Source organism: Roseibium album (genome assembly GCF_001404515.1).
Taxonomy (GTDB): domain Bacteria; phylum Pseudomonadota; class Alphaproteobacteria; order Rhizobiales; family Stappiaceae; genus Roseibium; species Roseibium album.
Genome location: NZ_CXWE01000002.1, coordinates 691,143 through 804,935, shown reverse-complemented (window position 1 = coordinate 804,935; position 113,793 = coordinate 691,143). Strand labels below are relative to the sequence as shown.

General features: G+C 56.9%; 112 protein-coding genes, 1 tRNA gene and 1 other RNA gene (2 of these 114 running past the window's edge). 57 read left to right on the top strand and 57 right to left on the bottom strand.

The window, feature by feature from the left end; genetic code table 11:
• A protein-coding gene (locus LA5095_RS08955; protein ID WP_055114340.1) for a glutamate synthase subunit beta crosses the window boundary here: on the bottom strand, positions 1-296 show its beginning. 1,135 nt of this gene lie to the left of the window's left edge; the window shows 296 of its 1,431 coding nt (coding positions 1-296); the start codon lies at positions 294-296; the stop codon falls past the left edge of the window.
• An 85-nt stretch (positions 297-381) separates the two neighbouring features.
• Positions 382-5,115, bottom strand: a complete 4,734-nt coding sequence (gltB, locus tag LA5095_RS08950) for a glutamate synthase large subunit (protein ID WP_055113997.1) — start codon at positions 5,113-5,115, stop codon at positions 382-384.
• Positions 5,116-5,724: 609 nt separating this feature from the next.
• On the opposite strand from gltB, the gene LA5095_RS08945 reads away from it, so the two are divergent.
• From LA5095_RS08945 to LA5095_RS08925, 5 genes are all read left to right on the top strand, one after another.
• A complete protein-coding gene (locus tag LA5095_RS08945; protein ID WP_055113994.1) occupies positions 5,725-6,024 on the top strand; it encodes a BufA1 family periplasmic bufferin-type metallophore in 300 nt (99 codons plus the stop codon).
• A gap of 100 nt (positions 6,025-6,124) precedes the next feature.
• Positions 6,125-7,015 (top strand): MNIO family bufferin maturase, encoded by an 891-nt coding sequence (gene bufB, locus LA5095_RS08940; RefSeq protein WP_055114338.1) that lies wholly within the window; start codon positions 6,125-6,127, stop codon positions 7,013-7,015.
• A 1-nt stretch (position 7,016) separates the two neighbouring features.
• Complete coding sequence (locus LA5095_RS08935) at positions 7,017-7,799, top strand: HvfC/BufC N-terminal domain-containing protein (protein ID WP_055113993.1); 783 nt, start codon at positions 7,017-7,019, stop codon at positions 7,797-7,799.
• Positions 7,800-7,845: 46 nt separating this feature from the next.
• Positions 7,846-8,430, top strand: coding sequence for a DoxX family protein (locus tag LA5095_RS08930; RefSeq protein WP_029066640.1), 585 nt, complete (start codon positions 7,846-7,848; stop codon positions 8,428-8,430).
• Positions 8,431-8,476: 46 nt separating this feature from the next.
• On the top strand, positions 8,477-9,535 hold the full coding sequence (locus tag LA5095_RS08925) for a threonine aldolase family protein (protein WP_055113991.1): 1,059 nt from the start codon (positions 8,477-8,479) through the stop codon (positions 9,533-9,535).
• A 307-nt stretch (positions 9,536-9,842) separates the two neighbouring features.
• On the opposite strand, the gene LA5095_RS08920 is transcribed toward LA5095_RS08925, so the two are convergent.
• Positions 9,843-10,289, bottom strand: coding sequence for an Hsp20 family protein (locus LA5095_RS08920; RefSeq protein WP_029066637.1), 447 nt, complete (start codon positions 10,287-10,289; stop codon positions 9,843-9,845).
• A 273-nt stretch (positions 10,290-10,562) separates the two neighbouring features.
• On the opposite strand from LA5095_RS08920, the gene LA5095_RS08915 reads away from it, so the two are divergent.
• Positions 10,563-11,024, top strand: coding sequence for a hypothetical protein (locus LA5095_RS08915; RefSeq protein WP_055113989.1), 462 nt, complete (start codon positions 10,563-10,565; stop codon positions 11,022-11,024).
• A 93-nt stretch (positions 11,025-11,117) separates the two neighbouring features.
• Positions 11,118-12,254, top strand: a complete 1,137-nt coding sequence (locus LA5095_RS08910) for an alpha/beta fold hydrolase (protein WP_082442667.1) — start codon at positions 11,118-11,120, stop codon at positions 12,252-12,254.
• Here LA5095_RS08910 and hisN read toward each other — a convergent pair.
• Complete coding sequence (hisN, locus tag LA5095_RS08905; RefSeq protein WP_082442666.1) at positions 12,241-13,047, bottom strand: histidinol-phosphatase; 807 nt, start codon at positions 13,045-13,047, stop codon at positions 12,241-12,243. The genes LA5095_RS08910 and hisN overlap by 14 nt on opposite strands.
• Before the next feature lie 265 nt (positions 13,048-13,312).
• A complete protein-coding gene (locus LA5095_RS08900; RefSeq protein ID WP_055114334.1) occupies positions 13,313-14,158 on the bottom strand; it encodes an N-formylglutamate amidohydrolase in 846 nt (281 codons plus the stop codon).
• 294 nt (positions 14,159-14,452) lie between these two features.
• Between LA5095_RS08900 and cpdR the strand changes: the two genes are divergently transcribed.
• The 5 genes from cpdR (at position 14,453) to LA5095_RS08875 (ending at position 17,187) form a co-directional block, all read left to right on the top strand.
• Complete coding sequence (gene cpdR / locus LA5095_RS08895; RefSeq protein ID WP_029060655.1) at positions 14,453-14,812, top strand: cell cycle two-component system response regulator CpdR; 360 nt, start codon at positions 14,453-14,455, stop codon at positions 14,810-14,812.
• 137 nt (positions 14,813-14,949) lie between these two features.
• Positions 14,950-15,024, top strand: a tRNA-Val gene (locus LA5095_RS08890).
• Between the two features lie 150 nt (positions 15,025-15,174).
• A complete protein-coding gene (gene ykgO / locus LA5095_RS08885) occupies positions 15,175-15,300 on the top strand; it encodes a type B 50S ribosomal protein L36 (RefSeq protein WP_029060654.1) in 126 nt (41 codons plus the stop codon).
• A gap of 173 nt (positions 15,301-15,473) precedes the next feature.
• A complete protein-coding gene (locus LA5095_RS08880) occupies positions 15,474-16,124 on the top strand; it encodes a tetratricopeptide repeat protein (RefSeq protein ID WP_208992598.1) in 651 nt (216 codons plus the stop codon).
• Positions 16,125-16,254: 130 nt separating this feature from the next.
• Positions 16,255-17,187, top strand: coding sequence for an alpha/beta fold hydrolase (locus LA5095_RS08875; RefSeq protein WP_208992597.1), 933 nt, complete (start codon positions 16,255-16,257; stop codon positions 17,185-17,187).
• 45 nt (positions 17,188-17,232) lie between these two features.
• Here the strand turns inward: LA5095_RS08875 and pyk are convergent, their stop codons facing one another.
• Together pyk and LA5095_RS08865 are read right to left on the bottom strand one after the other, a co-directional pair.
• Positions 17,233-18,669, bottom strand: coding sequence for a pyruvate kinase (gene pyk / locus LA5095_RS08870; protein ID WP_055113982.1), 1,437 nt, complete (start codon positions 18,667-18,669; stop codon positions 17,233-17,235).
• Positions 18,666-19,097: a DUF1036 domain-containing protein gene (locus LA5095_RS08865; protein ID WP_055113980.1), complete on the bottom strand. Its 432-nt coding sequence runs from the start codon at positions 19,095-19,097 to the stop codon at positions 18,666-18,668. The genes pyk and LA5095_RS08865 overlap by 4 nt, the downstream gene beginning before the upstream one ends.
• Before the next feature lie 483 nt (positions 19,098-19,580).
• Between LA5095_RS08865 and LA5095_RS08860 the strand changes: the two genes are divergently transcribed.
• From LA5095_RS08860 to LA5095_RS08850, 3 genes are all read left to right on the top strand, one after another.
• On the top strand, positions 19,581-20,390 hold the full coding sequence (locus tag LA5095_RS08860) for an N-formylglutamate amidohydrolase (RefSeq protein ID WP_055113978.1): 810 nt from the start codon (positions 19,581-19,583) through the stop codon (positions 20,388-20,390).
• A 34-nt stretch (positions 20,391-20,424) separates the two neighbouring features.
• Positions 20,425-20,721, top strand: coding sequence for a DUF1244 domain-containing protein (locus LA5095_RS08855; RefSeq protein WP_029060649.1), 297 nt, complete (start codon positions 20,425-20,427; stop codon positions 20,719-20,721).
• Between the two features lie 141 nt (positions 20,722-20,862).
• Complete coding sequence (locus tag LA5095_RS08850; RefSeq protein ID WP_055113976.1) at positions 20,863-21,129, top strand: DUF2312 domain-containing protein; 267 nt, start codon at positions 20,863-20,865, stop codon at positions 21,127-21,129.
• An 81-nt stretch (positions 21,130-21,210) separates the two neighbouring features.
• Here LA5095_RS08850 and mepK read toward each other — a convergent pair whose 3' ends face one another.
• The gene (mepK, locus tag LA5095_RS08845; RefSeq protein WP_408009564.1) at positions 21,211-22,956 is read right to left on the bottom strand and encodes a peptidoglycan L,D-endopeptidase MepK; all 1,746 of its coding nucleotides are present in this window, start codon (positions 22,954-22,956) and stop codon (positions 21,211-21,213) included.
• 296 nt (positions 22,957-23,252) lie between these two features.
• Positions 23,253-24,812 (bottom strand): sigma-54-dependent transcriptional regulator, encoded by a 1,560-nt coding sequence (locus tag LA5095_RS08840; protein ID WP_055114330.1) that lies wholly within the window; start codon positions 24,810-24,812, stop codon positions 23,253-23,255.
• A 188-nt stretch (positions 24,813-25,000) separates the two neighbouring features.
• Here LA5095_RS08840 and LA5095_RS08835 point away from each other — a divergent pair, with 188 nt between their 5' ends.
• The 5 genes from LA5095_RS08835 (at position 25,001) to LA5095_RS08815 (ending at position 30,463) form a co-directional block, all read left to right on the top strand.
• On the top strand, positions 25,001-26,827 hold the full coding sequence (locus LA5095_RS08835; RefSeq protein ID WP_055113974.1) for a M3 family oligoendopeptidase: 1,827 nt from the start codon (positions 25,001-25,003) through the stop codon (positions 26,825-26,827).
• Positions 26,796-27,740 (top strand): heme-dependent oxidative N-demethylase family protein, encoded by a 945-nt coding sequence (locus LA5095_RS08830; RefSeq protein ID WP_235808820.1) that lies wholly within the window; start codon positions 26,796-26,798, stop codon positions 27,738-27,740. Before LA5095_RS08835 ends, LA5095_RS08830 begins: the two co-directional genes overlap by 32 nt.
• 125 nt (positions 27,741-27,865) lie before the next feature.
• The gene (locus tag LA5095_RS08825; protein ID WP_055114328.1) at positions 27,866-29,245 is read left to right on the top strand and encodes an ABC1 kinase family protein; all 1,380 of its coding nucleotides are present in this window, start codon (positions 27,866-27,868) and stop codon (positions 29,243-29,245) included.
• A gap of 163 nt (positions 29,246-29,408) precedes the next feature.
• Positions 29,409-29,690, top strand: coding sequence for an aa3-type cytochrome c oxidase subunit IV (locus LA5095_RS08820; RefSeq protein ID WP_055113970.1), 282 nt, complete (start codon positions 29,409-29,411; stop codon positions 29,688-29,690).
• A 101-nt stretch (positions 29,691-29,791) separates the two neighbouring features.
• Positions 29,792-30,463: a pseudouridine synthase gene (locus LA5095_RS08815; RefSeq protein ID WP_055114327.1), complete on the top strand. Its 672-nt coding sequence runs from the start codon at positions 29,792-29,794 to the stop codon at positions 30,461-30,463.
• 23 nt (positions 30,464-30,486) lie between these two features.
• On the opposite strand, the gene LA5095_RS08810 is transcribed toward LA5095_RS08815, so the two are convergent.
• The 3 genes from LA5095_RS08810 to rpsU all read right to left on the bottom strand — a co-directional run bounded on the left by LA5095_RS08810 (position 30,487) and on the right by rpsU (position 32,445).
• A complete protein-coding gene (locus LA5095_RS08810) occupies positions 30,487-31,071 on the bottom strand; it encodes an NAD(P)H-dependent oxidoreductase (RefSeq protein WP_055113968.1) in 585 nt (194 codons plus the stop codon).
• A gap of 122 nt (positions 31,072-31,193) precedes the next feature.
• Positions 31,194-32,009 (bottom strand): tetratricopeptide repeat protein, encoded by an 816-nt coding sequence (locus tag LA5095_RS08805; RefSeq protein ID WP_082442664.1) that lies wholly within the window; start codon positions 32,007-32,009, stop codon positions 31,194-31,196.
• 208 nt (positions 32,010-32,217) lie between these two features.
• Positions 32,218-32,445 carry a 30S ribosomal protein S21 gene (rpsU, locus tag LA5095_RS08800; protein ID WP_029060639.1) on the bottom strand — a complete coding sequence of 76 codons (228 nt, stop codon included), beginning with the start codon at positions 32,443-32,445 and terminating at the stop codon, positions 32,218-32,220.
• 387 nt (positions 32,446-32,832) lie between these two features.
• Here rpsU and LA5095_RS08795 point away from each other — a divergent pair, with 387 nt between their 5' ends.
• Positions 32,833-34,230, top strand: coding sequence for an MATE family efflux transporter (locus tag LA5095_RS08795; protein WP_055114325.1), 1,398 nt, complete (start codon positions 32,833-32,835; stop codon positions 34,228-34,230).
• 17 nt (positions 34,231-34,247) lie between these two features.
• Here the strand turns inward: LA5095_RS08795 and LA5095_RS08790 are convergent, their stop codons facing one another.
• The 3 genes from LA5095_RS08790 to LA5095_RS08780 form a co-directional block, all read right to left on the bottom strand.
• On the bottom strand, positions 34,248-35,342 hold the full coding sequence (locus LA5095_RS08790; RefSeq protein WP_055113964.1) for a 5-(carboxyamino)imidazole ribonucleotide synthase: 1,095 nt from the start codon (positions 35,340-35,342) through the stop codon (positions 34,248-34,250).
• A 23-nt stretch (positions 35,343-35,365) separates the two neighbouring features.
• The gene (purE, locus tag LA5095_RS08785) at positions 35,366-35,860 is read right to left on the bottom strand and encodes a 5-(carboxyamino)imidazole ribonucleotide mutase (protein ID WP_055114323.1); all 495 of its coding nucleotides are present in this window, start codon (positions 35,858-35,860) and stop codon (positions 35,366-35,368) included.
• 136 nt (positions 35,861-35,996) lie between these two features.
• Positions 35,997-36,194, bottom strand: a complete 198-nt coding sequence (locus LA5095_RS08780) for a YdcH family protein (protein ID WP_055113962.1) — start codon at positions 36,192-36,194, stop codon at positions 35,997-35,999.
• Positions 36,195-36,568: 374 nt separating this feature from the next.
• Here LA5095_RS08780 and LA5095_RS08775 point away from each other — a divergent pair, with 374 nt between their 5' ends.
• Complete coding sequence (locus tag LA5095_RS08775; protein WP_055114321.1) at positions 36,569-36,748, top strand: YdcH family protein; 180 nt, start codon at positions 36,569-36,571, stop codon at positions 36,746-36,748.
• 56 nt (positions 36,749-36,804) lie between these two features.
• Here the strand turns inward: LA5095_RS08775 and LA5095_RS08770 are convergent, their stop codons facing one another.
• Together LA5095_RS08770 and LA5095_RS08765 are read right to left on the bottom strand one after the other, a co-directional pair.
• Positions 36,805-38,439 carry an acyl-CoA synthetase gene (locus LA5095_RS08770; protein ID WP_055113960.1) on the bottom strand — a complete coding sequence of 545 codons (1,635 nt, stop codon included), beginning with the start codon at positions 38,437-38,439 and terminating at the stop codon, positions 36,805-36,807.
• Between the two features lie 93 nt (positions 38,440-38,532).
• Complete coding sequence (locus LA5095_RS08765) at positions 38,533-39,297, bottom strand: sulfite exporter TauE/SafE family protein (protein WP_055113958.1); 765 nt, start codon at positions 39,295-39,297, stop codon at positions 38,533-38,535.
• A 172-nt stretch (positions 39,298-39,469) separates the two neighbouring features.
• On the opposite strand from LA5095_RS08765, the gene LA5095_RS08760 reads away from it, so the two are divergent.
• The 3 genes from LA5095_RS08760 to LA5095_RS08750 all read left to right on the top strand — a co-directional run bounded on the left by LA5095_RS08760 (position 39,470) and on the right by LA5095_RS08750 (position 43,088).
• Positions 39,470-41,377, top strand: a complete 1,908-nt coding sequence (locus LA5095_RS08760; RefSeq protein ID WP_055113956.1) for a propionyl-CoA synthetase — start codon at positions 39,470-39,472, stop codon at positions 41,375-41,377.
• Between the two features lie 136 nt (positions 41,378-41,513).
• Positions 41,514-42,305, top strand: a complete 792-nt coding sequence (locus LA5095_RS08755) for an SDR family NAD(P)-dependent oxidoreductase (protein WP_055114319.1) — start codon at positions 41,514-41,516, stop codon at positions 42,303-42,305.
• 225 nt (positions 42,306-42,530) lie between these two features.
• Positions 42,531-43,088 carry a hypothetical protein gene (locus LA5095_RS08750; protein WP_144435911.1) on the top strand — a complete coding sequence of 186 codons (558 nt, stop codon included), beginning with the start codon at positions 42,531-42,533 and terminating at the stop codon, positions 43,086-43,088.
• A gap of 162 nt (positions 43,089-43,250) precedes the next feature.
• Here the strand turns inward: LA5095_RS08750 and LA5095_RS08745 are convergent, their stop codons facing one another.
• From LA5095_RS08745 to LA5095_RS08730, 4 genes are all read right to left on the bottom strand, one after another.
• The gene (locus LA5095_RS08745) at positions 43,251-43,517 is read right to left on the bottom strand and encodes an aromatic ring-opening dioxygenase LigA (protein ID WP_055113953.1); all 267 of its coding nucleotides are present in this window, start codon (positions 43,515-43,517) and stop codon (positions 43,251-43,253) included.
• Positions 43,514-44,353 carry a DODA-type extradiol aromatic ring-opening family dioxygenase gene (locus LA5095_RS08740; RefSeq protein ID WP_055113951.1) on the bottom strand — a complete coding sequence of 280 codons (840 nt, stop codon included), beginning with the start codon at positions 44,351-44,353 and terminating at the stop codon, positions 43,514-43,516. The genes LA5095_RS08745 and LA5095_RS08740 overlap by 4 nt, the downstream gene beginning before the upstream one ends.
• 38 nt (positions 44,354-44,391) lie before the next feature.
• Entirely contained in the window at positions 44,392-45,198 is an 807-nt protein-coding gene (locus LA5095_RS08735; RefSeq protein ID WP_055113949.1) for an SDR family NAD(P)-dependent oxidoreductase, read from the bottom strand.
• A gap of 424 nt (positions 45,199-45,622) precedes the next feature.
• Positions 45,623-47,431: an ABC transporter transmembrane domain-containing protein gene (locus LA5095_RS08730; protein WP_055113947.1), complete on the bottom strand. Its 1,809-nt coding sequence runs from the start codon at positions 47,429-47,431 to the stop codon at positions 45,623-45,625.
• Between the two features lie 315 nt (positions 47,432-47,746).
• Here LA5095_RS08730 and rpmE point away from each other — a divergent pair, with 315 nt between their 5' ends.
• Positions 47,747-47,971: a 50S ribosomal protein L31 gene (rpmE, locus tag LA5095_RS08725; protein ID WP_008196026.1), complete on the top strand. Its 225-nt coding sequence runs from the start codon at positions 47,747-47,749 to the stop codon at positions 47,969-47,971.
• A gap of 267 nt (positions 47,972-48,238) precedes the next feature.
• Here the strand turns inward: rpmE and rcdA are convergent, their stop codons facing one another.
• Together rcdA and LA5095_RS08715 are read right to left on the bottom strand one after the other, a co-directional pair.
• Positions 48,239-48,781 (bottom strand): protease adaptor protein RcdA, encoded by a 543-nt coding sequence (gene rcdA, locus LA5095_RS08720; RefSeq protein ID WP_082442663.1) that lies wholly within the window; start codon positions 48,779-48,781, stop codon positions 48,239-48,241.
• A gap of 415 nt (positions 48,782-49,196) precedes the next feature.
• Positions 49,197-49,391, bottom strand: a complete 195-nt coding sequence (locus tag LA5095_RS08715; protein WP_055113946.1) for a DUF1192 domain-containing protein — start codon at positions 49,389-49,391, stop codon at positions 49,197-49,199.
• A gap of 147 nt (positions 49,392-49,538) precedes the next feature.
• On the opposite strand from LA5095_RS08715, the gene LA5095_RS08710 reads away from it, so the two are divergent.
• Positions 49,539-50,543: an NAD(P)H-quinone oxidoreductase gene (locus tag LA5095_RS08710; RefSeq protein WP_055113944.1), complete on the top strand. Its 1,005-nt coding sequence runs from the start codon at positions 49,539-49,541 to the stop codon at positions 50,541-50,543.
• A 155-nt stretch (positions 50,544-50,698) separates the two neighbouring features.
• Positions 50,699-51,436 (top strand): DUF1013 domain-containing protein, encoded by a 738-nt coding sequence (locus LA5095_RS08705; protein ID WP_055113942.1) that lies wholly within the window; start codon positions 50,699-50,701, stop codon positions 51,434-51,436.
• 78 nt (positions 51,437-51,514) lie between these two features.
• Here LA5095_RS08705 and LA5095_RS08700 read toward each other — a convergent pair whose 3' ends face one another.
• The 6 genes from LA5095_RS08700 to LA5095_RS08675 all read right to left on the bottom strand — a co-directional run bounded on the left by LA5095_RS08700 (position 51,515) and on the right by LA5095_RS08675 (position 57,594).
• Positions 51,515-52,360 (bottom strand): carbon-nitrogen hydrolase family protein, encoded by an 846-nt coding sequence (locus LA5095_RS08700; RefSeq protein ID WP_055113940.1) that lies wholly within the window; start codon positions 52,358-52,360, stop codon positions 51,515-51,517.
• A gap of 2 nt (positions 52,361-52,362) precedes the next feature.
• Positions 52,363-53,271 carry a MurR/RpiR family transcriptional regulator gene (locus LA5095_RS08695; protein WP_158510358.1) on the bottom strand — a complete coding sequence of 303 codons (909 nt, stop codon included), beginning with the start codon at positions 53,269-53,271 and terminating at the stop codon, positions 52,363-52,365.
• A gap of 136 nt (positions 53,272-53,407) precedes the next feature.
• Positions 53,408-54,700 (bottom strand): TRAP transporter large permease, encoded by a 1,293-nt coding sequence (locus LA5095_RS08690; RefSeq protein ID WP_055113936.1) that lies wholly within the window; start codon positions 54,698-54,700, stop codon positions 53,408-53,410.
• Positions 54,697-55,251: a TRAP transporter small permease gene (locus LA5095_RS08685; RefSeq protein WP_208992596.1), complete on the bottom strand. Its 555-nt coding sequence runs from the start codon at positions 55,249-55,251 to the stop codon at positions 54,697-54,699. Before LA5095_RS08685 ends, LA5095_RS08690 begins: the two co-directional genes overlap by 4 nt.
• A 73-nt stretch (positions 55,252-55,324) precedes the next feature.
• A complete protein-coding gene (gene dctP / locus LA5095_RS08680; protein ID WP_055113935.1) occupies positions 55,325-56,338 on the bottom strand; it encodes a TRAP transporter substrate-binding protein DctP in 1,014 nt (337 codons plus the stop codon).
• A gap of 356 nt (positions 56,339-56,694) precedes the next feature.
• Positions 56,695-57,594 carry a MurR/RpiR family transcriptional regulator gene (locus tag LA5095_RS08675; protein ID WP_055113933.1) on the bottom strand — a complete coding sequence of 300 codons (900 nt, stop codon included), beginning with the start codon at positions 57,592-57,594 and terminating at the stop codon, positions 56,695-56,697.
• Between the two features lie 109 nt (positions 57,595-57,703).
• On the opposite strand from LA5095_RS08675, the gene LA5095_RS08670 reads away from it, so the two are divergent.
• The 3 genes from LA5095_RS08670 to LA5095_RS08660 are packed head-to-tail and all read left to right on the top strand — an operon-like array spanning position 57,704 to position 61,452.
• Entirely contained in the window at positions 57,704-58,486 is a 783-nt protein-coding gene (locus LA5095_RS08670) for an enoyl-CoA hydratase/isomerase family protein (RefSeq protein WP_055113931.1), read from the top strand.
• Between the two features lie 19 nt (positions 58,487-58,505).
• Positions 58,506-60,650, top strand: coding sequence for an acetate--CoA ligase family protein (locus LA5095_RS08665; protein ID WP_055113929.1), 2,145 nt, complete (start codon positions 58,506-58,508; stop codon positions 60,648-60,650).
• A gap of 1 nt (position 60,651) precedes the next feature.
• Positions 60,652-61,452 (top strand): crotonase/enoyl-CoA hydratase family protein, encoded by an 801-nt coding sequence (locus LA5095_RS08660; RefSeq protein WP_055113927.1) that lies wholly within the window; start codon positions 60,652-60,654, stop codon positions 61,450-61,452.
• A gap of 42 nt (positions 61,453-61,494) precedes the next feature.
• On the opposite strand, the gene LA5095_RS08655 is transcribed toward LA5095_RS08660, so the two are convergent.
• Both LA5095_RS08655 and LA5095_RS08650 read right to left on the bottom strand, forming a co-directional pair.
• Positions 61,495-61,971, bottom strand: a complete 477-nt coding sequence (locus LA5095_RS08655) for a DUF2141 domain-containing protein (RefSeq protein ID WP_082442662.1) — start codon at positions 61,969-61,971, stop codon at positions 61,495-61,497.
• Between the two features lie 13 nt (positions 61,972-61,984).
• Positions 61,985-62,878 carry a sterol desaturase family protein gene (locus tag LA5095_RS08650; protein WP_055113922.1) on the bottom strand — a complete coding sequence of 298 codons (894 nt, stop codon included), beginning with the start codon at positions 62,876-62,878 and terminating at the stop codon, positions 61,985-61,987.
• Between the two features lie 87 nt (positions 62,879-62,965).
• Between LA5095_RS08650 and LA5095_RS08645 the strand changes: the two genes are divergently transcribed.
• From LA5095_RS08645 to LA5095_RS08635, 3 genes are read left to right on the top strand one after another with little or no spacing between them, the layout of a single operon-like run.
• Positions 62,966-63,556, top strand: coding sequence for a TetR/AcrR family transcriptional regulator (locus LA5095_RS08645; RefSeq protein ID WP_055113920.1), 591 nt, complete (start codon positions 62,966-62,968; stop codon positions 63,554-63,556).
• Positions 63,549-64,712, top strand: a complete 1,164-nt coding sequence (locus LA5095_RS08640) for an aromatic ring-hydroxylating oxygenase subunit alpha (protein WP_055113918.1) — start codon at positions 63,549-63,551, stop codon at positions 64,710-64,712. The genes LA5095_RS08645 and LA5095_RS08640 overlap by 8 nt, the downstream gene beginning before the upstream one ends.
• A 1-nt stretch (position 64,713) precedes the next feature.
• Entirely contained in the window at positions 64,714-64,920 is a 207-nt protein-coding gene (locus tag LA5095_RS08635) for a hypothetical protein (RefSeq protein ID WP_055113916.1), read from the top strand.
• A 23-nt stretch (positions 64,921-64,943) separates the two neighbouring features.
• Here the strand turns inward: LA5095_RS08635 and LA5095_RS08630 are convergent, their stop codons facing one another.
• Entirely contained in the window at positions 64,944-65,630 is a 687-nt protein-coding gene (locus LA5095_RS08630) for a M50 family metallopeptidase (protein WP_055113914.1), read from the bottom strand.
• A 379-nt stretch (positions 65,631-66,009) separates the two neighbouring features.
• The gene (locus LA5095_RS08620) at positions 66,010-66,483 is read right to left on the bottom strand and encodes an Lrp/AsnC family transcriptional regulator (RefSeq protein ID WP_055113910.1); all 474 of its coding nucleotides are present in this window, start codon (positions 66,481-66,483) and stop codon (positions 66,010-66,012) included.
• Between the two features lie 246 nt (positions 66,484-66,729).
• Between LA5095_RS08620 and LA5095_RS08615 the strand changes: the two genes are divergently transcribed.
• From LA5095_RS08615 to LA5095_RS08590, 6 genes are all read left to right on the top strand, one after another.
• Complete coding sequence (locus tag LA5095_RS08615; protein WP_235808818.1) at positions 66,730-67,497, top strand: transporter substrate-binding domain-containing protein; 768 nt, start codon at positions 66,730-66,732, stop codon at positions 67,495-67,497.
• 58 nt (positions 67,498-67,555) lie between these two features.
• Positions 67,556-68,221, top strand: coding sequence for an ectoine/hydroxyectoine ABC transporter permease subunit EhuC (gene ehuC, locus LA5095_RS08610; protein WP_055113905.1), 666 nt, complete (start codon positions 67,556-67,558; stop codon positions 68,219-68,221).
• A 10-nt stretch (positions 68,222-68,231) separates the two neighbouring features.
• Positions 68,232-68,903: an ectoine/hydroxyectoine ABC transporter permease subunit EhuD gene (ehuD, locus tag LA5095_RS08605; RefSeq protein WP_208992594.1), complete on the top strand. Its 672-nt coding sequence runs from the start codon at positions 68,232-68,234 to the stop codon at positions 68,901-68,903.
• A gap of 13 nt (positions 68,904-68,916) precedes the next feature.
• Positions 68,917-69,723 carry an ectoine/hydroxyectoine ABC transporter ATP-binding protein EhuA gene (gene ehuA / locus LA5095_RS08600; protein WP_055113903.1) on the top strand — a complete coding sequence of 269 codons (807 nt, stop codon included), beginning with the start codon at positions 68,917-68,919 and terminating at the stop codon, positions 69,721-69,723.
• A gap of 207 nt (positions 69,724-69,930) precedes the next feature.
• The gene (locus LA5095_RS08595; RefSeq protein ID WP_055113902.1) at positions 69,931-71,403 is read left to right on the top strand and encodes a pyridoxal-phosphate dependent enzyme; all 1,473 of its coding nucleotides are present in this window, start codon (positions 69,931-69,933) and stop codon (positions 71,401-71,403) included.
• Positions 71,404-71,406: 3 nt separating this feature from the next.
• The gene (locus LA5095_RS08590) at positions 71,407-73,746 is read left to right on the top strand and encodes a molybdopterin-dependent oxidoreductase (RefSeq protein ID WP_055113901.1); all 2,340 of its coding nucleotides are present in this window, start codon (positions 71,407-71,409) and stop codon (positions 73,744-73,746) included.
• 154 nt (positions 73,747-73,900) lie between these two features.
• On the opposite strand, the gene LA5095_RS08585 is transcribed toward LA5095_RS08590, so the two are convergent.
• Positions 73,901-74,116, bottom strand: a complete 216-nt coding sequence (locus tag LA5095_RS08585) for a hypothetical protein (RefSeq protein ID WP_144435912.1) — start codon at positions 74,114-74,116, stop codon at positions 73,901-73,903.
• A gap of 403 nt (positions 74,117-74,519) precedes the next feature.
• On the opposite strand from LA5095_RS08585, the gene sstT reads away from it, so the two are divergent.
• Positions 74,520-75,791, top strand: coding sequence for a serine/threonine transporter SstT (gene sstT / locus LA5095_RS08575; RefSeq protein ID WP_199485824.1), 1,272 nt, complete (start codon positions 74,520-74,522; stop codon positions 75,789-75,791).
• 126 nt (positions 75,792-75,917) lie between these two features.
• Here sstT and betC read toward each other — a convergent pair whose 3' ends face one another.
• The 4 genes from betC to proX form a co-directional block, all read right to left on the bottom strand.
• Entirely contained in the window at positions 75,918-77,405 is a 1,488-nt protein-coding gene (gene betC, locus LA5095_RS08570) for a choline-sulfatase (protein ID WP_055113894.1), read from the bottom strand.
• Positions 77,406-77,407: 2 nt separating this feature from the next.
• Entirely contained in the window at positions 77,408-78,322 is a 915-nt protein-coding gene (locus LA5095_RS08565; RefSeq protein WP_055114312.1) for an ABC transporter permease, read from the bottom strand.
• 249 nt (positions 78,323-78,571) lie between these two features.
• Positions 78,572-79,591: a quaternary amine ABC transporter ATP-binding protein gene (locus tag LA5095_RS08560; protein WP_055113892.1), complete on the bottom strand. Its 1,020-nt coding sequence runs from the start codon at positions 79,589-79,591 to the stop codon at positions 78,572-78,574.
• A gap of 64 nt (positions 79,592-79,655) precedes the next feature.
• Positions 79,656-80,606, bottom strand: coding sequence for a glycine betaine/L-proline ABC transporter substrate-binding protein ProX (gene proX / locus LA5095_RS08555; RefSeq protein ID WP_082442659.1), 951 nt, complete (start codon positions 80,604-80,606; stop codon positions 79,656-79,658).
• A 107-nt stretch (positions 80,607-80,713) separates the two neighbouring features.
• On the opposite strand from proX, the gene LA5095_RS08550 reads away from it, so the two are divergent.
• Positions 80,714-81,634 carry a LysR substrate-binding domain-containing protein gene (locus LA5095_RS08550; protein ID WP_055113888.1) on the top strand — a complete coding sequence of 307 codons (921 nt, stop codon included), beginning with the start codon at positions 80,714-80,716 and terminating at the stop codon, positions 81,632-81,634.
• Between the two features lie 83 nt (positions 81,635-81,717).
• Here LA5095_RS08550 and LA5095_RS08545 read toward each other — a convergent pair whose 3' ends face one another.
• The 3 genes from LA5095_RS08545 to LA5095_RS08535 form a co-directional block, all read right to left on the bottom strand.
• The gene (locus LA5095_RS08545; RefSeq protein WP_055113887.1) at positions 81,718-82,503 is read right to left on the bottom strand and encodes a hypothetical protein; all 786 of its coding nucleotides are present in this window, start codon (positions 82,501-82,503) and stop codon (positions 81,718-81,720) included.
• Positions 82,504-82,798: 295 nt separating this feature from the next.
• Positions 82,799-83,464, bottom strand: coding sequence for a pyridoxamine 5'-phosphate oxidase family protein (locus LA5095_RS08540; protein ID WP_055113885.1), 666 nt, complete (start codon positions 83,462-83,464; stop codon positions 82,799-82,801).
• 63 nt (positions 83,465-83,527) lie between these two features.
• On the bottom strand, positions 83,528-84,547 hold the full coding sequence (locus tag LA5095_RS08535; protein WP_055113882.1) for a carbon-nitrogen hydrolase family protein: 1,020 nt from the start codon (positions 84,545-84,547) through the stop codon (positions 83,528-83,530).
• 165 nt (positions 84,548-84,712) lie between these two features.
• Between LA5095_RS08535 and LA5095_RS08530 the strand changes: the two genes are divergently transcribed.
• Positions 84,713-85,657: an AraC-like ligand-binding domain-containing protein gene (locus LA5095_RS08530; protein ID WP_055113880.1), complete on the top strand. Its 945-nt coding sequence runs from the start codon at positions 84,713-84,715 to the stop codon at positions 85,655-85,657.
• Positions 85,658-85,826: 169 nt separating this feature from the next.
• Here LA5095_RS08530 and LA5095_RS08525 read toward each other — a convergent pair whose 3' ends face one another.
• A complete protein-coding gene (locus LA5095_RS08525) occupies positions 85,827-87,479 on the bottom strand; it encodes a tetratricopeptide repeat protein (RefSeq protein WP_055113878.1) in 1,653 nt (550 codons plus the stop codon).
• Between the two features lie 81 nt (positions 87,480-87,560).
• Entirely contained in the window at positions 87,561-88,511 is a 951-nt protein-coding gene (locus LA5095_RS08520) for an AEC family transporter (protein ID WP_055113876.1), read from the bottom strand.
• A gap of 243 nt (positions 88,512-88,754) precedes the next feature.
• On the opposite strand from LA5095_RS08520, the gene LA5095_RS08515 reads away from it, so the two are divergent.
• Complete coding sequence (locus LA5095_RS08515) at positions 88,755-90,158, top strand: metallophosphoesterase (protein WP_055404201.1); 1,404 nt, start codon at positions 88,755-88,757, stop codon at positions 90,156-90,158.
• A 76-nt stretch (positions 90,159-90,234) separates the two neighbouring features.
• On the opposite strand, the gene LA5095_RS08510 is transcribed toward LA5095_RS08515, so the two are convergent.
• The 4 genes from LA5095_RS08510 to LA5095_RS08495 all read right to left on the bottom strand — a co-directional run bounded on the left by LA5095_RS08510 (position 90,235) and on the right by LA5095_RS08495 (position 95,197).
• Positions 90,235-91,269 carry a peptidoglycan -binding protein gene (locus LA5095_RS08510; protein WP_055113872.1) on the bottom strand — a complete coding sequence of 345 codons (1,035 nt, stop codon included), beginning with the start codon at positions 91,267-91,269 and terminating at the stop codon, positions 90,235-90,237.
• A 6-nt stretch (positions 91,270-91,275) separates the two neighbouring features.
• On the bottom strand, positions 91,276-92,265 hold the full coding sequence (locus LA5095_RS08505) for a hypothetical protein (RefSeq protein WP_055113870.1): 990 nt from the start codon (positions 92,263-92,265) through the stop codon (positions 91,276-91,278).
• Between the two features lie 191 nt (positions 92,266-92,456).
• Positions 92,457-94,124: an alpha/beta hydrolase gene (locus tag LA5095_RS08500; protein ID WP_055113868.1), complete on the bottom strand. Its 1,668-nt coding sequence runs from the start codon at positions 94,122-94,124 to the stop codon at positions 92,457-92,459.
• Positions 94,125-94,309: 185 nt separating this feature from the next.
• The gene (locus tag LA5095_RS08495) at positions 94,310-95,197 is read right to left on the bottom strand and encodes a phytanoyl-CoA dioxygenase family protein (RefSeq protein ID WP_055113866.1); all 888 of its coding nucleotides are present in this window, start codon (positions 95,195-95,197) and stop codon (positions 94,310-94,312) included.
• Between the two features lie 347 nt (positions 95,198-95,544).
• On the opposite strand from LA5095_RS08495, the gene LA5095_RS08490 reads away from it, so the two are divergent.
• A complete protein-coding gene (locus LA5095_RS08490) occupies positions 95,545-96,144 on the top strand; it encodes a hypothetical protein (protein ID WP_055113864.1) in 600 nt (199 codons plus the stop codon).
• An 83-nt stretch (positions 96,145-96,227) separates the two neighbouring features.
• On the opposite strand, the gene LA5095_RS08485 is transcribed toward LA5095_RS08490, so the two are convergent.
• The 9 genes from LA5095_RS08485 to tkt form a co-directional block, all read right to left on the bottom strand.
• Complete coding sequence (locus LA5095_RS08485; protein ID WP_055113862.1) at positions 96,228-97,028, bottom strand: inositol monophosphatase family protein; 801 nt, start codon at positions 97,026-97,028, stop codon at positions 96,228-96,230.
• 70 nt (positions 97,029-97,098) lie between these two features.
• Complete coding sequence (gene efp / locus LA5095_RS08480; protein ID WP_055113860.1) at positions 97,099-97,662, bottom strand: elongation factor P; 564 nt, start codon at positions 97,660-97,662, stop codon at positions 97,099-97,101.
• 160 nt (positions 97,663-97,822) lie between these two features.
• On the bottom strand, positions 97,823-98,929 hold the full coding sequence (locus tag LA5095_RS08475) for a tetratricopeptide repeat protein (RefSeq protein WP_055113858.1): 1,107 nt from the start codon (positions 98,927-98,929) through the stop codon (positions 97,823-97,825).
• 38 nt (positions 98,930-98,967) lie between these two features.
• On the bottom strand, positions 98,968-99,609 hold the full coding sequence (locus LA5095_RS08470; RefSeq protein ID WP_055113856.1) for a thiamine phosphate synthase: 642 nt from the start codon (positions 99,607-99,609) through the stop codon (positions 98,968-98,970).
• Between the two features lie 120 nt (positions 99,610-99,729).
• Complete coding sequence (fba, locus tag LA5095_RS08465; protein WP_029064595.1) at positions 99,730-100,797, bottom strand: class II fructose-bisphosphate aldolase; 1,068 nt, start codon at positions 100,795-100,797, stop codon at positions 99,730-99,732.
• Between the two features lie 234 nt (positions 100,798-101,031).
• Entirely contained in the window at positions 101,032-101,400 is a 369-nt protein-coding gene (locus LA5095_RS08460) for a VOC family protein (protein ID WP_055113854.1), read from the bottom strand.
• A gap of 25 nt (positions 101,401-101,425) precedes the next feature.
• Positions 101,426-102,619, bottom strand: coding sequence for a phosphoglycerate kinase (locus LA5095_RS08455; RefSeq protein ID WP_055113852.1), 1,194 nt, complete (start codon positions 102,617-102,619; stop codon positions 101,426-101,428).
• Positions 102,620-102,726: 107 nt separating this feature from the next.
• Positions 102,727-103,737 (bottom strand): type I glyceraldehyde-3-phosphate dehydrogenase, encoded by a 1,011-nt coding sequence (gene gap / locus LA5095_RS08450; RefSeq protein WP_055113850.1) that lies wholly within the window; start codon positions 103,735-103,737, stop codon positions 102,727-102,729.
• Positions 103,738-103,879: 142 nt separating this feature from the next.
• A complete protein-coding gene (gene tkt / locus LA5095_RS08445; RefSeq protein WP_055113848.1) occupies positions 103,880-105,868 on the bottom strand; it encodes a transketolase in 1,989 nt (662 codons plus the stop codon).
• A gap of 443 nt (positions 105,869-106,311) precedes the next feature.
• On the opposite strand from tkt, the gene LA5095_RS08440 reads away from it, so the two are divergent.
• The 7 genes from LA5095_RS08440 to LA5095_RS08415 all read left to right on the top strand — a co-directional run bounded on the left by LA5095_RS08440 (position 106,312) and on the right by LA5095_RS08415 (position 110,021).
• Entirely contained in the window at positions 106,312-106,590 is a 279-nt protein-coding gene (locus LA5095_RS08440) for a DUF4164 domain-containing protein (RefSeq protein ID WP_055114310.1), read from the top strand.
• A 21-nt stretch (positions 106,591-106,611) separates the two neighbouring features.
• Entirely contained in the window at positions 106,612-106,992 is a 381-nt protein-coding gene (locus LA5095_RS08435; RefSeq protein WP_055113847.1) for a cell division protein ZapA, read from the top strand.
• A 91-nt stretch (positions 106,993-107,083) separates the two neighbouring features.
• Positions 107,084-107,238, top strand: a non-coding RNA gene (ssrS, locus tag LA5095_RS32000) — 6S RNA.
• A gap of 52 nt (positions 107,239-107,290) precedes the next feature.
• Positions 107,291-107,869: a 5-formyltetrahydrofolate cyclo-ligase gene (locus LA5095_RS08430; RefSeq protein WP_055113845.1), complete on the top strand. Its 579-nt coding sequence runs from the start codon at positions 107,291-107,293 to the stop codon at positions 107,867-107,869.
• 14 nt (positions 107,870-107,883) lie between these two features.
• A complete protein-coding gene (locus LA5095_RS08425; protein WP_055113842.1) occupies positions 107,884-108,714 on the top strand; it encodes a TIGR00282 family metallophosphoesterase in 831 nt (276 codons plus the stop codon).
• Between the two features lie 101 nt (positions 108,715-108,815).
• Positions 108,816-109,562, top strand: coding sequence for a YebC/PmpR family DNA-binding transcriptional regulator (locus LA5095_RS08420; protein WP_055113840.1), 747 nt, complete (start codon positions 108,816-108,818; stop codon positions 109,560-109,562).
• Between the two features lie 144 nt (positions 109,563-109,706).
• On the top strand, positions 109,707-110,021 hold the full coding sequence (locus LA5095_RS08415; protein WP_055113838.1) for a MazG-like family protein: 315 nt from the start codon (positions 109,707-109,709) through the stop codon (positions 110,019-110,021).
• On the opposite strand, the gene LA5095_RS08410 is transcribed toward LA5095_RS08415, so the two are convergent.
• Positions 110,010-110,771: a sulfite exporter TauE/SafE family protein gene (locus LA5095_RS08410; RefSeq protein WP_055114308.1), complete on the bottom strand. Its 762-nt coding sequence runs from the start codon at positions 110,769-110,771 to the stop codon at positions 110,010-110,012. The genes LA5095_RS08415 and LA5095_RS08410 overlap by 12 nt on opposite strands.
• Positions 110,772-110,970: 199 nt before the next feature.
• Here LA5095_RS08410 and ruvC point away from each other — a divergent pair, with 199 nt between their 5' ends.
• The 5 genes from ruvC to LA5095_RS08385 all read left to right on the top strand — a co-directional run.
• Complete coding sequence (gene ruvC / locus LA5095_RS08405) at positions 110,971-111,486, top strand: crossover junction endodeoxyribonuclease RuvC (protein WP_055113836.1); 516 nt, start codon at positions 110,971-110,973, stop codon at positions 111,484-111,486.
• A complete protein-coding gene (gene ruvA, locus LA5095_RS08400) occupies positions 111,483-112,100 on the top strand; it encodes a Holliday junction branch migration protein RuvA (protein ID WP_029064607.1) in 618 nt (205 codons plus the stop codon). Before ruvC ends, ruvA begins: the two co-directional genes overlap by 4 nt.
• Entirely contained in the window at positions 112,097-112,342 is a 246-nt protein-coding gene (locus tag LA5095_RS08395; protein WP_055113834.1) for a hypothetical protein, read from the top strand. Before ruvA ends, LA5095_RS08395 begins: the two co-directional genes overlap by 4 nt.
• Entirely contained in the window at positions 112,332-113,372 is a 1,041-nt protein-coding gene (gene ruvB / locus LA5095_RS08390) for a Holliday junction branch migration DNA helicase RuvB (protein WP_055113832.1), read from the top strand. The genes LA5095_RS08395 and ruvB overlap by 11 nt, the downstream gene beginning before the upstream one ends.
• Positions 113,373-113,490: 118 nt before the next feature.
• A protein-coding gene (locus LA5095_RS08385; protein WP_055113830.1) for a methyl-accepting chemotaxis protein crosses the window boundary here: on the top strand, positions 113,491-113,793 show its start. The gene runs 1,809 nt beyond the window's last position; 303 of the gene's 2,112 nt are visible here — the first part of the coding sequence; its start codon is at positions 113,491-113,493; its stop codon lies off the right edge, out of view.

Sequence of the window (113,793 nt, the reverse complement as noted above, 5' to 3'; positions counted from 1 at the left end):
CAGATGCGGCCGGTGAATTCGGGAAAGTTGTTTGTCGAATGCAGATTGCGCAGCGCGATGTCCCAGTCGCCCTGGTAAACCAGATCGTTCCAGTCCGGAATCTGGTTGTTGACCGGACAACCGTCCGGGCCGTGGCAAAACGGGATGCCACAGTCCATGCAACGTGCAGCCTGATTGACGACTTCGCGATCGTTTAGCGGAATTGTGAATTCGCGGAAATGGCGGATACGGTCAGAAGCCGGCTGATACTTCTGCTCCTGACGATCGATTTCCAGAAAACCGGTTACCTTGCCCAAGGCGACCTCCTCAAATTTGTGTCTTTCCAAGGTGGCTGCAATCGGCCGCACCAAGCGACCGAGAGCCAAGCTGTTCTATTGGCGGTTATTCGGCGGCGACCATGCCGAGGCGCTGTTCTTCCATTTCCCGAAGCGCTCGACGGTACTCGACCGGCATGACCTTGACGAATTTCGGCCTGTAGGTTGCCCAATCTTCAAGGATTGCACTCGCTTTTGCCGAGCCGGTCAGCTCCAGATGCTTGGTCAGCATCTGCCGCAGGCGTTCATCGTCGTGACGTGTCATGTCCGAGGACAGATCGACACGCCCCTTGTGTTCGATGTCACCGCCATGGTGGTGGAGTTTTTCCAGAAGATCGTCTTCTTCCGTAACCGGTTCCAGATCGACCATCGCGAGATTGCAGCGCGTTCCGAAACTGCCGTCCTCGTCAAGAACATAGGCGATCCCGCCAGACATGCCGGCCGCGAAGTTCCGTCCGGTCCGGCCGATGACAACGACGACGCCACCGGTCATGTATTCGCAGCCGTGATCTCCGACACCTTCAACAACAGCAATGGCGCCTGAATTGCGGACCGCAAAACGCTCACCGGCCACGCCGCGGAAGTAGCATTCACCTTCCGTTGCCCCGTAGAGAACAGTGTTGCCGACGATGATGGACTCCTCGGCAACGATGCGCGTGTTTTCCGGCGGACGGACGATAAGCCTGCCTCCGGCGAGACCTTTGCCGACATAGTCGTTGGCATCACCTGCCAGATCGATCGTGACGCCGCGGGCGACGAAAGCACCGAATGCCTGGCCCGCCGTTCCCGTCAGGTTGATCTTCAGCGTATCAGGCTTCTTCAATCCCTTGTTGCCATAGCGCTTTGCGATTTCGCCGGACAGCATTGCACCGACTGACCGGTCAACCGAGCTGATCGTCTCATTGACGATGGTTGGTTCCTTGCTGTCGAGAGCCGGTCTGGCTGCCGCGATCAGGCGACGGTCCAGAATGTCAACGATCGGGTGCTCCTGGGTTTGCGTCCAGCGCGTTTCCTCAGGCGATGCCTCCGGCTGGAAGAAGATGCGCGAGAAATCGAGCCCCTTGGCTTTCCAGTGTTCGATGGCGGCGTTCTTGTCGAGGAAATCAGACCGTCCGATCAGATCATCCAGCTTTTCGACGCCGAGCCCGGCCATGATCCCGCGGACTTCTTCAGCGACATAGAAGAAGTAGTTGATGACATGCTCCGGAGTGCCCTTGAACCGCTTGCGCAGGACCGGGTCCTGGGTCGCAATGCCAACCGGGCAGGTGTTGAGATGGCACTTGCGCATCATCAGGCAGCCTGCAGCTATTAACGGCGCGGTGGAGAAACCGAATTCATCAGCCCCGAGCAAGGCTCCGACAATGACGTCGCGGCCGGTGCGCAATCCACCGTCGACCTGAAGCGCGATGCGCGACCGCAGACCATTCAGCACCAGTGTCTGCTGGGTCTCGGCAAGACCGATTTCCCACGGGCTGCCGGCGTGTTTTATGGACGTCAGCGGGGAAGCGCCGGTTCCGCCGTCAAAGCCTGAAATCGTGATGTGGTCGGCGCGGGCCTTGGCGACGCCCGCCGCAACCGTGCCTACACCGACTTCAGACACCAGCTTGACCGATATGTCAGCATCGGGGTTGACGTTTTTCAGGTCATAAATGAGCTGAGCCAGATCCTCGATGGAATAGATGTCGTGGTGCGGTGGAGGCGAGATCAGGCCGACGCCCGGTGTCGAGTGACGAACCTTGGCAATGACCGCATCCACCTTGTGCCCGGGCAGCTGACCGCCTTCACCCGGCTTTGCACCCTGGGCAACCTTGATCTGGATCATGTCGGAGTTGACCAGATACTCAGTGGTTACGCCGAAACGGCCAGAGGCGACCTGCTTGATCGCGGAACGGCGCGGGTTCATCGAACCGTCGGGCAGCGGATTGAAGCGTTCCTGCTCCTCTCCGCCTTCACCGGTATTCGACTTGCCGCCGATCTGGTTCATGGCAATGGCGAGGGTCGTGTGGGCTTCACGGGAAATGGACCCGAAGGACATGGCGCCGGTGACAAAGCGTTTGACGATGTTCTCGGTCGGCTCGACCTGATCGATATCGATCGCAGTGCGGCCGATCTCGTCCGCGTCCTTGATACGGAACAGGCCGCGGATCGCATAGCGGCCGCTCTTGTCGTTCACCTCCTCGGCGAAGGCCCTGTACATGTCTGGCAGTTTTGCGCGAACGGCATGCTGGAGCTGAGCAATGGAGTCCGGTGTCCACATATGGCTTTCGCCCCGGGTCCGGTAGGCGTATTCACCACCGATCTCAAGCGATCGGCGGAGGATAGCAACGTCGCCGAATGCTTCGGAGTGACGCAGAACCGTTTCCTCGGCAACTTCCGCAAGACCAATTCCTTCGATCATGCTCGCTGTGCCGAAGAAGAACTTTTCAATGAACCTGGAGTCGAGGCCGACAGCATCGAAAATCTGTGCACCGCAATAGGACTGATATGTCGATATGCCCATTTTGGACATGACCTTCAGGATGCCCTTGTCAATCGACTTGATGTAGCGCTCGACGACCTCGAACTGATCAACCTCTTCCGGGAAGTCCATTTCCATGTGCATGGAAAGAAGGGTCTCAAATGCGAGATAGGGATTGATTGCTTCTGCACCGAAACCCGCAAGTACGCAGAAATGATGAATTTCGCGCGCTTCGCCCGTCTCGACAACCAGTCCGACGGAGGTTCGCAGCCCCTTGCGAATCAGGTGATGGTGGACCGCGGCTGTTGCGAGCAGCGCAGGGATAGCGATCCTGGACCGGCTTATCAGACGGTCCGACAGGATGATGATGTTGTAACCGTCGCGAACAGCCTTTTCAGCGCGCTTGCACAATTCCTCCAGTGCACCGTCCATGCCGTTGGCACCCTTCTCGGCATTGTAGGTAATGTCGAGGGTCTTGGCGGAAAACTGATTGTCGGCGATGTCGCCGATCGCGCGGATCTTTTCCAGATCCTCGTTGGTCAGGATCGGTTGGCGCACTTCGAGGCGCTTGGAAGAGGACAGCCCCTTCAGGTCGAACAGGTTCGGGCGCGGGCCGATGAAGGACACCAGGCTCATCACCAGTTCCTCGCGGATCGGATCGATCGGCGGGTTGGTGACCTGGGCAAAGTTCTGCTTGAAATAGGTGTAAAGCAGCTTCGACTTGTCGGAGAGCGCGGAAATCGGAGTGTCCGTGCCCATTGAACCGATCGCTTCCTGTCCGACGGTGGCCATCGGTGTCATCAGAAGCTTGATGTCTTCCTGGGTGTAGCCAAAGGCCTGCTGCCGGTCGAGCAGACTTTCGCCGGCAACCGGTGCACGCTGGCGAACGCCCGGAAGGTCTTCCAGAACGATCTGGGTCCGGTGGAGCCAGTCCTTGTAGGGATTGGCCGTCGACAACTCGCGTTTGATCTCGTCGTCGGAGACGATGCGGCCTTCCTCAAGGTCGATGAGCAGCATCTTGCCCGGTTGCAGGCGCCATTTCTGGATCACGCGCTCCTCGTCGACCGGCAGGACGCCGACCTCGGAGGACATGATGACAAAATCATCGTCAGTAACGATATAGCGTGCCGGGCGCAGGCCGTTCCGGTCCAGGGTTGCACCGATCTGCTGTCCGTCGGTGAAAGCAACCGCGGCCGGACCGTCCCATGGCTCCATCAGTGCCGCATGGTATTCATAAAAGGCACGCCGGTTGTCATCCATCAGCGGATTGCCGGCCCAGGCTTCCGGGATCAGCATCATTGCCGCGTGCGCAAGCGAGTATCCACCCATGACGAGAAACTCGAGCGCATTGTCGAAACAGGCGGTATCCGACTGGCCTTCGTAGGAAATCGGCCAGAGCTTGGAAATGTCGTCGCCAAGCAGCGCAGAGGAAACGGACGCCTGTCGGGCCGCCATCCAGTTGACGTTGCCGCGAAGGGTATTGATCTCACCGTTGTGGGCAACCATGCGGTACGGGTGCGACAGGTCCCATGACGGGAAAGTGTTGGTCGAAAAACGCTGATGCACCAGGGCAAGAGCGGATGTGAAGCGTTCGTCTTTCAGGTCCGAATAATAAGCTCCGAGCTGGTAGGCCAGGAACATGCCCTTGTAGACAATGGTACGGCTCGAGAACGACACGATGTAGAAGCCCTTGGAGACAGCGTCGGTCTCGGCACGCACCGTGTTGGAGATAACCTTGCGCAAGACGTAAAGACGGCGCTCGAACGCGTTCTGGTCCTCACTGCGCGTGCGCTTGATGAAAACCTGACGGGACACCGGTTCTGTCGCGGCGATATCTGGCGCCTTGGACAGGGACGAATTGTCGACAGGAACGTCCCGCCAACCGATCAGGTCCTCACCCTCAGCCTTGATAACCCGTTCGACGATTTCTTCACATTTTGCGCGCAGCGCATCGTCCTGTGGCAGAAAAACGAAGCCGACACCGTAATGGCCGAAATCGGGAAGGGGAGTACCGGCCCGCTCCATCTCTTCCGCATAGAAACTGTGGGGGATCTGCACCAGCATGCCGGCACCGTCACCCATCAGGGGATCCGCACCGACTGCACCGCGGTGCGTCAGGTTTTCAAGAACCTGAAGGCCGTCCGCAATGATCTTGTGAGACTTCTCACCCTTCATGTGGGCAACAAAACCGACACCACAGGCATCGTGTTCGCGCGACGGATCGTAGAGCCCTTTGTCGGCGGCCGTGCCCAGTCGTTCGGCAAGTGTCCGGTTAGTGGCGGTTTCCCTGTCCACGTCCCCTGCTCGCATGGCTGTGCTGGTCGTCAGCTCTCGTATCGTCATGTGCGCCCTCACTGTTAACCCCAGTGGTGCCGTGGCTTGAAGCGTCCGGTTTCGTTCGGGTCGCATTCCATCAAGAATGCGGCTCGGCGAACCCTGGCACTCGCGCCCCGGCTCTGTCGTTGTATTACCGCGCCGGTCTACCAAAACAAACCGTCGCATTGCCGCAGCGAACGTATCGCTGCCGAAACCTGTCGTTTCGTCCTGTCACGAATCCTCTTCCGGATCCGTCGACCAGTCAGCCTGATCGCTGCTTCTTGTGCGGTCGTCAGCATGTTCCGCCGGAACCGCAACAATTGGGACAGTATACCTGTCCTATTCTAGGCGGGCGGAACATGACAGATTTCACCGCCATGGGCAAGTGTGTTTCTGTGCGGCCGCATTATAATTGTTTCGCCTCAAAAGTGCCAATTGTCTGGAAAGGTCAAATTCGGCAGATTTTTCGTAAGATTCTTTCGTCTGTGAAAATCTGAGCATTACCTGCTCGCAAATCGGTCACAGGCGTTTGATTTCCTATTTATCAGCAATATGCTCATCTACGTGCTGCGCCCGCGCTGTATTTAGAAGAGCGTTGGCCTCGATTGGAATTTAGTTCGACCAGAGGAGTTCGAAATGAAGCATAAGGCTATGTCTGCAGCAATTGTCGCTGGTGCCGTTGCAACAGCGGTTGCCGGTCTGTCCGCGACCGCGCCGGCCCACGCCCAGGCGAAAGAAAAGTGCTACGGAGTGTCCCTGAAAGGCCAAAACGACTGTAAGGCGGGTGCCGGAACCACTTGTGCAGGTACATCCACCGTTGATTACCAGGGAAATGCCTGGACTCTTGTCCCGAAGGGTACCTGCGTTTCCATGGATCTGCCTGACGGTCGTCACGGCTCTCTGACCGAACTTGATCGCGATCTGCCGGAAGCATAAGTCCGGATCTGTTTATTGCTGTAAGTACAGCCGTTTATTCGGGCAGGCGGGTCTAGCACGCCTGCCCGGCTATCGATACTGCCTGCCCATGGAGCAATTCATGTCCGTTCAACCTTCTCGTCCAGACCGAACAGACGCAACAGTACCGGCGCGTGCGGGTGCGGGGCTAAAAGCGGAACATGTCGAGGAAATCCTGACTTCCTCTGCAGATATCGGTTTTTTTGAAGTTCATGCGGAAAACTATATGGGCGCAGGGGGGAAACCGCATCGTCAACTCGAGGCGATCCGTGACGTTTACCCGCTTTCGCTTCATGGCGTCGGGCTCTCGATCGGCGGTGAACAGCCGCTGGACAAGGATCACCTTCAGAGACTTGCCGCGCTCAACAAGCGCTACGAACCCGGTCTGTTCTCCGAGCACCTGGCCTGGTCGACGCACGACACGACCTACTACAACGATCTTCTACCCGTCCCCTATGACAAGGCGACCCTTGACCGGGTCTGCGAACATATCGAAGAAGTTCAGGACGTCGTCGGGCGCAAGATGCTGCTGGAGAATCCGTCGACTTACGTTGCCTTCGAGCAAAGCACGATGAGCGAGATCGATTTCCTCAAGGAAATCACACGCCGCACGGGATGCGGTCTGCTGCTCGATGTCAATAATGTCTATGTTTCGTGTACCAACCACGAACGTTCGGCCGAGACCTATCTTTCGGAATTTCCGATTGGTGATGTCGGTGAGATTCACCTCGGAGGCCATGCGCCGGATGTGGATGACGCTGGCCGACCCCTGTTGATCGATGCACACGACCGGGAAGTCGATGACGCCGTTTGGCCACTTTATGAAATGATTGTCAGCCAAACCGGCCCTTTGCCGACACTCATCGAGTGGGATAACGAAGTTCCGGTCTGGTCGGTCCTGCTTGCCGAAGCACAGGCAGCGGAGCGGATCCTTCATCGGGCCTCCGCAACGGGTTTGCAGCGTGCGGTCTGAGATGGATCTACCCGAGTTTCCCCCAAAAGTGGGTGTCGGCGATTTCGGGGAGGCACTCTGGAACCCGGAAGCCGCCACGCCGCCGGGCCTGATCGGGCCGGACGGATTGACGGCCCCGAAGCGTTTCAACGTCTATCGTAACAACGTGATCGTCAGTCTCTGTGATGCGCTGGAACAAACGTTTCCCGCGCTCCAGAATTTGCTTGGCGAGGACTATTTCAAGGCACTGGCGCGGGCATTTGTCGTGCAGCATCCGCCGAAGTCTCCAGTGCTCATCTGGTACGGGTCTGATTTTCCGGACTTCATTGAAGCTTTTCCGCCGCTGGCCAGCTATCCGTATCTGGCAGACGTCGCTCGGGTCGAGTGGGCCTGGGTACAGGCCTATCACGCTGCAGATGTTGCCCCGTTGGACCCTGCTGCACTTGGAAGCGTGGACCCGAATGTACTAGGTTCGATCAGATTCGAAAAACACCCGGCGGCTGCACTCATAATGTCCAGCTGGCCTGTCTGGGACTTGGCGCGCGCAAACAGGTTTGAACCCGACGAGGAAATTCGCGTCGATCTGGACAGGTCTCAATCGGTCCTGATCGCGCGACCGGAATTTGATGTGGAGCTCTTGCAGCTCCGGCCTGGTGGAGACGTTTTCCTGAACGCTCTCCTGTCAGGGGCAACACTGGGCGAAGCTGCAGCACTGGCTGAAGGACAGGTTGCGGAATTTTCATTGTCCGACTGTCTGTCGGATTGTCTTTCAATTGGTGTCTTCACAGACCTCGTAACGGCTTGAACAGATAACTGCCGGAGGTCCTTGCTTGAAAGGGAAGGGGGAATTTATGGGTGCTCTCATCGGATTCTTCGTAAGATTGTACACAGCGGTATTCGGTACGCTGGAACGTATTACCAATGGTTGGCTGCTGGGACTGGCGTCCAGGTTCATATTTGCAGCGGTTCTGCTGCAGTTCTTCCTGAATTCGGCCATGACCAAAATAGGTGGCAGCATTACGAACATCTTCACGCCGACCGCCGGCGCATATGCGCAAATGCTGCCCCAGATGATGGAGCAGGTAAGCTATGACACCAGTCAGATCGCGTTCTTCCCTTACGGTCTGATGGTCCTCGCCGGAACCTGGGGTGAGTTTATCTTGCCGGTCCTGGTGGTGGTCGGATTGTTCACACGATTTGCAAGCCTGGGCATGATCGTTTTCATCATTGTCATGTCCTATGTGGATATTACCGGACACGGCGCCGACGCAAAGACGATTGGTGCTCTGTTCGACGGTGAACCCTACGCGATCATTTCCGATGACCGCCTGCTCTGGATCTTCCTGCTGCTGGTGCCGACTCTCAAGGGACCGGGTGTGATCTCGCTCGACTGGTTGTTCGGGCGCATGTACCGCAAGCGGGAAATGTACTACTGAGCAAATTCAGGTTGCCGGTTTCCGGACGAGGTGCTTAAACCGGCACATGAACTTCGCAAGCGACAATTGGGCGGGTGCGGCTCCGGCGGTGATGTCGGCGCTGACCCGCCATAATTCCGGGTACGCACCGGCCTACGGCACAGACCAGCTGACCGACAGCATCAACCAGAAATTCAACGACATTTTCGAGCGTGAAGTCGCCGTGTTTTTCGTGGCGACGGGAACGGCTGCCAATGCACTTTCCCTGGCCGCCTATAGCAAGCCCGGTGGAGCGATTTTCTGTCACCGGGACAGCCATATCAATATCGACGAATGCAACTGCCCGGAATTCATGACCAGCGGCAACAAACTTGTCGGCATCCCCGGCGACGAGGGCAAGATTGCACCGGAAACCCTGAACGAGGCGATGTCCGCATTTCCGGACGGGGTGGTGCACCATGGCCAGGTCGCATCGGTTTCGATCAGTCAGGCAAGCGAATGTGGAACTGTCTATTCGCTCGACGAGATAGCAGCCATCAAGGAAATCGCGAATTCTCGCTCGGTGCCACTTCACATGGACGGCGCCAGGCTCGCGAACGCGCTGGTCACGCTCGACTGCACTCCGGCGGAGATGACCTGGAAATCGGGTGTGGATGTCTTGTCCTTCGGAGCCACGAAGAACGGCTGCTGGTGTGCCGAGGCGGCGGTCTTCTTTGATGCCGATGCCGCCATGAACTTCGAGTATTTCCGCAAGCGCGGTGGACACCTTTTTTCCAAGAGCCGGTTTGTTGCAGCGCAATTTGACGGATATTTCGAAAACGACAACTGGCTTGCCACGGCAAGACACGCCAATGATGCTGCGACCAGACTGGCACACGGTATCCGGGCTGCCGGCGGGCGGACGGCCTGGGCGGTCGAGGCAAACGAGTTGTTTCCGATCCTCAGGCGCCACCAGTTCGACACGCTCCAGTCCGCGGGTGCGAAAATCTACGAGTGGCCGGCCAAGGACCTGTCGCCGGAACACGCGCCGGCAAAGGACGAAGTCTGCTTTCGCATGGTGACCAGTTTCGCGACGCAAAGAGAAGACGTCGAGGCGTTTTTGAACACGCTCGCCGGGACGCTCTGAATCTCCAGCTCATTTGACCGTAGCCGGCTCAAAGGCCGGGACGGCCTCAAGCTGAAAGGTCATTGTCGGACGCCCGACTGTGCCCGTGCGTTGACATTGCGTTTTTTGAATATTGTCATCTTGGCTGCGAGCCGGGTCACACAGCACTGAGGGATCGGGACCCGGACTAGGCTGGGGACGGCGATGGCGATGGCTGGAGGTTTGCGCTTCGCCCTGACGTGATGACAAGGATTGCACAACATCAGGAAAGGCGCCTGGTTTCCCAGGCGCCCCGATTTTCCAAAGCTACAGGATCAATCCTGAAGGCTTAGTGAGCCTTGGATTCGATCTGCTTGGACGCGCTGGATGTGATTTCTATCTTGCGCGGTTTCATGGCTTCAGGAATTTCTCTGACGAGGTCAACATGCAGCAGGCCGTTTTCCATGCTTGCACCGTTAACACGGACGTGCTCGGCGATCTGGAAACGGCGCTCGAATGTGCGCGATGCGATGCCGCGATACAGGATTTCCTTGTCGGAATCTTCTTCCGATTTTTCGCCCTTGATGGTCAGAACGTGTTCCTTGGCTTCCACCGAGAGTTCGTCGTCCGTGAAGCCGGCGACGGCCATGGTAATCCGGTAGGCGTTTTCGCCGGTACGTTCGATGTTGTAGGGCGGATAGCTCGGGGCGTCGTTGCCGGCTGTGTCCAGCATCGAGAAGAGACGGTCGAAACCGACGGTAGAGCGGTAGAGGGGGGAGAAGTCCAAGTGACGCATTTAAGTGTCCTCCTTTGAGCAACGGATACTTCACTGATTTTGATGTTTCCCCTGTCCCCCATTATTGGCGGGACCGGAGCGTTTCGCAGACCCTGTTTGGCGCCTGCAGGTGTGAGGTGGGAATTTCGCAATCCGATTTCAAGGGCATGACGCTGCGGCTCTCTTCACACATGAACACCAGATGAACGGGGTCTTCCGCTACGGTTCAAACGGAGTGAGGCATCTTCCAGTCAACGTCAGCATGGCGCTGGCGGTCAGATCAGGAGACGAGAAATGTCCGCATTTGCCTCAAAACTTTCCGCGCCGATCGCAGGTGCCATTCTGATGGCCACAATCGGCTTCGCTCCGTCAGCGTCTGCTGCACCGCTTTCGATTGCAAAACAGATCCAGGCATCACAAGACGCCCCGATCGTACAGGTTCATCACAAGAAGAAAAAGCATGGCAATCGCCGCGGCAACGGCTGGCATGGTGGCCACGGTGGCGGACATTATTCACTCGGCCCGCGCCAGATCCGCCGCAGCCTGCGTCATCGGGGTTTCCACAGGATCAGGATCATCGACCGCCGCGGTCCCATGTACATCGTCAAGGCTATCGGATGGCGGGGCATGCCGGTCAAGCTTGTTGTCGATTCGCGCACTGCGCATATCGTTCGCAGCCGGCCGATCGGGCATGGCCGACGCGGAGGGCACGGTGGGCACGGTGGGCACGGTGTTTTCTGGCAGCACAGCTGGTGATTCGGCGAAAATCATGTTCATTTCCAGGCCGGTCCCAGAGACCGGCCCGAAGTCTGTTGTCGCCCGGACCGATCCCCGCTATCAAATGAGGTCATGAGTCTCATTGAAATTCCCGACAACCCGGTGCCGGACGGGACAAAGACCGGGTTCGTCACAACACCGGACGGCATTAAGATACGTTACGCGCATTGGCCTACGGCCGGCGGGCCGCGACGCGGCACCGTGACTCTTTTGCAGGGGCGCGCGGAATTTATCGAAAAATACTTTGAAGTGGTCCAGGACCTGCGCCGGCGTGGATTTGACGTTGTCGCCTTCGATTGGCGCGGGCAAGGGGGGTCCCAGCGTGTCACCCGAAATCCCCGTCGGGGCCACATATCGAATTTCAAGAAATTCCGATTGGATCTGCGCACGGTTTTGAAGGAAGTTTCGCTTGCGACCTATCCCGGCCCGCATTTCGCTCTTGCGCATTCCACCGGAGGCCTGGTGCTGCTGTCGGACACCGAGCGATTGCGCACGATGCTCGACAGGGCTGTCATCACCGCACCATTGTTGGGTTTGCCTTCCGGAGCCTGGTCTCCCGGTCTTGTTGCGGCAAGGCGCTGGGTATTGCGCAAGCTTACATTTGGACTTCTGGGAAAACCGCCGCTGAGAGCCAAGGCCCCGAAGACGTCGGCGGCCGTCGAGAAATTCGGATTTGGCCTGGCTCGGATTTTCTCCCTGATCGGACTGGGCCGGCTTTATATCCTGGGCGGCAATGGCAAGATCTTCGTGCCGTTCGAGACCAATCGCCAGACATCCGACCAGACCCGTTTCGATCGTTTCAACAAGGTCCTCGAAAAAGCACCGGAACTTGGTATCGGATCCCCGACCTTCGGCTGGCTGAATGCGATGGCGCGCACCATGATGCCGCTGCGCAGACGACAGGCCGGCCCCGGGATCAAGCTGCCCTGCCTGATGCTCGGGGCTGGCGAGGACAGAATTGTCTCAACGCCGGCTATTGAGGATTTTGTCGCCCGGACAAGATCTGCGGCCTATGTCGAAATTGCAGGCGCCGCACATGAGTTGATGATGGAGCGCGATGTCTTCAGGGACCAGTTCTGGGCTGCATTCGATGCCTTCGTCCCGGGTCTGGAAGCGGTTCAGGAACTGGAAGATGCCGACTTGTCGACGATTTCCGTCCACAACACCGGGAAGGAAACTTCGGACCCTGCAGAAGTCAGACAGGTTTAGCCAGTTCCTTCAGAAGTATGTCATGCAGGCGCGGGTCTCCGGTCGCAAGAATCTGTCCGCCCTCTGACGGCGATCCGCCGGTCCAGGTCGTGACGACTCCACCAGCTCCCTCGATGATCGGGACAAGCGCGACGATGTCATAGGCCTGAAGACCCGTTTCGATGACGGCGTCGCCCTGCCCGGCGGCGACCATGCAATAGGCGTAGCAATCGGTCCCGTATCTCGCGAGTTGGACAGAAGCTTCGATGCGGTCGTAGACATGGCGCTCCGACGCGGTGAAAATTGCTGGAGTCGTTGTGAATATCGTCGCGTCCGCGAGCCGGTTGCAAGGCCGGGTTTTCAACGATTTTTGTCCAAGGGGCCCCTGGTACCAGGCGTGTTCCCGATCACCGGCGAAGCGTTCGCCGACATAGGGCTGTACCATCATGCCCAGGCTCGGCGTTCCCAGGGTGCGGAGCCCGATCAGCGTTCCCCAGGTCGGCAGGCCGGTGATGAAAGCGCGTGTACCGTCGATCGGATCCAGAACCCAGACGTTTTCCGCATCCAGATTCTCGGCTCCATGTTCCTCACCAAGTATACCGTGGTCCGGATAAGCAGTGTTGATCAATTCCCGCATGACGGTTTCGCCATTCCTGTCGGCAATCGTGACAGGGTCGAAACCTTCATTCCGTTTGTTGTCGACCGCAAAGTCCTGGCGGAAATGGGGCATGATGGCTTTCGCAGACGCGTCAGCCAACCTTTCCAGAAAGGGAGCGAATTCGTTTGAACCGGAAACGGGCGTGGTCATCATCATTTCCCATGGTGAAACGCGAACAGGCGACGTCGAAAATTACCGAAGTGCCGCTTGTATAACCTGTTCTGCTGAAAATTGAATCGGCAATATCGCGATAAATGCCCATAGTTTGTACAGGAGGGCCCCTGATTCAGGCTTGACCTTTGTGCGGTGCGGTGCGATTTTATTGCGGTGCGGTATCCGTACCGCATCGCCCTCCTTGGGCGTTTCCTCCCTAGACTCGGGCCGCCTCATTTGAGTGCGGCCTCTTTTTTTTGGAGAGGCGCTATTCGGCTGCTATTGAATCGGCGGGCAGCGCGGCGTCCGGCATGGCAATCAATTCCTTTGCAAATTCACCGAGATTGCGGAAAAGGTCCTCAAATCCCGCAGACGGCTCGTGGGAGCCTTCATCCATGTAGAGGCCGCGGTTGATCTCGATTTGCAACGCATGCAGGCCACTGGCAGGCCGACCGTAATGCTCTGTAATGAAGCCGCCCGCATAGGGCTTGTTACGGCTTACGCTGTATCCCATGTTGCGCAGGATCGTGCAGGCATATTCTGTCAATTCACCATTACAGCTTGTTCCGTATCGATCGCCAAGAATGAAATCGGGGCGAGAATCGGTCGTCTGACATTTCACGCTCGACGGCATTGAATGACAATCGATCAGGACCGCATAGCCGAAGGTGACGTGGGTTTGTGCCAGGAGACGGCGCAGTGTCGAGTGGTAAGGCTTGTAGATTTCCTCGATCCTGCCGAGCGCTTCCTCGACCGGCAGCCTGTGTCGGTAGATCTCGTGGTTTTCGCTGACAATGCGCGCGACCGTGCCCAGTCCACCGGCGACCCGTATCGACCGGACATTGGCGTAGGTTGGCAACCTGCCATCGAACATTTTCGGATCAAGCTCGTAAGGTTCCCGGTTCACGTCGAGATATGCGCGTGGAAAATGCGCCCTGAGAAGCGGAGCACCAAGCGGAACGACATGAGCAAACAGATCATCGACGAACGCGTCTTCCGAGCGCCTTATGGAGCTTTCGTTGAGGCGGGATGATGCCAGAAAGTGTTGCGAATACTGACGTCCCGAATGTGGTGAGTTGAAAACGAAGGGAACCCGTTGATCGGCGGGGCACAGAACTTCAAATGCAGGTAAGCCGTTAAAGTCGACTTCGAAGGGCGAATTGAATGTGGGCTGTGTTTCTTCCGTCAAATTGTTTATCCCGCTTGTTTGACTTCTGGGCCAGGCCTCTCCAACGGTTTCTGAAAACCTTCGCCTATGGTGCCAAGGAATCAACACGCAGTCCACAGTCACTCGATCAAAAGCTCTGAAGAACCAATTCTCCCTATCATTCTGTGGAATTCGAGCTATAACCGGCAAAAGGTGTGACCCGACGCCGCCTAACCGAAATATGAGGAATGGTTTTCTACGATGTCGCGTATCCTGCTTGCTGAAGATGATAACGATATGCGCCGCTTTCTGGCGAAAGCCCTGGAAAATGCCGGGCATGATGTCGTCTCGTTCGACAATGGCAGAAGCGCTTATGAGCGATTGCGCGAAGAGCCGTTTTCTCTGCTACTGACTGATATTGTCATGCCGGAGATGGATGGTATCGAACTGGCGCGACGGGCGACGGAACTGGATCCTGACCTGAAGGTCATGTTCATAACGGGTTTCGCGGCGGTTGCGCTAAACCCCGAATCCGACGCTCCCAAGGATGCCAAGGTTCTGTCGAAACCCTTCCATCTGAAGGATCTCGTTCAGGAAGTGGAGCGTATGCTGGCGGCCTGATGGTCCGTGGTCAAAAGCATCTGACCGGACTGGGGAAATTTTGACGGTTCGGTGAAAAAGGGGGGTTGCACTGACTGGCGATCCCCGTTATATCGCACTCCACCACGGCGCGGCGGCGCCGGGATGCCGAAAATTTCGGGCGTGTAGCTCAGCGGGAGAGCACTTCGTTGACATCGAAGGGGTCACAGGTTCAATCCCTGTCACGCCCACCATTGTTGCGCTGATTGATCGTTTCAAGATGCGCAGGCTGATCAAATGACTGGCGCAGGAACTGCAGCAGCTTTGGGATCAGCCATTGAACGTGAGCGCCTCAGGCGCTCATTTGGTTTAAAGTAACAGGGCCCTCACGGGGGGACAGTGACATGAAGATCAAGAATTCGCTCAAAGCACTGATGAACCGCCATCGCGACAACCGCATGGTTCGCCGCAAAGGCCGCGTGTTCATCATCAACAAGAAAAACCCGCGTTTCAAGGCACGTCAGGGCTGACCCTGCTGCTGTGCGTTGCGCTGAGGGATGCAGAAAAATCCTTCAATGCGAAGTGGTTAGTCGACCATTGATGTTGGCTTCGCGCTGTTAAACGGCGTTGCGCACGAAGAAGTGTCAAATTCCCGGATTGACCGCCGCATTCAACGACCCATAATCGTTGGATGCGGATTTTTGTGTTTACCCTTCTGGTTTTCCTGACGCCCGTCCTCGCCGGGGCACAACCTGTTCCTGATCTCGGACCGGAGGTCGAACCTCCGTCTGCAGAAGACTTCAATCCGTTGCCGGAAGTTCTGCCGGACGCGGGCGGCCAGGTTGTCGTCGAGGAAGCCGATCCGGAGGACGAGCAGTCGCGTCTGGACGAGCTGTTTGAGGATCTTGCCGGAGCCGACGAACCGTCGGCGGCAGAACGCACGGCGCGTGAGATCCAGATGATCTGGATGCAATCTGGAAGCGACACAGTCGATATTCTGATGTCGCGTGCAGGCAAGGCGATCCAGGGTGAGGATCATGCGCTTGCGCTTGATCTCCTTGATGTGGTTGTTGTTCTCAAACCCTCATATGCAGAAGGCTGGAACCGCCGGGCGACCGTGCACTACATGCGTGAGGAATTCGGAAAATCGCTCGTGGACATCGAACGCACGCTTGCGCTTGAACCGCGTCACTGGGGCGCGCTTTCAGGACTTGCGATCATCCAGCGACGACTGGGTTTTGATACTGAAGCCCTGCGAACCTTCAAGCGAGCGCTGGAAGTCAATCCCGGCCTTGAAAACGCCGTTGAGGCAATTGAAGACCTGGAAAAGAAAGCAGAAGGCGCGCCGGCGTGAACATCATTGAACCATAGTGTCTTGAATGTCCGGGCGCGGGTGCTATGTCCGCGCTATGGTGACAATTATCTTCTTGCTTTGCGTTCTTCCGCTTACGGCCTTCGGCTATACCCTTTTCCGGCTGCGCAGAATGAGTTTCCAGATAAAACCTGATGGGGCTTTTGCGGAAATCGATGGTGTCCGCATCCACTATCATTATTTTCCTGTCGGCGAGGAAGACCTCCACACGCCCACACTCGTGTTTCTCCACGGTGCCAGCGGCAATGCCTACGACATGCGTCTCGCCTTTCTGGAGGCTCTCAAAGGCAAATACAGCCTGCTATTCGTCGATCGCCCGGGTCTTGGGTTTTCAGGTGGAAAATCAGGGACACACGATTTGCCATCCGGTCAAGCAGATGTCATCGCGACACTCCTGGAAAGACTGGAAATCGAAAAGTCGATCGTCGTGGGACATTCGTTTGCCGGTTCTGTCACGGCAGCGCTCGGCCTCTGCGCTCCGAAGCGGGTCAAGGGGCTTGTTTTTCTTGCTCCTGTCAGCCACCCGTGGCCAGGCGGGGTCAACTGGTATTATTCCGTTGCTTCGTGGCCATTGATCGGTCCCGCCTTTTGCTGGACCTTCACACTTCCGATCGGCAACCTGCTGGCTCCCGCAGCCATGACAAACGTGTTTCTACCCGACCAGCCGCCCGGAAACTATGACGCGGAGATCCGGCTGCCCTTGTTGTTCCGACCTGCGTCCTTTCGTGCCAACGCGAATCAGATCGTGCATCTGAATGCGGCTGTGGCAGATCAGTCGAAACGGTATTGCGAGATAAATCAGCCGTCTCTTGTGGTTACCGGAACGGAGGATACGGTCGTCTGGCCTTCAATTCATTGCGAGGGGCTGCTGCGGGACCTGCCGCAAGCGCAATTGATGTGCCTCGACCATGCCGGTCACATGCCGCACCACACGCACACGGACATGATTGTGAAGGGCATCGAGCGGCTCGTTCACAAGATCGAAGGTAAGGAAGAGGTGCCGTCAGCTGAGCGGCGCAGTTGCGACCCGGTTGTTAAAATCTGAGCAGTGGTTCGCACCTCTGCCCAGACCTTTCAAACGATTAGATCGTCAAATGCCGCCCTGACCGTCGTTGCCGACAAATGCTATCCGCAACATGTTTGTCGACCCTGGCGTGCCAAAGGGTACACCGGCAGTGACGATCACCCGCTGGCCGGGCTTTGCAAATCCTTCGGAAAAGGAAATGCGACAGGCACGGTCGATCATGTCTTCCTCGTTTGAGGCATCTTCACTGACAACGCAATGGAGCCCCCATCCGAGAGACAGCCGGCGTGCGGTTGCCAGAACCGGCGAAAGAACAATCACAGGTGAAGATGGACGCTCGCGAGACGCTCGCAGACCGGTTGCACCCGACGTGGTGTAGCAGACGACGGCAGCAAGATTGAGGGTCTCTGCGATTTGGCGGGCAGCGGCTGAAATCGCGTCGGCACCCGTCGCCTCCGGTTCAGCACGCTGAGCGTCGATGATCGTGCGGTAATTGCTGTCCTGCTCGACCTGATGCGCAATCTTGTCCATCGTGGAGACAGCTTCGATCGGGAAGTCGCCCGCAGCCGATTCAGCCGACAGCATGACCGCATCGGCGCCTTCAAACACCGCGGTCGCTACATCGGAGACTTCCGCGCGTGTCGGGACAGGCGCGGAAATCATCGATTCCAGCATCTGCGTCGCGATCACGACCGGCTTGCCTGCCCGCCGACAGGCGCGTGTGATGCGCTTTTGCAGTCCGGGAACATGTTCCAGCGGCATTTCCACGCCCAGGTCACCGCGCGCGACCATGATTGCGTCGGAGAGCTCTATGATTTCGTCGAGGCGGCCGATCGCCTGCGGCTTTTCGATCTTGGCCAGTACACCTGCCCGGCCACGGGTGATCTTGCGAACTTCGGCCAGGTCATCCGGGCGCTGCACAAAGGAAAGTGCGACCCAGTCGACTCCCTGTTCGAGCGCTGCAATCAGGTCCTTGTGATCCTTCTCCGTCATCGCGCTGGTCGCGATTTCCGAATCCGGCACGCTGACTCCCTTGCGATCGGACAGCTTGCCGCCGACAACGACTTCGGTAACAGCTTTTGTATCGCTTGCCTCGATCACATTCAGCTGGACCTTGCCATCGTCCAGCAGCAACCGGTGACCTGGTTCCAATGCCTGGAGGATTTCCGGATGCGGAAGATGAACACGATTGACGTCGCCGCCTGACGTGTCGGCGTCAAGCGTGAAAGTCGCTCCATTTTCCAAAATCACCGGCCCGCCGGAAAATGTTCCGACACGCAGTTTCGGGCCCTGCAAATCGGCAAGAATGCCGATCGGTCGCCCAACTTTACCTTCAACAGAACGAATGCGCTCTACGAGCAGTTTCAAACGATCATGGTCTGTATGGCTCATGTTGATGCGGAAGACGTCCGCACCGGAGCGATACAGGTTTTCAATGATGTCTTGTTCTGTGGAAGAGGGTCCGAGAGTTGCTAGAATTTTAACTCGCCGGTTTCGCCTCATCGCCCACCTGTCCCTTGTTGCACGGGTTCAGTCAGCTGAACCGTCCAGCTGCTTTGCTCTCCCGTGTCGATTTCAAAAAAGCCTGTCCGCTCAAAACCGCGAGCTACACAGTCCTCAATTCCGCGAATCGTGAATTCTTTTTCCCGGGTACACATGAAGGCCCGGCCACCCCATTCGCCAAACTGATCGTAGTCAACTGCGTAGATGTAATAATAGCGTGACACGAGGGCGCCCGGAACCAGAGTCTCGCACGAATTGGAGGCAAGGTTCCACCAGCCCTCGGTAACCCAGTCCGCCTTGTCCTTGTAGCCGATGGCTACGCCGACCTGACTGTCCGTCTTGTTGCAAAGCCTGAGATCGGCTTTTGCGTCGTCGCTGGTAATTGAGGAAAACAGCAATGCGAGGCAACCGGCGACAACTGTCCTCATAGGCGCGCCGATGCGTACCCGAGACCATCCTTGGTGCCGTTCCCCAACCTCAAACATATGCAGTCGTTCACTTTGCTGCTTTACTGACATTCGCTTTTTGCGTCGACAACAGGGTATTGTCAACGTCGTTAACAGGTTTAAGTGCAGACACTCACCCAACCGCGTTCCCGGGAACCGTTCAATTAATTCTGCCCGCAAGAACGATAACGACACCTATGTGGCCAGAATTGGGGCGGGAACATGGCGGTTTCCTCGCTGATAGATGTTAGCCGTCAATAAAGCGTATACTCATGATGCTTTGCGACCCTCAAGGCTCCTGAATTCACAGAGTTTTCCAGAGCTGTGTGCATTTTCGCGACGGACATCGAATCGAACCGCAAGGACTTGCGGGTTTTGCGCTTTCAGGCTTGGTTCTTCGGCCAGATTGACGTAAACCTGTGCGCCTGCGCATTCAGCGCCTGAGAAATTTCCACGAAGCGTGACATGACACAGACTGCAGCAATGGCCGGTGAAATTTTCCAACCGACCGAATATGTGAACGGCGACCTGAATTCCGGAATTCTGCTCCTGTGCGATCATGCCTGCAATGCAGTGCCGCCCGACTACGGGAGCCTGGGCGTCGCACCCGAGCAGTTCCAGCGCCATATCGGTTACGATATCGGTGCAAGGGCGGTCACGCTTGAACTCGCAAGGCGCCTCAATGCACCTGCCTGCCTGACAACCTATTCGCGTCTGTTGATCGATCCGAACCGCGGAGAAGACGATCCGACACTGATCATGCGCCTGTCGGACGGTGCGGTTGTTCCCGGAAACGTCACGATTGACGGCGAAGAACGGGCCTACCGCATAAATCAGTTCCACAAGCCGTATCATGACCTGATCGACCGGACGATCGATGCCATGATGCAGACTTCGGCGCCGCCTGTCCTCGTGTCGATCCACAGCTTTACGCCTGTGTGGCGCGGTCTCCCGCGGCCCTGGCACGCGACTGTTTTGTGGGACAGCGATCCGAGAGCGATCGAACCGATGCTGACCGGACTGAGAGACCAGAGAGATCTCGTCGTCGGCGACAATGAACCTTATGACGGGGCTCTCAAAAACGACACGATGTATCGGCATGCAACGCAGCGCGGGCTGGCTCATGTCTTGCTTGAACTGCGGCAGGATCTGATCGCAGAAGAGGGCGGGCAAATGGAATGGGCCGGTAGGCTGGAGCCGATCTTGCTGGGCATCGCCGGACAAACCGACTGCCGGAAAGTGACATTTTTCAAATCCCGCAACGACATTACCTGAATGGTGATGGTTGAGACGGAAGGAGTTCGTTGCAATGGACGATAATACGAAGCAGGAATTGGAAGCGGCCGTTTTCAGGCGCCTCGTCGACCATCTGCGCAACCGCACCGATGTCCAGAACATCGACATGATGAACCTGGCGGGTTTTTGCCGTAACTGCCTTTCGAACTGGTATCAGGATGCTGCGGAGGAAAAAGGTCTCTCCCTCGAGAAGGCTGATGCCCGTGAAATCGTCTACGGGATGCCCTACGGCGAATGGAAAGACAAGTACCAGACTGATGCGTCCGACGCCCAAAAGGCGGCCTTTGAAAAGAACAAGCCGCAACACTGAGATGTGCGGACCGTTCGTCACGTGCAGAGCGTACGGATCCGATCAGCGGTGATTTGAATTGAAAGGTATCCGGATGGGGCAGATATCATCCGGTGCTGGTCAATGATCGACGAATAGAAAGAAAAAAGGAGACCTTATTCCATGTCCGATCCTGGTGGAGTTGCAGCCGATCAGCTGCGGGCATTCATTGAACGCGTTGAGCGTTTGGAAGAAGAAAAAAAGGTGATCGCCGACGACATCAAGGACGTCTATGCGGAAGCCAAGGGTAATGGCTATGACGTAAAAATCCTGCGCAAGGTGGTATCACTGCGCAAGAAACAGCCGCATGAACGTGAAGAGGAAGAGGCTGTTCTCGACCTCTATCTCCATGCTCTTGGCATGGCGGGGCCGGCTGATCCCGAGAGCTGATTTTCTACATTGTGAAATAAAAAAGAGCGGCCAGAGAGCCGCTCTTTTCTTGTCTGGTCAGACCAGCCCAGGCAACAATCTTTACCGCGCGTAACGGACCGGCAGCACGACAATCGCAGGCCCCTCGAAACGGTCTGTTCTGAGCGAGCCGTAAGGCGCCTGGTCGAAGCTTGCAGCGACAAAGCGGTTTGCGGGCATCATCACGTTTTTCAATCGGCGCTGGTTGGGGTGACTCAACAGTGCAAATGTCTGGTGCCGTGTCGTTCCCGCACCTGAAAGAAGTGTCGGTTCGGACTTGTCAGGCAGGCTGGCAAACCCCGCCATGGGATCAATGATCTGGGCTCGCGGAATGCGGCCGGAAACGGACGGTTGCGCCGGAGCTCTACTGGCCTGAGGCGTTGCTTTTGCGCGTGTTACCGCTGCGTTCTCCTGAGAAGACGCAGAAGGCCGCAATGAGCGGTTCAGAACCGGTGGTGTTGCCGTCGCTGACGCATAAGCCAATGTAGTCTCAGGGCGGGGTGCCGGTGCCGGATAGGGTGGTGCGGTTCCTGTTGCTGCTGCAATCGCTGCAACGGCGTTGTCCGCCGGTGGATTGCCGATCGCGGGCTGTTCCCCGTCGATTCCAAGCTGTGCCGCCGCAACCTTCGCTGCTTCGCTCAAACCTGTGTCGGGCTTCTGGGAGGGTGCTGCCGCGGTCTGAAAGCGGGAATCGATCGCCTGGTTGGTCGGCTCGGGCTGACCGCTTTCAAGTGCGAAGCGTTGCGCATCCAGCGTGTTGGGTGCCGGCGGCGTTTCAATCGACTGAGGCGGTGTGGGCCCTGCGGGAACGGGTTTGGTGCCGGATGAAGCACTCGCCACGACAATCGGTTCAGTCACTTGCGGCTCAGGCTGGCTTTCCAGAACCTTGCGGGCCGGAACAGGCGGATTTTTAAGGACTGGTGACACGGCGGTCCGGGTCGCGTTCTTGTTGCCAACGGCGCCCGCCCGGTTCGCCTGGTCTTCATTCTTGTTGCCGCCGCCGCCGAACAGGCCGGCAAAGAGGTTGCCACCACCGCTGCGTTCAACGGGCTGTTCGCTGCCTGCCGATGTCAAAATCGGTTTGCCGGGTGCCGTCAGGTTCTGATCGCGCGTGGTCGGGGTCCGCGTAGCGGAGCCGGAGTTGGATCTGGTGCTGGAGGCAACAATGGTCGGCCGTGAAGTGCTTCGCTTGCCCGACTTGGATTCTGCAAGTGCGAGCTTGTAGCCTTTCATGGGCTTGCCGTCCGAGGGGATATGGAGAGTCTTGCCGCTGGGAAAGACCTTGGCAAGCTGTGAACGGCTCATCTTCGGCCAGTGGCGGACACGACCCGTGTCCATATGCACAAACGGCGAACCGGATCGCGGATAGTATCCGACTCCACCGATCTGCTTGCGCAGACCCGTGGCCCGAAGCCTGGCCAGATTGACGCCGGGAATGTAGAAGTCCATGGCCTTGCCGAGCGTATGCTGGCTGTTTTTGGCAACACCCCTGGAACGTTTTCGCAGCATGTTGTTGGTCGCAGGTGACCGATAGCTGGACACGACGTAGATGTGATCCTTGGCACGCACTTCGCGGTAGACTTCCCAGATCAGGTCGAGAAGTTCCGGATCCATCTTGGTGATTTCATTTCTGCGCCAGTCGCGCAGGAAACGGTTGGCCTCGCGCAGACCTGCGGGCAGATAACGGCCGTTTTTCTTGAAGGTGATGGAGACACGCTCTTTGGTGTGCGTGTTGTAAAGCTTGAGCGTACGGGTCTGAGCATGCGCAGCTGTCGCGACGCAGGCAAATGCGACGACAAACGCACTCACGATCTTCGCTGCCCGTTTCAGCCAACCGACGGCGCCGAAATCAACAAATCGGTTACGCAATCTCTATCTCGCCGTTCTTTGAGGGCCAAACGCCCATCCCATGCTCCCCAGCAGGAGACATACACTAACCGCTGCAGGTTAAGAAGTTTTTACCCTAATTCCGCTCGCTTGGTAATCGTGGCGGAATTGCAACGGTACGCATGCAATCAAGAAAAACCCTGCTTTTGGGCTGAATAAGGGCAGAATGCGTCAAAAAATCGTCCATTTTGACAAGTGACCGAGATTCCCGGCAACAATCATGCCGCGGCATTCCTGTCGTTGTCCTCCAGACCGTATTCCTTCAGCTTTCGATAAAGTGTGGATCGGCCGATTCCCAGGCGTTTTGCGACTTCCGTCATGCGTCCGGAATAATGGTTGATGGCTGCCCGAATCAGTTCTTCCTCAATGTCGGCCAATTTTCGGACATGACCCTCCCTGTCGAGGTTGCGCATGAAGCCGAAAGGCGCTGCGAATTCAAATCCGGATTGCGGAGAAGATGAGGACTGCTCTCCGGATGCGGGCCGGGCCTGCATGACAGGATCGGCCGTGGCCGAATGGGCCGGTGTTTCCTGCTCAGCCGGATGGTGTTGCACCGGTGCAACCGGTTCCACAGTCGGCTGGTCCACCGCTGCTGCAATCTGCGGAAAGTCATAAGCGGTCAGTTGAGCGCCATCACACAAGACCACTGCCCTGAAGACAGCGTTCTCAAGCTGGCGGATGTTCCCGGGCCAGTGGTAGTCCTGCAGCATCGCAAGGGTGTCCGCAGCAACACCTGCAACATGGGGTTTTCCCTCTTCCGCGGCAAAGCGTGCGAGGAAGTGCCGCGTCAGGGCCGGAATGTCCTCGCGCCGGTCGCGCAAGGGCGGGATCCAGATCGGAAACACGTTCAAACGGTAGTAAAGGTCTTCCCTGAAAACACCTTCCTTTACCTGGTCTATCAGGCGCCGGTTGGTCGCCGATATCAGACGGAAATCCACCTTCACGGGTCTTCTGCCCCCAATCGGATCGATTTCGTTTTCCTGGATCGCACGCAGGAGTTTCACCTGGACGTCCTGCGGCAACTCGCCGACCTCGTCCAGAAACAAGGTGCCGCCGTGCGCTTCCTGGAACTTGCCGACATGCTTGTCGACAGCGCCCGTAAAGGCTCCCTTTTCGTGCCCAAACAAAATGGATTCCACGAGGTTTTCCGGGATAGCACCGCAGTTGACGGCGACCAGCGGCTTGGACCTTCGATCGCTGGATCCCTGAATGGCGCTTGCGATCATTTCCTTGCCGACGCCGCTTTCCCCCTCGATCAGAATGGGGATGTTGGAGGCCGCTGCCCTTTTGCCAAGACTGATCACACGCTCCATCGCTGCGGAATGGGTGATGATGTCGGCAAAGGTCAGGGTCCCTGACGCCTGTTTCCGGAACCTTGTGATTTCGTCTTCAAGAGCGGAAGTTTTCAGCAGATTTCTGATGGACACATTGAGGCGCTCGGGGGCAACAGGTTTGACCACGAAGTCCTGTGCGCCCGCGTTCATGACGCTGACGACCGTGTCGATCCCGCCATGTCCCGTCTGGACGATCACCGGTGTGGCGTTCTTGTTACCGCGCAGCTGCTCCAGGACGCCCAGGCCGTCGAGTTCCGGCATGACCATGTCCAGAATGATCAGGTCGATCTCGCTGGCTTCCGGACCACTCATGACCCGCATGGCTTCAACGCCGTTTTCCGCCGTCTTCGAGCGATACCCGAATTTTTTCACAGCCTCTTCCAGGAGCCTGCGCTGGATCGGATCGTCGTCGACGATGAGAATTTTTCCGCTTGATGCTTGCATGGGTCGGATCAGTTCACTTCGATTTGTCTCGTTTCGAACCATTATGGTCGCAATCGGGTAAATAAATCGTCCAAGCATTCGTAAAAAAATCAGTATTCAGAATTGCGCCATTGTGGTTGCCCGTCCTACTAATCTGAGAACAGACAATTCCCCGCTCCGGCCGGAGCGGTTTCTTACCGGAGTGAAAAATGCCCCTTCCGCATCCAGTGCATGCACCCCAGTCAGCTGCGTCCGGTGATCTCGGAGCCTTGCCTGAATGGGATCTGACTGATCTTTATCCGTCGATGGATGCGCCGGAGGTCGCGCAGGATCTTCAGGAAAGCCTGGAACGGGCAAAGACATTCGAGGCTTCTTACAAAGGCCGCCTTGCGGAGATGGCGCAGGACAATGTTCCGGCCCTGGTGACCTCGATCCGTGCGTATGAGGATCTGGAAGACCTCATGGGCAGACTGATTTCGTTTGCGGGTCTGGTTTACGCCGGAAATACAATCGACCCGTCAGCACAGAAATTCTACGGCGATGTCCAGGAACAGATCACGACGGCCAGTTCGCATCTCCTGTTCTTCACGCTGGAACTGAACACGGTCGACGACGCTATTGTGGAGGCAGCGCTAGAGGACGGGCAACTGGCGCATTACCGGCCCTGGATAGAAGATCTGCGCAAGGGCAAACCCTACCAGCTCGAGGATCGCGTCGAGCAGCTGTTTCACGAAAAATCAGTGACGGGAAGCAACGCCTGGAACCGGCTGTTCGACGAAACGATGGCATCGCTGACATTCGAGGTTGACGGAGAAAAACTGGCGATCGAGCCAACCCTCAATCTTCTCGTCGATCCGTCGGCTGACAACCGTGGCAAGGCATTCGCCGCATTGAACGAAACGTTTTCGGAAAATCTGCGAACGTTCGCTCTGATTACCAATACGCTGGCCAAGGACAAGGAAATTTCGGACCGTTGGCGGAATTTCAAGGATATCGCCGATAGCCGCCACCTGGCGAACCGTGTCGAGCGGGACGTCGTCGATGCCCTTGTCGCTGCCGTACGTGACGCCTATCCCCGGCTCTCGCATCGATATTACCGTCTGAAGGCCAACTGGCTCGGAGTGGAACAGCTCAACTGCTGGGACCGCAATGCTCCACTTCCGGATGCTGATACCAGGGTTATTTCCTGGGACGAGGCCCGGCAGACGGTTCTGTCCGCGTATGATGCCTTTTCTCCGGAAATGTCCGAGATCGCGGGCAGGTTCTTCGATAAAGGCTGGATCGATGCGCCTGCGCGGTCCGGCAAGGCACCGGGCGCGTTCGCGCATCCGACGGTTCCGAGCGCCCATCCCTATGTTCTCGTCAACTATCAGGGCAAAATCCGGGACGTCATGACGCTCGCGCATGAGCTCGGCCATGGCGTACACCAGGTTCTTGCCGGCCATAACGGAACGCTGATGGCGCCGACGCCGCTGACGCTTGCTGAAACGGCAAGTGTTTTCGGTGAAATGCTGACCTTCAAGTCTTTGCTGGCAAAGGCGGACAACCCGCAGACACGCAAGATCATGCTGGCGTCAAAGGCCGAGGACATGATCAATACCGTCGTTCGCCAGATCGCGTTCTATTCGTTCGAGCGAAAGGTTCACACGGAGCGGCGGAACGGCGAGCTGACGTCTGACAAGATCGGTGAGCTCTGGATGTCTGTCCAAGGAGAAAGTCTCGGACCGGCCATCAAGCTGAACGAGGGATACGAGTCCTTCTGGACCTATATCCCGCATTTCATACATTCGCCTTTCTATGTCTACGCCTATGCGTTTGGAGACTGTCTGGTGAATTCGCTGTTTGCAGTTTATGAGGATGCCGAGACGGGATTTCAGGAAAAATACTTCGACCTGCTGAAAGCGGGTGGTACCAAACACCATTCCGAGCTTCTCACCCCCTTCGGCCTCAGCGCATCCGACCCGGATTTCTGGAAAAAGGGACTGTCGGTGATCGAACGCATCATTGACGAGCTTGAAGAGCTGGACGGGGCTTGACCCGGCGGACCGGACACGTATGCGACCGCCTGCCTCAGCTCCCTTTCGTCACAGGCCGTATGACGGCACGACGCAGCCTTTCACGGTCGGCCTGAGGCCGGTCGCCGAAGCAAGCTGGCTTGAGCCTGACGCTTTGCTTTGCGCCCATCTGGAAGAAAAGGAGCGGCTCTTCGCCGCGAACCTTCCGGCTGTGTTCAGAGCAGAGGACAACACCGCTGCGGCACAAGGCGAAGTGTTTGAGCTTGTGGTTGAGAACCTGAGGCGCTTTCACGAAGCAACGCATTCTTTCAATTCCGGAAACGTGCATCTGACGTCCACGGCGCGGCGGATCGCACTCGGTGAAGCGCAGGATCTTCTGACGGCATCGAAACTGGTTCAGGAAGACCTGGTGATCATGCGGCCGGGTCCGGAGGGGTACAGGATGGTCGCTGCTTCTCTTTGCTTTCCTTCTTCCTGGCGGCTGTCTGAAAAGTTCGGACTGTCGATGACGGGGATCCATGAGGGCGTTCCCGGCTTTAACCAATCGCGCATGGGGCAGGTGGTTGCGCGCCTGTTTGAAAACCTGAAGCCGGGCCAGTTGCTGTGCCGCTTCAACTGGTCAATCTATCCGGATGGTGAATTGCATCATCCACAGCCGGAGCGAATTGCCTTCAAGGTCAGCGCGAATTCCTTCGCCAGGCTGTTCCTGCGTGTTGAGCGGCAAACCTTGCGCAGGCTTCCCCGGAGCGGCGATATCCTGTTTACAATCAAGATCCACCACGATCCGCTTGCGGTTCTCTCCCGGCAGGAAGACCGGACGCTGATTGCTTCAAGCCTGAGAAAACAGCTTCTGGCACTGGACAACGACCAGCTGACCTACAAGGGGCTTGTTGCCGCGCGAGATGAAATCGCAATGCAGCTTGAGCAGGTTTAACCGGGCCGGGTGACGTTTTGTCTGCTGGTCCAACTGGATTTCTTTGCCGTAATCCATATCTGATGAGATATTGAGTTCCGGCTGGAGTGCAGCTGTGGAACCTGCCGATAGGAGAAGCGTGCCAGATGGCGCAGTCCAAAGACCGTGAAAGCAATCGGTTCAGCGCCCGAATGGGACGTTATGCCAAGGTGGGAACAAACATGGGCGGTATTGCCGCCAAGTTTGCCGGCGCCCGGTTTTTCGGCATGAACCTAGACAATGCAAAAAATGCGGCAGAGCTCGCGGAAGCCCTGGGTGGGCTCAAGGGCCCGTTGATGAAGGTCGCACAGCTTCTGTCAACGATTCCGGATGCCTTGCCGCCGGAATACACAACCGAACTTGCCAAACTGCAGGCAAGCGCACCACCGATGGGCTGGTCTTTTGTCAAGCGTCGGATGCGTGCAGAACTTGGAGCTGAATGGCAAGGACGGTTTGCAGAATTTGGCCGCGAGCCGGCGGCTGCCGCTTCGCTTGGTCAGGTGCACCGGGCAACGGCCCATGACGGCCGTGTGCTGGCGTGCAAGCTGCAATATCCGGACATGGCGTCCGCCGTTGAAGCCGACCTGAAACAGCTCCAGATGCTGTTTTCCCTGCACAGGCGGATGAGCCCAGCCATCGACACGCGGGAAATTGCCAAGGAAATCAGCGCAAGGGTGCGCGAGGAACTCGACTACGCGCGCGAAGCAGCGCATATAGCGATGTATCAGGACATTCTCTCCGACTACGATCAGGTCCGGGTGCCGAGCGTCGTTGACGAGCTGTCGACCCGACGGTTGCTGACGATGGGCTGGCTCACCGGCAAACCGCTTCTTGAATACAAGGAACACAGCCAGGAAGAACGCAATCTTCTGGCAAAGACCATGTTCCATGCCTGGTGGCACCCGTTCAGCCATTTCGGGGTGATTCACGGCGACCCCCATTTGGGCAATTACACGGTGTTCGAACAGGAAGGCAGCCCTGCAGGCATCAATCTTCTCGATTATGGCTGCATCCGCGTGTTCCCCGATGCCTTTGTCCAGGGTGTGGTCGATCTCTATCGCGGGCTTCTGGAGGAAGACAACGACCGTGTTATTTCGGCCTATGAACGATGGGGGTTCAAGAACCTCCAGAAGGATGTTGTCGATGTGCTCAACATCTGGGCGCGGTTCATTTACGGTCCCTTGCTGAGCGATCGTGTGCGTTCAATTGCCGACGGAGTGTCGGCCGCCGAGTATGGTCGCAAGGAGGCTTTCAAGGTGCATTCCGCGCTGAAACAGCTCGGGCCGGTCACCGTCCCGCAGGAATTCGTCTTTATGGACCGTGCGGCAATTGGTCTTGGCGGCGTCTTTCTGCATCTGCGGGCCCAGCTGAATTTCTTTCAGCTGTTCAATGAGCAGATCGAGGGTTTCGAAGCAGAGACCGTTCGCCGACGGCAGGAGGAAGTGCTTCGGTCGGCCGGACTTTCGGGAGCTTCGCACGCAGCCTGAACATGACGGCTTAACCAGCAAAAACCTTTGGAACCGATGCACGAGCCTTGCATAGGCCAAAAAGTCGCGTTTAATCGATCCGAATATGCGCTTGCCGTCATTGCCGAACCCGAAGTGTTTATTGTATGAAGGCAGCCGACCGTGATTTTTCCTGGGGGACTTTATGTCTGACGAAAACGCACCCGCAATGGACTACGACGCTCACGAGAGGACTTATGAAGGCTTCATAAACTTCTCCAAAGTCGGCACGATTGCCGTCTTGAACATTGTGTTGTGCCTCATCCTCTTCGGTTTCGGTGGCACGGCTGCCTTCGTCTTTGGCTGGTTGATGCTTATCGCGACCTTTGTCGCCTCCGCAATCGGCCTTGCCATAGGTGATTCCGGCTGGATCCCGCCCACCGCGGTTTTTGTCCTGACTGGCATACTGGCAATCCTGACTGTCTGATCCCTGACGGATCTTCAGGTTGTCGAGTGCCCGGATTTCCGGGAATGGCGCGGTCCCTCACCGCGCCTTTCGTTTTGACCGGAAGGCACAATAGGCAATTCATGTCTGCAGCTGCGCCCGAAACGTTCGTTTACAATCCTCCGAAGATGCCGTTTCTGTCGGTTCTACATACGGATGACGATCTGCTTGTTCTCAACAAGCCCAGTGGGCTGCTGAGTGTTCCGGGCAAGGCTCCGGAACATTCCGATTGTATTGAGCGCCGGGCGCAGGAAACCTATCGAACTGCGCGAATCGTTCACCGTCTCGACATGGATACGTCCGGCGTCATGATCCTGGCGATGCACGCCAGGGCTCTCCGTCATCTGGGGCTGCAGTTCGAACGGCGCATGACCCGAAAGACCTATATTGCAGACGTCTGGGGTCATCTGAAGGAAGATACCGGCGAGGTGGATTTGCCCCTGATCTGTGATTGGCCGAACCGGCCCAAGCAGATGGTGAGTATGGAAAACGGGAAATCCGCACTCACCCGCTGGCAGGTGCTTGAACGCAGGGAGCGAACAACACGTGTGCATCTTTTTCCGCACACGGGACGTTCACACCAGCTGCGTGTGCATATGCTGTCCTTGGGGCATCCGATCATAGGTGACAGGTTTTATGCCGAAGGGCAGGCCCTGGTCGCGTCGGAGCGACTGGCGCTTCATGCGGAGAGCCTGGAGCTGCACCATCCGACCGGCGGTGAACGCACGACGTTTCGCGCAATCTGCCCGTTCTGAAGAATGCCTCCCGGACACTGGTTTCAGTTTGCCCCTTGTCCCAGGCTTTCCATTTTCGCCAACCATCGATTGATTTGATCGTCGTCTGCGTGTTCGACCATGCCGAGCACAGTCGACTTGACCGGTTTGAAACCGACAAACCCGAGAATATTCCGCTTCAGGTTCTTCAGGCTGTGGGCGCGATACCAGATGTTATAGGCGAGGGCAGGCATACCAGCGGTCAACACGATGCGGGCGGATTTGCCGCGCATCTTGCCTTTGGGCCACCTGTCGCTTTCCGAGCGCTCAAATGCAGTGTCATAGTGGAGGAGCTGTTCCAAAAAGCCCTTGGTGTAGGCCGGAAGGCTTCCCAGCCAAAGCGGGTAGATCAGAACCAGGTGATCCGCCTCGATCAACGCATCGTGCGCTGGGCCAAGCGCCTGCGGGCTGGGCTGACTGGTGAAGTCCGATGGCGTTCGCAGAATGGGAAAGTCGATATCCGCGATACGAATGAGCGTCGTTCGGTGCCCTGCATCGCTGGCGCCTTTGCCATATGCGCAGGCGAGCGCGTGACAAAGGTGTCTGTCTGCCGGATCCGGGTGACCGTCCAATATCAGAAGGGATTTCATGTCCTACCTTCCAATGGCTTCAAAATGATGCTGGAAGGTTCACATGATAGATGATTGCGGTTCCGCCGCGTTGACCTGGATCAGGCGGCCATGGGGCCTGGTCTGCAGCTATGCAGCGGCCATTACCCCTGGCCGACCCGGCCAAGACCTTCACGCGCGATCTTGTTGGCATTGTCCAGCGACATGGCGCGGGAATAGTTGCGGCGGGCGTCCTTGGGCTTGCCAAGCAGTTCAAGTGCGAGGCCGCGATTTGCCCATGCAACAGACGATTCCCTGTCAAGGTTCACAGCCATCGAAAGATCTGAAAAGGCAGCGGTGGGGTCATTGACGGCAAGATACGAAATACCGCGGGCGATATAGGGTGCGGCGGCTTTCGGGTTCAGACCGATCGCGGTCGCAAAATCCTCGATAGCCAGGTTGTCCTGTTTTTGCGCCTGATAGATCAGTCCACGGTTGTAGAAAGCGCGTGCGTCACTGCTGTCGCGTGCGATCACCGAGTTGAAGTCAGCGAGGGCCGCATTGTAGTTGCCCTGCTGGCGGTAGATGTTTCCGCGGCCGACATAGGCAACGTCATAGTCCGGTTTGATGTTGATTGCGCGCGTATAGTCGGAGACCGCGAGATCATTCTGCCCCTGCCGCCGAAAGACGAGAGCCCGGTTCGCGTAGGTCTGATAGGACTGCGGATTGAGCTGCAGGGCGCGGTTGAAATCCTCGACCGCGAGATCGAGCTTGCCGGCCTGGCCATAGGCGATACCGCGCGTGCTGTAGGCGGTCGCGTCGGACGGATTGGAATCAATCACTGCCGAGAGGGAGGCAATATTGGTGGACGAACCGGCCGACTTGTTGACCGGCACGTCCTCATAGACGCCGGACGTGTTGCAGGCAGCCAGCAACGTTGCAAGGCTGAGCAGGGTCGCGTGGGGCAGAAATTTGCGCATGCGGCACATATGCTCTCTAACAGTCAAGCGTTTGAACATGCCGTTCATCTGCCTCCAATAGGGCGGTAATGTGGCTGCGTTTTTTTCTGCCGGTGCATGTCCAGAACTATCTTTCCGAAAACGCCAAAAAGCCGACCGTATTTCGGTCGGCCAACGGCAGATTTGTATGGGACAGACGGTTCTTACCGCCAGACACACTCAAGCCGGATCAGCGGCGAGCGGGCTTGCCCGGAAGTAGGCCTTCACGCTGCGCCCGCTTGCGAGCCAGCTTGCGTGCGCGGCGAACGGCTTCAGCCTTTTCACGCGCCTTTTTTTCGGACGGCTTTTCAAAGTGGCCGCGAAGTTTCATTTCCCGGAAGATGCCTTCGCGTTGCATCTTTTTTTTCAGCGCCTTGAGCGCCTGATCGACATTGTTGTCGCGAACCAAAACCTGCACGCGTTTTTTCCTGTTTTCGATGCACTGCGGCCAATCCGCAGACAAATTGAACATTGATAAGCAAGAGCCTTGTCAGCACTTGGCAGGACCGTCCTGTTCATACGCCGCAAATATCTATTGCAGCTGCTGGCTGCAATGCATTCACTTGTGTACAGAGACTTGATCGCCGCTGACGCGTCGCTCACATAGGGGGGCTTAATACCAGAGGGATCTCTACCTGTCCACAGTCATTCGCAAATAAAGACGGCGGAAACCGGCTTTGCGTCTTGGTTGCGAGCACGGTGCGATGGACAGAAAGCCTTTAGAGGACTAGAGGTGGAATTCTCACCAGAACCCAAATGCCTCATTCAAGAAGGCGGTTCAAAGCCCCGATTGTTGGAGGAAGCAATGGCGCATCCCGCGTCAAAGGAGCCTGATTCGGCCCAAGGCAGGTCTTTGTGGCAAAGCGACATTCTGCCGACACTTTCGCTCGGCATGCCGCTTGCCGGAGCGCAGCTGGCGCAAATGGCGATCAACACGACGGACGTTCTGATGATCGGCCGTCTGGGTGCCGTCGAACTTGCAGCCTCGGTTCTGGCCTTCAATTTCTACATGCTCTTGTGGTTCTTCGGCATGGGGATCCTGCAGGCGGTCATACCTTTTGCCGCGCGTGCACTCGGTCAACGCAAACCCCGCGAGCTGCGCCGTGCTGTCCGGATGGGCTTCTGGGTAGCCGTGTTGTTCTGCATCCCGGTCTGGCTGGTTCTGTTCTTCATCGAATCGATCCTTCTTCTGATGGGGCAAAAACAGGAACTGGCAGAGCTTGCAGGGACATACATGCGCGTTTTGCAGTGGACCATGCTGCCCGCGCTACTGATCATGGCAATTCGTGGGTTCCTGACGGTGATGGAACGGACACAAGTCGTGCTTTGGGCAACTATTGCCGGCGCCATAATCAATGCCATTTTGGATTATCTTCTGATTTTCGGTGAGTTTGGCTTCCCGCGCCTGGAGCTTGTCGGCGCGGGCATTGCTTCCGTCTTCAGCGCAACAACAACATTTCTGTTTCTGCTTGTTTATTCACTCTGGCATCCAAGACTGCGACGCTACAATCTGCTCGGACGCATATGGCGTTCGGACTGGCCCGTTTTCTTTCAGATCGTCCGCATGGGGGCACCGATCGGATTGACCATCGTCGCCGAAGGCTCATTGTTTACAGCCTCGGCAATCATGATCGGCTGGTTGGGCACTATCCCGCTGGCCGCGCACGGCATCGCTCTTCAGATCGCATCCATTACATTCATGGTGCCGGTCGGCCTGTCGATGGCGGCAATGACACGCGTCAGCCTCGCGGCAGGGCGCGACGATCACCAGGGGATCGGCCGGGCCGGGTGGACTTCGCTGGGTGTGACGATGATTTTCATGGGTATTTTCGCCGTTCTGTTCTGGACAATCCCGGAGAAGCTCGTCGGCCTGTATCTTGATCTCGATGACCCTCAGGCGATGGAAGTCCTGACCTATGGTGTGTCATTTCTGCTTGTCGCTGCGCTGTTTCAGCTTGCTGACGGGGCCCAGATCATCGGCGTCAATAATTTGCGCGGCCTGGGCGATACGACTATTCCGCTTTTATATGCCCTGTTCGGCTATTGGGTGGTCGGCATCAGCCTTTCGCTCGGCCTCGGTTTTCTTGCAGATTGGGGGGGAGTCGGCGTGTGGGTCGGCCTGGCCGGCGGTCTGGCGTCAGTCGCTCTTCTGGCAAATTACCGATTTGCGCACCGGGAAAAACTGGGATTGGTCAAGGGCTGAGCCTCGAACTCCGATCCCTAGTCCGTTTTCTCCGAGATACGGTTGATGTGACCCATCTTGCGGCCGTCACGGGTTTCTGCCTTGCCATATAAATGAAGCTGTGCGCTCGGGTCCTTCAGCACCTGGCCCCAGGTGTCGGCTTCAACTCCGATCAGGTTTTCCATGACGGCATCCGAATGTCTCTCGGCTGACCCGAGAGGCCAGCCCGCGACTGCACGGATATGCTGGTCGAACTGGGAGGTCAGGCAGGCATCCTGCGTCCAGTGACCTGAATTGTGAACGCGGGGGGCCACTTCATTGACAAGAAGCCTTTCCCCCGTTTCATCACGGACAAGAAACATCTCCACACCCATGACGCCGACATAACCAAGCCCGCAGACAATCTGTTCGGCCATATGGCGAGCGGTGTCCGTCGTTGTCTGCGAAACACCTGCCGGAACCGTCGAGGTCTTAAGGATATGGTTTTCGTGGTGGTTGCGCGCGATATCGTAACAGCTCGTGGTTCCGTCAATATCCCTGGCGACGATCACGGAAACCTCGCATTCGAAGGGCACCAGCGCTTCCAGGACGGCCGGGACCGATCCAATTTTGCCAAACGCACCTGCGACTTCGCCCGTTTCGCGGATCATGAGCTGGCCCTTGCCGTCATATCCGAAACGACGGGTTTTCAAGACGCCCTCGCCGCCAAATCTTTCCAGCGCGCCTTCCAGATCCTCCTGAGAGTTGATCTCGGCATAAGCTGCGATCGAAACACCTGCTTCCGACAGAAACTGTTTTTCGAAGAGCCGGTCCTGTGAAACCTCCAGGGCGCGCACGCCGGGCCGGACCGGAACCCGGGCATGCAGATGCGCAGCGGTCGCGCCGGGCACGTTCTCGAATTCATAGGTGACGACGGAAACGTCCCCGGCAAACCGGTCAAGCGCATCAATGTCTTCATAGGCGGCCACGGTTCTGGCCGCGCTGACATCGAAGGCAGGGCTGTTCGGGTCAGGACAGAAGATGTGTGTTTTCAATCCGAGACTGGCAGCGGATTGAGCGAGCATGCGCCCCAGCTGACCACCGCCGAGAATACCGATGGTGTCGCCCGGGCTGAGCCGTTTGTCTGTCGTCATTGCTTCGTCCTGAACGTCAATTGCTAGAGAGCGTCGTTGCTCGGAAATTCGGCCACCGCCGCCGTGCGCTCGGCACGATACGTGTCCAGAGCCGCTTCGACCGCCTGGTCGCTGAGGGCAAGAACCGCAGCGGCCAGAAGCGCTGCATTGGTGGCACCGGCCTTGCCGATCGCGAGTGTTCCCACAGGAATACCGCCGGGCATCTGGACAATTGAAAGCAGGCTGTCCTCTCCTGACAGGGCGCGGCTTTCAACAGGCACTCCGAAAACAGGCAGGGGTGTCAGCGATGCGGTCATGCCCGGAAGGTGGGCAGCGCCACCGGCGCCCGCAATAATGACCTTGAAGCCTTCGGCCTTCGCACCCTTTGCAAAGTCATACATGCGTTCCGGCGTGCGATGTGCGGAGACGATGCGGGCTTCGTAACCGACGCCGAGCTGGTCGAGCGTGTCCGCGGCGTGTTTCATTGTCGGCCAGTCCGACTGGCTGCCCATGATGATTGCGACATCCGCATTTGACATTACTTGCTCCACATTCCGGCGGCTCAGAAAGGCGCGGAGTATAGGCAGAGCGGCGCGCACCGCAAGACGGAAACGCGCGGTGCAGCCAAAATTTACGCCGGCCATTCAATGATGAACGAAGCGGCGCACCGACCGGCTAAGCGATGATGTCCGGAAACAGCTGATCTTCCAGCGAAGAAATGCGGTCCTTGATCATCAGCTTTTTCTTCTTCAGGCGTTGCAGCTGAAGGACGTCGTGGTTTGATGTTGCCGCAAGCGCCTCCACCGCTACGTCAAGATCCCTGTGTTCCTGACGAAGCCGTGCCAGCTCCTGTCGCAAAGCATCAGTGTCCATTTGGCCCTCGATTCCCCCATTGCCCAAGACACAAGTCCTAGTCCATTTTGTTGTTGGCGGGCAAGATAACATCTTTCACTATTCAAGTGCCTTGTTAATGGTGCCGATAAATTGGTGAGTCGGCAGAGTCCTACCTGATTTTTGTCCGGTGTGTGGAATTGTGTGGAATAGTGAACCGGCAATGAATCAGGGATCTTTTTTGCTTAGTTTTGAGGCAGTTACCTGTGGGCAAATATTCAAGGTTTTCTAAGCATATCTATACGAATGCATAATTCGACGGCGAAATTGGTCAGATATGCAAAATCTGCAATCGACAAGGCCAGATTTCCTGTGGCACGATGGTAATGTTGAGCCAACAGGCAGGAGGTTTATCCATGTCAATGCAGTCGCATCTCGAAGAACTTGAGCGCCGTCACGCGGAAATGAAACGCAAGATTGAAGACGCTCTGATGCACCCGAGTACAGACTCCCTAAAATTGGCTGACATGAAACGACAAAAGCTCAAGATCAAGGATGAAATTGAGCGAATACGGCATGACAAGACTCTTCACTAGGCCATAGCCGAATGTGAATCGAGACGCCGCGCTTTGCGCGGCGTTTTTGTTTTACTTCAGAGTGTTTTTGCCTGCTCGCGCAGGGCAAATTTCTGGATTTTTCCGGTCGAGGTTTTCGGAATATCGCGGAAGACGATTGTTTTCGGTGTCTTGAAACCCGCAAGGTGCTGTCGGCAGAACGCAATGAGATCGGCCTCGCTCACTTCAGAGCCCGTTTGAAGCTCCACAAAGGCACAGGGTGTTTCGCCCCACTTCTCGTCAGGTCGTGCAACGACGGCTGCAGTCTGCACTTCAGGATGTTTGTAGAGTACATCCTCCACCTCGATCGATGAGATGTTCTCGCCACCTGAAATGATGATATCCTTGGAACGGTCCTTGAGCTGAATGTAACCATCAGGATGCATCACGCCGAGATCACCGGAGTGAAACCAGCCTCCGCGGAAGGCCTTGTTCGTTGCGTCTTCGTTTTTCAGATACCCCTTCATGACCACGTTGCCACGGAACATGACTTCGCCAAGGGTTTCGCCGTCCAGGGGTACGGGTTCAAGCGTTTCCGGGTCGAGGACCTTCAAATCTTCAAGGGCAACATAACGCACACCCTGCCGGGCTTTCTTCTGCGCTTGCTCTTCAAGGGACAACGCGTCCCATTCCCCCTTCCAGTCATTGACCACCGCAGGTCCGTAGACCTCGGTCAATCCGTAAAGGTGCGTGACATTGAAGCCCGCCGTCTTCATGGCCGCCAGAACGCTTTCCGGTGGTGGGGCGGCCGCGGTGAAGAATTCTACTTCGCGGTCAAGGTCCTGCTTTTGATCCGCGGCAGCGTTCAGGAGTGTCGACATGATGATCGGTGCCCCGCACAGGTGGGTCACGTTTTCATTCGCGATAAGATCCCACATCGCCTGCGGGCGAACCCAGCGCAGGCAGACATGTGTTCCGGCGACGACTGAGATCGACCAGGGAAAGCACCAGCCGTTGCAGTGAAACATCGGTAGTGTCCACAGATAGACCGGATGCTTCGCCATGGATGCGGTGATCACATTGGCCTGTGCAAGAAGGTAGGCGCCCCGGTGATGATAGACGACACCCTTCGGATTTCCGGTGGTTCCGGAGGTGTAGTTCAGGGTGATCGCATCCCATTCGTCGTCCGGCAGCGACCATTGAAACTCAGGGTCTCCGGACTGCAGGAAAGCTTCGTAGTCGAGCGTTCCCAACCGCGCGCCGTCCTGCGGATACTCGGGATCGGAATAGTCGATGACTGTCGGTTTCACGGTCGCGATCGACAATGCCTCGCTGACGACCGGGGCATATTCCCGGTCGGTGATGAGGACCTTGCAATTGGCGTGATCCAGCTGAAAGGCGATGATCGCGGCGTCAAGGCGCGTGTTCATCGAATGCAGCACTGCCTTGGCCATGGGAACGCCGTAGTGCGCCTCCAGCATCGGCGGCACGTTCGAGAGCAACACGCTGACGGTGTCGTTCTTGCCGATGCCGAGTGAGGTAAGGGCCGACGCCAACTGCCGGGACCGGCGATAGAACGTCCTGTAGTCGGTTCGCTGGTTGCCGTGGACGATCGCCACCTTTTCGGGGAAGACGTCCGCAGCGCGCGCGAGAAAGCTGAGCGGACTGAGCGCCGCAAAATTGGCGGTGTTCTTGTCAAGCCCCTGATCGTAGGGGCTGATGCTGGCGTCCATGGCGACCCTCCCTTTTTAGTGTTCTGTTTCCAATATCAAATCCGGAAATGCCGATGGGCGCAATCTCCGGCAGGAAATGAGCTGCCTGCGTCGTCACGCCAACAGGTTCACCAGGCCGTCATATGTCAGTTTCAAACCGATCACTGCCATGAAGACGTAAATGAACGTGTAGAACGTTTCGGCCTTGACGAGGCGCACCAGTCGGATCCCGGCCAAGGTGGCCAGAAAGGCCAGTGGCACCAGGACGGCGGAGGTCGTCAGATTGGTGGTGTCGAACTGGCCGAGCAGGAAATAGGGAACCAGTTTGATGGCATTTCCGGTTGCAAAGAAGATGACCGCGGTTCCGGCATAGATCGCCTGCGGCATGCGCAAGGGCACGGTGTACATCTGATAGGGCGGTCCGCCCGTGTGGCTGATGAAGCTGGTAAACCCGGCGATTCCACCCCAGAAGAATCCCTTTGCGGGATTGTGCCTGGCCGCGGTTTCCTGTTTTCGTCCCTTGAAGACATGATCGGCGACAAACGCAAGCGAGATCAGTCCCACCAGCAGCCGGACGAAATCGTCGTTGACGTAAGCGGCGGCGGCCCAGCCTATGCCGATGCCGACAACTGTAGCAGGCAGCAGGATCGAAAGGCACTGCCAGTTGGCGCGACCCTTGTAGGCAATCAAGGCCACGATATCCATCAGGACGAGAATCGGCAGCATGATCCCGGCCGCCTGGACCGGCGAGATGGCAAGCGTCAGGATCGGCACGGCAAGCATGCCCATCGTTCCGCCGAAGCCGCCTTTGGAAAGGCCGACAACTATGACGGCCGGGATCGCGGCGAAGTAAAACCAGGGATCGATAATCGGGATCATATGCCGGAAAAGTCGGTTGGGTATTTCGGGTGGAGGCGCGAAACAAGCACGCCAGAGTGATTACGTAAAGACCCGACCACCTAATTGCCTATATATGGAGGCTTGCATTTCCAACTTGCCTTACAGCACTCTAGCAACAAATTACCAAGGCGGCTGTTTGGGAGGATTGAAGATGGCGAGCCGGTATCACGAGGTTTATCAGAGCTGGAAGGACGATCCGCTCGGATTCTGGAAAACGGCGGCGGCCGAAATTGACTGGGTTTCCACGACGGACAAGGTATTCGATCCGGATCAAGGGCAATATGGCCGCTGGTATCCGGATTGGGAGTGCAACACCTGCTACAATTGTCTCGACCGGCATGTGGAACGCGGGCGGCCGGGTCAACCGGCTTTGATCTATGACAGCCCGATTACCGGAAAATCGGCGTCTTACACATTCGAAGAACTGCTTGACGAGGTTGAGGCCTTTGCTGCGGTCCTGCGTGACCGGGGACTGGAAAAAGGCGACCGCGCCATCATCTACATGCCAATGATCCCCCAGGCAGTCATGGCGATGCTTGCCTGCGCGCGCCTGGGCGTCATTCACTCGGTGGTCTTTGGTGGTTTTGCGGCGAACGAGCTTGCAACGCGGATTGACGACGCGACTCCCAAGGCAATCATTGCTGCTTCCTGCGGCATCGAACCCGGGCGTGTCATCGCCTACAAGCCCCTGATCGATCAGGCGATCGAATTGTCGACGCACAAACCTGATGCCTGCCTGGTGTTTCAGCGCGAGGAGCAGGCGGCCGATTTGATTGCGGGCCGCGACCACGACCTTGGTGTGCTCATGGACGAGGCGAGGGCAGCTGGCCGCACAGTCGCACCAGTGACGGTGAAAGCGACAGACCCGCTCTATATTCTTTACACTTCCGGCACAACAGGACAGCCGAAAGGTGTGGTTCGCGACAATGGCGGTCACATGGTTGCTCTGAAGTGGTCGATGAGCAATCTCTACGACATCGAACCGGGCGAAGTCTTCTGGGCAGCATCCGATGTCGGTTGGGTCGTGGGTCATTCCTATATCTGCTACGCCCCGCTGCTTCACGGCTGCACGACGATGGTGTTCGAGGGGAAACCCGTTGGAACCCCTGATGCAGGTGTTTTCTGGCGGGTGATCTCGGAGCACAATGTGGCGTCGCTGTTCACGGCACCGACCGCGTTCCGGGCGATCCGCAAGGAAGACCCGAACGGTGAACTGATCGGGAAGTACGATCTTTCGCAGTTCCGGTCGTTGTTCCTGGCGGGCGAACGCGCCGATCCGGAAACAGTCAACTGGGCAATCGACCAGTTGCAGGTTCCGGTCATCGACCACTGGTGGCAGACCGAAACCGGCTGGTGCATCGTCGGCAATCCACTCGGCCTCGGGCAACTGCCGGTCAAGCCAGGCTCGCCGACCGTTCCCATGCCTGGGTACGATGTTCAGGTTCTCGATGACGCCGGGCATCCGCTGGGTGCCAACACGCTGGGCAATATCGTCGTGAAACTGCCCTTGCCGCCGAGTGTCCTGCCGACACTCTGGAATGCCGACCAGCGTTTCTTTGATGCCTATCTCGCGGAGTTCCCCGGATACTACAAGACATCAGACGCCGGGATCATCGATGAAGACGGATATCTGTCCATCATGGCGCGGACCGATGATATCATCAATGTGGCCGGCCACAGGCTTTCCACCGGCGGCATGGAAGAAGTTCTCGCGACCCATCCCGACGTTGCCGAATGTGCGGTCATCGGCATCGCCGACAAGCTCAAGGGCCAGCTTCCCTGCGGGTTCGCAGTTCTGAAGTCCGGCGTTGAAAGGTCTCACGAGGATATTGAAAAGGAACTTGTCAGGCTTGTCCGCGAAAAGATCGGACCGGTCGCTGCATTCAAGATTGCGATAACCGTCGACCGCCTTCCGAAGACCCGTTCCGGTAAGATCCTGCGCGGTACCATGCGGCAGATCGCAGACGGTGAGAGCTACAAGATGCCTGCCACGATCGATGATCCGGCGATTTTGGATGAAATTACCGACGCCTTGAAATCACACGGTATTTCGACCTGAAACTGTCAACTTCCGTTACAGGAGGAGCAGAACAGTCATCGACAGGGACGTTTTTGACACTTAAGGTCGGGCCGCTGCGAAGCGGCCCGCGTTCGTTGTCGGCGCGGTTTATTGTCAGTTAGCCGTGAGGTTTTTCGTGTCGTTGGAAAATAAGGTCGCCATCGTTACCGGTGCAGCCCAGGGAATAGGATTTGCTGTCGCCAAGCGTTTCGTTTCGGACGGGGCGAAAGTCGTGATCGCCGATATAGATGACGCAAAGGGCGAGGAAGCAGCCGAAGATCTGCAGACAATCGGCGAAGCCATGTATATCCATTGCAATGTCGCCGAGCGTCTCGATGTGCGCAACATGGTTGCCGAGACACTGAACGCTTATGGTGACATAGACATCCTGGTCAACAATGCCGGCATCGTCATCGGCTCCGATTTCCTGGAGTTGGAAGAGGCTGACTTCGACAGGGTTCTATCCACCAATCTGAAGGGCGCTTTCCTTTGTTCGCAGGCCGTCGCACGCCATATGGTTGAGAAAATCGAAGGCGGCGGTGAGCCTGGTTGCATCATCAACATGTCGTCGGTCAATTCGGTCCTCGCGATCCCGAACCAGATCCCTTATTGCGTGTCCAAGGGTGGAGTCTCCCAGCTGACCAAGTCGACGGCCCTGGCTCTGGCACCCCATGGCATACGCGTGAATGCGATCGGCCCGGGATCGATCATGACCGAAATGCTCTCGGCGGTTAACAGTGACCGGGAAGCAAGGCAGCGCCTCATGTCCCGTACTCCTCTGCTGCGAATCGGTGAGCCCGCGGAAATCGCCGGCGTGGCAGCCTTTCTCGCCTCACAGGATGCAGGCTACATAACAGGCCAGACGATTTTTGCCGACGGTGGAAGAATGCCGCTCAATTACACGGTCGCCGTTCCCGATGGAGACTGAGGGCGAGCGGTGCTTTCTTTGAATGAAGTGCATACGCGTTCAACTCCGTTCCCTGGTCGGGTCGGTTTACATGTGTTGATGACAAACAGCCCGGCAATGGTCTCCAGACTCACTTGAACGCAGCGAGCGTGCAGGTCCCGATTGAGTTCCGGAACGATACACTTTCGACAGTTGCCGTTCTCGGGTAGTGTTGCAACACTGTCTGGATTGGCTGGGGGACAGATCGTGACCCGGAAGATTGAGCTCAACTGGAGCAAGAAGTTTGATTTCGTCGGCAATCTGACCACCGGCCCGACCAACGGTTCATCCACCAGCTTTCAGGTCAAAGCCGCGCTCAAGGCCACCTACAGTTCGCTCTTCGGGATCTACATGTTTCTCGAGGACACAAGTTTTGAACCCGGCCGGCGAGCGGCGATAGAAAGCTGGCGAAAGAGCCAGGACCTCGCCACCACGGGCGCACTGAAACCGATCTATATCGGCATCGTGAAATCCGACCAGCGTGACTACGTGGAGCGGATGCGCGAACATCACAAGAAATGGATCTACCAGTATCACAACAAGGGCCAGCTCTTCGTGAAATTCGCAACGACTTACTACTGGTGCAAGGATGAGGAGCTGCCACAGCTCATCGAGGACGCAGAGAGTGTCCTGATTTTCGAGAAAAAGCCCTACGAGAACACCGCCAAGACCAGTTCCTACAGCATTGCTGAGGATATCCTGATCATCAATACCGGCCACCATGAGCCATTGCCCAAATCGATTTCGTCGAAGAGGCATTTTTGAGTAGATGAAACATCCCGCCACGGGCACCAGCAGGGGAAAGGGCGCCGGTCCCGCATGTCGGTAAAGTGCTGGCCTCGACGCTCACGCCGTTTCTTTTCGCTTTCAGCATCGAGCGCACTGGTCGCCTCAACTTATCAGCGACTGGACGCAACCCGTCACAGATCAATCGGGCATACCGGTGCGCATGCGACGATTAAAAACCGGGAGAACCAGTCCGAAGATTTCGAAACGGCTGAGGATGAGCAGGAGGAAGGCCGACGCGCCCTCACGATATAGTCTCGCCACATCTCCTGCCAGAAGGGCAGTGCGCTCCTCGTTGCTGAACGGCATCGAGGCCACAGCCGCGTCCGGATCCTTGAGGATCAACTCGCGAAATTTCCTGTCATGCAGAACACGGCGGCAAAGAGTATGAATCAAATAAGTGTTCATGGCTGGACTTGCTCCAGGTTCCAGGCTGCGAAAGCATTGCCGAGTCCGGGCTGATCCAGCAGAATTTCCGGCTTTCTTGGTCCAGCCATACCGAGTGCGGCGACCCAGTTGAGAAGCTCGCCGGCAACATTTCCCGCTTCCAGCATGCGCGCTTCGCTGGCCCTGCCGATCAGATCGGCATGCTCGCATTGCCTGATCCGATCTAGAACCCAGGTCGCCCAAGCTGGATCGGGCACACCAAAAGTCTTGTCGATGTCAACACGTGGCCCGCCGATCTCCAGGCTGAGCGAGCCACTGGCGATGACCGCCACCCGGACATTTTTTTCCCAACCGCCGATAGCGGCCGCAATAGTGCGTCCGAGGTCATAACAACGCCGTGCCTGCGGCAACGGTGGCACAATGCAATTAATGAAGACCGGAACAATCGGTAGCGTCATATCGGGTGTCAGGAAATGCAGCGGCACAAGCGTCCCGTGGTCGACTTGAAAATCAACCGTGGAACTGAAGTCGAAGCCTTCCTGAACAAGAAAACTCAATAGGTGGCGTGCGCCTGCGTTGTCGACCGTCAAATCGTACCATGGCATGCCCGGCGTCTGGTCGCTCGGGCCTGCAGTCCTGTCCGCAAGTCCAATCGCGAATGTTGGCCAGTTGTCGAAAAAGAATGTGTTGAAGTGGTCGTTTGTGGTTGTGACGATGACGTCTGGTCGAACCTTTTCCATGTGTGATCTGATTTCGGCAAAAAACCGGGCGGTCTCACACTGTTCACCATCGCGCTGAACGTCGGTAACAAAGCTTGGCGTATGCGGCACTGCATAGACCGCGACGAGTTCCGCCATGATTGCATTCCTTCCCGGCAGTCAGGCAAATTGCATGTCTACATGAACCGGTCGGCACCACCAGAGGCTTCGATGGTATCACCGGTGACGAAGCCGTTCCGGCCCGAACACAGGAAGGCGGCGATTGCAGCGATGTCTTCCGGCGTCCCCGCGCGGCCGACCGGTGTACACTCCGCTGAAATTTTGGCGACCACTTCTTCATCCGACAATTCGGCAAATTCGGGCCGGGTCTTCCGCACGGCGGGAACCATGTTATTTGCCCAATTGTCCGTCGCAACTGCACCGACACCAATTGCGTTGACCAAAATTCCGTCGGCAGCGACTTCCAGTGCCAGCGACTTTGTAAGATTGTTGATCGCAGCGCTCAGCACATGCGAGATGAGGAGTTTGGGATTGGGGTAGATACCGCCGATCGAGGACATGTTGACGATCCTGCCCCATCCCTGTTCTTTCATGTGTGGAATAGCCGCCTTGCACATGCGGCGCATCGAAGTCAGTTTGACACCGGTCATTTCTTGCCAGTCTTCTTCGCTCGAAGTCAAAAGGCCTCCAGCATGTGCCCTGCCGGCATTGTTGACCAGGATATCAAGGGATCCGAAGACTTTGATCGCCTCGTCGACGATGCGTGTCGCTGCCTCAGGGGTCGAAACGTCAATTGCTATGGACGCGACCTTCGCACCAGGTAGTTCGCGAAGCGCGAATTCCGCCTGCTGCAGGCGGTCTGCACCTCGAGCGGCGAGAAGAACCGAAACGCCGTTTGCAACGAGTTCTCTGGCAATCGCCCGGCCGATACCAGCGCTTGCACCCGTGACGACGGCAATTCTCCCCGAAATACCGAGATCCATTCCAAACTCTCCTGCATTGCGACGGTCACCAATATTGCAACCTCTTGTCAATATGGCAACGCTCTACCAATTGACGGCGCAAATCCAGATATTGCTGGCTACATGGTTATCGAGCCGGTTTGCAATTCCGCCGCGAGTGCGTAGTGGATGACCGTGAGGATAGACCTGTTCGCCAGGGTGAGGTGCTCCAAATCTCGCGAGAGTCGCGCCGCATCCGATGTGTTTTCGACCCGGCTTTTACCTGTTGACGAGGTTTGAATACGCAAAGCAAACAGTGGTCACGGAGGAAGTTGAAGTCTTCTGCGTGTTGGAAGCGTGTCCGAAAGAGTATTGTCTTTCATGGCCACGCTCTCTAACTCATAGAGACCCGTCACGGATCAATTTTGACAGACAAATTGTATCCTGTCGGAACCATAGGCAGAGTTCACGCCGTTTCTTTCTGCTTTTCCGATCCGAATTGCAGGCGGGCGAGCTTGGCGTAGAGGCCGCCGGCAGCGCTCAGTTCCGAGTGTGTGCCGGTCTCGACAATCCGGCCTTCGTCCATGACCAGGATCCTGTCTGCCTTCAGTACCGTGGCCAGGCGGTGTGCGATGACCAGCGTGGTCCGGCCTTCCATCAGCCTGTCGAGAGCTTTTTGAACAAGATTTTCGCTTTCAGCATCGAGCGCACTGGTCGCCTCATCCAGCAGCAGGACCGGTGCATTCCTGAGCACGGCCCGTGCGATTGCAATCCGTTGTCGCTGACCGCCTGACAGGGTGATCCCGCGCTCGCCGACCATTGTGTCGTAACCATCTGTCATATTGTCGATGAAAGGGGCTGCAAGGGCTGCGTGGGCGGCGGCGACAATTTCATCGCGGGAGGCGTCCGGTCGGCCATAGGCGATGTTTTCTGCGATCGTTGCGCCGAATATCGCTGTGTCCTGAGGAACAAGGGCAATGTGGCTGCGCAGATCCTGCGGATACAGCTTCTGCAATTCAACGCCGTTGAACAGGACGGTCCCTTCGCTCGGATCGTAAAAGCGCATCAGAAGGCTAAAGAGCGTTGATTTTCCAGCACCCGACGGACCGACGACGGCGACGGTTTCGCCGGGCGAGACGTCCAGTGTCAGGTTCCGGACAACCGGCATGTCCTTGCTGTTGCGATAGGCGAAAGAAACCCCGTGGAACGAAATCGCGCCGCGATCGGTCTCCGGTAGCCTGACCGGGTCAGCCGGTGCATGAATTTCCGGTTCGATTTCCAGAAGCTCGGACAGGCGCTCGGCCGCGCCGGCAGCCTGGGAAAGTTCTCCCCAAACTTCGGAAAGCGCTGCCAGCGACCCGGCAGCCAGGATGGAATAGAGGAGGAACTGGCTGAGCTCACCACCGGTTATTCGCCCGGCAAAGACATCGCTTGCACCTATCCAGAGAACGGCAACGATACTGGAGCCAATGACAAAGATTGCGAACCCGGTGAGAGCCGAGCGGGCAACGATCGCCTGGCGGGCTGCCTGAAATGCCTCTTCGACAGACGAGGCGTAACGCTCGGCACTGCGGTTTTCGTGTGTGAAGGCCTGAAGCGTGCGCACGGAGCCGAGCATTTCGCTCGCATAGGCTGATGCGTCGGCCAGCGTGTCCTGAGCGAAGCGTGAGCGCTTGCGCACCTTGCGGCCAAAACCAAGGACGGGCACGAGAATGACCGGAATTGCGGCCAGAACAAATACAGAAAGCCGCGGGCTGGTCACCACCATCATCACCGCGGCGCCCGCAAACATGATGAAGTTGCGCATTGCCAGCGAGGCACTGGCGCCGAACGCGGCCTTGATCTGGGTAGTGTCCGCCGTCAGGCGGGAGAGAATTTCACCGGATTTTGCGCTGTCGTAGAAGGACGGGCTCAGACGCGTCATGTGGGCGAAGACATCGGATCTCACTTCAGCGACGACCCGCTCGCCCAGCCACATCACGAGGAAATACCGGACCGAACTTGCCGTTGCCAGCGCACAGACAACACCGACCAGAACGGCGAAGTACGAATTGACCAGCGCCGGATCGTCCGCACCAAAGCCGAAATCGATCATTCTGCGCACTGCATTCGGGAGGATGAGCGTGATCACCGCCGCGGAAAACAGTGCCGCAATAGCCGCGATAACCATTCCCCGATGCTTGAGAAGATACGGCAGCAGGCGGGTCAGCGGCTTCAACGATCTGCGAGATCTGGTCTGGTCGCTTTGCGGGTTCGAGACGGGCGCGTCAGCCAAAAGGGCTCTCCTTGTTATCCGCACCGACTAGGTCGGTACAGCTTGTCTTTAGCATGTTCGGGCATTCAGACAATGCCCGCCAGCAGTTTGCAGCTTGAATGTGATGTGACAGAAAACCGCGCGCAAATCCTTGATCAATGCCAAACCGGGCAAGCAGGAAATTGCCACTTGTCTTGCTTGCCGCCTTGGGGTATATCCCCGCCTCATGTTTGTGAGGGCGGCGTCCGCATCCGGATCGGCGGCCCCTTATATCGTTTTGCGCCACCACGCAGTCTTTCCAGGAAAGATGTATCGCGGCGCCTGAAAGGACCGGTCATGAAAGCGGATATTCATCCCGACTATCACACCATCAAGGTCGTCATGACCGATGGTACCGAATTCACCACCCGCTCTACATACGGCGCGGAAGGCGACACTCTGCAGCTGGACATCGATCCGACGTCCCACCCGGCCTGGACCGGTGGCGACCGTCAGCTGATGGACCGCGGCGGCCGCGTGTCCCGCTTCAAGAACAAGTTCGCAGGCTTCCTCGGCTCCTGAGCCGCGATTGCGACAGATTCGATTTCGAAGACCCGGTCCCTGGCCGGGTTTTTTTGTTTGTGACACGCGCAGTTTGTTCTGGCGCCGTTTTCAGGACCTGGTCTTTGCCTGACCGAGGCTGACCCGGGATCGGAGTCCTGGCAGCGGTTGCGCGGCAAGGTGTCTTCTCAAGAGACCGGCGCGACAATTCAGAACCCGATGCCGCCTGACAACAAAAGAAAAAGCCGCCCGTTGGCGGCTTGTCATGATCTTGAATGGTGTACCGGATCAGCCGAGCTTGCCGAAGGCCGCATGCAGCTGGTTGAGTTGAGAAGCAACCGGATTGTCGTTGATCGCTTCGCTGGCCTTTTCCTCGGGTCCCTTACGGTAGAGCATCTTGTCGAGATGGACGACGCGCTCCTGGAGCCGGGTTGAACGTTCAATCAGTTCGCGAAGTGTTTGCGGGAGTTCATCCCAGGAAGGGCCACCGGTTGCGCTGCTGAGTTTGTCGAGGCGAACCTTGTTCTTTTCACTGCCGGCCTGTTCGCGGGACATCTCGCCTTCGTTGACGGCGCGTTGCAGAAGGAGCCAGGAAGCCAGCTGCATCAGGCGGGTGGTCAGGCGCATTGATTCCGTTGCATAGGCGAGAGACGCCGGGCGCGGAAGCAGTTTGGCTTCCTCTCGGCCATCACCGTCAAGATACATCGCTGTCTCTTCCACGAGCGACATGCCTTCCTGAAACAGGTTCTGGAAGTTGTCCGAGTTGGCGAGATGGTGAGCAATGTGTACCGCACCTGCAGGACCATCGGCTTTTTTCATGTCTTCCGTCATAGGATTACTACGCCTCAACTACTCTTCCGGTACGACGCGCCTTTGTCTTGTTTTGTCCCGGGACGAAACATCCTTTGACAGATGTCCCGTTTCGGAACGTCGCGCGACTTCATGCCAATTACCGAGCAAGCCCTATGCCAAATTGCCCAGTCCGGCAGTTAACCAGAACGTACCTACGATACTATGTGAGCGAAGTAAAAAAAAGAGCCGCACGGTTGCGGCTCTGAAGTCTTTAACAGGGAGGCGTCAAACAGAGTGGACAGGAGCCACTCAAATCCAGATGACTGGATGACTTTCTTTATACTTTGGAAAGATTAATGAGAGGTAAACGCGTAAAAATTTACCAAACCTGTTCACCAAGAACGGGGTCATTTTCTGAAGATATTTCGTGATCTCGTAATAACTTACAGGGAAATCATTGGAAAACCGAGTTTGCGGCATCGCGAATAGTGCCGCGTTGCTCAAGTTCCCTTTGGGTACGGTTAATTTCCTCGCTCAATGCGGAAATGCGTTCGGTAAGCTCGTCTTCGGACAAACTGGAGAGATCTTCACCGACGATAACCTTACCGGTTTCGTTTTTTTTGGGGACATCTTCATCAAAAATACTCATTGTCTCGATCCCTGAAGCATGACGCGTACAAATCCGGCACTGGCTTTCACGTCCATCTTTCTTGCAGACAGGCTGTCATCATCTTTACCATATGTCAGTCTCGGACCGCCTAGCCAGTCCCAAAATGAACCAGGAGAAATTGTCTTTATGCAAAATTTGCCGGAAAACATGACCGCTGTCGCAATTTCAGAACCTGGCGAGCCGGATGTTCTCCAGGCCGAGCAGCGACCGCTTCCGGTTCCCGAACCGCATGAGATCCTGATCCGCGTTCACGCGGCCGGTGTCAATCGTCCCGATGTTCTGCAACGCAAGGGTGCCTATCCGCCACCGAAGGGAGCCTCCGACCTGCCCGGACTGGAAGTGGCCGGAGAGGTGGTCTCCTGTGGTGCCGACGTGCAGCGGTACAGGGTCGGCGACCAGGTTACGGCTCTCGCGCCGGGGGGAGGCTACGCTGCATACTGCAAGGTCCCGGCTGGACATGCACTCCCGATCCCGGCAGGCCTGTCCATGGTCGAGGCTGCAGCGTTGCCGGAAACCTTCTTTACTGTCTGGACCAATGTGTTCGATCGTTGCGGTCTTGGAACAGGCGAACGGTTTCTGGTACACGGCGGGACCTCGGGGATCGGTACGACAGCCATTCAATTGGCGAAGGCGTTTGGCGCAGTCGTTTTCACAACGGTCGGCTCGGAAGAAAAGGCAGATGCCGTCCGCAAGCTCGGCGCGGACCACGTCATCAATTACCGTGAAGCTGCTTTTGAAAAGTCGGTCCATGAGATCACCGGTGGAGAAGGCGTCGATGTCATTCTCGACATGGTTGGCGGAGACTATGTCGAACGAAACTGGAAGGCTGCGGCAGTCGAGGGACGGATCTGCCAGATCGCGACGCTCAACGGCATCGCCGAGAACGTCAATTTTTCCCGCTTGATGGTCAAACGCCTGACACATACAGGCTCGACGCTGCGGCCGCGCAGCGATGCCTTCAAGACGGCTATCGCCGAAAACCTGGAGGCACGGGTCTGGCCGCTGATCGAGGCGGGAAAAGTTAAGCCGGTTATGGATTCAACCTTTCCGCTCGAGCAGGCCGTCGAGGCACATCGACGGATGGAAAGCTCTGGACATATTGGCAAAATCGTCCTGACGATCGACGGTTGAATGTCGGTCCCGCGGCCGTGAATTGCTGAACGCCGGAGACCATTTGCGTTTCCGCGACGTTCAGCTTATATTCCCGCGAACTTCCCATGAAACTGGAATGAATCACCGCTTTTTCGCCCCGCCGGGCGGGGGAGCACACGAGAGGAATTTACCCGATGGCGAACACGCCGCTTATGCCGAAGGCCACCGCCGTCTGGCTCGTAGACAACACGGCTCTCAGCTTCACGCAGATCGCTGCTTTCTGCAAACTGCATCCGCTGGAAGTCAAGGCGATCGCCGATGGAGAAGCTGCCCAGGGCATCAAGGGCCTGGATCCGATCCTGACAGGCCAATTGTCACGCGAAGAAGTCGAAAAGGCTCAAACCGATCCCAACTACCAGCTTAAACTTCAAGGGTCGAAGGTGGTAGTTCCAGAATCCAAACGCAAAGGTCCGCGCTACACGCCGGTTTCCCGCCGTCAGGACCGCCCGAATGCGATCCTCTGGCTGGTGCGCAATCATCCGGAGATGAAGGACGCGCAGATCATGCGTCTGGTCGGCACGACCAAGCCGACGATCGCGGCGATCCGGGACCGGACTCACTGGAATTCGGCAAATCTCACGCCATCCGACCCGGTCACTCTCGGTCTCTGCAGCCAGCTTGAACTGGACATGGAAGTTGAAAAGGCAGCGAAGAATGCACCTCAGCCTGTCGCCGGCGAACCCGTCGAGACGCTGATGCCGGTTGACGAGAGCACCAGCGAAGATGCAATCGCCGCAGCCTTCTCGCTCGATCCGAGCCAGCCGGTGAAGCGCGAAGAGGAAGAAGTAATCGATGCGGATGCAGTCTTCGCCAAACTGAATTCGCTGAAGGGCGATGACACCGAAGAGGAAGACGAAGACGACACCAAGTAAGGTGGTTGTCCATTTCGTGTTGTTTTGGCCGCCGACTGACACCAGCCGGCGGTCTTTTGTTATTTTATTGCCGTGCGGCTAGGCTTTCATGAGATCAATTCGATAGTGTTCGAGCCGGTCTTTTAGGAACGTATAGTCACGCCTTGCTTTTTGCAGGGTTTTCCGGTCAAGCGAGATGACCTGAAAGTCTTCCGATCTTTCCGCGAATGACAAGGGTGGTGTTTTTTCGTCCTGCCATGGCAGGCAGAACAGAGAGTTGCCGTAGGTTTCTCCCGCCCGATTGAGTGACAGGAAAAAAACCTGGTTTTCCAGAGCCCGAGCGGTAGCAAAGGCATGCCAGGTGTGAAAGCTCTCATCGCGATAATAAGCGCCGCAATGCAGGATCACATCGACATTCTGATCCACGACCAATGTTCTGGTCAGTTCAGGAATGCGGATGTCGTAGCAGATGATCGGCGCCAACCGGAAGCCTTTGACCTCAAAGGCGAAAAGGTGATTTCCGCGGTGGAAGTATTCTTTTTCCATCGAGGCGCCATATTGAGCAAGGTGAAGCTTGTCGTAGTACCCCACGAGCTCACCGTCCGGTCCGACGACGCCGGTACTGATGAAAGGGCCGCCTTTGCCGCTGCGTGCAAAGCCGTATGAAACGTAAATCTTGAATTCCTGCGCCAGTTGACGCCAGGCGCCGAAGGAGGCTCCGTCCACGGGTTCCGCCAATTCATTCAATCCGGCGAATGCCTCGCGGGAATAGTCGATGCTGGAAAGCTCCGGCAGGACAACAAGATCAACGGAAACGCTCCCGTCCAGTCGTGCGCGCACCTTTGCAACCGTGTTGGCAAGATGGGCATCACGGTCCTGCACCGACACGGTTGGCGGCACATCGATCTGGCAAGCCAAAATGGTGAGCGTCTCGTCAGATGTCATTATCAGGCTTTCTTGTTTTTCCAGTATTCGTTCAGGCGCATTCGGTCTGCCTCGATGCGCTCAATGCGTTCAACCACATGACTGGACTGGCCGATCGTGAAAAACCCGATCAGGGCTTCAATCAGAACAGTGGTTCCGACATAGGATTCAAAGAACAACGGACTGCGATTGGGTCCGAGCAGGACATAATCGGCTTCAAAGGAAATGGGGGCGGCTGGACTGTCGGTGATCGCGACAACCTTCGCACCACGTTCCCTGGCCAGGATCGCAAGTTCAATCGACGCGCGGGCACAGGGCTGCTGACTGATTGAAATCATGACGTCGCCTTCACCGATATCGGCAATCGGATCGGCAAAAACGCCGCCTTCCCCCCGGACTAGCCGGATCTTGCCACTGGCCATACCGGCGAGGTAATGCGTGTAAGCGGAAAAACTTGCAGACGCCTGCATGCCGACGACAAAGATCTGACGGCTTTCGTTCAGAACATTTGCAACGCCGGCGAAATAATCCGGGTCGATGGATTCGAATATTGCCGTCAGGTTGTCCAGCGTCGAAGACCGGAATTCTTCCCATATTTCACGTGTGCTGATATCGCTGCCTGTCTTTTGCAGGTTTTCAGCGCGCAAGTGGTATTCCTTGATGTCGCTCTGCTGAACCTGCTTGCGATAAACCTCGCGCAGCTCCCCGTAGGTTTCGTATCCCAGTGCCTTTGCCAGACGCGAAAAATTGGGAAGGGAGACACCGGCACCGGAAGCAACCTGGCGCATGGACAGCGTTGCAATGTCGCCAGGATGTTCAAGCATGTAGGTCGCTGCCACCTTGAGCGCGCGCGGAAGGCCTGGAAACAGCTCCTTCAGGCGTTCACTGACACCCAGATACGCGTTCATGTCGCTCGACTTCTCCTTTGGCACACTCATCTCCCTGCCTGTTTACGGGGCGCTGATCTGATCATTCGTTACTCGCCGGAGCAATAGTTTTCACAGTTGTAGCCGTTCGGGACATCACGAGACGGGCTACTGATCTCGAAATCCCCCTTGTCTTCTGCAATCAACGGCTGAGCAGCAGGTTCGGAAGCCACAGTGAAAGCTGCGGGACGAACGTCGTCAGTACGAGCGTCGGCAACCAGGCGCAGAAAATGAACAGAAAGGTCGGACCCAGCATCTTGCTGACCGGTGTATTTGTAATTTGCGCTCCCAGATAGAGAAGCGGGGCGGTTGGTGGTGTCACATTCGCCATACCCAGGTTCACACCCAGAATTGCCGCAAAATGAATCGGGTCGACGCCGACGCTCTGCACGATCGGAAGCAGCAGGGGTGTCGACAACAGCAGGCCCGAAATATCGTCCATCAGCATGCCGATCAGGATCATGACGACATTGACCATCAGCAAAATGATGATCGGATTTTCCGAAACGGAGAAAACCATTTCACGGGCGATTGTCGGAATGTCCTCAAAAATGAGAAACCGGCTGACGATCAGGACCATGAAGATCATTGTCATGACAACACCGATCGTTATCCCGGCGTCAGAAAGCGTGTTGATCAGGCTTTTCCAGGTCAGACCCCTGTAGACATAAATGGCAATCGGTATGGAGTAGATAACCGCGACACCTGCTGCCTCCGTGGGTGTCATGATGCCACCGTAGATACCACCCAGAATGATCAGGGGCATGAACAGGGCGGGCAGGGCCTGGCGCGTCTGGATCTTGAATTCCGGGACGAAATCCGTGGGCCGTTCCGTAACCCTGATGTCCTTGTATTTGCGCAGGGCAAACTGATTGGTGACGATCAGAAGAACGATCAGAATGATCCCGGGAAAGACGGTCGACAAGAACGCCTTCAGCACGGACTGCTGCGCAACCCATGCATAGAGAATGTGCGACGAACTTGGCGGAATGAGCAGGCCAAGCGGGCTGGCGCTGACGATCAGGGCCGCCGATAGACCCTCGGGGTAATTAGCCTTGCGCAGATGGGGCATCATGATGCCGCCGATACAGGTCAACGTCGCGTTCGCGCTGCCGGAGATCGATCCGAATATGCCGCTGGCGACGACGGCCGCTGCCGAAAGCCCACCCTTGATATGACCGATGAAGAGTTCTGCCAGCGCAACGAGCGGCGCGGCGATCTTGCCTTTTTCCATGATCGCTCCGGCAATCATGAACAAGGGAATGGCCAGAAGAACCAGAGTGTTCATCTTCCAATACCCGGCGGGGAGATATCCGGTGATGTCGTGGCCGCCGGTCATCGCGAGAAAGAGCAGAACGGCTCCGAATGCGATATAGACACTCACGCCGAGCAGGAGCAGGCCGCAAATGATGATGATGCTACCAAGAATGATCATTTTCCGGCCTCCAGCCGACCTGTTTCAAACCGGGCGGGGCCATCGATGATGTGGAGGATCATGTAAATGGTGTTGAAAAGGGTCATGAAAAAGAAACCGACGAGAATGGCGGTCCTTGGAAACACTGCCGGAATCTTGAGGGCGGTTGTCTTTTCCCAGAGCGGATAGGCGATAATTTCGCTTTCGACCGCCAGGTAACACCAGTAGACGATGTATATGCCGATCACGAATTCGATGAGGTAAACCGCCAGACCCCGCCACCACGCAAGCCTGGATCTTCCAAGTACGACACCGAGAATGTCGGCATTTACATGCGACTTCCTTTCAGCGGCAAGCGCAGCTCCGAGAAAGAATGTCCAGAAACTGATCGCCAGCAACCATTCTTCGTAGGCGAAAAGATTGCCGGAAAAGCCGTATCGCACGATAACCACGACGAAGAAGGTCAAAGCCATCAACAGGCCACCTGCGGCAACGAAAAGGCGCATGAACTTCAGGGTCAGCCGCATGGGCGTCGCAGCAACTGCGGGCAACCTGTCAACGATTTCAGTCATCCGGTTTCCTCCACCCATAGACTGCCGGACACAAAAGAGGCCGGTAACGCAGGCTACCGGCCAGTTCGGCTGCTTATTGCGAGGTCAGGCGATCAAGTGTCTCCTGACCGATGGTCTCAACCATGGTCGGCCAGATGTTTTCGCGGACCCAGGAAGCCATTGCAGCCTGTTCTTCTGCGTCCAGGGCGAGTATTTCATAGCCCTTTTCCTCGAGTTTCTTGCCGAACTCCGCATCATTGGAACGGTTGTAGGCAAAGAAGTCGTCGGACGCCTTCGTGAATGCCGCCTGTACGACCTCACGCTGCTTGTCGCTAAGTTTGTTCCAGGTCTTCTGCGACCCATAGTAGGACGTCAGTTCGGAAACCGAATTGTACTGGACATAATATTTGCCGACGTCGGACTGCGCGAAAATCGAGTAGGTCGCTGATTTGGTGCAGCAGATTGCGCCGTCCACGATGCCGGACTGTATGGCGGGAAAGATGTCGCCCCAGGCCATGGTGGTTGCCTGATAACCCATGCCTTCGACCATCGCCTTGATCACATTCGATGACCAGACACGGATATTCATTTCCTTGGCGTCGAGCGTGTTCCAGTTTTCGGGTTTCTTGTTGGCAACGATTCCGGTGAATCCTTCCGGGTTGTTGGCCAGAAGGACGAGGCCGAGCTCGTTCAGGCGTTCCTGCAGGATCTGGTTGAACCGGGAATCCATGTTGCGCATGACGCTGTCCATCTCGTCAAAATTGTTGACGAGAAACGGCATCGACAGGAATTCCAGCCGGGGGTCCTTGTGAGAATAGATGAAGGCAGCGGTGAAATCGATGTTGCCGCGGATGGTGTCTTCCATCAGGGCTTCACCGGAACCGAGCTGGTTGGCCGGAAAAACCGACATTTTCAGGCCGACATCGGCTGCTTCGATGTCCGACTTGATCTGTTCCATCATTTTGGTACCCGGATGATCCACCGGGAACGTTCCTGCGAATTTCAGGCGTATGTCAGCGGCCGATGCCGCGCCGAGTGCAGACAGTGTCAGAGCGCCCGCCAATGTGGCGCCGGCAAACAATTTTCCGAATTTCAGTGACTTGAGCATGGTTTCCTCCCTTGCGCAGGCTCATCACGACCGATGTTTCGGGCCTGCGATGCAAAGATCCTCACGGCAGCCCGACCTGATGGGAGGGCGCGCGTGATTGGTCAGGAGCGTAACGTCAAAAATATTACAAATGCAACTCTTTTATTAATTTTTGTTACATTTGTTAAAATAACTGCAGGCACGTCCAATTGTCTCTGATGCGATCAGCGGCCGGATCCACCCACCAGAACTTGAGAATGCCTGCAATTTCTTGCGAAAATTCCGGAAGGACCCGGGTGCTGCCAGAGCAAAGACCCGTGCGACAGGCCGACGCCAAAGACGCCGGGATTGTCGCAAGTTGACTTGGGTAAACCCGATCAGGTCCGCCGCACTTTTGGCAGTTTGGCCTGCCAGTAGGCGCCGAAATCCTCTCGAATGGCCTCGTAGCCGGCAATTCGGGACTGCGCCCCTGTTCCACCTCTGCTGACCAGGTGGAACAAAAGGCTTTCCAGGACGACCATCGCACCGGCAAAGCAACTGAAATGGTGAAGGGAGTTCAGCGACACCTTGAGAAACAGGTCCGCGTCAATGTTGGGTGCAATCAATTCACTGTCTGAAATCAGGATGACCCGTGTGCCATTGCGCTTGGCCAGCCTCAAGGCACTGATTGTATCAGCGCTGTAAGGCGGAAAAGTTATCGCCATAAGAACGTCTTCCCTGCCGACCGACATCATCTCATCGACCGGACTGCCCATGTGCCGGGGGATCAGGTTGAGATTGGGAAGCGCCATGCGCCCCACATAGTGAAAGTAATAGGCGAGCGCATAGCTTGCCCGCGTTGCGGTGACGTAGGCGTTGCGGGCATTCATCAACATGTCCACCGCGGTCTCGGTCTTTTCGATCGTGAGCAGGCGGAGGGACTGTTTGACGATGTCGATTTCGTTGCGCACGGATCGTGCGTGAAATTCTCCGAAATCGCCAGCCTCCGACAGCCGATCGATCCAGCCGTCGCCTGAAGCTCTGTCGTATTGTTCCACCAGGGAGATGCGGAACGGTTCGCGTAGCTCCTCAAAACTGGCAAACCCCAGATGATTGGCAAGGCGTACAAGAGAGTTTGCGCTGATGCCGATCTTGTCAGCCGAGATGCGGATCGTGTCGAGACCGAAATCGTTCGCATTGTCGATAATGTATTTCGCTGCCAACCGGAGGCGCGGCGGCAGTCTGTCGACATCCTTGAGCAGGCGCTTGCAGATTTCAGCTTTCTCGTTGGCTGACATCTTTGGTTCTCCGTTCCAATTTCAAGAAAGAACAAATGTTCTTTAATTTCTATATTGAGAATATTTGTAACATAGGTGCAAGTCACGCCCGAAATGAACGGAGGGTGTCATGCCATACCAGACCATCATCTATCGAAAGACAGGCCCGCTGGCCGAAATTCGCTTCAATCGCCCCCATCGATTGAACGCGGTCGTGACTGAGTTCTACACGGAGATCCTCGAGGCATTGACCGATGCTGAAAAGGATATCGACGTGCGCTGTGTGGTCCTGACAGGAGAAGGACGCGCGTTTTGCGTCGGTGCGGACCTCAAGGAACATGGCGCGGGGGTTCGCACGGAGCTGGAGAAACTTGAATACTTGCAGCTCGGCAACGATGTCTGCGAGCGCATTTACAGACATCCCAAGATCATCATTGCCGGTGTGAACGGATATGCGCTCGGGGCAGGGGCCGAAATGTCCTGTTCGTCGGATTTCGTCCTGATGAAGGAAAGCGCACAAATCGGCTTTCCCGAGATCTCGATAGGGACTCATGTGGGTGGTGCCGTGACCGAAATCCTGCCGCGCCTGGTCGGGCTGTCAAAGGCCAGGGAGCTGATTCTGACCGGCCGCCGCGTCGCTGGCAAAGAGGCGGCCGAAATCGGCCTTGCCACCAGGGTGCTTCCCGACGATGGATTTGAGGCGGGAGTTGCATCATTTGCAGCTGAGATCGGCTCGAAAGCTCCAATTTCCATGCGTTTCGCCAAAGAGAATCTGAACGCCACGCAGCGGGACTATGGCTCGCGTCTGGTGACCGAACTGGACGCCTTGCGCACCTGCATGTTGACCGAGGACTGGCGGGAAGGTGTCGACGCCTTTGCCGAAAAGCGAGCGCCGGTCTTCAAGGGCAGATAACAGGGCAGGACGAATTCTCATGAGCAATGCACTCAACAGCATCTTCAAGGCGCGCTCCGTTGCGATTGTCGGTGCCTCGAAAGATCCTTCCAAGCGCGGAAATCAGGCAATCCGCAAGCTTCGCGCAGACGGTTATGAAGGCAGGATCTTTCCGATCAACCCGAAAGAAACCGAAATTCTCGGCATAGGGGCCTATCCCTCGATTCTGGCGGTCAGGGAGCGGATCGATGTCGTGCTGATCTGCACACCGGCCAGAACGTTGCCTTCCATTCTTGAGCAATGCGGACAGAAGAACGTCCCCGGAGCGGTCATTCTGGCGGCAGGTTTTTCGGAAATCGGTGCGGAAGGTGAAGCGATCGCGCAGGCGACCTTGGAGGCTGCGCGCAAGAACAATGTGCGTGTCATCGGCCCGAACACCAACGGCGTTTTCAACCTGCAAAACAAGATGAACATGGTTGGCGTTCAGGATGTTGAACCGGGCAATATCGGCATCTGCTCCCAGTCCGGCAACATGATGCTTGCCTTTGTTACCGAAGCAAAGCGGCGCGGCGGTGTCGGCTTTTCTTCTTATGTTGGTGTCGGCAATCAGCTGGACGTGACGCTGGCTGAATATCTGGAATATTTTGGTGAAGACAACGACACCAAGGCATCGGTTTTTTACGTGGAAGGCTTTCAGGACGGCCGGGCATTCCTGGACACATGCCGCCACGTGACACAGAAGAAGCCGGTGGTTGTCTACAAGTCCGGTCGGACCGAGGCAGGCCAGGTTGCAGCCAGTTCGCACACCGGCTCGCTCGCATCCAGTTTCGACCTGACCCGGCACCTTTTGCGCCAGGCCGGAGCCACCGTTGTTGAGCAGTCAGACAAGATCCTTTCGATCGCCGAAGGCCTTTCAAAGCTGACAGTGCCAAAAGGCGGCCGGGTTGCAATCCTTGCAGATGGCGGCGGCCACGCGACGATAACGGTCGATGCTCTGGTTGATGCAGGTGTTGAGCTGGCGGAACTGTCTACCGGGACGGTCGCAAAACTGAACAATGTTCTGCCGACGGCGGCATCCTGCGTGAACCCGGTGGATGTTGCCGGCGGCACGGACGATGATCCTTCGGTCAGCGCGCAATGCGCCGAGATCATTCTTGCGGATGACAATGTCGATATCCTGATGATCATCGGGATGTACGGAGGCTTCGCCGAGCGCTTCAATCCCGCGCTGCTGGACAATGAAATCGAAACCTCGCAACGCCTTGCCGAGTTGCCAGAAAAATACGGCAAGCCGCTGATTGTGCAGAGTGTCTATAACACGGTCCGGCCAAAACCCATCGAAGTGCTGAAGGAGGCAGGCGTGCCTGTTTTCGTCTGGCCGGAACCAGCCGTGCGCTGCATCTCGGAGCTAATCGACTACGCCCGTGCCCGTACACGCAATGCCCTGTCCCCTCTCATTGTACCCGATGGTCCGACAGAGCAAGGCAAGGCCATTCTTTCCGGGGTCATTGGCGAAGGTCGCGATGCGTTTTACGAGCATGAGGCCAAGGACCTGCTCGTTCAGTATGGCGTTTCGGTTCCGCCCCAGATGCTCGCCACATGTGAAGCGGATCTCAAGCAGGTGCCTGTCGATCTAGGAAATGGGCCCATGGCCATGAAAATCGTCAGCCAGGATATCCTGCACAAATCCGACGCCGGAGGCGTCAGGCTGAAGATCTCCGGTGAAGACGAATTGCGCAGTGCTTACAAGGATATTCTGGCGAATGCGCGCGGCCATGATCCGGAGGCGGACCTGCGCGGCGTTCTTGTTGCGCCGATGGCCGATTCAGGTGTCGAGGTCATCATCGGTGTCGTGCATGATGCCATGTTCGGACCCGTCATGATGTTCGGTCTGGGCGGCATATTCGTCGAAGTTCTGAAAGACGTGTCGTTCCGTGCCCTGCCTATGAGCCGGGCAGATGCCGAAAGCATGATCGATGACATTCAATCGAGCAAGATCCTTGAGGGGGTGCGGGGTGCGCTGCCAGTCGACAAGACCGCACTTGTCGACCTGATGATGAAGATTTCCCAACTGGCACTTGCCCATCCGGAGATCAGGGAAATCGACCTGAACCCGGTCATCCTGCGCCATGACGGTTATGCTGTGGTCGATGCCAGGATGATATTGAATTCAAAGGGACAATGAAATGACAGAAAAACTTCTCATGGATCAGAAGGGTCATATCGTGACCCTGACGCTGAACATGCCCGAGACGCGGAACGCGCTTACGGATGTTGACCTCTGCGATGCCATCGTCGACGCCATGCGGTCAATCACCCGGGACGCATCGGTTCGCTGCGCGATCATCACCGGCGCCGGCAAGGCCTTTTCCTCGGGTGGCAACCTCAAGCACATGAAGGAAAAGAGTTCGATTTTCGGCGGTGATGCGATCGATGCGAAAGACGGATATCGCGCAGGCATTCAGCGGGTTGCCAGAGCAGTCTGGGACTGCGAGGTGCCGCTGATCGCAGCCGTGAACGGCCCGGCCTATGGCGCCGGTTGCGACATGACCTGCCTGTGCGACATCCGCATCGCATCGACCCGCGCGACTTTCGCTGAAAATTTCGTCCGGGTCGGTTTGATTTCCGGCGACGGAGGCGCCTGGTTGCTGCCACGACAGGTTGGACTGTCGCGCGCCGCTGAAATGACCTTCACCGGCGAACCTGTGGATGCTGCGACGGCGCTCGCATGGGGACTGGCATCGAAAGTCGTTGAGCCGGAAGACTTGCTTTCAGAGGCTTCAAGCCTGGCGGACCGGATCGCGCAAAATCCACCAAGGCAGTTGCGAATGGCAAAACGGCTGCTGCGTGAAGGCCTGAATACCAGGTTCGATGGTCTCCTGGAATTGGCCGCAGCATACCAGGGCGCCTGTCACCAGACCGAGGATCACACGGAAGCGGTGGATGCGCTCCTTGAAAAGCGGTCTGCCGTCTTCACGGGTCGCTGAGCGCCGATCTGTGGGCTGAACGCCGCAATGCAGTGCCGGTTTTCAGTTCAGATAAAACATCCGGACGGTCTGCAAGCGTTCTTTCGTGGCCACCCGTTTGAAGGGTGGTTCGTCATAGGCATCCTTTGCACCCGACACGGTATAGCCTTCGCTCGGGATCTGGCCGTCCATGTCAAGGTCCCGGTTTTCGTTTTCATCGTGGAAGGCGACAACCGCATAGGGGCCGGATGTGAGCTTCGGAAAGAAGGCCTGAACCGATCCGGTCGAGGCGGGGACTTCCTTGTAGCCGACAGCGGTCTCATAATCATAGGCCCTGAACGCGTCACGATTGTCCATGACGAGAACGACCACCAGGCCTTTGCTGTTCCGCACGCCTTCGACCGTTACCTCCAGGCCCCGGCTGGCATTCTTTTTCTCTTGGGCCTCTACCGTGGGAACAAGGCTGGCGGCGAAGGCGCCACCCAAGAGGATTGCTGCGCTGATACAGATCGCTGACACTCGTTGTCTTATGCTTGGCATTGGTATTCTCGCATTATTTTGAAGGCGTTTCGGATTTGTCTTTAGGCTGCCAGCCCGGTGGGTTCAGCAGAACGCCGACCTTGTTGGCGAGGCCCGGCATTTGCCAGACGTCACGTCCGAGGCGGTAGAAGCCGTGCAGAAACGCGACGACCGGGTTCACCGAGTTGATCGGATGCACAAGGCCGTAGGTGACCCTTTCCTTCTCTTCTGCGAACGTGCCGAACATGCGATCCCAGACGATGAAGATGCCGGCATAGTTCTTGTCGAGATATTCGGCGTTTGAACCGTGATGCACCCGGTGATGGGAGGGCGTATTCATGACTGCTTCCACCGGTCGCGGCAGTTTGCGCACGGCCTCGGTGTGAAGGGCGGTCTGGTAGACCTGAACGATCACTTCGGCGAAGAGAACGACAATCGGATTGAAACCGAGCAGGACCAGGGGCAGGTGGAACAAGACCGGCCAAAAGGAATCCATCGGACCGAAACGATAGGCGACGGAGATATTGAAGAAGGGTGAGGAGTGATGAACCGAATGGGTCGCCCAGCCAACGTTCACCCGGTGAAGAAACCGGTGTTCCCAATAATAGACGAGATCGGCAAGAACGATGCAGATCAGCACCGTGAGCCAGTTGGCCTCGATATCAAATATCGCGAACTGCCAGACGTAATAGAACGCGGCGACGTAGAAGGCTCCGAGCACCAGAACCGTAATTCCGATGAAAAGTGCGAGGGTTACATAATTCGTCAACGTGTCGCCGATCAGCGTCCAGCTCAGTTCCCTGAAGATCCGGTAGCGGATCAGTTCAAAGACCAGGAAGCCGAGGGCGAGTACAAAGAACCAGTCGTCGATGAAGACTTCCAGCTGTTCCAGCCAGGCAGTGCTGAGTGGGGATAGAAGGATTTCCAAGGGAATGCTCCAAAATTATCAACCTTGACAATTAAATGCGATCACCTAAATTGATTGTCAAGATTGAAAATCTAATGGAGGTGCATTTTGGGGCGACCTGAAATCAAGGATGATCGCAGGGAACAGATCCTCGACGCATTCGAAATGTGTGTTGCGCGATATGGACTGGAAGGCGCAACACTCGGCAAGACGGCAGAGATTGCCGGCCTGGCCAGACCGCTCATCCGACACAATGTCGGAAACAAGGAAGATTTGCAGGAAGCCCTTGTCGAGAGGTTTTTGACGCGAAGCAGAGAGGCAATGGAGGATTTGTTGGGATCGCTTCCGGAGGGAAACAGGCTTGAAGCACTCCTGGAGATACTGTTCGATCCACGCAGTGCCAATCCTCAGCTTGTTCTGGTCTTCAACGCCCTGAGTGCGGCCGCACCCGATGATGCGGTGCTTGCAGCGCAGCTGCAGCAATGGCTCACAGATTTCGTCAAACGTCTGGAAGCGGAGATCGCGCGCGGCTGTCCCAACGCTCCGGCTGGGCTTGTGGAAGCTGCTGCTGCCGGGGTTTCCGGCATCTACTTCAACGTTGAGGCGCTTTATCCGATCGGCATTTCTGACCGGTTTGTGGCGTCATCCAGAAAGGCGGCAAACTTGCTGATCGCAGCGCTGGAGACAGGCAATGACTGATACTTGCCGACTGAAACCGGAGGCTTACTTCAGCGAAGCTCGGCACAGGCTGGAACAGCAATCCCTGTTTCGCGATTCCTGGGGTTTTGCAGGTACCGTCGGGGACCTTACCGAGCCCGGAGACTACATTCTTGCGGAGATCGGCGCGGCAACGATCGTCGTTGTTCGCGACAAGTCCGGCACCTTGAACGCGTTCCAGAATTTCTGCCGTCATCGCGGGGCAACCCTGCTGGATGCTGCGAACGGGAACACAGGCAGTGCGATCGTCTGTCCTTATCATCGCTGGACCTATGGTCTCGACGGTGGATTGAGGGGAGTTCCGGACAGGCAAAGCTGCTTTGCCGATCTCGATCGGGCGAAACTCGGACTGAAACCGGCTGCGCTCGGAATTTTTCGGGAGTTCATCTTTGTCAATCCCAACGCCGGGGCACGCTTCGAGGACTGGATTGCGCCAGTTGCGGAACTGGCCTGGCCGCACGATCTCTGCGCCGGTGATGTAAAGGAAGCGGTTCCGCTGGTTTACCATCTCAAATGCAACTGGAAGGTATTTGCCGAGAACGCTATCGATGGCTATCACCTTGCCTATCTCCACGAACATACGCTGGGTGGACCTACGCCGGACAAGAATATCTGGGAACGGGCCGGCGAACACATGATCTGGTACGCGACCGAGAACGGTGTCCGGCATCGCCTGCCCCAGAAAATCCGCGACGAGGCCGGTTCCAGCGGTATTCTCAAGAGCGCGTCGGAAGCCGGATATGGCGGGGTCTATTTCCTGTTTCCCACGACGCTGATCGTGCCGACGCCTTATGGGTTGTCGCTGACTGCGCTCAAGCCGGTTGCGCCGGACAGAACCCGGCTCGACGTGCGTCAGTGGGTCGGGCCGTGGCAGGTGAAAGACGAGCGCTCACAGATCCCGGGCTTTGACAAGAAAACCGGAATTATTTCCTCTGAGAACTGGACCATGCCGCCGCTGGAGACAGGCGATTTTCAGACCGAGGACATCTGGATCTGCGAGAAGGTTCAGCGTGGCCTGCAAATGCCCGGTTTCGAGTTCGGTCCCCTGTCTGAAGGCCCCGGCGCTGAAGATCCGATCCGCTGGTTCCATGAAATTCTCAGGCAGAAAATGCGCTTGAGCCCCACAGGGGAACACTGACATGGCCTGGACCACGACCCTCGGCATCCTGTTGCTGTTATGGGTTGCCTACGATCTGGTGACCGGGCGGGTCTGGTTGCACCGGGCGTATGATCGGGCAACCGAACCGGCAGGCTACTGGGCGACCATGTGTCTCTGGCTGCTCGTAGCGCTTTCCTGCATTTTCTGGACCGCTTCGGTCCAGGCATACCTTTCGCCGCCGGTTTGACCGGCGGTCCGCAAAACGGAGACCTAGTTCCGAGCCTTCTCGCGAAATGAAAGGTTGCTGTTCTCGCCCAGTCCGTAACGGACGCAGCAAAAGATGGCTCCCAGGCTGAGAACCAGCCAGAGCGCGCCCCAGAACATGGTCGGGCCGCCGAATTCCTCGGCCAGCATGTAGGCATCGGAACGGACGCCGGAGCGGCGGATCGTGTCGTCGAAAATGTCGTAGGGCACATAGATGATGCTGGAAAGCCCGATGACCCGAAGGATCATGTCATTGACAGGGCGGCTGAGATAGCGGGCAATTGCCAGCATGCCAAGGCCCGTTGCTGCGCAGAAGAACAGAGCGAACCAGTCCCGCACGTAGAGGAGTGCGACCAGCAGCGTCAGGCACCCGAACAGCGCCAGAACAGCCCGGTCAGCATTGGTTCGAAGCGCGATCATCAGCAGCGTGATACCGATCAGCAGCGACCCGAGATAGCCGGCTGACAGCGTAATGAAGCGGTTGCCGCCTCTGGAGATAACATGCCCTCCCTGCTGCGGCGATATGGACAGATCCACCACCGACCCGCCGGTCAGCACGGTCGCGACGGCATGGGCGAGTTCATGCAGAAAGACCACCAGGATCTTGAGCGGAATGACGACCGGTGTGTTCCACAAAAGGAACAACACGCAAGTTATCGCTATGAGCTGCCAGTGACCTTTGACGAGTTGCATCAGGGTGAAAGGGCATGGAGGGGAGGTGAAGTCAAGATTTTGTCCCGATCGACGGTCTGGTTGGGGTCTTTGTTGCCAAGGCAGGTGCGCGCATTGCGCTCCGTGCCAGACTTACCTGTCGCACGAAAGGGCTTCCGCAAACCGGACACTCTGCGCGCTGCTGCTGCCGCATCGCCCAAGTCATTGACAAGGACAGGCAGCACACGGGCACCTGCAGGCCGGACGCGATAAGACCGATACGGAAACATGTTTGGGCAGCAGGCTCGACCATGTTGCGTTTGGCGGTACAATTTCCGTGAGGATGGCGTTGACCGGGCGGTTTGGGTTCAGACAGTGCACTCCAAGTAATTTTCAGGCTTCCCGGGCCCCTGGTGTTTGTTCACACCGGAACGTTCAAGCCGACCTTGGTCCGGTCCATGACCACTGATGTTCGAAATCGCTTCACATTCGTATCGTCAAAAAACAAACGCTGAATGAGCTTCTGATATTCATTCATGTCCTTTGCCAGGGCAATGAGCGCAAAATCCGCATCCCCGGTTATATAGTAGCACTGCTGGACCTGTTGTTCCGAAGTGACCTTTCTGCGAAACGTATCCAGGATATCGATCCGTTCCCGCTCCAACTCGACGAGAATGAGAAACGTCATTCCCTGACCAACGGTCTCCGGGTCGACCACCGCGATTTCGCGCTGGATGATGTTTGCTTGCCGAAAATGACGAAGTCTGCGCTGCACCGTCGCGATCGATGCCCCGGCTTCTTCCGCAATTGATTCCATCCGGGAATTAGAATCCCTTTGCATGATGCTGAGAATAGTTCGGTCTACGCTTGATAGTTCGCTGTGATCGTCTGACATCCGATTTTCCAATTTATTGACTGAATCAAGTCACGATAATTCGAAAATAGATAATGTGAAGAGCAAACTATTCAATAATATGAGAATGAGACCGCAATGAATGCGGCAATGTCGTTGGTCGGATCATTTGACTTTCGAAAATAACAGAGAGGATTAGCTATGATTTCTTCTTTCAAGACTACGGTTGCATCCGCCATTGGGGGCTTGATTTTGCTTTCATCCGCGCATTCTAGTCTCGCGGATGAGTTGACTGATCGTATCAATGCTGGCGATCCAATTCGTCTCGGCTTTGCGACCGCAATTCCCTGGGCCTATCCTGGAGACAACGGAGAACCTTTGGGTTTTGTCAATGCACTGACCCTCGTGGTGCTGGAGGAAATGGGAATTACCAACTACGAGACATCCGTCAATGAGTGGTCCGGTCTGATCCCCGGTCTTCAAGCCGATCGCTACGATATCATTACCGGTGGCATGTATATTCTCAAAAGCCGCTGCGAAAACATCAACTTCACCGACCCGATCGGGCTGTTCGGAGATGCCATGCTCGTTCCGGCCGGCAATCCGCAAGGCATTCACAATTACCAGGACGTGATCAAGACCGGTGCGACGCTGGTGACTGGTGCCGGCTTCAATACCGTTGAAGCTGCCAAGAAGGAAGGTGTGCCTGAGAGCCAAATGATGCTGGTTGCAGGGGAAGTTGAAATCCTTGCGGCGATGAATGCGGGTCGCGCCGATGTCGCGGTGCAAACATTCTTCGGTGCGAAGGAACATGTCGAAAAATCGGACGGTAAATATGATGTAACCGATCCGGCCGACATGCCGGAATGGACCCAGAACTGGGTTGGCATAGGCATGCGCAAGTCTGATCCTGATTTCCTGGCCGCTTTCAACGAAGCCATGGCCAAGGTGATCGGTGGTGAAAAATGGATGGCTGCAACAGCCCCATATGGCTACACCGAATTTCAACTTCCGGGCGAAGATGCCTCGACGGAATATGCTTGCGCCAATCGCTAACCGCATACAGATGACGTCAGGCGGCAAAGCCGTCTGACGTATTTTGCCGGAGTTCCAGATGGGCTATTGGGAATTTCTAGTCGAGTACCTGCCGAAACTCGCAAATGGTGCGGTCATGACCGTGATGGTCATGGTGTGCGCCACTCTCCTGGCGGTTGCCGTCTCCATGGTATTCGGCCTGATGCGGCTGTCTTCACATTTTGCGATACAGGGTGCAGCCACCGTTTACATCGAGTTTTTTCGCGGGACGTCGCTCCTGGTTCAACTCTACTGGATCTATTACGTCCTGCCGTTGATGGGACTCACCTTGTCGCCATTCGTATCCGGCGTTCTGGCGCTGGGACTCAATTTTGGAGCCTATGGGGCGGAGATCGTCCGGGGCGGCATTCAAGCCGTGCCGCGCGGCCAATATGAAGCAGCACTGGCACTGAACATGTCGCCGTTCAGTCGGATGCGGCGCATTATCATACCGCAGATTTACACAATCATACTCCCGCCGGCGGCCAATCTGACTGTCGAGCTGTTGAAGGCAACCGCGCTTGTTGCGCTGATCACGGTCGTTGATCTGATGTTTGTTGCCAAACAGATAAACGCAACCACCTGGTTGTCGGCCCAGGTCTTTGGGACTGCCTTGATCATCTACTATGCCATGGCGCGCTTTGCGCTGATCCCGTTTCTGAGGTGGCTTGAACTTATCGCCGCCCGCAAGATCGGCAAAGCGTGAGGAAACACTGATGGAATGGCGCTGGGAATTTGCCTGGGAAATTCTGCCGAGGATGCTTTGGGCGACAGGTAACACCCTGCTTGCTGCAGGTGTCGGCTACACGATTGCCGTGGTTCTAGGACTGTTGTTGATGTTGGGGCAAAGAACGCCCTATCGGCTGATAAACATGCCTGTTCGCGAACTGGTCGAATTTGTCCGTTCGACACCATTGCTGGTTCAATTGTTCTTCGTGTTTTTCGTTGCTCCGCAGTTTGGAATCAAACTGTCCGCGTGGACCGCTGGCATGCTGACCATCGGGTTGCACTTCGGGACCTATCTTTCGGAAGTCTATCGCGGCGCACTGGAGGGCGTTCCAAAATCCCAGTGGGAAGCATGTCGTGCGCTGAATTTCACAACCGGATACACATATCGCCGGGTGATCCTGCCGCAAGCGTTTCCGATCGCACTTCCCGGCATGGGCAACTACCTCGTGGGCATATTCAAGGATACGCCGTTGCTGGCGACCATAGGTGTTGCTGAACTCATGCACACCGCCAATGCACTGGGGGCCGAGACCTATCGATATCTGGAACCCTACACGATGGTCGGATTCATCTTCCTGATCATATCTCTTCCCACAGCGCTGGGGCTGCGCCGACTTGAAGCTGCTGTCGCCCGTGCGCAAGGCAATACAAGACATTAAGGCAGAACAATCAATGGATACTACCCATCCGCAAGTGCTTCCGGAAGGCAGCCCACTGGTTCGGTTCTCGGGTGTCACCAAATGCTATGGACCCCTTACGGTCCTGGACAAGCTGGACCTGGATATCGCGCAAAATGAAATGGTGTCGATCATCGGACCTTCCGGGTCGGGAAAAACCACGGTGCTGCGCGTCTTGATGACGCTTGAGAAGATCAATGATGGTGTCATCTATGTCGACGGAGAACCGTTGACCCACATGCCGAAAGCCGGTGGTCTGACCTTCGCCACCGAGAAGTATCTTCATGAACGACGTTCGAAAATCGGGATGGTCTTCCAGCAATTCAACTTGTTTCCTCACATGACAGCGCTGCAAAACTGTGTGGAAGCTCCCATGCAGGTTCTTGGCCTAAGCCGTGAGGACGCCGAGGAGCGGGCACTCAATCTGCTGGAATTGGTCGGCATGGGAGACAAGAAAGACCAACACCCCACACGCCTTTCCGGTGGTCAGCAGCAACGGGTTGCCATCGCCCGTGCACTGGCAATGCGTCCGAAGGTGATGCTGCTGGACGAAGTCACGTCGGCGCTTGATCCCGAAGTGATTGGTGAAGTGCTCAACGTTATTCGTTCGCTCAACAGTGAACACAACCTGACGATGATCATGGTGACCCATCAGATGGGCTTTGCGCGCGAGATATCAGACCGGGTCTGCTTTTTCTACGAAGGAAAAATCGCGGAGCAGGGATCACCGGAACAGCTGTTCGGAGATCCGCAAAACGAAAGAACAAAGCAATTCCTGCACGCCGTGCTGGATGCCAACTGAGTTTCCGGCGCCTGTGCGGGAACCTGTGGCAAGCCGGCAAACCGGGATTGGTCGCTAAAGATCAAAGAGGAGGCGTCCGCCCTCACCAGAAACCATTTCCAGGTCCCCGGATCACATTGACAGGATCGATCGGGCGGGACCCAGCAGAACAAACCTGATTTTCACCCGGTGTCTCCGGGTATCTGAACCTAATGAAAGGCCGGTACGATGTTGCCAGGACTAGAGGATACCATTGTCGATCGTGACGCTTATCAGCGCAATGTGGATCACCTGCGCGGGCGCGAAATCGTATTGCCGAAGATAGCCGAACTAGCTGATCCGACACAACATATCGCCCCGCGAATGCAGGCTGTGTCAAAAGCGGACCCTGATGCAGCAGATACGCTGAACCTTTTTCGTGTCCACTGGCACAATGCGCGTGATCGCCGGGCGCTTGCCAAGGTGCCTGAGCATATTGTTCTGGATGAACGTGTTACCGGAGTGAAAGCCAAGATCGTTGTTGCTCTCGGCAATTGCTTTCCGATGATCGATTGCCACAAGGTCCTGGCAGCTTATGGCTGCCTGATCCCGCGTCTTATGTCGGGCGTATTTGATGCAACACGCCACAGGGCCGTGTGGCCGTCTACGGGCAACTATTGCCGCGGCGGCGTTGCCATTTCGAAGCTGCTCGGCTGCAGATCTGTCGCCGTATTGCCGGAAGGGATGAGCCAGGAACGGTTTGACTGGTTGAATGCCTGGCTGGCGGATCCCAATGACATCTACCGAACCCCGGGAACAGAAAGCAACGTCAAGGAGATCTATGACGCCTGCCACGAACTCGCGAAGAGTCCCGATAACCTGATCCTGAATCAATTTGCCGAATACGGAAACTACATCATCCATCGTTCGGTTACCGGACCGGCAATGGAACGTGTTTTCAATCATGTAAATGTTTCAGGCAACCTGACGGCGCGCGCGTTTGTTTCTGCAACAGGATCTGCTGGAACCATCGCTGCAGGAGACCACCTGAAGTCCGCTTTGGGCAGTCAGATCGGTGCTATCGAAGCTCTTGAATGCCCGACACTTCTGTACAACGGTTATGGCGAACACAATATTCAGGGCATTGGGGACAAGCATGTTCCGTTGATCCACAATGTCATGAATGCAGATTTTGTCATCGGTGTTCCGGACAGTGCAAGCGATGGTCTGAACCTTGTGGCCAATACCACCGCCGGGCGGGACTATCTCTCCAGATACCGCGGCCTGGGACAGCAAGAGACCTCGGATCTCGGAAACTTCGGTTTGTCGGCGCTCGCGAATATCATAGGTGCGATAAAATACGCCAAATACATGAATTTGGGAGACAGTGATGTTGTCCTGACCGTAGCGACGGACGGTGCGGACATGTATCAGACCGAGTTGCAAATAGCCCGGAGGAAACATTTCGCAGACGGGTTTGACGCGGTGAGAGCTGCTGAAACATTCGGCCGTTCCGTTCTGGGTGCATCCACGGATCACATGATCGAATTGACACGCGTTGACCGCGAAAGGATCTTCAATCTTGGCTACTACACCTGGGTTGAACAGCAGGGTACGACGCTGGATGATTTCGACCAGCGGCGGGATCAGGCGTTCTGGGACGGCTTGCTCGATCTGGTTCCGGTCTGGGATGAAATGATCGATAACTTCAACAGGGCCTAGTCGATGAGTGATCACACGCGCTTGCCTTTGACCGCAGCGCATTGGGGCGTCTATCGCGCCGATGTCACAGACGGGAAGCTTGAGGCGCTGCATCCGTTCGAACACGACCCGGATCCGTCACCGATCGGGCAAGGGTACCTTGATGCAATCGATGATCCGGTGCGTATCAAGACACCCGCGGTGCGCAAGGCCTGGCTGGACAATCGCAGCGACGGCGTGGCGGCGCGGACCGGCCGGGACGCCTTTGTCGAGGTCAGCTGGGAGACAGCGGAAAAGCTGGTCGCCGAAGAGTTGAACCGGGTGCGCGAAGAACACGGAAATCAGGCGATTTACGGTGGATCATACGGGTGGTCATCAGCAGGACGTTTCCATCATGCGCAGAGCCAGCTGCACCGGTTCTTGAACTGCATTGGCGGATACACCCGATCGGTGAACTCATACTCCCTGGCCGCCGGCGAAGTTATCCTGTCCCATGTTCTGGGGGACGCGACCGCTTTCATCCATTCACCGCAGCCATGGCAATCGGTTTCCAAGCATACCGGATTGATTGTCGCGTTCGGCGGCATGCCGTTGAGAAACAGTCAGGTCAGCTCAGGCGGTACTGGATACCATCGAACCCGTGAAGGGTTGAGGCAGGCGAAAGAAGCGGGCGTCTCCTTTGTTAATGTTTCGCCGATCCGAAGCGACGTTTCCAGTGAATTGGGCGCTACCTGGCTTGCCGCGCGTCCAGGAAGCGATGTTGCCATCATGCTGGGTCTGGCGCACGAGATCATGAGCAACAACTGGCACGACAACGCTTTTCTCGAGCGTTACACGTCAGGCTTTCAGGAGTTCGCCGAATATCTGGCCGGAGCAAAAGACGGCGTTGCGAAAACGGCAGCCTGGGCGGCGGAGATCGCGCAAATACCCGAGAGTGAAATACGTCTGCTGGCAAAACGCATGTCGGCCACCAGGACGATAATCTCGATCAGCTGGTCGTTGACGCGGCAGGAACATGGCGAGCAGCCGTTCTGGATGGCCACCGTGCTTGCCGCCATGCTGGGGCAGATCGGATTGCCTGGCGGCGGGGTCGCATATGGCTATGGTGCTGCCAACTCCGTGGGCAATGAGCGATTTCCTGTCCGTTACGCAGCCTTGCCTCAGCTGAAGAACCCGGTTGACGATTTCATTCCGGTTGCCCGCATCAGCGACATGTTGCTCAACCCCGGCTCAGAGTATCGTTTCAATGGCGAACGGCGCAGCTATCCTGATATCCGGCTGGTTTACTGGGCAGGGGGCAATCCGTTTCATCATCACCAGGACCTGACGCGGCTGTCGGCCGCCTGGCAGAAGCCGGAAACGGTCGTGGTGCATGACTATTGCTGGAATGCACTCGCAAAGCGCGCTGACATCGTATTGCCATGCACCACGCCGCTGGAGCGTGACGACATCATGATCACGCCAAGGGACCGCTTTGTCATTGCCATGAAAGCGGTTGTCTCTCCGGTCGGAGAGGCCCGCGATGACCATGATATCCTTCGCGGTCTCAGTCGGGAGCTTGGTGTCGAAGAGACCTTTACCGACGGCAAGTCGGCCTCTGAATGGATAAAATGGCTCTATTCGGAAAGTCGCATCCACGCACTCAGCAGCGGTGTTGAACTACCCGATTTTGACAGTTTTCTCGCCAAAGGATGGCACGAAACCGAGCGGCCAAAAGTGCCGGAGGACGCGTTCGCAGCCTTCCGCAGGGATCCGGCGGGGTCACCCTTGAAAACACCGAGTGGCAAGATCGAGATCACATCTACCTCCATCGCAGCCTTTGAAGATAATCCGGTGTTGCCACACCCGGCCTGGTATGAGCCCGAGGAATGGCTCGGCCGCGCTGAAAAGCGCTTTCCATATCACCTGATTTCCAGTCAGCCGGCAGACAAACTGCATTCACAACTGGACCAGGGCCGAACCAGCCGTTCAGCGAAGCTGAAGGGGCGGACACCGCTTCAGATCCATCCCGCAGATGCTGAAAGATCGGGCATTGCCGATGGGGATTGTGTCCGCGTTCACAATCGTCGTGGCGCTTGTCTTGCAACCGCAAAGCTGGACGCAGATATCATGCCCGGTGTTGTTCAAATGAGCACGGGGGCCTGGTTGGATGCCGTGCCGCAGAAAAACGGAACAATTCTTTGCCGGCATGGAAACCCCAATACGGTTACCAGGGATGCAGGTACGTCCGAGTTGGCACAGGGACCGGTTGCGCATTCCTGCCTCGTGGCTGTCGAAACCTATCGACAGGATGAGAGTATCGAAGCCTTTGAACCGCCGGTAATAGAGCGGCAAGGAACCAGGACTGTATCGCAGAAGGTCTGATTTTCCGGTGCGAGTGACGACATGACGCGTCAGCTGATGTTTCTGACTTTCCTCCCTCTTTGACCTGATGCCGCCGGGCATACCAGGCGCTCAAAGCCAATCTGGCGGATGTTGCTATGGAACACCTGCAAACGGTGCGTTTTGGTTTGCGCGATCATGTCGATGCGCGGTGAACCACCTCGACATTCGGCCCGACATACACCCCTTGATCCCGCTCAAGGTCAACGTCGATGGGTTTCAGGGCGAAAGGGGCGATGTACCGGCCGGATCCAGGGAAACCCAGTCCCGTGCGGTCCTCCCAATCACTGATTGTTTCCGGAATGATCATCGACTGGCGGCAAACCCCGATCTTGTCGCGGCCCAGTCTCATGTGAAGGAACATCCGCAGGCTGATCGTGTTGGTCCGTGCTCAAATGCATGGATCGAGCGATTTCCAGGCCGGAAAGTGCACACTTGCGAAAACGTAATCTTTCGGACACCCGTTGTTCACCTTGCACTCCCAGATACCTGGTCTCGGGAAGTGCCAGGTCTTGAATTTGGCCAGGGCGGCAATGCGACATACCACGTTCGTTCCGTCGGCAAAGTCAAAATCATCAATTCGCATGCAGTACGGCTGACACGCCGTGTTGCGTTTCTTCCTGAGGTTCCTGAATCCGGATTGAAGGCAGACCGCAATCAGCCAGAGGTCCCGAGAGACAGTCGCGCCGCTCTTCCTCAGCCGGGGCGTGTGGTCGCGTTTCCATCAACGAACCAAACCAGACAGGATGATTGCGATGAAGTCCTTCCTACCAGGCAGCCTGGTAACCCAGATCGCCGTCGGGCTTGTGGCCGGCGTTCTTCTTGCCACCGTTTGGCCCGAAGCGGGCCAGGCAATGGGTTTGCTCGGCGAATTCTTTGTAGATGCCTTGAAAGCCGTTGCCCCCGTTCTCGTGCTGATCCTCGTGAGCGCTGCCATCATCAACCACAAAAAGGGCAGCCAGGCGCATATGGGCCCGGTTGTTTCTCTTTACGTCATCGCCACTTTCTCGGCAGCACTTCTTGCAGTGGCGGCAAGCTTCCTGTTTCCCGTTACGCTTCAATTGACCGGAACTCCCGAGATCATGGCCGCGCCTGGTGGTCTGGGCGAGGTCATGAAGAACATTTTGCTGAAGATGGTCGATAATCCGGTGAATGCCATTGCCCAGGCGAACTACATCGGCATTCTGGCCTGGGCAATCGGCTTTGGCCTTGTTCTGCGCCATGCCAATGATACGACCAAAGTCCTCATGTCGGATCTCGACAAGGGGGTCACAAGGATCGTCGCGGCTATCATCCGGCTGGCACCTGTCGGCATCTTCGGAATTGTGGCGTCCAGCATCGCCGAAACCGGAATTGGAACGCTTGTCGGCTACGCGAACCTGCTGGCGCTGTTGATCGGCTGCATGGTTGTCATGGCTCTCGTGGTCAATCCGCTGATCGTCTTCCTGCGCATAAGACAGAACCCCTATCCCCTGGTCTTCACCTGCCTGAGGGAATCGGGGATCACCGCGTTCTTCATGCGGAGCTCCGCCGCCAACATCCCCGTAAATATGGAACTCTGCCGGCGCATGAAACTCGACGAGGAAACCTATTCGGTGACGATCCCGATCGGGGCGACGGTCAACATGGCCGGCGCGGCCATAACAATTACCGTCATGACACTTGCGGCGGTAAATACCATGGGCCTAGAAGTCGATTTCCTGTCGGCTGTTTTGCTCAGTTTCATTGCCGCGATAGCAGCGACCGGAGCTTCGGGCGTTGCAGGGGGTTCACTGTTGCTGATACCGATGGCTGCCAGCCTGTTCGGTATCGACAACGCGACTGCAATGCAGGTGGTAAGCATCGGTTTCATTGTCGGTGTCTTGCAGGATTCAGCGGAAACCGGATTGAACTCGTCGTCCGATGTTCTGTTCACCGCCGCCGGTTCCTATAAGCAAGGGGATCCCTACCCGCGCAAACTGCCGCTTGAACCGGAAGGTCCACGGTCCGATGATCTGGTGCTGGCGAGAGCCGGTTCGCAGGCATAGGCGCAATCTGGGCTGACGATCGTGCAGGAACGCCGCCGTCCTTCAGACCGGCGGCGTTCTCGCGCTGCGAAGAAGGCGGTGACAACAGGCATGCCACCGGGACATTCAAGGGGCTGACAACCAGACCTAGATATAGTCGAAGGCCCATTCGTTATAGCCTTGGACACCGCGGTACCAGAGCACGCTGTCGGTCTCCTTTTCCCCGTGATTCCAAAGGTGTTTCTGTCCCGTGTTCATGGCATCACGGACCAGGGCACGGCGTTTTTGACTGAGCAGGATGGCATCGACAAGCTCGGTCTCGTTCCATTTGATTCTGACTTCCTCACAGAACGCCTCGACAAGCGGTTGATGGAATTCCGAAGTGGCCAGGTTTGTGAGTTCGTCCGGATCTGCTGCCAGATCGAACAGCATTATCCCATCGTGAGATGAGGAGATGAATTTGTGGTTCTGTCTTCGGATCATGAAGATCGGCGCAGGCGTCGCTTCGGCCAGGTACTCGGCATAGACTGGCCTTTGAGGTGGCGGATTGCCCTTGTCAAGCAAGTCCATGAGATCGATCCCTTCCAGGGGTTCTACTGGTGCGGGAGAACCTGCAAGACTGCCGAATGTCGGCAATAGGTCAACAAGCGACGTCAGTTCGCTCACCCGTTGTGCCGCAATCCAGGGAGCCTTGACGATCAGCGGAACGCGAAGGGCTTTTTCAAAGAAGTGCTTCTTGAACCACATGCCGCGTTCGCCCAGCATTTCACCATGATCGGATGTGAAGACAACAACGGTGTTTTCCGCCGCACCGGTGGCTGAAAGCGCATCCAGAACACGGGAAATCAGGCTGTCGAGGTAGCTTATGGAGCCATAGTAGGCACGTATGGCGCGGCTCACGTCCTCGTCCTTGAAGCGGATGCCGAGCATGCCGAAATCCTTCAAGAGGCGAACCGAATGGGGATCGTGCGCCTGCTCGGAAAGGGCCGAGACCTTTGGCATCGGAATTTCCTTTCCCTCGTAGAGATCCCAGAATTCCTTGCGGCAAAGATAGGGTTCGTGCGGGTGCGTGTAGGAGACCTGCAGGAAAAATGGCCGTTCATCGGAAGAGCGGGCCATGTCGTAAATGTGCTGCACGGCCCTGAACGTAACTTCCTCGTCGTAGTCGATTTGCACAGAGCGTTCGCAAATGCCGGCGATCCGTACGGCACGGTCGTCATTCGTGTCTCTCTTTCCCTCGTTCGCCCAGTTGGGAACCCAGGCAAAATCGGCGGGATAGAGATCGGCGGTCAGACGTTTTTCAAAACCATGAAACTGGTCGGGTCCGATGAAATGCATTTTCCCAGAAAGCGCGGTCTGATAGCCGGCCACCCTGAGATAGTGCGCATATGTCGGTATTTCGGCTGAAAACTCGGCCGCATTGTCATAGGCGCCGACAGCGGAGCAAAGCTGGCCGGTAGCCATCGAAAACCGCGACGGTGCACAAAGCGGGAAGTTGCAATAGGCGTTTTCGAAGACAACTCCGTTTTCCGCCAACCTGTCGAGAGCAGGTGAATGGCAGATCCGGTCACCATAGGCACGCAGCGCGGACGCGGTCAGTTGGTCGACCTGAAGGAACAATATGTTGGGAGACATTTTCATTTGCGGACCAGTGTTCTGACAGCCCCGATCGGGCCGGTTTCGTACCATTTCTGATGATTACGGTCGCGGGACGATTGACCGAAGCTCTGGGACACCCGGTCAATGACAATGGCCAGGAAGACAATGCCGAGACCACCGACTGTCGCGAGTCCCATGTCCAGGCGGCCAATGCCGCGCAATACCATCTGCCCGAGGCCCGTTACGGAAATCATCGAGGAAACGACCACCATGGAAAGTGCCATCATGATGGTCTGGTTGACGCCTGCCATGATCGTCGGCAGGGCGAGCGGGAGTTCCACCTTGTAAAGGGTCTGCCGGTTGGATGCACCGAAAGCCCTGGCGGCTTCCACCATATCGGGGCGTACCTGGCGAATTCCCAGATTTGTGAGACGCACGACCGGGGGCAGCGCATAGATGAACGTCACGATGACCCCGGACACATTGCCGATGGAAAACAGCATCACGATCGGCACGAGATAGACAAAGGATGGGATCGTCTGCATCAGGTCGAGAGCCGGCTGAAGCACCATCCAGAACCTGTCGCGCTTGGCCGCAAGAACGCCGAGCGGGATGCCGATCAGCGAGCAGAAGACAACACAGGTCAACACGATCGACAGGGTCGTCATGCTTTCTTCCCAGGCACCCATCAGGCCGATCGCGGTCATGCAGACAGCTGCGATGATACCAAGCCTGCGCCCGCCGGCCTGCCAGGCAATCAGCACAATCAACGCCAGGATCAGAAGATCCGGTGCCTCGGTCAGTCCGTCTTCAAGGGCGGTCAGAACGATATCGAACGGTACCTTGATAGCCTGGAAGATGAAGCGGAAATTGACAACGACCCATTGCAGGGCGCTTTCAACCCAGACGCCGATCGGAATCCATTCCTTGTCGAATATGTTCCAGAGATCCACAGCCACCTCCCTAGCGTCCGTCTGATGCACATTGGGTCGCCAGACCCGATTTTCGTTTCTTTTGACGAGATGCGATTGGCGCCGCATTCCGGCTGACTTCGGGCAGAGCGCCCCGACGTCCGGAGGGCAAGGTCAACTCAACGAAAACGCTGCTGAATTCACCCGATGCCCTACATCGCATCGGGCTCCGCGCCTCGGATCCAGGACGATTTGGTTCCACCGAGTGACTCCTTGTTCTTCGAAGAGGCCCTAACCGCGCAAAGCCTTGAGCGCTGCCTTGATTGTGATCAGTCCTACGGGTGTGTTCTCCCGGTCTCTCACGGTCAAGGGAGACTGGTCATCCATGAAACTGTCGATGATCTGTCCCAGTTCCGCATCGATCCGTATCTGCCTGGAAGTTGGGTCACGGCCGTCAAGCGGTTCCATTATCGTTTCGACGCTAATGAGGCCGATGCGGCTTATGCCTTCGACGAAATCCGCAACATAGTCGTTGACCGGATTGGTCACGATCTCTTCCGGCGTTCCGACCTGGACGATTTCGCCGTCGTTCATGATGGCGATATGGTCGCCCATCCGGATCGCTTCATCCAGGTCATGGGTAATGAAAAGGGTGGTCTTGTGCATGTGTTCGGACAGGCTGAGAAACTGGTCCTGCAGTTGCCTGCGGATCAGCGGATCAAGCGCTGAGAACGGCTCGTCCATCAAAAGAATTTCCGGGTCGGCGGCAAGTGCACGAGCCAGGCCGACACGTTGTTGCATGCCCCCGGAAAGCTGATCGGGATAGTGATCGATCCAACCGGCGAGTTCCATCGATTCCAGCGCTGCTTCTGCCGATTTGCGCCGCTCGGCCAGCGGCACACCGCGTACCTCGAGACCAAACCCGACATTTTCTCCAAGGGTTCGGTGCGGCCACAAGGCCATGTGCTGGAAAACCATTCCTATGGTTTCCGCCCGCAGCTGCCTGAGTGCCTCTTCACCCATCGTGTCGACGCGCTTGCCGGCAACATGAATCTCTCCGGCTGTCGGTTCAATCAGCCTGTTCACATGTCGTACCAGTGTCGATTTTCCAGAGCCCGACAGACCCATGATACAGAAAATTTCGCCTTTTCTGACCGAGAAGCTCGCGTTTCGAACGCCGAGGACACAGCCGAATCGATCGCGAACTTCTTCCTTGGACAACCCTTGAGAAAGAACGGCCTGCATGGCCTCGTCGGACCGCTTGCCGTAAATTTTCCACAAGTCCCGGCATTCGATCTGGGCTTCGCTCATGACGAACTCCCTTTGAGAAAAACAGGCGCGGCGAGCGCCGCGCCTCTGAAGGTGGGGAGGGATATCAGTTTGCTTTGGCTGCCTCGGTGACCCAGCCGTCGAACTCCGCCTGGTTTTCCTCGACCCAGTCTTCCGCATGGCGTCGGAAATCCTCGAGGGTGTTCTCACCGTCCCGCAATTTTACCTGAGCGGCGTTCACAGCCGCGATCGGGATCTTGACCAGCTTGAAGAACCTTGCCGCCGCCTGGTTTTCTTCGAGGAAGTCATTGTTTGCGACGATATAGACGTCGTTCACCGCGAAGCCGGCATCAAACTCACCGTCCGTCGGCACACCGACCTGGACAACATCATTCCCGGGAACAAGAACATCGCTGATCCAGTTTGGCGTCCAGGTGTAGTAGAGAATTGACCCGCCTTCATTGTAGCGCGTAATCGTGTCCGCCATGATGGCGAAATAGCTGCCCTGGTCGTGCTGGACGGTTTCACGCAGATCGTAGTCGTCCAGGTGCTTTTCGATTGCCAGTTCGCAGCCCCATCCCGGATTGCATCCAGACAGGTTGGCACGGCCGTCGCCGTCACTGTCGAAGATTGCACTGACGGCAGGATCCTGGAGCTGGCCGATATCCTTGATGCCGTGCTCTTCGGCGGTTTTCTTGTCGATGAAGTATCCTTGCCCGGCGCCGGTGATCGATGCGTTGACCCGTGTCATGACGGCTTCACCGCCCGACTTGTCGAAAAAGCCGTTATGAAGCGGCTTCCAGTGATTGAAAGTGTAGTCCGCATCGCCGGAGGCGACGGCCAGATGAACGGCGGGAAAGTCCGCTTCGAGCGTTTCCTGGACATCATACCCCAGGGCTTCAAGGCCGAGCTGAACGACCATGTGCTGGAACCAGGCGTTCGCCGGTGACCCCTTGATCGGGGATACGGACACACCATTTCCCGGTAGTTCCTGTGCCACAACAGGCGCGGCGGATGCCATAACCGCTGCCAGTGCCACTAGTGATAGCTGTCTCATACTCTCCTCCCAAGCACGTCAAGATGCATTTCTCCCGCATCATGTTCGGCTCATGAACCGGGTTTGTGAAGTTCCAAAATCCGGTTCAATCTGTTAGCTTGAATGTTATGGGAAACTTGCGCAAGACGCTTACCAAACTACCGCATCTCATTACTTTTGAGGCAGTTTGTCGAAACGACAACTTTACACGAGCTGGAGAGGCTCTCGGGATCACGCGGGTGTCCGTTAGCCGGCAGATTGCGGAGCTCGAAGATTTGCTGGGCGTGCGCCTGTTCCATCGCGGCCATCGAAAGGTCGTCCTTACGCAACCTGGCCGCATGCTTGAGGCGGAGGTTTGTCCCGCCCTTCATCAGATCGCAGGCGCGCTCAACAACGTATCGGCTGTTTCCGGCCGAACACGGCTGACGGTAACGACAACGTCTGCCTTTTCGACCTACTGGCTCATGCCAAGGCTTGTAAACTTCAACAATCTGCATCCGGAGATCGAACTGAACCTTGTCGTCTCCGACCGGATGCTGGACCTCGTGGCAGAAGGCGTCGACGTCGCCGTCCGTTACGCGCGGACACCGCCGCCGTGGGACAACGTCACAAGACTATTGCAGGAGAGGATTTTTCCGGTCGTCAGCCCGAAATATTCCGCGCGAACCCCGCTTGCCTCGCCGGAAGACCTTTTGAGCGAAAACCTGCTTCATCTCTCCGGCATATACCGTCCTGGTGCCCGTTGGCCGAACTGGTTCCGGCTGAACGATCTTCATGCTCCGCCCGAGGCGAGTGGTGTCGTGATGAACACCTATATCAACATGCTGCAGGCTGCCATTGCGGGGCAAGGCGTGGCTCTTGCCGGCTACCCTCTTGTGAATTCCTATCTTGCAGACGGGTCGCTCCTGAAACTTGACGGATTTCTGGAACACGATCGGGATTATTTCTATCTGATCGACGCCACGAAAAACCGCAAGGACGCCAGATGTTTCTGCGACTGGCTCCTCGCGGAAACCAGGCAAATGTCAAATTCCGCGCAACTCTCATAGGCAGCCGAACAAGGATCCGGCGGTCTCCAAGGCCACGCGGCGTCAAGGGAGCAGCAGCAAACCGTCTCGCAAGGTTCGTGCACCTAGACGGCCACGTGATGCACGACCCATACATTCGGTTCGACGTACAGCCCTCGATCCCGCTCAAGGTCGATGTCGATGGGATTCAGGGCGAACGGGACGATGTATCGGCCGGAACCGGGGAAACTTTGTCCCGTCCAATCCCCCCATTCACCGACCGTGCCTGGAATGATCATCGACTTGTGGCATATCGAGATCATATCGCCTCCCAGCCGCTTGTGAACGCGCAGCCAGCTGTCAAACGGCAGTCCTTCGGGATTTTTCCAATGGATGTAGTCCGCCATCGGGATCAACGGGTAGAGGTGTTTTTCGTTCGGCCTGACCGGGAGCACGACAAATTCGAGCTTGTGTCGCCTGGCGTGTGCGATCACCTCACGGGTTGCAATTCCGCTGAATTTTTTCCCTCGAAATTCTTTCGCTACAACAACCTGCAGACCCATCAGGGCGTTGGGCCGAATTCCGGCCTCGTGATCGGACACGGACTTTTCAACGCCCCAGTCCACACCTGTGTCCGGGAGTTTGCCGAAGTCGGCGTCCACCTTGAGCGGAACCATGTTGACGACCGCTGCGATCTTGTCTCCTACGAGCAGGGAAAGCTGGTCGCCGGCAAAGTACGACATCATTTTCCCCCAGTTGGCGACGGCAACCGGGTCATGCAGCATGAATTCAGGCCAGGCAGACCCGCCTGTTTCCTGGTGCAGGTTCAGAAGATCCGGCCGTTCGGAAAGCGTTGCAACGTGATAGGGGGTTAGGGCTGATGAAGCCACGTGAGGAGTTTCGGAAGGCATGGGTTGTCTCCGTTGAGCAAAATATCGATGGTGATTTCCTGCTCAGGCGATATCCATTTTCAGCCGCTCCACTCCATGGTTTCCGTTACCTGATTTCTAAAGGATAATACGATAAACGCAATTTGATCCTTCCTTTTTTGAAGTGGCCCGCCGTTATGTCTAGGGACAGGGAGGACGTTTCCGTCATTCTCAAGATGTCCTGTCTCTGAACGGCGCAGGATCTACGTTAGGTCAAAACATCTGAGCGTTGCTGAATTTCGTTGCAACTGGGCACGCTATTCCAGCGAGGGTTCCATTATGATTCTCCGGCCATCAGCTTTTCCGCGTAGTCCTCCATCGTGATCGTGCCGCCTTCAGCCTGCGTTTTTGCGCGAGCGTCTTCCGGCAACGAGTCCTGCACAAGGTCGATGCGCTTCCAGGAGGGGTGAGGCTGTTCACCCTTGTTGTCGGGTACGTACGGGCTGGCCAAAACGCGCTGGTGCCGGTGGATGTAACGGGCGCAGTTGAGGAAGCAGGATGTCACGGCGACACGCACGAGCATGTTCGCACCCGGATAACGGGCCAGTTCAGGATCGGTTTCGGACAGGGTCGCGTTCCCCTGGACCCTTACGCGGTTGGGAGTTTCCATGTCGATAAACAGCAGACCAACCTTGGACGCGGCCTGGATGTTGCCCATGGACTTGAACATGCCGTTACCGTCATAGCTCGGGAAGACCAGCGTTCTTGAATCCAGCACCTTCACGATCCCGACCGGACCACCCTTGTAACTCACGGTCGGTTCACCTTCGGCGCTGACGGTTGAGAGAAAAAAGAAATCCCGGCTTTCTATGAAGGGTATGTGCGGCTCTTCGATCTCGTCGCGAACGATTGCGGTGACGACGGTGTCTGCCAGCCTGGAGCTGTCGAACCGTTTCTGCAGTTCGCGTTGTTCACTCGTGTAGAATTCATCTGCGGTCAGCATTCTTGCCTCCGGAAGCAATGGAGCGCGCGGAACGTTTCCGCACGCTCAGGTTCATGTGGACGTCTACTCGGCGGCGGATTTGGATAGCCGATCTTCGTCGGCCTCGGTCATTTCCACCGAGCGAGCCGCCTCATTGTCGAACGCCATGACCGGCGGACTCGGTTTCCTGTTGAACATCAGCCGGAACACATCCGGTCTGGAATAATGACCGCAAGGGTCAGCAGCGGCTTTGCCTATCGCGATCATGTTGAGATCGATTTCGGCAATGACCAGGCCTTCTTCATCGGGTGCGAGGTTTTCGCCGAGCGGAGAACCATCCGGGCCGAAGATGCGCGCGTGGCCGCCGCCCTTCTTGAGCAGTTGCTGCTTCACCGGCGTGTCGCACAGGAATTCAACCATTTCGTCGGAGACGGTGGCGCAGGCCGCAAGGACGAAACACTGGCCTTCGACAGCGTAGATCCTGCTTGCGGCTTCGTTGACTTCAGGTCCAAGGGCGTAGGCACCGCCTTCGTAGAGCGAAAAGCTCGGCCAGGCAGCGACATGGATCTGCTCGTTTTGCGAATACATAGCGTACTTGTTGAGAGGTTGGATATGTTCCCAGCAGCAGAGTGCGCCGACCCGGCCAAGGTCTGTGTCGTGAACCGACATGTCGCTGCCGTCACCTTCGCCGAACACCGTGCGTTCCACATGGGTGGGTTTCAACTTGCGCCGCCGCGAAATCATCTCACCATCCGGACCATAGTGCCATTGGCCCATGTAGAGCGTCCCGTTGACGTTCCAGGAAAGACCCATGACGACATGCATGTCGTTGTCCTTCGCCGCCTGGGCCAGGCGTTTGTCCTGCACACTGCCTTCCTGAATGGAGTTGGCGACGTAGCGGGGGACGAGTGGCATGTACATGGCCGTTGCATCGAGCCAGATATACCAGGGGTAGCCCGGCAGGTAGGTCTCGGGGAATGCGATGAGCTTGACGCCCTTTGCGGCTGCCTCCTCGATCAGGCTGATGGCCTTGTCGACGCTTGCGTCCAGGTCGAGAAAGACCGGAGACGCCTGAACGGCCGCCGCCTTGAATGGTGCTGTCATGATGCTTCCTCCAGAGCAGTGTGATCGTCCGCAAGCGTGGCATGGTTGCTTTCGGAGCTCTTCGCATTCGGTGCGGAAAAAGGCGGCTTTTTGGGCGGATTGGCCGGAGAACTTCGCAAATCGGGCGGTCTGTGCTAGTCGTATCGTCCAAGGAGGTCGTCACAGATGGCGATATTGCTGAGCACCAACAGCGTCCGGCAAGTTGAACGCTTTGCCTTCTGGCGGGAAGCCGTCTGCGATGCCTATGTCCACCTCGATTGCGAGTGTTCCCACCCGGATGAATTTGACGGCGAGATCGTCCTCAACCGGTTGTCCCGTCTGTCGGCGTCCTTTGTCTCGGGCAGCCAGCAGTCAGTCCGACGCAGACGGAAGGACATTGCGCGTGCGGGCGAGGAGAGTTTCCTGATCAGCCTGCAGATGCGGCGGGAAGGGAGTGTCAGCCAGCATGACCGCGAAGCCAGCCTTCAGCCGGGTGACTTCGCGCTTTACAGCAGTGTCGATCGCTACAGGCTCGAACTGCCGGATGGGTTCCGGCAACTGGTCGTGCAGATCCCGCGGGAAGACCTGCTCAACCGTCTGCCCAAGGCGGATCTTCTCACCGGCATCGGTGTTTCCGGGCGCAGCGTGCTGGGCGGCATCATCAATGACAGCGCTGTCAGACTTGTCAGTGCCATCGACCAGTCTCCGGATGCCGTGAAACAATCCCTCCAGGAAACGGTTGTCGACCTTTTCGTAACCGGCCTCGCGTCGCTTCAGGAAACGAAATACGAGCTCTCCAAGCCGGAACAGCAACTCCTGCTGCGCGCGGATGCCACAATACGTTCCAACCTGCACCGGCCCGACTTCGACCGCCGTTCACTCGCTGCGGAATTGGGGCTTTCGCTGCGCCGCCTGTCAGAAATCTATCAAAGTGACCAGAGGTCGATAGCATCGACGATCCGCGACATGCGGCTGAGCCGGATCGCCGCCGATCTCAGGGACGCCCGCTATGCCCGCCAGTCGATCAGCGACATTGCCTTCAGATGGGGTATCGAGAACCAGCAGAGCCTGACGCGAATGTTCAAAACGCGCTTCGGAACGGCCCCCCGGGATTATCGCTCACACGGATAAAGGATCAGCCAGAACCACGGTGCTTCACGCCCGGAGGCACCGGGAGCGAGGCGTCACAAGGCGGAACCTTGCCCGGATTGTACGCAGCTGTTCCTGCCGGAAAGGCATGTCTTTGCCCATCAAGCGCCTGCAGCTGTCTTACCAGCCGTATTGCGAGAGTGCTTCAGCGTTATTGCGGGGAGTGTGTTCTCCGGCAGAAACAGGATGCGGTGATCGGCACATCCGCGCGGGCTGCTGCAATTTCCAGCCTCTGCGCGACAAGGGTTACTTCCACGGTATCCCCGCGGCGCTTCAGGCACTCATACAGGCCATGCAGGCTCCAGGGATTGTCTGGATGTTGGCAGGCACGGCTGAGCTCGCCATCCAGGCCGAGGTCAGCCCTGTAGACCGCTTCCGCCTCTTCAACCTGTCCCTGTTCAAGCAACAGAGCGCCCAATGCGTGACGGGTAGGCTGCATCCAGCCCCAGGGTTCGTCATAAGGCAACGCGTCGTCAAGCGCGACTGACCGGCGCAGATGGGCGAACGCCTCCTCATGATTGCCCCGTCGGTACTCGAGCTCTCCATCCAGCATTGCTTCGGCAATGGCCAGCAAATCCTGAAAGGTATTGTTGTGAACAAGGCGGGTATCGGGGACGCGTGCCTTTGCCTCCAGAAAGAGGGCGCGCGCGGCTTCAGCTTCCGGAATCTGGCCCAATGCGGAGTGCGCGACGCCCTTGGCGTAACAGGTCATTGCTGTGGTGCAGCTGTAAAGGTCGGCGTCGGCGGGCAGTTCCTGATCGATGATCTCCTGCCACTTTCCGAAACGCACAAGTACGTGCTGTTTCATTGCCAGGTAACCTTCCAGATAGTCCGCCATGGGTGGAGAAGGTGTTCGCAAGAGTTCTTCCGGTACGGTTCTGATCAGTTCCTCTGCAGCGCTCATGGCAGGTTCTAACTGACCCAGGAACATCGCGCCGAAAATGGCAAAGTGATAATTGTGGATCCGGTAGGCCGAGTAGAAATTCATCGGCCCTTCCAGCTCAAGATATTTACGGTCGGCCTCGATCGCTTTCTGATTCCAGTGCAGAACATTGCTGTATTGTCCGCAAAGCACGTCGATATGGGTCGGCATGTGGATCAAGTGGCCTGCATCGGGTACCAGCTCCCGCAGTTGATCACCGGCACGCAACGCCCGTTGCGGAAACGGTGACATTTCCATCAAGTGGACATAAAAGTGCAACAGGCCCGGGTGCTCCCAGGATGCCGGAATTTCGGCAAATGCACTTTCCAGAACATTCATTGCCTCGGCTGTACCGGCGCCTTCCGCGATACTCCCCGAGGCCAGATCCCACATTTTCCAGGGGGTCAGGTTCATGATGGCTTCGACAAAGAACGACCTGACATTCAGGTCGTCAGGATGCGCGGCATGAACCCTACGCATTGCGTCCGCAAAATCCCTGTCCCAGCCTCTCTGGTCCTCGATCGGTTCGCGCTGGGGGTAGCGTGCCGTCAACGCTTCGGCCAATTCCCTTTCGACTGGGGACAGGTTGCCGGCGCAGGCTGCCCGGCTCTCGTCATATGCACGCGCGAGCGCCTGGCCCTTGGCTTCCGGATCGAACAGGACCCAGGGCATGTTGTAATTGGGTCCGACCGCATAGGCGATGCCCCAATGCGCCATGGCGCAATCAGGATCTAGCTCAAGTGCCTTTTCAAAGCAGGCGATTGCTGCTTCATGATTGTATCCGAAACACCATATGAGGCCACGATCGAACCAGACCTGCGCTTCGGGGTTGCTGACGGAAACCTGCCAGGAAAACGTGCCAAGATCGTAGTATTCGGACATTCCAGACCTCACTTCTTTATGCGCGTTACGTTGCGTATCTTAGTATTTTCCAGCGCTTGAATCCTGTTTTGCATGCAAATCCTACATGACGAAGGTCAATACCAGCGGCAGGGCAATGAGACTTAGAAGATATGTCGCGACCACGAGCGTTGATGCCACAGCGCCGTCGCATCCATAGCGGACCGCCAGGACTGCAGCAATCGTTCCCGATGGCATAGCCGCTTCGATGACCAGCAATTCGCGATTGATCTTCGGCAGACTGAGCGCGTCCGCGATAGTCAGTGCCAGGGTCGGTTCAAGCACGAGTTTCAGGCCGACGACAACGGCAATGAGGGGGACAAGTTTCTTGAAATCAATTGGCCGAAGCATCAGACCAACAGCAAAGGCCACCAGGACATCCAGAGACGAGGCGATGACCTTGAGCAGGGAATATAGGAACTTCATCAACCAGGCATTCTGATCGAAGCCCATATGTGAGAATACGATCCCCAGGACCGTGGCAAGGAAGATCGGTGAGCGGAAAAACCTGACAAAAGATGCACCGAAACTGACCTCATCATCTTCCTTGCGGCCGAAATAAATGGCGATCATGATGCCGAAAGTAAAAAGCGGCAGCACGACGCCGAATTCGCCCATTGTCACAACCTGGTTCATCACTTCGTGGTTGTTGTTGAAGACGTTGCGAATGATCGAGTAGCCAAGCGTCGAGGAACTGCCAACACCTGCGACGAGGATCAGTGACCCGAGCACAGGCCGACTAAGTCTCATGGCGCGTCCGATCAACCATGCCACCAGCATCACGACGGCAATCGAAACAAACATCGACAAGGCGGGGAGGAGTCGGCTGACTGTGAACGGTTCGAGGCTGATTGTGCAAAATATCAGCGAAGGGAGTGCAAACTCGGTAACAAGCCGAGCAAATACGTCTTGTTCTTGCTTTAGTATTGATCCGCGGCCCCGCAGAATAATTGCCAGGCCACTCAAGCAGATTAGTACAAGAAACTGCTCCAGTGTCTTGTCGAATACAGACACGTTCAGTGCTCTCCTCAAAATGAAATAATCAATTTTACTAATGTAAATTAATGCAAATGCGACGACGATTTACAATAGAAAACATCGTATGAATTGGCCATGCTTATAGGTATTCAAAAACGCACTGAAATGTGGGCAGCCGGTCGTGATGTCGTAGTCCGTTGCTGTCCAATGTCTGGGTATGCAGGTCAATGCAAGCGCATCCAAAGGAGTTGAAGAATGGCATGTTGCAGGATTCCGCGGTTGCACAGCAAAATTGTCGCTGCCCTCATTGCCATTGGATCGGCTGGCACTCTTTCCGCTGAAACTGTTGCCAATCCGCCATTTGAAATCGGGGAAAATCAGGGTGTCTTCCTGATTGTGACCGACATTCACTTCGATCCGTTCACAACGCCCTCCCTTGTCCCGGAACTTGATCGGAGTCCGGCAACAGACTGGCCGCATATCTTTGCGCAAGGATCGGGACAGAAGTTTCAGGGCTATGGCTCGGACGCGGGGTATCCCCTGACCCATTCGGCGCTTCGTGCGGCTGCGAAAACCGGGATAGCTTTTGACTATGTGCTTTACACCGGTGACTACCTGAGCCACGGGTTCGGCCGGAACTACCGCCGCCATGCCGGTCCGGGTGCAAAAGGCCTGGACAGTTTTTCGATCAAAACCGCCCGATTTGTTTCCAAGGCACTTGAAAGTCATTTTCCGCACGTGCCAATTTTTGGTGCCCTCGGAAACACGGATGCGGTTTGCGGAGATTACATGATCGCACCCGGGAGCGACTTTACCGCCGGTTTGAAGCGTCAATGGCAAGGACTGAGCGGGCAGCCGGGCGCGTTCGAGAATTTTGACGCAGGTGGCTACTACAAGGTGGCCCATCCGACCGTGCCGTCACACGACATCATTGTTTTGAACGACATATTCTGGTCCATCAAGTATGACGACCGCTGTGAACCGAAGGGAGGCAATCCTGGCAGGACAATGATGTCTTGGCTCGAGCGTGAACTTATGCAGGCGCACGCGAGCGGACGGAACGCACAAATCATCATGCATGTTCCTCCCGGAATAAACGCTTACTCAACTTCGGATCAGGGCGGAAAGTGCCCGGACCGGATTACGCCCTACTGGAAAGAGGAATATTCGAACGGCTTCATTGCGCTGATGCAGAAATATCCGGACGTGGTGAAATTCACCTTCTCCGGTCACACCCACATGGACAGCTTTGTCATCCTCAGGGACAAGGATAATCAGCCGGCGATTGCTGCTCACATTTCCCCATCCGTCAGCCCGGTTTTTGGGAACAATCCCGCCTTCACGGCGTATCTGTACGATCGCAAGGACGGGACAATTCTCGATGCTGCGACCTGGTATCTGACCAATCTTGCGGCGACACAGGCTGGCAAAGCCGCAAATTGGGCACTGGAATATTCTTTTGCTGCCGCCTTCGCCGTGCCTGACATGACGGCGGGAAGCCTTATGAAGACAGCTCAGAAGATCAAATCCGACGATGCGGCGAAATCTCTGTTTACCCGATATTATGCCGTATCGGCCGGAACGACCAACCCGATCGACATTTCGAATTTTCGCGCTTTTTCGTGTGCACAGACCGCAGTGACGAAACAGGCATATGCGGATTGCTATTGCACGGAAGACTGACGGCGGAAACGGGCGGGCAAAACAACGCAGGCTGCAGAATTCCGGAACCGGTTTCTTCCGGCTGGGCAGCTGCTCGTCATCGTTCGGTCAGCTTCAGCTCGATCCGGCGGTTCTTTGCAAGCGCGTCAGGGGTCTCGCCTTCTTCCAGCGGCTGGAATTCTCCGAAACCGGCGGCAACCAGACGCTTGGGTTCGACGCCTTTTTCAATGAGATACCGAACAACTGAAATTGCGCGGGCCGCGGAGAGTTCCCAGTTGTTGCGCAGGCGTCCCGCGCCGGAGAGCGGGCGGGCGTCTGTATGGCCATCGACGCGCAGAACCCAGTTGATTTCGTCGGGGATCTGAGCACTGAGCTCCTGAATCGCCTCGGCGAGCTTCTCGAGTTCCTGCTCACCGGCTGGATTGATGTCTTCGGAGCCGGAATCGAACAGGACTTCGGACTGGAACACGAACCGGTCGCCAACGACGGAAATATCGGATCTCTGGGACAGGATCTCACGCAGGCGGCCAAAAAAGTCGGACCGGTAACGCGACAGTTCCTGCACGCGCTGGACGAGCGCAGCGTTGAGACGGCGGCCGAGACTTGCGATCTTCGCCTGGCTTTCCTCTTCCTTGGCTTCGGAGGCTTCGAGCGCGGCATTGGCGGCTGCGATCTGGCGGCGAAGAGCTGCAATCTGCTGATTGAGCAACTCGACCTGGGCAAGGGCTTCCTGGCTGACCTGACGTTCGTCATCAAGGAGGTTTTCCAGCCGGGCGGCGCGCCCACCGGCTGCATCGGCTGCGCCGGAACTGCTGTCGAGGAGGCCTAACAGTCGGGACTGTTCCGCTTCGGCGTCGGACAGGCTCGCCTGCAGGCCGAGGATCGTATCTTCAAGTTCACCGGACGATGCGCGTTCCAGCGCCAGCAACTCTGTCAGTTCGCTGATCTGTGTATTCAGCCGGTTCAGGACCGTGTCGCGACCCGACAGCTGCTGCGACAGGAAGAATTGCGCGATCATGAAAATCGACAGCAGGAAAATAATGACGAGAAGGAGGGTCGCCATCGCATCGACGAAGCCCGGCCAGTAGTCCGTTGTCTGGGCGCGGCGGCGGGCGCGCAGTCCTCCGGCCATGGGTCGTTACTCCTTCGCGCGATCAAATGCGGCGGAAATGGAGGTCAGCAATCCCTCGATCCGTTTCTGCTGTTCCCCCTGGGCTTCTGCCCAGTCCCGCATCATCTGCTGTTCGGAGCGCACATGCTTGACCAGTCCCTGGATTCCTTCGGCAAGATTGGCCATGGCCTGGGCGGCGTTCTTGCTGCCGCCGTCCTCGATGCTTTTCTGCAGTGACTGGATCGAGGACTGGATCTGCTCGACACCCGGTGCGTCCGGTGCGTTGAAGACGCCGTCTTCCGGATCGATGTCAGTGACCGTGGAAAGCCAGTCTTCCAATTCGTTGTAAAACCGGTTCTGGGCCTGACCGGCCTGAAGATCCAGAAAGCCAAGAACGAGAGACCCGGTGAGGCCGAAGAGCGAGGACGAAAACGCCGTGCCCATTCCGGAGAGCGGTGCTTCCAGGCCGGCCTTCAGGTCCTCAAAGATGACATTGGCGTCACCGGAGCCGACGTCGAGCGACTGGATCGTCGCGCCGACCGAGCTCACGGTCTGGAGCAAGCCCCAGAAGGTGCCGAGAAGTCCTAGGAAAACAAGCAGGCCTGTCAGGTAGCGCGACATTTCGCGGGATTCCTCGAGGCGCATGCCGATGGAATCGAGGATCGACCTTGCCGTTGTCGGCGTCAGGGCCATGTCGCCAGCCTTGTTGCCAAGGAGTGCAGCCATCGGGGCCAGCAGAACGGGCGAGCGGGTATCCAGCGCAGGATCGCCCATCCGGAAACTGTTGACCCAGGAAATTTCCGGAAACAGCCGGATAACCCTGCCAAACAGGAGAAGGACGCCGAAAACGCCAACCAGAACGATCAGGCCATTGAGGCCGGGGTTGCTTACGAAGGCGGTTGAAATTTGCGGAAACAGGATGAATGCGATGAAGGCGACGATCACCAGAAAGATGATCATGAAGGTCAGATATGCCTTCGGGCTGGACAGACTATAGGGGTCAAATTCACGGGCCATATTTCGCAATCAATCACCTGTTGCAGAGGTAAGTAATTGATAGCGTGATTTTTAACACCTTGGAAACCTCTTATCGCGGTCAAGGGGTAATTATGTCTGGAAAGCCTGAAGTGCAGGGCGCTTGCGAGCACCGCCAGGGACGCGGGGTTGGCGCGGCAAAACCGTCTGAAGCGGGACCTTCGGTTCCAGCATCATCTCCCGTTGGAACATCCCTTCTGGAATCCCAGATCACAATGAGCCTTCAGTCGTTCGGTGTCCTCGGCGGTCCAGCCCTCAGGATCAGTCACCTGCACCCACGGGACGATGTAGTCCTGTGCATAATATGCATGGCCGTGGCCAGCCGGCGCGCCGAATGCCAGTGCCATGTCCAGGGCGAGTTGAAACTGGGTGACAATCGGGATGAAGGTCAGATGGTCTGATACATCTTCGGCTGGCGGGTCATTCATCCAAGGAGGTGCGCGCCACAGCGACAACGGATCGTAAAATACAATGGGGTCACTTGAATATTGCAGGAACACAATGCGCATCCGGCCCCATCCGGCTTCGGCTTTAGACGCATCCGCATAGTGCGACGCGTAGCGGACAAGGGATCCTTCGCCGATCGTCGGCAACATCCAGGGGCTGCTGGGTTGCCGCGCATTTTGCACGTAATGCCAAAGGTCGGACGGAAATGGTGGACCCGCCCAGAAGGCACCGTTTATCGGATCGTCAACGAGCCGGAACAGGTTGGTCGCATACATTGAGGACCACGCGCCAAGGCTCAGGCCATGTGCATAGAGCCTGGGGCGGTCGTCCTCAGGCAGCGTTTTCCAGTATTTGTGCACGATCTTCAAAAGGGCGGTCGCCTGATCAAGTCCAGCGCGGGTTTCAAGGATCAAAGCAAGCGGTGATTGCAAATAGGAATACTGTGCGCTCACAGTCGCGATATCGCCACCATGCATGTATTCGAGAGGATCGTGCGATCCCGGATCCATCCAACCGGTTCCGGTCGGACTTGTGACGATCAATACCTCGCGCTCGAATGCGTTGAGCCGTTTGAGTTCTGCCAGCGCAAGTTCTGCGCGTTCGTTGGGCGTATCACCGTCTGCGCGGCCGACATAAACCCGGATCGGGTCGAGGGCCGGCTTACCGGTGAAAGCCGAAATTGCCTCGGCATCCGGTCCCGAGGTCACAAAGTCCCTGCCGGGCTGTCCCATGGCTCGCCAGTCGATAAACGAAGCCGATGAGCCGGTCCGGTTCGGGTCTGCAGGTGGTGGTGGGGCGGAATCGAAAAGCTTTTGTGCTGCCTCGTAGCTCTCGTCGAGCCCGGTCACAACCTGATCCAGAATACCGTTGCGTGAGACGACGAACAGAAGCAGGACAACCGTTACCACGCCGAGGACATTTGCACGCCGGGCGGGCATGAAACGATAGAAGCGGGACCGGATCCATCGGAACAGGGTTGCGACCACCGCGCCGATTACATACGCAACCGCGAACGTCGCTGCGGCGCAAATCAGGATGGTTGCCAGATGCTGGGCTTCCGCAGGTTCAAGCCCCATCTTGCTCCGCAGCTCGTTTTGCCATTTGAGACTGGATGTCGTCGTCCAAACCGCAAGGAAGATCACCGTGGCGGCCAGCAGGATATTGCCAATAAGAGCCGATCTGCCGCGCAAACGCGGCAGATCCGCCGCCCGCCATATCAGGTCGATGATCTTGCCCAGCAAATAACCGATAGCGATGACTATTCCCCCGAGCACACCTTGTACAAATGGACCGCGAGGGATGAGGGAGGGGGTGAGTGAGGCAATGAAAAACAAAAGACCGAGCATGAGGCAGGGAATGGAAATCCCCGTAATCAGTGAGCGAACCCAATGCATTGCACTCACTTCCCTACGCTTGGTGTTGCAGTGGCAGGTGCTCGATTGATTGATGCTTTCATCGCGGAAACCTCTTCTCGCGGTCAGGATCACCTAGGTCAGGCTGTCGGTTCCTGGATCGTTTGTATTGATCTGGTGCCTGACGCGACAGCCTTTTCCTTTTGTCTCGTGGCCAATGCGGGTCATCACTTGCAGGTGTCGAACGCACGCTTTTTCAGCCCTTTCTGGATTTCATAGATAGAGATCGGCACATCGGGCTGAGGCTGCGGGATGCGGATCGGGATGTCCTTGAGACGCGGCTGGAGCGTTGGTTCACCGCAAAGCATCCGTGTGTCGTAATCTTCAATCCCGTCCCATTTGGTCATTGAACCCACTATGGGAAATGCGTCAGCGGCCATCATTTCGTAGAACAGAATGCGCCGCGAGCGTTCGGATGTGTTCAATGCCGAACCGTGGATGATCCGCCCGTGATGAATCGAAATCGACCCCGCCGGTCCTTTCAATTCGACTGCATCGGACGGGTTCAACCCGACTTCCTCAGGGATGAACGCGCCGGCGAAAACACCGTTGACATGGTGGTCATGGACAGGTCCCCTGTGGCTTCCGGGATAGACTTTCAGCGGGCCGTTCTCGCTTTCCATATCGTCGATAATGACGCCGATGGCCAGGATGTCATCATTGGTGTGCGGATAGAAGGCATAGTCCTGATGCCATTCGACAGCAGCGCCGTAACCGGCCGACTTCATGTTGAGTTTTGTCGTATGCAGCCTGAGATCAGGCCCGATCAGGTCCCGGGCGGGGGCCAGAATTAGGTCCGAAAACATCAATTCACGCACGACGTCGCTGATTTTGTGGGGCAACTTTATGCGTCTCAGGCGCGGCCGGTCCGGGGTGTGAGTGTCTTCAAGGTCCAGACGGTCATTGGAAGCGGTCATGCCGCGCGCTTCGGTCTCGAACCGGCTGATCTCGGCGCGAATTTCCGCCAAGACAGTCTCCGGAAGATGGCGTTCCAGAACCAGGTATCCTGTTTCACGATAAGACGCGATCTGGGCATCGGACAGAATTTCCGGCATGTGTCTTGCTCCTTTGCGACAGATTGGGGCGCGTGAATTCAGCTGTCAATTTCTAACGTCCAGCCACATGCTCCCGCTGTTTCAACGGCATTGCGCCTTGCCCGTACGAATTCTCCTGAGATTCGTATCAATCGACTATCGCCTAACCATACGCTGTCTTGAGTTGTAGCTTGAAGTTCTGCCCACACGAGTGGAAACTGTGGCTTTCACGCGAAACAGACAATCATTGCCGTCTGTACATATGTTCAAGTGTTTCAGGATTGATTGATATGCAGCGCAGAAAATTTCTTCTCGGAGTGCTGGCGCTTGGCGGTTGCTAGTCGGGCAATTTTCCCTTCAACACTACTTTGCGACCCGCACAGACCGACTATGACTTCGAAGGCTATGACGTCCTTCATGTGAAGGATGTGAGCCGCACGGACCTTGGCGGTACGGTGATCTATGACGAAGTCATCCCCTTCGATGCGGGAAGTCATACGCCGCCGAATGGTACCAACGGTCCGACCGGGTCAGGCGGCCGGATCACAGGTGCCGTTCAAAGTCGAGTGGTTCGATCCGACAATACCAAAACGCTGATTTTTGCGTACCGGTTCCGCGACATGACTTTTTTTCCCGGCACCGGGCCACAGAAAAAGGGCAGCCAGTTGGTCAATGTTGAAATCGTCAATATCAGCGGTTTTCCAAAGACCGCATTCCCGGTCGAAATGTATGTACTGGACAAGAGCCAAAGCCTTGGCGCCGAAACATTGACAGGGTTTTATAGCGGAAGCGGAGGGTTCGAATTCAACACTTTCCTGACCGAACCTCAGGGCACAACCTTTTTCGAGGTGCTGACCAAGGCATCGAGGTACAGGACCGGCCAATATCTTTCACTGGAAGTCGATGCCCGCGGAAACGGCGGTGGTCAGCATGTCGTCAACCTGTCGCGGATCGCCGTTCCTGCCTGATACCAGGGAAAATTTGTGGATCCGCGGTCAACGGTTCATGACGGCGGAAGGCTGTTTCAAACCTGAATGAAACCTCGTTCAACCTAAGCTGCGTCTTCGGCCTGTTTCAGAAGGCGGAGCAGGTGCCTGTGGGCGTATTCGTTACCAACCAGTACGTCGCCTGATTCCAGCATCTTGTTCTTGCCTTGAAGGTCGCTGACAAAACCACCGGCTTCGCGCACCATCAGAATTCCGGCCGCGATGTCCCAGGAATTCAGATTATGCTCCCAGTAGGCGTCGAGCCGTCCGGAAGCGGTCCAGGCAAGATCGAGAGCGGCGGCACCGGCACGACGGACGCCGGAGACCTCAGGCATGACATAGCGCAGCTCACGGAGGGCGCGGCCGTGATCGCCATGTCCGATGAACGGCATGCCGGTACCGATCAGCATTTCCGGCAATTCCGTGCGACCTGCAACCCGCAACCGGCGATCATTCAAATAGGCGCCCCGGCCTCGCTCTGCCGTGTAGAGTTCATCCATCACCGGATTGAAAATGACACCGGCGACGATCTCACCAGCTCGTTCAAGCGCAATAGACGTGGCGAAAATCGGAATGCCGTGCAGGAAATTCGTAGTACCGTCGAGCGGGTCAATGTGCCAGCAATGCTGGCCGTCGGAGCCTTCGACAACACCGCTTTCTTCCATCACCAGCCCGAAGGTCGGGCGTGCCCTGGAGAGTTCGCCACGCAGGATATCCTCCGCACGGCGGTCGGCAGCCGATACGAAATCACCTGGTCCCTTGCGGGAGACCTGAAGATTTTCCACTTCACCGAAATCGCGGACCAGACTGCGTCCGGCCTTGATCGCGGCTTGAACCATCACGTTGAGGAGTGCTGTGCGGGCCATAGATTGTCACTTGTTGTTGGGCGCTGCCCGGGTTCCGGGCGCACCAGGTCTTCTTGTTCAATGTCCGGCTTTATTCGGCGCGGCGAACATATTCCAGCGTGCCGGTATCGACGATGATCCGCTCACCGGCAGTAATGAAGGGGGGCACCATGACACGGACACCGTTTTCCATCAGGGCCGGCTTGTAGGAAGACGATTGCGTCTGTCCCTTTACAACCGCATCCGCTTCGCTGATTTCAAGCGTGACATGCTGCGGCAACGTGATCCCGATCGGGCGTTCTTCATGCAGCTCCACTGTCACCATCATGCCATCCTGCAGGAAAGCGGCACGGTCGCCGACAAATTCCGATTGCAGTTCCAGCTGCTCGTAGGTTTCCGTGTCCATGAAAATCAGCATGTCGTCCTGAGTGTAAAGGTACTGAAAGTCCTTTTGCTCGAGGCGGACGCGCTCGACCTTGTCTTCAGAGCGGAACCGCTCGTTGAGTTTGCGGCCGTCGAGCAGGTTCTTCATCTCGACCTGTGCGAACGCACCGCCCTTGCCAGGCTTCACGTGCTGAACCTTGACGACAGCCCAGAGCGTGTCCTGATGCTGCAGCACGTTACCAGGCTTGATTTCGTTACCGTTGATTTTCATGGAACGACCGATTTTATCAATTGTTAGGATCTGGAGCAGAGCGGTCCCCGGCATTCAAGCCGAGGCGCCAGAAATTGCTCGCGCCTGTCCACCACAAAAGCCGGGCTGTTTCAAGGAAAAAAGGCAAATTCTCCTCCGATTGACCGGCTCGGAGTGGATTTTATGGCGATTCAGCTGCTGGATCTTCCGTCGGTGCCATGAGTGTCGCTGCGTGCTGTTCCGCCAGTTTGCGGGCGTCTTCCATGGTCTTTTCGTCGAGTGTTTCGACGATCCTGTCGAGATTGTGGTCGGGAACACCGTTGGTGCGGGCAGCAAGATGCCAGCCTGCTGCTGCTGCAAAATCCTGCTCTCTTCCGCGGCCGTAGGCATAGATACGGGCCAGCCGGTTCATCGCGACCGGGTTGCCTGCCGTCGCGGCCCGCTCGAACCAGTCGGCTGCCTCGGCCTCGTCCGGATCCACACCTTTGCCCTGGTGCCGAAGAATGCCATAGTAGACCTGAGCAGACGTGTGTCCGCGCCGTGCGGCACGACCAAGCCAAAAGGCACCCTGGCCCGGATCGTTCAGACCGGTCTGCGATTCAATGAAGGACAGTCCGAGAGCATATTGTGCTTCGGGATCGTTCATGGCGGCTGCTTCTTCCAGAAGTTCGCGGGCCTTGGCTTCGTTGAAGGGGCGTCCCTCACCTTCCTGATAGAGGATCGCGAGGTTGTAGATCGCGGACGCGTTTCCTGCCCCGGCAGCCTGTTCGAAAAGATCGGCCGCCTTGGCCTTGTCAACGTCAACGCCTGTCCCGAGAAGGTAGAACTGTGCCAGTTGCATGGCGGACCCGCTGTCGCCCGCGTCGGCGGCCAGGGAATACCAGTCAGCTGCCTTGGATTTGTCCAGCCTGATGCCGAGACCTTTCTCGTGGAGGACACCAAGCAGGGCCTGAGCCGCCTTGTCGCCCTGTTCGGCAAGTGGCGTGGCCAATCCGAGTGCGGTCAGAAACCATCCGCGCTGGAAGGCCGAATAGGCGGTCTCGGCTGTGACGGTTTCGCTCTCGTCAAATTTCGGCGGCCCATCGTCAACGATGCTGAAGAGGGTCTTGTCCCGCGTGGTGACATCGATGAGAGCAGGCTCGGCGGCCGCATTTTCGTCGGCATTGACCGCGTCGAAATTTGCCTCCTGAGCGGATGCATTCAGGACTGTTTGCCCAAGCAGGAACGCACAGATTACCACGAACATGGTCCGCAATGTGTCGTGAGGACGGGCGCTTCTGGTCGGCATCGATCCTACTCCCTGCCTGGTTGGTGGCTCCCGGCAAATTACTCCATTTCCGGAAACGGATGGGCCTCAAGAATGCGATTGGCTTCGGCGACCACGGAGGAAACATCTGCATCTGATTGCCAGACGGCATCCTTCAGAGCAACAAAATCCGCGCCTGTCTTTGCCACTTCTGCAAGTGTCTCCATCGAGTTGCCTGCCATCGCGACGCAGGGCGTCTCGAAAAGTTCTGCCCACCATGAGGCGCCGGAGAGCGTCTTGTCGTGAGCCTTTTCCTTTTCATCGAGGCTGAGCTTGCCGAAAAAAATGTAGTCAACACCGGTTTCGGCCGCTTCCATCGTATCGTGTTTGAGCTTGGTTCCGCCTGTTCCGACGATCCGCTCCGGCTGGAAGCTTTCCACGGCGAGCTTGATGTCCTCCAGGGAGGTGTCGACATGCACCCCGTCCGCACCGCTGCGACCTGCCGCCTGGGTATCCCCGTAGACGAGAGCGGCTGCGCCCCCTTGCTGGATAACCGGAACCAGTTTTTCAGCAGCTTCCTGAACAGCCTTTGTTCCGGCGCCTGGCAAATAGATCAGAACGCATGCAACATCACCTCCGGCAAATGCCTGTTCAAGCTTTGCCGCCATGTCAGAGATGTCGAATTCCGGAGGCGTTACAAGAAAGAGGCGCGGGCGATTCACGTTCGGGATCCTGACTGAAGGGATTGCTATTGGGTTTCTTGTCCCTAAAGACGGCGAAAGAGGGACGCAAGGCCCCTCTTTCAATAAAGTGAGTGAATCAATTGGGCAGAACGGCGCCTGTCAACCGATTTTCGGGTCAAGGCTGCCATCCTGATAGCGGCCGGCCATTTCGGCCAATGTGATGATTTTCGTGATCTTGGAAGCCTGACCTGCGGTGTTGAAAGCCTCCAGACGCTCAACGCACAGCTTCTGCATGGCTTCGCGGGCGGGCTTCAGATATTTGCGCGGGTCGAACTCGCCCGGGTTTTCACTGAGCACACGGCGGATCTGGCCGGTCATTGCCATCCGGTTGTCGGTGTCGATGTTGATCTTGCGCACGCCGTTCTTGATACCGCGCTGAATTTCCTCGACCGGCACGCCCCAGGTTTGGGGCATTTCACCGCCGAACTGGTTGATGATGTCCTGAAGGTCCTGAGGAACGGAAGAGGAGCCATGCATGACGAGGTGAGTTGCCGGCAGGCGGCGGTGAATTTCCTCGATCACATGCATGGCCAGGATTTCGCCGTCTGGCTGACGGGTGAACTTGTATGCGCCGTGACTGGTTCCCATCGCGATTGCCAGTGCGTCGACCTTTGTTTCCTGCACGAATTTGACCGCTTCGGCGGGATCGGTCAGCAGCTGATCGTGGCTGAGTTTGCCTTCCGCGCCATGGCCGTCTTCCTTGTCGCCCATCCCGGTTTCAAGCGAGCCGAGAACACCCAGTTCTCCTTCCACGGAGATGCCGCCGAGATGAGCCATGTCGGTCACGGTTTTGGTCACGTCGACATTATAGTCCCAGTTGGCCGGGGTCTTGCCGTCCGCTTCCAGGGAACCGTCCATCATGACGGATGTGAACCCGGCCTGGATCGCGGTCATGCAGGTCTGCGGTGCATTGCCGTGGTCGAGGTGAACACAGACAGGGATATGAGGATAAATCTCGACGACAGCATCCATCATATGCTTGAGCATCACGTCGTGAGCGTAGGAGCGGGCGCCGCGGGATGCCTGGATGATGACAGGTGCATCGGTCTGATCGGCGGCAGCCATGATCGCAAGGGCCTGCTCCATGTTGTTGATGTTGAACGCCGGAACGCCGTAGTCGTTCTCTGCGGCGTGATCAAGCAACTGGCGAAGGGTAATACGTGCCATCAAGTGTCTCCCAAGGATCCGGTTCCGTGTTCCGCCCGCCAGCCGAATTGAATTGACTGGCCAGTTTGGCGGCGCGTAAATCTTCGGTCGTTCTAACAATATTTTCGGTTATGGAAAGAGCGGCGCGACCGCTTAAATCAATTTAAATACAAGGCACTGACGGAAATTTTGCGCACACAATTAATTCGGCCTTCAAATTAATCATGCGTGTGGCTGGAACAGGGCAAAAGCTTGTTACACCAGTGAGCTGATGTCAATGAAGGTTCCAGCCGGATCCCTGACAATCATCCGGCGTTGCCCGTATGGCATATCGGTTGGAGCTTCAACGATGTCGGCGTTGGAAGCGATCGCCCGCTGATGGATGGTGTCGCAGTCGTCCACGACAAAGGTGAGGATCACGCCGGCCGGCGCCTGTCGGGCACTGGCCGGAACGATTTCGTTTGTCCGCTGCAGAATCCCGAGTTCCAGGTCCGGATTGTCGGGATCTGCCAGATTGACGAACCAGTCGGAAGAGAACTTCGGCTTCAGGCCGAGCAACGTTTCGTAGAATGCCGCGGTTTGCGCCACGTCCTCGGCGAGAATGTTTGTAAAACCGCGCTGCATATCTTTTCCCCTTCTTTGCGGATTTTCAGGTATCGAGCGCCTTGACGCCCGGAAGTTCCTTGCCTTCCAGCCATTCCAGGAAAGCGCCTCCCGCGGTGGAGACATAAGAGAAGCCTTCGGCAGCACCGGCGTGGTTCAGCGCCGCGACCGTGTCACCGCCACCGGCAACGGAATTGAGCTTGCCGGCACGGGTGTTTTCAGCAGCATGTTTTGCGGCTGCGACCGTTGCCTTGTCGAACGGTTCGATTTCGAATGCTCCCAGAGGTCCGTTCCAGACCAGGGTTTTCGCCGAATCGATCTTGGATTTGACGGTCTCGATGGAGGCCGCGCCGACGTCGAGGATCATGCCATCGGAGGGTATGGCATCAAGCTCGACTGTCTCGTTGGCGGCTCCTGCCTTGAATTCCCGTGCAACCACAGCATCGTCGGGCAGCACGATGTCGCAGTTTGCCGCCTCGGCAGCCACCATGATTTTCCTGGCCGTATCGGCCAGATCATGCTCGCAAAGCGATTTGCCGACATCGGTGCCCTTTGCGGCCAGGAAGGTATTGGCCATGCCACCGCCAATCACCAGCATGTCGACCCTGGAGACCAGGTTTTCCAGAAGATCGATCTTCGAGGAAACCTTCGCACCGCCGACAACTGCAAGGACCGGGCGAACAGGGTCGCCGAGCGCAGATCCGAGCGCTTCCAGTTCGGCCTGCATGGTTCGGCCCGCATAGGCCGGGAGAAGCCTGGCGATGCCTTCGGTCGAGCCGTGCGCCCGGTGCGCGGCGGAAAAGGCGTCGTTGACATAGATATCGCCGTTTGCAGCCAGGGCCCTGGCAAAGTCCGGATCGTTCTTCTCTTCGCCCCTGTGATAGCGGGTGTTTTCCAGCAGCAAAACACCGCCGTCCGACATGGCGTTCACCATTTCAGTTGCTACGCCGCCGACGCAATCGTCTGCAAATGCAACCGGTTTTCCAAGCAATTCAGCGACGGCGGGTGCCACCGGCGCAAGAGACATATCCGCAACGCGTTCGCCCTTCGGCCGGCCGAAATGGGCCAGCAGAATGACCTTTGCTCCTTTTTCGGAAAGCTCGCGAATGGTTGGCAGCACACGTTCGATCCGCGTCGTGTCGGTGATCCTGCCGCCATCCATCGGCACGTTCAGGTCGACACGGACCAGAACCCGTTTGCCGGAGATGTTGTTCAGGTCGTCGAGAGTTTTGAAAGCCATGGAACTTACCTGTCGTCGGAAACAGTTCAAACAATGAAAAGGCGGATGCAGAAGACCTGCAACCGCCCTTGGTACTATGACGGATGTCGTGGCATCCGATCCACTGCTCAGATCAGCTTCGACATCGCCACGGCGGTGTCCGCCATGCGGCAGGAGAAGCCCCATTCGTTGTCATACCAGGACAGGATACGAACGAAGGTGCCGTCCAGAACCTTGGTCTGATCCATGTGGAAGACCGAGGAATGGCTGTCATGGTTGAAGTCCATGGAAACCAGAGGCTCTTCCGTGTAGCCCAGGATGCCCTTCAGTTTGCCGTCCGCAGCCTGCTTGATCGCTGCATTGATTTCCTCAACGGTGGTTTCTCGCTTGGCGATGAAGTTGAGGTCAACGACGGAAACATTCGGTGTGGGAACGCGGATGGCAACGCCATCCAGTTTGCCATTGAGTTCCGGCAGAACCAGACCGACGGCCTTTGCCGCACCTGTGGAAGTCGGGATCATGGACATGGCTGCCGCGCGGGCGCGGTAAAGATCCTTGTGCATGGTGTCCAGCGTCGGCTGATCGCCGGTGTAGGAGTGGATCGTCGTCATGAAGCCCTTTTCGATGCCTATGGTCTCGTTGAGAACGTAGGCAACCGGCGAGAGGCAGTTGGTGGTGCAGGATGCGTTGGAGACAACGAGGTCGTCGGCGGTCAGCGCACTGTCGTTGACACCGAACACGATGGTCTTGTCCGCACCGGCAGCAGGTGCTGAAACCAGAACACGTTTCGCGCCTGCCTCCAGATGCATGGCTGCCTTTTCCTTGGCAGTGAAGATGCCGGTGCATTCCAGAGCGACTTCCACTCCGAGTTCGCCCCAGGGAAGTTCTTTCGGGTCGCGTATGGCCGTTACCTTGATCGGCTTGCCACCGCCAACGGAGATGGTATCGCCGTCGACACTTACCTGTGCCGGAAAACGGCCATGAACGGAATCATAGCGCAGCAGATGTGCGTTGGTTTCAACCGGACCGAGATCATTGATCGCCACGACTTCAATGTCCGTGCGGCCACTTTCCACGATGCCACGCAGGACATTCCGACCGATGCGACCGAAGCCGTTGATTGCTACCTTGGTTACCATTTTCCACTCCCGCAATCTCTAGCGCCTTTCAGGGTATGACGCTGATTGGTACGCCACCAGAGGTGGCTGCGTTTGAGAGCACATTCGTGCTCGGGGACCCGGCGGCTTCTGGAGGATCGCGAGCTGCCGGGATTAATCTCTATCAGGCGCCGAGCCGTTCCCTTGCGGCGGCGACAACGGCATCCTTGGTGATACCGAAATGCTCATAAAGAGCCTTGTAGGGCGCACTTGCACCGAAGCCGGACATGCCGACGAATACGCCATCATTTCCGATAAACCGGTCCCACCCCATGCGGATACCGGCCTCAACGGCGATCTTGACCCCACCGGAGCCGATGACCGCAGCCTTGTAGTCTTCGGACTGTGCTTCGAACAGCTCGAAGGATGGGACGGAAACGACCCTCGCGGCAATACCGTCTTCGGTCAGTTCCTTGTGAGCATCGAGAGCGATTTCGATTTCGGAGCCCGATGCGAAAATCGTGACGGCTGCCTCGTCGTCACTGTCGGCAAGGACGTAAGCACCCTTGGCGCACAGGTTGCCTTCCTCGAAGGTCTTGCGAACCGAGGGAAGGTTCTGCCTGGTGAGTGCCAGAACTGAAGGTCCGTCCCGGCTTTCAAGCGACAGCTGCCAACATTCCAGTGTCTCGGTGATATCGGCCGGACGGAAGAATGTCAGGCCCGGAATTGCGCGAAGAGCCGCGAAATGCTCCACCGGCTGGTGGGTCGGGCCGTCTTCGCCAAGGCCGATAGAATCGTGCGTCATGACGTGAATGACGCGTTGCTTCATCAGGGCCGCAAGGCGAATTGAAGGACGACAATAGTCCGAGAAGATCAGGAACCCACCGGAATAGGGAATGATGCCACCGTGAAGCGCCATGCCGTTCATGGCGGCGGCCATGCCGTGTTCGCGGATCCCGTAGTGGATGTAGCGGCCCGAGAAATCGTCCGGTGTCACCGGCAGCGTCTGAGGCGTCTTGGTATTGTTGGAGCCGGTCAGGTCGGCAGAACCGCCGATCGTCTCCGGGACCACTTCATTGATGACACCGAGAACAGCTTCAGAAGCCTTGCGGGTCGCCATGGTCGGCTGGTCCTCGGCAAGCTTCTTCTTGTAGTCCAGAACAGCCTGCGTGAATCCTGCGGGAAGGTCGCCACGATTGCGGCGCTCGAAATCTGCCCGCGTTTCCGTGTCGGCATCGGCAAATCGTTTCTGCCAGTCCTTGTGAGCATGAGCGGATCTGAGGCCGGCGATGCGCCAGGCATCCAGGATGTCGCTTGGGACTTCGAATGCCTCATGGGGCCAGTTCAGGGCATCGCGGGTGCCGGAAATTTCGTCAGCGCCGAGCGGTGCGCCGTGAACCTTCGCCGTACCGGCCTTGGTCGGGGCTCCGAAGCCGATGGTCGTCTTGGCTGCGATCAGCGTCGGGCGATCGCTGGCCTGAGCCTGGCGGATCGCATCGGCTATCGCTTCAGGGTCATGGCCGTCGATGTCGATGGTGTTCCAGCCGGAGGCGGCGAACCGTTCCTGCTGGTTGGTGCTGTCGGTGATCTCGACCCTGCCGTCGATGGAGATGCCGTTGTCGTCCCAGAAAACAATCAGCTTGTTGAGCTTGAGATGGCCGGCAAGCGTCAGAGCCTCCTGGCTGATGCCTTCCATCAGGCAGCCGTCGCCGGCAAGAACATAGGTATAGTGGTCGACAAGCTCCTTGCCGAACCGATCCCTTTGCAGGCGTTCGGCGATCGCCATGCCGACAGCATTGCCGAAACCCTGGCCCAATGGGCCGGTCGTAGTTTCGATACCGGCGCCGTGGCCGTATTCCGGGTGACCTGCAGTGCGCGACCCCAGTTGACGGAAGTTTTTCAACTCGTCCAGCGAAAAGTCATCGCTTCCCAGCAGGTAAAGCAGGCTGTAAAGCAACATGGAGCCATGTCCGGCGGACAGGACGAACCGGTCGCGGTCGGCCCAACTCGGAGCGGTCGGGTCGTATTTCAGGAATTGGGTAAACAGGACTGTTGCAATATCGGCTGCGCCCATGGGCAGTCCGGGGTGACCGGATTTCGCCTTTTCCACGGCATCAATGGCAAGAAAGCGGATCGCGTTTGCCATGCGCTGGTGTTTTTCAAGATCGGTCATTATCTTCCCGTTGCTTGCTTTGGAGCCTCTTTAACCAGAGCGGACCGTCCGGCAAGGCAAATTCGAGGTGTATCTCTCAGACACTGACTGTTGTCAGTTCCGTTCAGGCGCCAGACAAATATCAGGAACGCGCACCGAGTCAATAAAGCTGCCGAATCGGCATGCGGGAACAAAAAACCGCTTCCGCAGGTTATAGAGTTGAGGATTCTGCCAAGGGTGCCATTGACTGAGGGAAGATGCGTTGCCTAAGCTCCACGGTCTAGTATGGATTTGCTTTTTCGCAGCACCAAGCGTGCTTGGACGCGCCGGGCAGCGCCGGTTTCAGGCAATTTTGCCGCAAGGTGAGGCGAAAGCGCCAAATCTCCAATTACAGGGAATGGGAAGTTAGGGCGGGCCGCCGCAAAAGATCGGGACAATTTAATAAAATGGCGGAAATCGACTGCATGGAAAAAACCAGCATCACCGATGCGGTGAAACGGCTGGATGCGGCTGTCGGACATCTGGAAACAGCGGTTCAGCGACGCATGGACGCGGACAGGTCCTTGAATTCTCTTCAAGATGACCTGCAAAGGCTTGGTGAGGACCGGTCGCAGCTGGCAGCTTCGCTTGATGAGAGCGAAGCCCGCGCACTGCGGCTTGAAGAAGCCAACAAGGATGTCTCCAGACGGCTGGTATCGGCAATGGAGACCATCCGGAGTGTTCTGGACGCTCACGGGGGCTGATTCACGGGAGACCGACGACGGATGACGCAGATAACAGTCACGATTAACGGCAAATCGTTTCGCATGGCCTGCGACGACGGCGAGGAAGACCGTCTGATGGGGCTGGCAGACCGATTCGATGGCTGGATATCGGAGCTGAAGGGCTCGTTTGGAGAAATCGGTGACCAACGCCTGACGGTGATGGCCGGGATCATGGCGACGGACCAGTTGTCGGAACTTGAACGTAAAGTGAAGTCGCTTGAGCAGGATCTGGCGAACGCAAAGCAGCAACAGGTGGCTGCGCTGGACAACATGAGCCAGAACGAGGAAGAGCTATCCAGGGCTGTCAACACGGCGGCTGCGCGGATCGAAAGCCTTGCCGACGGTCTGACCAAGAGCCTGCGGTCCCAGGAACCGTCATAATCGTTCCCGGTTTTGATTTCAGAAATACTTCGTTTGTGACGAAATCGACGTCGCTCTGGTAATTGCCGGAGCGCGGGTCTATATGCGGTAGTTGCGGCTGCCCGACACGTCAGGAACATTATCCCCGGGGCCTTACGCATTCCTTCGGGAGCTGTCCCTGCTCTGGGCCGTGGTCCGTTGCATACGGCGCCCACCTACATTGTAGGTTTCCCGGGATTGCAATTCCAACGGTCGGACGGCTGCGCTTGCCTCTGTTGATGGGGCAATCCGGGCAGGACAACGAAATTCTTGAGAGCCCATGACAGACGTAACGACACCTGCCGCCAAAAAAGATGCACTCAGAAAAGAGGCACTGGCCCGCCGCACTGCTATGGACGAGCTTGAGCGCATTGAAAAAAGCCTGCAACTCGTCGATCACAGTGATACCCTGCCGCTTCCCGAAGGGGCCGTGATCGCAGGTTTCTGGCCGATACGCGACGAGATCGATCCCAGGCCGCTACTCGACAGACTGCGTCAAAGGGGACACAGGCTCAGCCTGCCCGTGATGACGGGCCCCAGCCTGATCTTCAGGAGCCTTGAAAGGGACACGGAACTGGTTTCTGCCGGTTTCGGCTGCCGCGAACCGGGGCCGGACGCGATGGAACTTCGCCCTGATGTCCTCCTGATGCCGCTGGCGGGCTTCGATGCCTCAGGCAACCGCATCGGATATGGCAGGGCCTACTACGACACCACTATTTCAGGGCTTGAGAAGACCGGGGCTCTTCTGTGTATCGGCATTGCCTTTTCCCTTCAGGAGGTTGACCGCGTGCCGACAGAAGCGCATGACAAACCTTTACACGGAATCCTGACCGAACAGGGCTACAGGTCTTTCGGCTGATCTGGCGAGGGTTTATGCGAATTTTGTTTCTTGGCGATCTGGTCGGCCGCACGGGACGCACCGCCGTAATCGAGCAGCTTCCGGAAATTGTGGAAACCAACAGACTCGATTTCGTAATCGTCAACGGCGAAAACGCGGCTTCAGGCTTCGGTATTACCGAGGCCATCCTGCAGGATGTTCTGGATGCCGGCGCGGATGTGGTGACCACCGGCAATCACGTCTGGGATCAGCGAGACACGCTCGTCTACATTGAGCGGCAGGATCGCTTGTTGCGACCGGTAAACTATCCGGCAGGCACACCAGGCCGGGGAGCCCATCTGTACACTGCCCGCAATGGTGCGCAGGTGATGGTCGCAAATGTCATGGGCAGAGTGTTCATGGACGCGATGGACGATCCCTTCGCCGCGATCGACAAGGTGGTCGGCGAGTGTCCGCTCGGGCAGGTGGCCGATGCCATTGTCATTGACATGCATGCAGAAGCTACAAGCGAAAAACAGGCGATGGGTCACTTTCTGGACGGGCGCGTTAGCCTGGTCGTGGGAACCCACACCCATGTTCCGACCGCCGATCACCAGATCCTGGAGCAAGGGACGGCCTTCATGTCGGATGCTGGTATGTGCGGGTCTTATGACAGTGTGCTCGGGATGGAAAAAGAAGAGCCGGTCAACCGCTTTCAGCGCAAGATTCCCGGATCCAGGTTCACACCCGCCACAGGTGTTGCAACGATTTGCGGTATCGCCATCGAAACTGACGATCGTACGGGCCTTGCGGAACGGATTGAACCGCTTCGGATCGGCGGCCGGCTGGAACCGGTGCTGCCGTCATTCTGGAACACAGCCGGCTGATCAAGTCCGTAGCTGCGTCTCACCGCTGGATTTTCGCAGACAATTTGCCTATAAGCGGCCCAGTTTTCGTCAAGACCATCCTCAAAGAACCGAGAAGAGCCATGGCAGGCCATTCAAAATTCAAGAACATCATGCACCGCAAGGGCCGTCAGGATGCCGCGCGGTCCAAGACGTTCTCCAAGCTTTCCAAGGAAATCACCGTTGCCGCGAAGATGGGCGACCCGGATCCGGATTCGAACCCGCGCCTGAGGCTGGCCGTGCAGAATGCCAAGGCACAGTCCATGCCGAAGGACAACATTCAGCGGGCAATCAACAAATCCCAGACCGGAGATGGCGACAGTTACGAAGAAATTCGCTACGAGGGCTATGGTCCTGCAGGCGTTGCCGTTGTCGTTGAGGCCTTGACCGACAATCGGAACCGGTCCGCGTCGAATATCCGTTCCTATTTCACAAAGTGCGGTGGGTCGCTCGGAGAAACCGGATCCGTTTCCTTCATGTTCGATCGCGTCGGCGAGATCGTGTACAAGCTGGAAGCCGGTGAGGCCGAAGCGGTGCTGGAAGCCGCGATCGAAGCAGGCGCTGAAGATGTCCAGTCCGACGAAAGCGGTCACACAATCTATGCAGCGTTCGAAGATCTCAACGATGTTGCCAAGGCATTGGAAGAAGCGCTGGGAGAAGCGGATTCCACCAAGATCATCTGGAAGCCACAGAACCTGACACCGGTCGATGCGGACAAGGCCCAGACCCTGATGAAGCTGATCGACATGCTCGAGGATGACGATGACGTGCAAAACGTCTATTCGAATTTCGACGTCGATGAGGAAACAATGGAAGCCCTGGCGTCCTGACGTTTCGCGATTGCGGTTTCAAGACCCCGGCCCAGCCGGGGTTTTTTGTTTCGAGGTCCGGAGGCACGCCCCACCCTGATCTCCCTTCCCCTTTTCGGAACAGGGGAGGTTAAGTTGAACTTCCGAATAGACTGGAGAATTTCAATGTTCGGAATCTACGAGCTCACAAAGACAGATCCGAAATCGTTGCAGGAACGAGCCCTGAAACTGTCTGAAGAAGCCGGCGAACTGGCGCAGGCCGTGCTGTCGGTAACCAACGCACCTGGCAGCGCTTACAAGAACCATTCGATTGATGATGTGCGTGAAGAAGCTGTTGATGCTGCAATCGTTGCCCTGAGCCTGCTGGCGCATACCACCGAAACCCGCGAGGAATTCGAAAACGAACTGCACCGGCTCATGATCGGAAAATGCGCAAAATGGAGCGAAAAAATTAGTCCCCGGAGAGACTTACCGGAGTAGAGGGTCGAGCGCCGGCATGCTGGTCAGCGCTGCCACCGCGATCAGGACATAGGCAAATTTTCTGTAAACCGCAGGATCAGCTTTGCTGAATCCGCGCGCGCCGGTGAAGATCGCCAGGCCATAGACCGGGACGGCCATGATCAGCAGGCGAAAAACCTCCTGGGTGAAAAACCCATTCAAGGTGTAGGCGACGAATGTCCCGACGCTTGCCAGCGTGAAAAAGACAATCATGTTGGCTCTCACGATTGCCGGATCATTCGCGCTGGAAAGCCACATGGCGACCACCGGCGGTGCGGAGACCTGTGAAATGCCGCCAAGAACTCCCGAAACGCTGCCAGTTGCAAATGAAACCGCTGCTGCAGGCAGCCTGTGATACCGCCAACCGGAAATCAACAGTGCCAGGAGACAGGTGACGATTGCGAAAATCGCCCACCGCAAGATCAGGACGTCGGTACTCGCAAGCAACCAGGCGCCCAGATGAACGAAAATCACGGCGCCAACAGCAGCCGGCAGAACGGTTGCCCAGATGCAGTGCCTGACTGCACGGATCAGCAGGGGCAGGGTCACGATGCTGTCAATGAACAGAAAAGTGGCCGCCGCAGTGGCTGGAGCAACGACACTTGTTGCAACCGGAATGAAAATCATTCCTGCACCAAATCCGGAAAACCCCCTCACGCAACCCGCCACAAAGAGAACCGATGCAAGAAACAACAGCAATTCAGGTGCGAAAGGGTCAAAAATTCCAAGCATGAACACGCACCAGCGGATAGTTACAGATCGGCTGCAAAACCGGACATGATTGTGGTCGGCGGCATTGCGGCGAAGGCCCGGACGAAACAGTCCCCAGTCTTGCCGACGCAGCCGTACCGCCGGGTTTTGGACAGGCTTTCCGGTGGTAAGCCGCGCTTTCGCTGGCGTCAACGGGGAAGTTTTGTTACCGGTTTGTTCCATGACACATGCGATTCGATTGCTCGGAATTGATCCGGGATTGCGGCGCACCGGCTGGGGCATGATAGAAACGGCCGGAAACCGGCTGTCTTTCATTGCGTCCGGGACGGTCACCTCCGACAACAAGAAGAGCCTGGCCGAGCGGCTCGTGGAGTTGCACGACGGGCTTCGCGAGGTTGTCAGTCGGCATGACCCAATGGAAGCTGCGGTCGAGCATACCTTCGTCAACAAGGATGCAGGAGCGACATTGAAGCTTGGGCAGGCGCGCGGTATTGCGTTGTTGGTGCCATCGCTTGCCGGATTGCCGGTTGCCGAATACGCGCCGAACCTGGTCAAGAAAACCGTCGTTGGCACGGGCCATGCGGAAAAGGACCAGATCCGGGCCATGGTGAAGATCCTCATGCCGAAGGCAACTTTCAATTCAGACGATGCTGCGGATGCGCTTGCCATCGCCATCTGCCATGCACAGCACCGGGGCAGTGCGTCGGCACGTCTTGCAGCGCAGGGGGCGGCATGATCGGCAAACTCAAGGGAACGATCGACAGTTACGGCGAAGACCACGTAATCCTCGATGTTCACGGCGTCGGCTATCAGGTTCATTGCCCTGCGCGTATTCTGCAGGGATTGCCGCGCGCGGGAGAAGCAGCGGTGCTCTTCATCGAAACGATTGTGCGCGAGGACATGATCAGGCTCTACGGTTTCGGGCACGAATCCGAACGGGAATGGTTCCGTATTCTGATGACGGTTCAAGGCGTGGGTGCCAAGGTCGCGCTCGGAATCCTCGGTATCCTCAAGGCGAGTGAGGTTGCCAATGCGATAGCGCTGGGTGACAAAGCCACGATTTCACGTGCGCCGGGTGTCGGCAAACGGGTGGCGGAGCGACTGCTGACCGAGCTCAAGGACAAGGCTCCGGGACTTGCAAGTGTCGATCAGGGCACGATCGCTGTATCGCAGAGTGTTTCGGAAAATGTGGCGGCCCGGCCTGTTGCGGAAGCGGTTTCCGCGCTAACAAATCTGGGCTATGCACAGGCGCAGGCGAGTGCGGCTGTTGCCAAGGCCATGCAATCGGCTGGCGAGGACGCATCGACCGAGACACTGATCCGCCTCGGCTTGAAGGAATTGGCTGTATGATAGCCTTAACCTACACGGTTATTGCGATTGTTTTTGTAACCCTTGGCATCGGCGGGATCATGTATCTCGATCACCGCTTCTCCCAATCTGTCGGAGACCGGCAATTTGCCATGAAAGGACGCCGGATCGATACCGACGACCCTTTTGTGCGCAGTCAGTTTCGTAAGTTCCATGCGCTCAGGGTTGCCTGGTCGATCCTGCTGATCGTGCTCTTGTTTGTGGTCGTAAGCCATGTCGGATGACAGCCGTATCGTTACGCCGGAAATCCGCGGCGATGAAATCGACAGCACCATGCGCCCCCAGGTGCTGGACGATTTTGTCGGTCAGGCGCAGGCACGTGCCAACCTGAAGGTTTTCATCGGGGCGGCAAAAGCCCGCGGCGAAGCACTGGACCACGTGCTCTTCGTAGGTCCTCCGGGCCTGGGCAAGACCACGCTGGCCCAGATCATGGCGCGTGAACTCGGTGTCAATTTCCGGGCAACCTCCGGACCGGTTATCGCAAAGTCGGGAGATCTTGCGGCGCTGCTGACCAATCTGGAAGAACGGGATGTTCTGTTCATCGACGAAATCCATCGTTTGAACCCGGCGGTGGAGGAAGTGCTCTATCCTGCGATGGAGGATTATCAGCTGGACCTGATCATCGGAGAAGGGCCTGCTGCACGTTCGGTCAAGATTGACCTTGCAAAATTCACTCTGGTTGCCGCAACAACGCGCCTCGGGCTTCTCACCACCCCGTTGAGGGACCGTTTCGGCATACCCGTGCGCTTGCAGTTCTATACAGTCGAGGAACTGGAACACATCGTCAAACGCGGTGCCTCGATCATGGGGATCGGCATAGCCGAAGACGGTGCACGCGAGATTGCCAAGCGATCGCGCGGGACACCACGTATCGCCGGCCGCCTGCTCAGACGTGTCCGGGATTTTGCCATCGTTGAGGGTATTGAAAGGGTCGACAGGGCGCTTGCCGACAGGGCTCTGTTGCAGCTCGAAGTGGACAGCGCCGGCCTCGACGGTCTCGATCGCCGGTATCTCAAGCAAATCGCCGTCAATTTCGGTGGCGGACCGGTCGGCATCGAAACGATTGCGGCGGCATTGTCGGAGCCCAGGGATGCAATCGAGGAAATTGTTGAGCCCTATCTGATCCAGAACGGGTTTTTGCAACGCACTCCACGCGGTCGTCTTCTGACGCCAATGGCCTTCGCTCACCTCGGTCTTGCAGTCCCCGAGCGGTCCGAAATTTCGCAGATGGGGCTGTTTGCCGACCCTGAATAGAAGGGTCACCTGAAAGAATGCGCGCAACTCGTCTAAATTGTCGGAAGACGCGCCTTCTCGGTTAAGTCTTTGTTGGCGAATCTCTTCGTATTGTCCCGTTAACTATGCGGGGGACACTATGCGTAAGCGGCTTTCATCTAAACTGGCTCTTATGTTCTTGGCTGGCGCACTGACGATGTGCGTGGCTATTGTTACGGTTACGTCAACTCTGTCACGCGACGTGGCGAACGGTCAGGCGGACAACAGCCTGCAAAGCGCGACCAAGGCGAAACAAAAGGTGCTGGAACTGGCGCTGGACCAGATCACCTACAGTGCGAAGTTCTTCGTTTCGCTCGAAGAGGCCAAGGACAGCCTCATGAAGACGATGGTCGGCTGGAAGAACCTGAAGGAGGGGCAGCAGGAGACGCTCCGCAAGATCTTC

Coding starts and splice junctions, on each gene's coding strand:
- LA5095_RS08865 (WP_055113980.1), bottom strand. CDS start 19,097: ATGAGGACAGTTGTCGCCGGTTGCCTCGCATTGCTGTTTTCCTCAATT.
- LA5095_RS08910 (WP_082442667.1), top strand. CDS start 11,118: ATGAGTCTCATTGAAATTCCCGACAACCCGGTGCCGGACGGGACAAAG.
- pyk (WP_055113982.1), bottom strand. CDS start 18,669: ATGAGGCGAAACCGGCGAGTTAAAATTCTAGCAACTCTCGGACCCTCT.
- LA5095_RS08395 (WP_055113834.1), top strand. CDS start 112,097: ATGATAGCCTTAACCTACACGGTTATTGCGATTGTTTTTGTAACCCTT.
- LA5095_RS08505 (WP_055113870.1), bottom strand. CDS start 92,265: ATGGCCCGTGAATTTGACCCCTATAGTCTGTCCAGCCCGAAGGCATAT.
- gltB (WP_055113997.1), bottom strand. CDS start 5,115: ATGACGATACGAGAGCTGACGACCAGCACAGCCATGCGAGCAGGGGAC.
- sstT (WP_199485824.1), top strand. CDS start 74,520: ATGAAGTCCTTCCTACCAGGCAGCCTGGTAACCCAGATCGCCGTCGGG.
- tkt (WP_055113848.1), bottom strand. CDS start 105,868: ATGACCGATCTTGAAAAACACCAGCGCATGGCAAACGCGATCCGCTTT.
- LA5095_RS08925 (WP_055113991.1), top strand. CDS start 8,477: ATGAACTTCGCAAGCGACAATTGGGCGGGTGCGGCTCCGGCGGTGATG.
- LA5095_RS08585 (WP_144435912.1), bottom strand. CDS start 74,116: ATGAGACTGGGCCGCGACAAGATCGGGGTTTGCCGCCAGTCGATGATC.
- LA5095_RS08760 (WP_055113956.1), top strand. CDS start 39,470: ATGGCGAGCCGGTATCACGAGGTTTATCAGAGCTGGAAGGACGATCCG.
- LA5095_RS08700 (WP_055113940.1), bottom strand. CDS start 52,360: ATGACATCTGACGAGACGCTCACCATTTTGGCTTGCCAGATCGATGTG.
- betC (WP_055113894.1), bottom strand. CDS start 77,405: ATGTCTCCCAACATATTGTTCCTTCAGGTCGACCAACTGACCGCGTCC.
- LA5095_RS08835 (WP_055113974.1), top strand. CDS start 25,001: ATGCCCCTTCCGCATCCAGTGCATGCACCCCAGTCAGCTGCGTCCGGT.
- LA5095_RS08690 (WP_055113936.1), bottom strand. CDS start 54,700: ATGATCATTCTTGGTAGCATCATCATCATTTGCGGCCTGCTCCTGCTC.
- ehuD (WP_208992594.1), top strand. CDS start 68,232: ATGGAATGGCGCTGGGAATTTGCCTGGGAAATTCTGCCGAGGATGCTT.
- LA5095_RS08545 (WP_055113887.1), bottom strand. CDS start 82,503: ATGCCTTCCGAAACTCCTCACGTGGCTTCATCAGCCCTAACCCCCTAT.
- bufB (WP_055114338.1), top strand. CDS start 6,125: ATGTCCGTTCAACCTTCTCGTCCAGACCGAACAGACGCAACAGTACCG.
- LA5095_RS08410 (WP_055114308.1), bottom strand. CDS start 110,771: ATGCTTGGAATTTTTGACCCTTTCGCACCTGAATTGCTGTTGTTTCTT.
- LA5095_RS08875 (WP_208992597.1), top strand. CDS start 16,255: ATGAGTTTCCAGATAAAACCTGATGGGGCTTTTGCGGAAATCGATGGT.
- LA5095_RS08790 (WP_055113964.1), bottom strand. CDS start 35,342: ATGACGACAGACAAACGGCTCAGCCCGGGCGACACCATCGGTATTCTC.
- LA5095_RS08705 (WP_055113942.1), top strand. CDS start 50,699: ATGGCGAACACGCCGCTTATGCCGAAGGCCACCGCCGTCTGGCTCGTA.
- LA5095_RS08510 (WP_055113872.1), bottom strand. CDS start 91,269: ATGGCCGGAGGACTGCGCGCCCGCCGCCGCGCCCAGACAACGGACTAC.
- LA5095_RS08535 (WP_055113882.1), bottom strand. CDS start 84,547: ATGACAGCACCATTCAAGGCGGCGGCCGTTCAGGCGTCTCCGGTCTTT.
- dctP (WP_055113935.1), bottom strand. CDS start 56,338: ATGCTCAAGTCACTGAAATTCGGAAAATTGTTTGCCGGCGCCACATTG.
- LA5095_RS08640 (WP_055113918.1), top strand. CDS start 63,549: ATGACTGATACTTGCCGACTGAAACCGGAGGCTTACTTCAGCGAAGCT.
- LA5095_RS08425 (WP_055113842.1), top strand. CDS start 107,884: ATGCGAATTTTGTTTCTTGGCGATCTGGTCGGCCGCACGGGACGCACC.
- LA5095_RS08495 (WP_055113866.1), bottom strand. CDS start 95,197: ATGCCGGAAATTCTGTCCGATGCCCAGATCGCGTCTTATCGTGAAACA.
- LA5095_RS08485 (WP_055113862.1), bottom strand. CDS start 97,028: ATGGCCCGCACAGCACTCCTCAACGTGATGGTTCAAGCCGCGATCAAG.
- LA5095_RS08775 (WP_055114321.1), top strand. CDS start 36,569: ATGTCAATGCAGTCGCATCTCGAAGAACTTGAGCGCCGTCACGCGGAA.
- ehuC (WP_055113905.1), top strand. CDS start 67,556: ATGGGCTATTGGGAATTTCTAGTCGAGTACCTGCCGAAACTCGCAAAT.
- LA5095_RS08530 (WP_055113880.1), top strand. CDS start 84,713: ATGGCGATATTGCTGAGCACCAACAGCGTCCGGCAAGTTGAACGCTTT.
- LA5095_RS08855 (WP_029060649.1), top strand. CDS start 20,425: ATGGACGATAATACGAAGCAGGAATTGGAAGCGGCCGTTTTCAGGCGC.
- LA5095_RS08435 (WP_055113847.1), top strand. CDS start 106,612: ATGACGCAGATAACAGTCACGATTAACGGCAAATCGTTTCGCATGGCC.
- LA5095_RS08945 (WP_055113994.1), top strand. CDS start 5,725: ATGAAGCATAAGGCTATGTCTGCAGCAATTGTCGCTGGTGCCGTTGCA.
- proX (WP_082442659.1), bottom strand. CDS start 80,606: ATGAGACAGCTATCACTAGTGGCACTGGCAGCGGTTATGGCATCCGCC.
- LA5095_RS08920 (WP_029066637.1), bottom strand. CDS start 10,289: ATGCGTCACTTGGACTTCTCCCCCCTCTACCGCTCTACCGTCGGTTTC.
- cpdR (WP_029060655.1), top strand. CDS start 14,453: ATGTCGCGTATCCTGCTTGCTGAAGATGATAACGATATGCGCCGCTTT.
- ruvB (WP_055113832.1), top strand. CDS start 112,332: ATGTCGGATGACAGCCGTATCGTTACGCCGGAAATCCGCGGCGATGAA.
- LA5095_RS08815 (WP_055114327.1), top strand. CDS start 29,792: ATGTCTGCAGCTGCGCCCGAAACGTTCGTTTACAATCCTCCGAAGATG.
- LA5095_RS08590 (WP_055113901.1), top strand. CDS start 71,407: ATGAGTGATCACACGCGCTTGCCTTTGACCGCAGCGCATTGGGGCGTC.
- LA5095_RS08915 (WP_055113989.1), top strand. CDS start 10,563: ATGTCCGCATTTGCCTCAAAACTTTCCGCGCCGATCGCAGGTGCCATT.
- purE (WP_055114323.1), bottom strand. CDS start 35,860: ATGTCAAATGCGGATGTCGCAATCATCATGGGCAGCCAGTCGGACTGG.
- LA5095_RS08715 (WP_055113946.1), bottom strand. CDS start 49,391: ATGAGTATTTTTGATGAAGATGTCCCCAAAAAAAACGAAACCGGTAAG.
- gap (WP_055113850.1), bottom strand. CDS start 103,737: ATGGTAACCAAGGTAGCAATCAACGGCTTCGGTCGCATCGGTCGGAAT.
- LA5095_RS08685 (WP_208992596.1), bottom strand. CDS start 55,251: ATGACTGAAATCGTTGACAGGTTGCCCGCAGTTGCTGCGACGCCCATG.
- rpmE (WP_008196026.1), top strand. CDS start 47,747: ATGAAAGCGGATATTCATCCCGACTATCACACCATCAAGGTCGTCATG.
- LA5095_RS08840 (WP_055114330.1), bottom strand. CDS start 24,812: ATGCAAGCATCAAGCGGAAAAATTCTCATCGTCGACGACGATCCGATC.
- LA5095_RS08540 (WP_055113885.1), bottom strand. CDS start 83,464: ATGCTGACCGCAGATGAATTCTACACGAGTGAACAACGCGAACTGCAG.
- LA5095_RS08440 (WP_055114310.1), top strand. CDS start 106,312: ATGGAAAAAACCAGCATCACCGATGCGGTGAAACGGCTGGATGCGGCT.
- LA5095_RS08655 (WP_082442662.1), bottom strand. CDS start 61,971: ATGCCAAGCATAAGACAACGAGTGTCAGCGATCTGTATCAGCGCAGCA.
- LA5095_RS08550 (WP_055113888.1), top strand. CDS start 80,714: ATGGGAAACTTGCGCAAGACGCTTACCAAACTACCGCATCTCATTACT.
- LA5095_RS08635 (WP_055113916.1), top strand. CDS start 64,714: ATGGCCTGGACCACGACCCTCGGCATCCTGTTGCTGTTATGGGTTGCC.
- LA5095_RS08560 (WP_055113892.1), bottom strand. CDS start 79,591: ATGAGCGAAGCCCAGATCGAATGCCGGGACTTGTGGAAAATTTACGGC.
- ehuA (WP_055113903.1), top strand. CDS start 68,917: ATGGATACTACCCATCCGCAAGTGCTTCCGGAAGGCAGCCCACTGGTT.
- LA5095_RS08660 (WP_055113927.1), top strand. CDS start 60,652: ATGACAGAAAAACTTCTCATGGATCAGAAGGGTCATATCGTGACCCTG.
- LA5095_RS08500 (WP_055113868.1), bottom strand. CDS start 94,124: ATGCATTGGGTTCGCTCACTGATTACGGGGATTTCCATTCCCTGCCTC.
- LA5095_RS08780 (WP_055113962.1), bottom strand. CDS start 36,194: ATGGACACTGATGCTTTGCGACAGGAGCTGGCACGGCTTCGTCAGGAA.
- LA5095_RS08430 (WP_055113845.1), top strand. CDS start 107,291: ATGACAGACGTAACGACACCTGCCGCCAAAAAAGATGCACTCAGAAAA.
- LA5095_RS08670 (WP_055113931.1), top strand. CDS start 57,704: ATGCCATACCAGACCATCATCTATCGAAAGACAGGCCCGCTGGCCGAA.
- LA5095_RS08860 (WP_055113978.1), top strand. CDS start 19,581: ATGACACAGACTGCAGCAATGGCCGGTGAAATTTTCCAACCGACCGAA.
- rcdA (WP_082442663.1), bottom strand. CDS start 48,781: ATGACGGAAGACATGAAAAAAGCCGATGGTCCTGCAGGTGCGGTACAC.
- LA5095_RS08420 (WP_055113840.1), top strand. CDS start 108,816: ATGGCAGGCCATTCAAAATTCAAGAACATCATGCACCGCAAGGGCCGT.
- LA5095_RS08675 (WP_055113933.1), bottom strand. CDS start 57,594: ATGTCAGCCAACGAGAAAGCTGAAATCTGCAAGCGCCTGCTCAAGGAT.
- LA5095_RS08460 (WP_055113854.1), bottom strand. CDS start 101,400: ATGCAGCGCGGTTTTACAAACATTCTCGCCGAGGACGTGGCGCAAACC.
- efp (WP_055113860.1), bottom strand. CDS start 97,662: ATGAAAATCAACGGTAACGAAATCAAGCCTGGTAACGTGCTGCAGCAT.
- LA5095_RS08740 (WP_055113951.1), bottom strand. CDS start 44,353: ATGGCGGAACTCGTCGCGGTCTATGCAGTGCCGCATACGCCAAGCTTT.
- LA5095_RS08630 (WP_055113914.1), bottom strand. CDS start 65,630: ATGCAACTCGTCAAAGGTCACTGGCAGCTCATAGCGATAACTTGCGTG.
- LA5095_RS08765 (WP_055113958.1), bottom strand. CDS start 39,297: ATGATCCCGATTATCGATCCCTGGTTTTACTTCGCCGCGATCCCGGCC.
- ruvC (WP_055113836.1), top strand. CDS start 110,971: ATGACACATGCGATTCGATTGCTCGGAATTGATCCGGGATTGCGGCGC.
- ykgO (WP_029060654.1), top strand. CDS start 15,175: ATGAAGATCAAGAATTCGCTCAAAGCACTGATGAACCGCCATCGCGAC.
- LA5095_RS08795 (WP_055114325.1), top strand. CDS start 32,833: ATGGCGCATCCCGCGTCAAAGGAGCCTGATTCGGCCCAAGGCAGGTCT.
- LA5095_RS08930 (WP_029066640.1), top strand. CDS start 7,846: ATGGGTGCTCTCATCGGATTCTTCGTAAGATTGTACACAGCGGTATTC.
- LA5095_RS08810 (WP_055113968.1), bottom strand. CDS start 31,071: ATGAAATCCCTTCTGATATTGGACGGTCACCCGGATCCGGCAGACAGA.
- hisN (WP_082442666.1), bottom strand. CDS start 13,047: ATGATGATGACCACGCCCGTTTCCGGTTCAAACGAATTCGCTCCCTTT.
- LA5095_RS08595 (WP_055113902.1), top strand. CDS start 69,931: ATGTTGCCAGGACTAGAGGATACCATTGTCGATCGTGACGCTTATCAG.
- LA5095_RS08710 (WP_055113944.1), top strand. CDS start 49,539: ATGCAAAATTTGCCGGAAAACATGACCGCTGTCGCAATTTCAGAACCT.
- LA5095_RS08455 (WP_055113852.1), bottom strand. CDS start 102,619: ATGGCTTTCAAAACTCTCGACGACCTGAACAACATCTCCGGCAAACGG.
- LA5095_RS08620 (WP_055113910.1), bottom strand. CDS start 66,483: ATGTCAGACGATCACAGCGAACTATCAAGCGTAGACCGAACTATTCTC.
- LA5095_RS08770 (WP_055113960.1), bottom strand. CDS start 38,439: ATGGACGCCAGCATCAGCCCCTACGATCAGGGGCTTGACAAGAACACC.
- LA5095_RS08415 (WP_055113838.1), top strand. CDS start 109,707: ATGTTCGGAATCTACGAGCTCACAAAGACAGATCCGAAATCGTTGCAG.
- ruvA (WP_029064607.1), top strand. CDS start 111,483: ATGATCGGCAAACTCAAGGGAACGATCGACAGTTACGGCGAAGACCAC.
- LA5095_RS08745 (WP_055113953.1), bottom strand. CDS start 43,517: ATGAACACTTATTTGATTCATACTCTTTGCCGCCGTGTTCTGCATGAC.
- fba (WP_029064595.1), bottom strand. CDS start 100,797: ATGGCACGTATTACCCTTCGCCAGTTGCTTGATCACGCCGCAGAGAAC.
- LA5095_RS08525 (WP_055113878.1), bottom strand. CDS start 87,479: ATGTCCGAATACTACGATCTTGGCACGTTTTCCTGGCAGGTTTCCGTC.
- LA5095_RS08665 (WP_055113929.1), top strand. CDS start 58,506: ATGAGCAATGCACTCAACAGCATCTTCAAGGCGCGCTCCGTTGCGATT.
- LA5095_RS08735 (WP_055113949.1), bottom strand. CDS start 45,198: ATGGATCTCGGTATTTCGGGGAGAATTGCCGTCGTCACGGGTGCAAGC.
- LA5095_RS08820 (WP_055113970.1), top strand. CDS start 29,409: ATGTCTGACGAAAACGCACCCGCAATGGACTACGACGCTCACGAGAGG.
- LA5095_RS08475 (WP_055113858.1), bottom strand. CDS start 98,929: ATGCCGACCAGAAGCGCCCGTCCTCACGACACATTGCGGACCATGTTC.
- LA5095_RS08805 (WP_082442664.1), bottom strand. CDS start 32,009: ATGCGCAAATTTCTGCCCCACGCGACCCTGCTCAGCCTTGCAACGTTG.
- LA5095_RS08825 (WP_055114328.1), top strand. CDS start 27,866: ATGGCGCAGTCCAAAGACCGTGAAAGCAATCGGTTCAGCGCCCGAATG.
- LA5095_RS08935 (WP_055113993.1), top strand. CDS start 7,017: ATGGATCTACCCGAGTTTCCCCCAAAAGTGGGTGTCGGCGATTTCGGG.
- LA5095_RS08850 (WP_055113976.1), top strand. CDS start 20,863: ATGTCCGATCCTGGTGGAGTTGCAGCCGATCAGCTGCGGGCATTCATT.